A 114,816-nucleotide genomic window follows, 5' to 3' on the forward strand; every position below is an offset into this window, starting at 1 on the left:
GCCGAATAGTCAACGTTCCACCCATGAGCTAACCACCGTCGGACGTTTGCCGACGTAGTGGCTCTGGACAACCTTGCGGCTGCCTAGATGCTCCTTAGAAAGGAGGTGATCCAGCCGCACCTTCCGGTACGGCTACCTTGTTACGACTTCGTCCCAATCGCCAGTCCCACCTTCGACGATTCCCTCCCACAAGGGGTTGGGCCACCGGCTTCGGGTGTTACCGACTTTCGTGACGTGACGGGCGGTGTGTACAAGGCCCGGGAACGTATTCACCGCAGCAATGCTGATCTGCGATTACTAGCAACTCCGACTTCATGGGGTCGAGTTGCAGACCCCAATCCGAACTGAGACCGGCTTTTTGAGATTCGCTCCACCTCGCGGTATCGCAGCTCATTGTACCGGCCATTGTAGCACGTGTGCAGCCCAAGACATAAGGGGCATGATGACTTGACGTCGTCCCCACCTTCCTCCGAGTTGACCCCGGCAGTCTCCTGTGAGTCCCCATCACCCCGAAGGGCATGCTGGCAACACAGAACAAGGGTTGCGCTCGTTGCGGGACTTAACCCAACATCTCACGACACGAGCTGACGACAGCCATGCACCACCTGTACACCGACCACAAGGGGGCGCCTGTCTCCAGACGTTTCCGGTGTATGTCAAGCCTTGGTAAGGTTCTTCGCGTTGCGTCGAATTAAGCCACATGCTCCGCTGCTTGTGCGGGCCCCCGTCAATTCCTTTGAGTTTTAGCCTTGCGGCCGTACTCCCCAGGCGGGGAACTTAATGCGTTAGCTGCGGCACGGACGACGTGGAATGTCGCCCACACCTAGTTCCCAACGTTTACGGCGTGGACTACCAGGGTATCTAATCCTGTTCGCTCCCCACGCTTTCGCTCCTCAGCGTCAGTATCGGCCCAGAGATCCGCCTTCGCCACCGGTGTTCCTCCTGATATCTGCGCATTTCACCGCTACACCAGGAATTCCGATCTCCCCTACCGAACTCTAGCCTGCCCGTATCGAATGCAGACCCGGGGTTAAGCCCCGGGCTTTCACATCCGACGTGACAAGCCGCCTACGAGCTCTTTACGCCCAATAATTCCGGACAACGCTTGCGCCCTACGTATTACCGCGGCTGCTGGCACGTAGTTAGCCGGCGCTTCTTCTGCAGGTACCGTCACTCTCGCTTCTTCCCTGCTGAAAGAGGTTTACAACCCGAAGGCCGTCATCCCTCACGCGGCGTCGCTGCATCAGGCTTTCGCCCATTGTGCAATATTCCCCACTGCTGCCTCCCGTAGGAGTCTGGGCCGTGTCTCAGTCCCAGTGTGGCCGGTCGCCCTCTCAGGCCGGCTACCCGTCGTCGCCTTGGTAGGCCATCACCCCACCAACAAGCTGATAGGCCGCGGGCTCATCCTTCACCGCCGGAGCTTTCCACCACCAGACCATGCGGTCGGTAGTCGTATCCGGTATTAGACCCCGTTTCCAGGGCTTGTCCCAGAGTGAAGGGCAGATTGCCCACGTGTTACTCACCCGTTCGCCACTAATCCCCTCCCGAAGGAGGTTCATCGTTCGACTTGCATGTGTTAAGCACGCCGCCAGCGTTCGTCCTGAGCCAGGATCAAACTCTCCGTGAATGTTTACCGGTAATCCGGTGAACACACACGAGAGCGGAACAACCAGACGGAATAAGTCCGGTCGTTCACAGCGTCCTCGCTGTGTGTGCCACCCCGACCGCATGGGCCGTGGTGGACTTTTTCAAAGGAACCTCATCTCCCGGAAGTTTCCGGTCGACGGGGTATCAACATATCTGGCGTTGACTTTTGGCACGCTGTTGAGTTCTCAAGGAACGGACGCTTCCTTTGTTCCTGTTTCACCAGGATCTCCGGGCGCTTCCCTTCGGTCTTGCGTTTCCGACTCTATCAGATCCTTGCGGGCCCGATTTTCGCCGGTGCGTTTCCGCCTTTCGGCTTCTTCGCGTTTCCAACCTTACCAGATCCGTTTCCGTCTCCGGCCCCGTGTTGGAGCGGGTCGACCGTCCGGCTTTCGCTTTCCGGCCTTTCCGACTCTAGCAGACCCGATTTCGTTCCGTTGCCGGTCCGAATTCGTTTCCGCTTCCCGTCGGACGGGAGTGCCTTTTGGCTTTTCCGACTTTATCAGAAGGGATTCGGTCGAATTAATCGACCGGGGCTTCCGGTAAGTGGTCGGTTGCGCCTCGCCGAAGAGAGATTCCGGCCGAAGCGGAGAAGATGCTAACCGTCGCGGATGAACTTGTCCAGTTCGTTGCAACCGTTCAAATCTACCTCCCCCTGGTGCTCGTGTCAACGGGCGCCTGGGGCGAAGAGGAGATTAGCAGGCCAGCGGGGCTCGATGCACATCACGCGGCGGTCGGGACGGTGGCTTCGCGGTCGGTGAGGTCGACGTCGCCGGTGGCTCCGGCACGTACGGCGCGGCCGCCCAGGATGTAGACGTAGAGGAGGAAGGCGAGTTCGGCGGCGATGCCGATGCCGATGCGGGCCCAGGTGGGCAGGCCGGAAGGGGTGACGAAGCCTTCGAGGGCGCCGGATATGAAGAGCACCGCGGCGAGTCCGATGGCGACGCCGAGGGCGGAGCGGCCTTCCTGGGCCAGGGCGGTTCGGCGGGTGCGGGGGCCCGGGTCGATGAGGGTCCAGCCCAGGCGAAGGCCGATGCCGGCCGCGATGAAGACAGCGGTCAGTTCGAGGAGGCCGTGCGGAAGGATCAGCCCGAGGAAGGTGTCGAGGCGGCCGGCCGAGGACATCAGGCCGATGCCGACGCCCAGATTGAGCATGTTCTGGAAGAGGATCCACAGGACGGGGAGGCCGGCGAAGGCTCCGAGGACCAGGCACAGGGCGACGGCCTGGGCATTGTTCGTCCATACCTGGGCGGCGAAGGACGCCGCGGGATGGCTGGAGTAGTAGGTCTCGTACTCGCCGCCGGGGCGGGTCATGTTGCGCAGGTCCTCCTGGGCGCCGATCGCCGCCTGGACGTCGGGGTGGGCGGCGATCCACCAGCCGAGGAGGGCGGCGACCGCGGTGGAGAGGATCGCGGTCGGGATCCACCAGTGGCGCAGGCGGTAGACCGCTGCGGGGAAAGCCGTGGTGAAGAAGTGGGCGGTGTCGCGCCAGGAGGCCTTGCGGGCGCCGGTGACCGTACTGCGGGCGCGGGCCACGAGAGAGGTGAGGCGGCTGGTCAGCACCGGGTCCGGGGCGCTGGAGAGGAGGAGGGAGAGGTGGGTGGTGGTGCGCTGGTAGAGGGCGACCAGTTCGTCGGCCTCGGCTCCGGTGAGGCGGCGTTTGCGGTGGAGCAGGGTGTCGAGGCGGTCCCATTCGGCGCCATGGGCCGTGACGAAGACATCGAGGTCCATGTGGTGTCGCTCCTCGCAGCGCCGTGGGTGGGGGCCGGATCAGCTTGGCAGACTAGCGGTGTCCGGCGTGGGGTGGGCGGGACATCGGGGAGCGAGAGGGAGTGAGCGCGGCGTGAGTGGACTCGTCACGGGTGAAGCGGTGGTGCTGGGGCTGCGGCCGGCCAGGCTCCCGAGCCGGGGGCTGGCGGTGGCCGTCGATGTGGCGGTGGCCTGGGCGGTCTACCTCGGCGCCTCACTGCTGCTGTTGAGCGCGACATCGTCGATGGACAGTGCGGCGGTGGCGGCCGTATCGGTGGCGACGTTCGTACTGGTGCAGGTCGGCATACCCATCGTTATCGAGACGCTGAGCCATGGCCGGTCGCTGGGGAAGCTGGTCTGCGGACTGCGGGTCGTACGGGAGGACGGCGGGCCGATCCGGTTCCGGCATGCGCTGGTGCGCGGGGCGATGGGGGCCATCGAGATCGTGATGACCATGGGGGTGGTGGCGGCCGTCGCCTCCCTGCTGTCGGCGCGGGGACGCAGGTTGGGGGATGTGTTCGCGGGGACGTTGGTCATACGGGAGCGGATGCCTGTGGCGGAGGCGGGGACGGCGCTGCCGCCTCCGCCGTCGTGGCTGGTGGCGGAGGTCGGGGCGCTGGATCTGTCGCGGGTGCCCGATGGGTGGTGGCTGACGGTGCGGCAGTACCTGACGCGGATGGGGCAGCTCGATCCGGAGGCCGGCGGGGCGATGGCGGGGCGGCTGGCCGAGGATCTGCGGGAGTTCACCGGGGTGCCGGGGCCGGCGGGGGTGCATCCGGCGGCGTATCTGGCGGCGGTGGTCGGGGAACGGCAGGCGCGGGAGTCGCGGCGGGTGTTCGGGGCGGCAGTGGTGGCCGGAGGGACGGTGGCGGCGGCGACGGCGACGGCGACGGCGACGGCGACCGACAGCGGTACGGCAGGGGACGGCGGTGTGGCTGGGGCGGGCGGTACGACGGCCGTGGGCGGGGCGGTTTGCGGTGTGGGCGTTGCCGACGGTGGGGGTACTCCCGGCGGTGGGGGCGTTGCGGGCCGTGGGGAGTTTTGGCGGGGTGAGTCGGAGGAGTCTGTTCGGCCTGTGGGAGTGGCGGGGGATGTCGCGTCGTCGGGTAGGGCAGGGGGCCCGGGGACAGCGGGAGACCTGGGGACGACGGGGGGCCCAGGGACGGCAGAGGGCCCCGGGGCGGCCGGGAATGCGGTGTCGTCGGGCTCGGCGGCGGTGTCGGCGGCTCCGGCAGGAGGCTGGGCACCGCCCGGGGGTGGGGCGGGGGCTCCCGGGGGCGGGAGTGGTGCCGCGGTCAGGGACGAGTGGGCGCAGGCGCGTCAGGACGGTGCGGGGGCGCTCGGGGGGCCGGAGCGGCGAGAGCGTCGGGGTGATGAGGAGAGTGGTGGAGCGGGGAGGCTGCCGCGTACGGGGTTTGCGCCGCCGGTGTGATGCCGCCGGTGCGAGGGGGATGTGAGAAGCCGGTCGGCGGGTGGGCCCGCCCGGTGTCCGGGCGGTTGGTGCCGGCTCGGACGACCTGGCGTGGGCGGTGGCCGGGGCCGGGCGCGCTCCGCGTTGTGCCGTGGCAGGTCGTGGCGTGCCGTGGCAGGTCGTGGACAGGGCCTGCCACGAGCAGGAGTGAAGGGCCTGCCGTCACGGGTCTGCCGTCACGCCTGCCTCGACGGGTGAGAGGCGGGTGACGGGCGGAGATCGCGGAGCAGCGTTTCAGGGGAACGTCGACGGTGGGGATTCGAGGGATTCGAGTTCGATGCCGGGGGCGGAGAGGACCACGTCGCCGGCGATGTGGACGGTGTGCTGTTCGCCGGTCTCCAGGTCGTTGACCTGGTATTCGTCGGCGATGAGGGGGGCGTTGTCAGTGGCGTGTGGTGTGCTTTTCAGCAGGGCCCAGGACTGGTCGAGCGTGCGGGGGGCGAGGACGGGGGGTGTGAAGGCCACGAGGCGGGTGCGGACGGCACCGGCACCGAGGGCGGGGCGCAGGAGGCGCGCGGTGGCGATGAGGAATGCGGGGGACGCGCCGGTGAAGGCGTGGGCGGGGACGTTGCCTTCGGTGGCGTGTTCACCGGTCGGGTCGGTACGGACCCAGGTGACGCCCTCCAGGGCGGCGCCGCGGACCTGCCAGGCGGAGGCGTGGAGTTCGAGGCGGATAGGCCGGCCGAGTTCGTCGAGGGTGAGGTCGACGGAGCCGGCGTGGTCTCCGGAGGGGGTGACGATCTGGGAGACATAGCGCCAGCCCGAAGGGCCGGTGGCGCAGTGGAAGTGCTCTTCACCGAGGGGGGTGTGATCGTGCGGGTCGTGGAGCGAGTAGTGGCCGCGGGGCATAGGGGATCGAGTCCTTCGGGCGGCGACGTGCCGGTGAGTCGGGGGCGGCGGGTCTGTCCGGGGTCCTCATGGGCCAGGCCCCCGCCGTGAGGGGCGAGGGCCTGGGATCACCTGCTGCTGTGGGGAGCACCAGCGGTCAGCGGGGCCGACCGGTTGGTGATCGCCCGCTGGAGCCGGCTCAGTAGCGGTAGTGGTCGGGCTTGTACGGGCCCTCGACCTGGACGCCGATGTAGGCGGCCTGCTCGGGACGCAGCTCGGTGAGCTTGACGCCCAGCGCGTCGAGGTGGAGACGGGCCACCTTCTCGTCCAGGTGCTTGGGCAGCACGTAGACGTCGGTGGGGTACTCCTCGGGCTTGGTGAACAGCTCGATCTGGGCCAGCGTCTGGTCCGCGAACGAGTTGGACATGACGAAGGAGGGGTGACCGGTGGCGTTGCCCAGGTTGAGCAGGCGGCCCTCGGACAGCACGATCAGGACCTTGCCGTCCGGGTGGGTCCAGGTGTGGACCTGCGGCTTGACCTCGTCCTTGACGATGCCCTCGAGCTTCGCCAGGCCGGCCATGTCGATCTCGTTGTCGAAGTGACCGATGTTGCCCACGATCGCCTGGTGCTTCATCCGCGCCATGTGCGACGCCATGATGATGTCCTTGTTGCCGGTCGTGGTGACGAAGATGTCGGCGGTCTCGACGACGTCCTCGAGGGTGGTGACCTGGTAGCCGTCCATCGCGGCCTGCAGGGCACAGATCGGGTCGACCTCGGTGATGATGACCCGGGCGCCCTGGCCGCGCAGGGACTCCGCGCAGCCCTTGCCGACGTCGCCGTAGCCGCAGACCACGGCCGTCTTGCCGCCGATCAGGACATCGGTGGCACGGTTGATGCCGTCGATGAGGGAGTGACGGCAGCCGTACTTGTTGTCGAACTTCGACTTCGTCACGGCGTCGTTCACATTGATCGCCGGGAAGAGCAGGTCCCCGTCCCGGTGCATCTCGTACAGACGGTGCACGCCCGTCGTGGTCTCCTCGGTGACCCCGCGGATCTCGGAGGCCAGGTTCGTCCACTTCTGCGGGGCCTCGTCGAGCGTGCGGGTCAGCAGCTCCAGGATCGAGCGGTGCTCGTCGCTCTCCGCGGTCTCCAGCGCCGGGACCTTGCCGGCCTTCTCGTACTCGACGCCCTTGTGGACGAGGAGGGTGGCGTCACCACCGTCGTCGAGGATCATGTTCGGGCCGCCGGTGGGCGAGTTCGGCCAGGTCAGCGCCTGCTCCGTGCACCACCAGTACTCCTCCAGCGACTCGCCCTTCCAGGCGAAGACCGGGATGCCCTGGGGGTCGTCCGGGGTGCCGTTCGGGCCGACCGCGATGGCCGCGGCGGCGTGGTCCTGGGTGGAGAAGATGTTGCAGGACGCCCAGCGGACCTCGGCGCCCAGGGCGGCCAGGGTCTCGATCAGGACGGCGGTCTGCACGGTCATGTGCAGGGAACCGGTGACCCGGGCACCGGCCAGCGGCTGGGCGGCGGCGTACTCCTTGCGGATCGCCATCAGGCCGGGCATCTCGTGCTCGGCGAGGGTGATCTCCTTGCGGCCGAAGGCGGCGAGGGACAGGTCGGCGACCTTGAAGTCCTGGCCGGTGGCTGCTGTCGTCATGCGGGCTGCTCCTCGAGCGTCGAGGTGGATGGGCTGGCAGTCTGCGGCGCGGGCCGGGGCCCCAGTGGTGACCGGGGCGCATACGAGCGTACGCGGAAGTGGACGCACCCCTCCCGTCGGCCGCAGCGCAGTCCGTCGGAGGCCCTCTCTCCCTCGGCCGGTCCGCGGTGCGGGCCGACCGACCGCCATCAGCAGCGACGTCTGGCACTGGTCACGAATCTACACCGATCGGCCCGGTGAACCCCAGCCAGGAGGGGCCGGGGCGGGTGCGGTGCCGGTCGGGGTGGGGCGGCGGGGTGGGCGTGGATTCCGGGGTGGGGCGCCTTTGCGCGGCGGCGCGACCGTGGGCCCCTGAGGGGGCGCTCGTGCTTCTCCGGGGCGCCAGTAGGGGGTGGGGCGAACAGATCCCGTAGGGGGTGCGTGGGCCCCCTACGGGCCTTGAACGCGGTGGTCCGGAGGCGGTATTCCGGTGGCTCACTGCACAATCGACGGGCCGTGGCCGTAAGGCCGTGGTCGGTAAGGCCGTGGTCGGTAAGGCCGTGGTCGGTAAGGCCGTGGTCGACGGCCGTGGTCGCTGGGCCGAGGTGTGGGGCCTCGGTCAGTAGACCGTGTTGTGGGGTCGGGGTCATTGGACCGTGGGCGTTGGGCCGCGACCGACGGGCGTGATCGATGGGCGCGTAGTCGATAGACCGCTACCCACGGCCGTGGCCGACGGGACCGTGGCCGATAGACCGCAACCGACGGGCCGTGGTCGACAGGCCATGGCCGACGGGCGTGAGCAGCATGGGTGAGCGATGGGCGTGGTCGATGGGCGTGATCGGTAGGGCGGGTGCCGTACGGAGAAGGCCCCCGCGCTCGGCGGGATTCGCCAGGAGTGCGGGGGCCGCTTGTTCACGGGGAGGTGCCGGGGCTGCCGCCGGTGCCTACCCGGGGCTCAGCCCGCACCGACCGTGACTGCCGTGAGGCTCAGGCCCACCGCCGGCGCCTACCTGGGGCTCAGGCCCCGCCGACAGTGACCGCCGTGGAGCTCAGGCCCCCGACGGTGACCGCCATGAGGCTCAGGCCGCCGATGGTGACCGCCGTAGGGCTCAGGCGCCGCCCGGGGTCTTTGACGGGTCGGCGCCGGCGGCGGCTGTGGCCTCGTTGTAGATGTCCGGCTCCAGGTAGATGACCCGGGCGATCGGTACGGCCTCGCGGATGCGGGCCTCGGCGGCGTTGATGGCCTGGGCGATCTGGGTGGCGGTGTCGTCGTGCTGGACCGCGATCTTGGCGGCGACCAGCAGCTCCTCGGGGCCGAGGTGGAGGGTGCGCATGTGGATGACGCGGGTGACGACCTCACCGTCGACGACCGCCTCGCGGATCTTGGCGAGCTGCTCGGGGCCGGCCGACTCGCCCAGCAGCAGCGACTTGGTCTCGGCGGCCAGGACCAGGGCGATCACCACCAGCAGAGCACCGATGCACATGGTGCCGATGCCGTCCCAGATGCCGTCGCCGGTGGCGAGGGTGAGGCCGACGCCGCCCAGCGCGAGGACCAGACCGACCAGCGCGCCGAAGTCCTCCAGCAGCACGACCGGCAGCTCGGGGGCCTTGGCGCGGCGGACGAACTGGGTCCAGGTCTGCTTGCCGCGCAGCTCGTTGGACTCCTTGATCGCCGTACGGAAGGAGAAACCCTCGGCGATGACCGCGAAGACCAGGACGCCGACCGGCCAGTACCAGTTGTCCAGCGCGTGCGGCTCGTGGATCTTCTCGTAGCCCTCGTAGAGCGCGAAGACGCCGCCGATGGTGAACAGGACGATGGAGACGAGGAAGCCGTAGATGTAGCGCTCGCGGCCGTAGCCGAAGGGGTGCTCGGCGGTTGCCGCGCGCTTGGCCTTCTTGCCGCCGAGCAGCAGCAGGCCCTGGTTGCCGGAGTCCGCGATGGAGTGCACACCTTCGGCCAGCATCGAGGACGAGCCGCTGAAGGCGAAGGCCACGAACTTCGCTGCGGCGATCGCCAGGTTGGCGCCCAGCGCCGCAACGATCGCCTTTGTCCCGCCTGATGCGCTCATAAGTGCCGCATGTCCCTTCCGTCGTCCGGCCTTTACCGCCGCTTTAATGCTGCGCCGGTCATTGTTGCAGCACTGCGCCGGGCGTCCGCCAGGAGGCCACCTGGCGGACGGTTTGCGGCGCCCGGGGGCCGTTTCCGGCACTCCGGGGGCGGTCTCCGGCGCCTAATGGGCGGTTTTGTCACCAATGGCCAGTTCCGCACCCGGTGACCGTTTCCAGCACCCGGTGACTGTTTCCAGCGCCCCGCGACGGTTTCCGGCACCCGGCGCTCGCCCGGCGGCCCCCTTGAAGCCTCTAGGCCACCACCGTCGCACGGAAGAGCGTGCCCTCTCCGGCGATTGTGAGGTGTTCGCCGGCCGGTACAAATGCGGATTCACCGGGTGGCAAGGTCAATTCGCCCCCGGTCCCGGCGCCGGCCTCGCCACCGGCACCACCGTCGACCCCGGCCCCGCCCCCGGCTCCGCCGCTCCGCAGCCGGGCCGTCCCCGCCGTGCACAGCAGGATCTGCGGTGTGCGGGAGACGAGCGGGCGCGGGGCGGCGCCGGGGGCCAGGGCGAAGCGGGAGAGCCGGAACTCGTCGATGGGGGTTTCGTAGATCTCCTCGCCGTCCACCGCTTCGGGGCGCAGCACTCCCGCGTCGCCGGCCTCGAAGCGGACCACCCGCAGCAGCTCCGGTACGTCGACGTGCTTGGGGGTCAGGCCGCAGCGCAGCACGTTGTCCGAGTTGGCCATCAGCTCGACGCCGAGGCCGCCGAGGTAGGCGTGCGGGATGCCGGCGCCGAGGAACAGCGCCTCGCCGGGCTGGAGTTGGACGTGGTGGAGCAGCATGGCGGCCAGCACGCCGGGGTCGCCCGGGTAGTGGTGGGCGATGCCGGCGTAGGCGGCATAGTCCTCGGCGTAGGGGCCGCCCTTGTCCGCCAGCCGGTCGGCCGCGAGGGCCGCCCGCTCGACGGTGCCGGCGATCGCGTGGTGCTCGGCGCTCAGGACGGCGGTGAACACCTCGCGCAGCGCGTCCTCCTCCGGACTGGCGCGCAGGATGTCGGCGTAGGGCTTGAGTTCGTCGATGTCCAGGGCTGCGAGGAGGTCGGCGGCCTGCGCCGGGTGCCGGAAGCCGCACAGCCCGTCGAAGGGGGTGAGCGCGACGATCAGTTCGGGCTTGTGGTTGGCGTCCTTGTAGTTGCGGTGAGCGGCGTCGATCGGGACACCGCGCCGCTCCTCGTCGGCGAAGCCCTCCGCGGCCTGCGCCAGATCGGGGTGGACCTGGAGGGAGAGCGGGGAGCCGGCCGCGAGCAGTTTGAGCAGGAAGGGCAGCCGGGGGCCGAAGGTGCGGACGGTGTCGGCGCCCAGTTCGGTCCCGGGGGCGGCGTCGATCACCTCGGCCAGGGAGACGGGGCCCGCGCCGCGGTCGATGCGGGAGGGGGCGCCGGGGTGGGCGCCCATCCACATCTCGGCTTGCGGTTCGCCGGTCGGTGCGGTGCCGAGGAGCTCCGGGAGGGCGGTGGTGGAGCCCCAGGCGTAGGGGCGCACGGTATTGGCGAGGCGATCCATGGGACTACTGCTTCCTGAGGGCGTACGTGGCTGCGCAGTCATGCGGCCGGCCTGCGGGTGCGGGCCGATCGTCAAAGATCACTCGGTGCCGGCGAGCGCCAGGTAAACGGCGGCGAAATCCACGATGGCGAGTAGTTCCGCAGCTTTCTCCAGATCGCTGCCGGCCTCCGGCTCCAGTTCGCTGACGGCGGTGTCGCGCTCCTCGGCGAGCGCCTGGGCGGCGCGGGTGGCGGACAGCGGGCCGGGCTCCTGTTCACGCAGCAGCACGACCCTGGCGTGCATCGCGGCGGGCTGCTCGACCCGGTCGCGGAAGAAGTCGTCGGGGTCGGCGCCGGCGGCCAGCGCACCGGCGAGCAGGGTGCGGTGGGTGGTGAGCGCCTCGGGAAGCTCGGCGGCGAGCGCGGGGCGTCCGGCGAGCCCGGCCAGCTCGGTGGCGAAGTGCCGGCCGATGGCGCCGGCGATGGTGCCTTCGGTCCAGATCAGCGGGAAGGAGTCGGCGAGTTCGGCGGCGAGGGTCTTGCCGGGGTTGGTGTACGTCGGGATGGCCGGGCCGCAGCGTTCGGCGAGCTGGTCGAGGCGGTCGGCGAGCTTGCCCAGGTCCTCCGGCGGGGCGCTGAGCAGGCCGATGCGGTCGGCGAGGGCGAGCAGCGGGATGAGTACCGACCAGAGGGTGCCGGGGGCGGCCGGCGGGGCGCCCTCGACGTCGAACTCGGCGTCGTAGGGGGTGGTCGCCAGCGGGACGGACAAGCCGCGGGCCTGGATGACGGCGTCGGCGAGCGGGCCGCCGGCCGGGGTGACGGCGACGACGGCGCAGCCGCGGCGGTTGGCCTGCTCGACCAGCTCGGCGAGGCCGGGGTCGGCGGCGTCCGGGCCGGGGAGCAGCAGCAGGTCCAGGGGCCCGGCCCAGCCGGGCAGCGTCCAGCGCAGCGCGCCGGGCAGCGGGGCGACTCCGGTGGGCGCGATCAGGGTGACCGGGCAGCTGTCGCCGCCGAGCGCCCGCAGGAGGTCCGCGACTCCGGCCGCGGCGGGTCCCGGCCCGGCGACGAGGACGGCGCGGGGCCGCCCGTCGGGGGTGAGCTCGGGGATGCCGGATTCGGCGGCGCTGCGGGCGGCGGTGCGGACCCGGGCGCCGGATTCGGCGACGCCGCGCAGCAGACCATAACGGTCGGCGCCCGCCAGTGCGTCAGGGGTGTCGAGGAGTGACTCGTCGAGCATGGTGGGCGCGGCCTCCGATCGCCGGTACGGGCGGGGGAACACGGGGCGGGGCCGGGGCGGGCCCGGCGGCGCCCGGTCAGGCGGGGCTGGGGGTGCCTCCCGTGCCCTGGGAGCGGGCCTCGTCGACGAGGAGTACGGGGATGCCGTCCCGGACGGGGTAGGCGAGGCCGCAGTCGCCGGAGGTGCACAGCAGCTCGGCGGGGTCGTCGGCCGTCCGGTCGTCGAGCGGGGCGTGGCACGCCGGGCAGGCGAGGATCTGGATCAAGCTGGCGTCGACCGGCATGGAGGGTGCTCCTTCGGGGCGGTTGCGGCGTGGCCAGCCTACCGCCGGGCGGGGGGCGGGGGCGTGCTCGGAGGGGTTTTGGGGTGGCGGGCAGCGAGGGTGCCGCGTACGCCCGCCACCGGGTGCCCGCCATCAGCCGGGGCCGCCACCCCCAGGGGCCGCCACCGCTCAGTGGCCGGCACCGAGGCCCGGCCCCGGCGGCGCGGGCGGCCCCGGCGGCGCGGGCGGCCCCGGCGGCGCGGGGTGCGGCGGCTCAGGCGCGGATGATCCCCAGGGCCTCGTCGCGGACCCGGTCGGCGGTCGCCCGGTCGCGGGCCTCGACGTTCAGCCGGAGCAGCGGCTCGGTGTTGGAGGCGCGCACGTTGAACCACCAGTCGTCGGCGGTGATGGTCAGTCCGTCCAGCTCGTCGAGGGTGACGCCCGGGCGGCCCTCGTAGGCTGCCTTGATCGCGGCGAGCCGGCCGGTCTGGTCGTCGACGGTGCTGTTGATCTCGCCGGAGGCCGCGTACCGGTCGTACTGGGCGACCAGCTGCGACAGCGGGCCCTGCTGGCCGCCGAGGGCCGCCAGGACGTGCATCGCGGCGAGCATGCCGGTGTCGGCGTTCCAGAAGTCGCGGAAGTAGTAGTGCGCGGAGTGCTCGCCGCCGAAGATCGCGCCGCTCTTCGCCATCTCCTCCTTGATGAAGGAGTGGCCGACGCGGGTGCGGACCGGCTCGCCGCCGTTCTCCTTGACGACCTCCGGCACCGACCAGGAGGTGATCAGGTTGTGGATGACCGTGCCGCCGGGGTGCTTGGCCAGTTCGCGGGCGGCGACCAGGGCGGTGATCGCGGACGGGGAGACCGGGTCGCCGTTCTCGTCGACGACGAAGCAGCGGTCGGCGTCGCCGTCGAAGGCGAGGCCGAGGTCGGCACCGGTCTCGCGCACCCGCGCCTGGAGGTCGACGATGTTCTTCGGATCCAGCGGGTTGGCCTCGTGGTTCGGGAACGAGCCGTCCAACTCGAAGTACATCGCGTCCAGTTCGAGCGGCAGGCCCTCGAAGACGGTGGGGACGGTGTGCCCGCCCATGCCGTTGCCCGCGTCCACCACGACCTTCAGCGGGCGGATGCCGCTGAGGTCCACCAGGCCGCGCAGGTGGGCGGCGTAGTCGCCCAGGACGTCGCGCCGGGTGATGCTGCCCGGCTGCGCGGCCGGCTCCGGGGCACCCTCGTCGGACCACCGCTCGACCAGCGCGCGGATGTCGGCGAGGCCGGTGTCCTGGCCGACCGGCGCCGCGCCCGCCCGGCACATCTTGATGCCGTTGTACCGGGCGGGGTTGTGCGACGCGGTGAACATGGCGCCGGGCAGGCCCAGGGCGCCGCTGGCGAAGTACAGCTCGTCGGTCGAGCAGAGACCGATCTCCGTGACGTCCGCGCCGCGGGCCGCCGCGCCGCGGGCGAAGGCGCCGGACAGGCCGGGCGAGGAGGGCCGCATGTCGTGTCCGGTCACGATCGCGTCCGCGCCGGTGATCTCGGCGAAGGCCGCTCCGAACAGCTCGGCCAGCGTCTCGTCCCACTGGGTGGGGACGACGCCGCGTACGTCATACGCCTTCACGATCTGCGACAGATCAGTCACAGCCAGCCCTCCTGGAGAGTCTTTACGGACTCCCAACCTACCGGGCGGCGGTGCGGCCCGCGGGCCGGTACGTCCTGTCGCTGCGGGCTCGGCCGGACGGCGCAACAGCCCGCTGCGTTCAGGAATCCGGAGAGCGCAGTACCCGGAGGTGGCCCCGGCGGGCGACCTCCATGGGATGGGTGTCGCGGGCGCCCGGGTCGGGGGCGCCGCCGGCACCGGCCGCGCGCTCCTGGGGGCGGGCGGCCTCGCGTACGGCGTTCGCGAGGGCTTCGAGATCGTCACCGCTGGGGCGGGGCGGACCCGAGTCGAGGGCGAGGCGGACAACTTCCCATCCGCGGGGCGCGGTCAGGCGCTCGGAGTGCTCGGCGCACAGGTCGTAGCAGTGCGGTTCGGCGTAGGTGGCGAGCGGTCCGAGCACGGCGGTCGAATCCGCATAGACGTACGTCAGCGTTGCGACGGCGGGGCGGCCGCACGCAGTGCGCGAACAGCGACGTACAGGGCTCACGACGTTGGACGGTACCGCACTCTTGAGCGGGCCGCGACGACTCTCCCCCCGCTCACCCAACCGTGTCGTCCCGCTTCGTCCGATGCGTCTGACCTGCACCCGCTCGACCTGACCTGGGCCGGGCAGTCCGGCGCCGGCGTCGCGCGGCAAGGAATCCCGTCATGACTCGATACATTTCCTGCCATTCCGGGGGCGGTCCGCGATCTCATGCGGGGAGGCAAACGAACGTGATGCGGACAGCTCCGGTCAGCCGACGACATGCCACGTCTTGCCGCGCTCCCCGGTGTGAGGCGGTGCCGGACGGCTACGCTCGATCCTGATGGACAGTCCTGTACCTCCCCGACCGGCACAGCCGCGGATCCGCCGCCGCGACCGCCACGGCCGCGGCATGCGCGGCCCGATCGCGCCGCCCCAGGTGCCGCTGTCGGTGACCCGCGCCGATGCGTTCGTGGATCTTGTCTATGACTCCCGGGACCGGCTGGAGCGGCGCTGGCCGCAGCTCTCCCAGGTCGACTTCCTCGTCCTGGAGGTGCCCGGGTTCGGGCCGGACGACGGGCCGGATGCGGCCGCCGACGAGGAGACCGTGCCGCTGGGGCGGGTGGCGCCGGCCGCGGGCGGATATCGCGACCGGATCGTGATCTACCGCAGGCCGGTGGAGATCCGTACGAAGAGCCGCGACGAGCGGGCGCTGCTGGTGCACGAGGTCGTGGTCGAGCAGGTCGCCGAACTGCTGGGGCTGGCCCCGGAGTCGGTGGACCCGCGCTACGGCCAGGACTGAGGCCGTCGCGCGGGTCCGCGGGGGCAGGTGCGGTCGGTGGGCGGCGGGTGCGGTCAGCCGGTGAGGACCGACAGGCTCTGGCCCGCGGTCGGGACGAGGACCGAGCCGCGGTCGTCGGGCATCGGCTGGACGGTGAAGGCGGGCACCCCGCCCTGGGGACGGGCGAGCATCCGGGACGCGTAGACGGGGCCGCTGCCGGACTCCGGCTCCACCGTCAGGGCGTAGCTCCCCTTCAGGCCCGTCGGGCGGGGCGGGGCGGCATCGAGGCTGGTGCCGCCCTTGACGGTGTACGTCTTGGTGACCGGGGTCCCGCCGCCGCTGCCGGCCGACGCGGTGACCTTCACCTTGGCGTCCTTGCCCTTCTCGGGCGCGACCAGCGAGAGGGTGGCGTCCTTGCCGCGGTTGTCGACGGCGGTGGCGCGCTTCTCGATGGGCCGGGTCGCGGGGATGAATGCCATCTCCTGCTTGGCGCCCTTGCCGCGGGTCACCCGCAGCGCGGCCGCGACCGGGACCTTGGAGCCGCTGTCGGAGGGCGTGAGCACCAGCGAGCCCGCTTCGCCCTTGGTCAGGTCCTTGAGGTCCACCGCCGTGGTCATCCCGCTCTTGAGGTGCAGGTTCTCCACTCCGGCCGGGGTGATCATTCCGGTCGGGGTGGCCAGTTGCACCTTCAGGTCGGCGTCGGACTCGCCGGGGGCGAGGGCGACCAGCCGGACGGAGGTGGCGTCCTTGGGAACACCGGGCAGCACCACGCTCGGCGACGGGTCGGCGGCGGGCGGCAGCCAGTCGCTGCCGAGCTTGCTGTCGCTCGCCTGGACGGCGGCCCCGACCCGGCCTTCGCGGGCGACGACATGCAGGGTCGCGTTGGTGGTGGGGGTGTTGGTGAGGGTGGAGAGCAGGACGGGGACCGTGGTGTGCGGCGGGACGGAGATGTCCTCGCCGGACGAGCCCGCCAACGCCCCGTCCTTGCCGCGCAGTTCGAGGTCGACGACGGCCGGGGTCGAGTCGGGGTTGGTGAGGTGGACGTAGTCCTGGCGGTCGGTGGCGGTGCTGACGCCGGGGAACCAGAACGTGGTGTCGGGGGTGGTGCAGCCCAGGCCCAGGAGGCCGCGGCCGGAGCCGGCGGCGACCGAGGTGGTCTGCTGGACGGTCCAGCCGGGGGCGAGGGCGCCGTCCGCCGTGCCCACGAGGGCGGGGGCGTCGGGGCTGTCGGTGGTCGTGGTGACCGGCCGGCCTGCCTGCCGGAGGGGCACGACGGGCTTGGTGTCGCGGGGCGGGACGGCCTGCCCGGCGGCGGAGTCCGCGGTGCCGCCCGCGCCCCCCTTGCCGCCCTTCTTGCCCTTGCTCTTGCCGGCGTCCGCGCCGCCGGTGTCCTTGACGGTCCCGGCGGGCAGCAGCTGGGCGGTGCCCTTCTTGCCGTCCGCGCCGGCGGCGGCGCCCTGGGGCGCGAAGGCGGTGTAGGCGGTCTCGCCGACCTCGGAGGAGGTCGGGGCCGGGCACAGCAGCGTGGAGCGCTGGACGGGCAGCCGGGTGCCGCCGCGGGGTGCGTCGGGGGCGCCGCCGCCCGGTCCGGTCACGGCGGCGACACCGGTGACGGCGGCCAGCGCCGCGGTCACGCCGATCAGGGACATCATGGTGCGCTTCACTGCTGGTCGCTCCCGTCACGGCGCGGCTCGGGGTAGGAGCCGGAGTACCCCGGGTACTCGGTGCCGTCGTCGTAGGGCTGCTGGTGCTGCGGCCCGCCGTCGCCGTACTGCTGCTGCCCGTACCCGTACGGGTCGTAGGCGCCCGCCTGGTAGGGGTCCGCGGCGTACGGATCTGCGGCCTGGTAGGGGTCGCCCGGCGGGTAGGGCGGCTGCCCGTACTGCCCGGCCTGGTAGGGGTCGGCGGGGGCGTAGGGCTGCTGTGCGCCGGGGTGGCCCGGCATGCCGGGCTCGCCCTGCTGGGCGGCCTGCCAGGCGTCGTACGGCTGCTGCTGCGGCACGGCGCCGTACGGGCCGGCGTCTCCCATGGGGCCGGCGGCCCCGGGCATGCCGTCCGCGTCCTGGGCGGCGGCCGCCGCGGCCATCGGGTCCATCGGGGCGGCGGCCATCGGGTCGGCGGCCGGGTCGAGCGGCTGCTGCCCCGCCTCCCCCGCCCGGGCCCCGGGGATGCCGGGACCGGCCGCCTCGGGGGCGCCGGCGGCCTCGGCCTCGGCCTGGGCCCGCAGGCGCCGGGCCCGGCGGCCGTCTCCGGTCGCCACGGCGGCCCGCTCAGCGACCGTGTCCTCGGGCAGGTCGTCGTCGATCTCCCGGCGACGGCCCGGCAGCGCCAGGACCACCAGGACGACCGCGAGCAGGCCCTGCGCCCACAGCCAGAGGGTGTGGCCGATGGGGTTCTCGTGGGTGAGGTCGAGGGTGCCGCCGCCCGCGGGGAGCGCGAAGCCCTGCGCCCAGCCGTCGACGGTCTGCGGCTTGAGCGGAGTGCCGTTGAGCGTGGCCTGCCAGCCCTCGTCGGCGGCGTCGGCGAGACGCAGCACCCGGCCGTCGGCGCCGCCGGGCACCTTGGTGTGTGCCTCGACGGGGCCGGACGGTACGGGGATGGGCGCGGCGGCCTCGCCGGCGCTGGTGCCGTCCTTGGCCTCGCCCGCGACGATCGAGAGCCGCGAGACCCGGCGGTCGACGCGCCACAGGGCGCTGCCGTCGTCCTGGCTGAGCCGGGTCAGCCCCGGGGTGGAGTCCAGCACCCGGCCCATCTCGCGCGGCGCCCCGCCCCTGACCAGGACGTAGCGGACCGCGTAGCCGCCGAGCTGGTTGGTCTGGTCGGCGCCGGAGCCGGCCACCAGGTGGGCGACGATGCCGCCGAGCCGCTTGTCCTCGCCCGCCGCGGCGGCCAGGTCGGCGTCACCGAGCGCGGCTCCGGAGCCGCGGACGAGGGAGTAGTCGACATGGCCGGGTGTGCCGTCGAGGACCAGGGTGCGGGCCCGGTCGGAGGTGCCGGCCTCCTCGGCGACGAAGGCCGGGACCTGCTCCGGGTTGCGCCGCTCCAGCGGACCGGCGGCACCGGTGATCATCCAGCTGACCGCGGCGTAGAGCGGGGCGAGCACGGACGCCAGCGCGATCAGCACGGCGACCGGCTGCTTCCAGCCGAAGCCGAGGCTGGCCATCCGGGTGCGGATGCCCTCGGCGCCGATCGCGGCGGCGCACAGCAGCGCCAGCCCGTAGACGAGCATCGCGGGCCCGGTCCAGCCGGAGCCGTTGCCCAGCGCCGCGAACAGCAGGCCGGCCAGGGCCACCGCCCAGGCGAGGCGGATCGCGCGCTGCCGCTCGTCGCGCAGCGTCGCGGCGAGCGCGGCCGCCACGACGCCGAAGAGCAGCACCCCGCCGGCGGCCTTGGGCCCGCCGGGGCTGAGCCCGATGAGGTCGAGCACGGAGGCGGATCCCGCGCCGTAGCCGAGGCCGGCCTCCTGGAAGAAGCGGGACGGCTGGGTCAGCAGCGACAGGGACCAGGGGGCGAGCACGACGAGCGGCGCGAGGAGCACGACCAGGAACCGCAGCCCGTGGGCGCCCAGCTGGTCGCGGTGACCGCCGGCGAAGCGCAGCACCAGCAGCGCGGTGCCGAGCAGCACCGCGATCGGCCAGACGACCGGGGTGAAGGCCATGGTGAAGGTGATCAGCAGCGCATACGCCCAGGTGGCGCGCCAGCTGGGCCGGGTGCCCGCGGGCAGCCGCAGTCCGCTCGCGGCGACGGCGGCGCGCGCCATCAGCGGCAGCAGGACGGCGAGCACCGCGGTGCCCAGCCGGCCGCCGGCCAGCGCACCGGCGGCCGCGGGCAGGAAGGCGTACGCGATGCTCGCCCAGGCCCGCAGCAGCCGGGAGGCGACCAGCGGGCGGGAGGCGAAGTAGGCGGCGAGGCCGGCCAGCGGGACGGAGCAGACCAGCAGCAGGGTGACGGTGAAGCCGGTGCTGCCGAGGAAGATGCTCGACACCAGGGCGACAACGGCCAGGTAGGGCGGCGCGGAGGCGCTGCCGCCGACCCCGACCGCATGCCAGCTGTCGAGGTAGGCCGACCACAGATCGGACACGCTGCCGGGCGCGGGCAGCATCGCTCCGCCGGTCAGCGCGCCGGAGCCGAGCAGGTCGCGGCAGGCGATCAGCGAGACCAGCAGCAGGACGAGGAAGAGGACCGGTGCGGGCTTGCGGGCGATCCGCTTGAGCCGGGCGAACTGCTCGACCTCCAGGAAGTCGGCGTCGTCGCCGCCGGGCCCGGACTCGACCGCGCCGTGCCGGCCGGCCGAGGCCACATCCGGTGCGGCCCGCCCGGCGAGGTTGCCGGCGACCTGTTCGACGGTGGCCCGCACGGTCGCGCCGGGTGGCGGGAAGAGCGGCCGCAGCTCGCCGGTGTCGACCGCGGGGCGGCCTCTCTTCTTCCGTGCGGCGAGGATCTTGCCGGGCCGCAGCAGGGTGCCGAAGAGTCCGGCGAGTTCGTCGAGCGCCTGGCCCGGGACCTTGCCGACGAGGTAGGCGATGACCCGCAGGAAGGTGCCGATCAGCAGCCGCAGCAGGACGTACGGGAGGATCGCGCCGCGGGTGTTGGAGAGCAGGGTGTAGACGGCGCCGGCCTTGTCGACGCGGTGCGGGTTGGCGACGAAGCGGCCGACGCAGTCGATGGGGCGGCGCTCGCGGGCGGCCGCCTCGGCGTGCCGCAGGACCGCGTCCGGTGCGATCAGGACCTGGTGTCCGGCGGCCTGGGCGCGCCAGCACAGGTCGACGTCGTCGCGCATCAGGGGCAGCCGGCGGTCGAAGCCGCCCAACTCCTCGTAGACGTCGCGGCGGATGAGCATGCCGGCGGTGGAGACGGACAGCACGGGGCGCACCTGGTCGTGCTGGCCCTGGTCCTGTTCGCGGCGGTCCAGGCCGGTCCAACGGCGACCGCTGCGGGCGATGCTGACGCCCGCTTCGAGCAGCTGCCGGCGGTCGTACCAGCTGCGCAGCTTGGGGCCGACGATCACGGCGGAGGGGCTGGCGTCGGCGACCCGCAGCAGCTCGGCGAGCGCGTCCGGCTCGGGCGCGCAGTCGTCGTGCAGCAGCCACAGCCACTGGACCGGTTCGCCGTGCGGCAGCTCCGGCATGTCGTACGCCTCGTCGCGCCAGGTGCGGCTGACCGGGTCCCAGCCGCTGGGGCGGCGCAGGTACGGCAGGTCGTCGGGGGTGAGTTCGGGGGCCGTGCGGACGGCTTCGTCGACGGCCGTGCCGAATCCGGAGCGGCGGGCGAGGTGCAGCACCCGCTGGTCCCCGATGGCCTCGGCGAGCAGCTGGGCGGAGTGGTCCGCGCTGCCGGTGTCGGCGCCGATGACGTTCTGCACCGGGCGCTCCTGGCCGAGCAGGCCGGTGAGCGCGTCGGGCAGCCAGCGGGCACCGTCATGGGAGACGATCACGGCGGTGACGACGTGCCTCGGGAACTCTGGGGTGGCGGCTGCATATGAGGCGGCCTGAGCCGCCGGCTGGCTGTGCACGGACATCGAGGTACGGGCCCTCCGGACCCGGGAGTTCGAAGGCCCGCGGCGAAGTCGCGCTAAGGCCCCGCCCCCGGAAGACACTGCGACGGACTACGAGGCGACGCGCGCGCCCGGCAGGGCGGCGGCGCATCTCGGACGGGGCCCCACACTAATGGTTCGCGCCGGTACCCCGACCGGGCCCGTACGAAGCAGCGCACAGCAGTCCGCCTCCGGCGCACGAGTCGCTGGAGGCGGAGTGTTCGCTATAGGGGGATATGGGGAGTTGAGGTGGCGGGGCGGCGTGGTCCGTGAGGCCGCGCCCGGTCGGTCCGGCCGGCTGCGCTGTCATCGTCAGACGGCGGCCTTCTTCAGCCGGCGCCGCTCGCGCTCGGACAGGCCGCCCCAAATGCCGAAGCGCTCGTCATTGGCGAGCGCGTACTCCAGGCATTCGGACCGGACTTCGCAGGCGAGACAGACCTTCTTGGCCTCGCGGGTGGAGCCACCCTTCTCCGGGAAGAAGGACTCGGGGTCGGTCTGGGCGCACAGTGCGCGCTCCTGCCAGCCGAGCTCCTCGTCCGCCTCCTCGACCAGCAATTCCTGGAACAGCTCGGTCATGTGCGCCCCTCGTCTGTCTTTACGTCCCCGTGATCAAGCCGTGATCGATTCCGGCTGAACGACACGAGTGAAATTACAAGTGTGGTGATCCGGGCCAGTCAAGCCGAGATCTGCTATTGGGCCTCTTATTCACTCGGCGGAACCAAGCGTATGCGGAAAGTGTTCAAATCAGTAAAAACCAGGACACTTCCCCGGGCGTGCCACCCGGCACATCCTCGGTCGCTCACCAAGACGCGATCAGGCGGCATTCACGTTGCACCCCACGCGCCGAAGCGGGGGAGATCACAGACGGATCACGGGGCCGCAGCGGCGTTTGAAGGTGCGGTTGCCGGTCGATGTCTCCGTGCCAACGACTGCACAAACCTTTCTCCGGGCGGAGTAACCGGATGGGGTGAAAGATTTACGGCAAACCAGTCATCAAGTTGACATCGCCGCGTGAACCCGGTCTCCTGGACCGCATGCCAGCGACCTCCGCGCTCCGACTGACCCGTGCCTACGGGTCGCTCTGCGCTGCGCAGGCCCGCTGTCGCTGTTCCAGCTGTCGAAGCCACTGAGCTCCAGCTTTTCGCTCGCACCACCCCGCAGCACTCCTGCTCCGCGTCACCGCGCCGCGCCCCCCACAGGGAGAGCCCGCGCCGTGCCGCAGCCCTCCCCCAGCTACGGCTGGGACTCCAGCACCTTGGCCGAGGAACCCGAAATCCCATGAACAGCGACGTCCAGATCGCCGGCGACCCGCTCGCCATCCCCCACCTGCTGCCGCCCGTTCCCTCGCACCCCACCACCGTCGCCGGCTTCGCGGGGCTGGCCCGCTCGATCGCCGCCGACCGCGCCGCCTGGGCGCCGCTCGTCCGCTACGACACCACCACCCGCTGGTATTACCGGCTGCGCACCGCCCCCGGATACGAGGTGTGGCTGCTGAGCTGGGTGCCGGGGCAGGGCAGCGGCCGGCACGACCACGGGGCGTCCTCCGGGGTGCTGACCGTCCTGGAAGGCGAGTTGACCGAGCACACCGCGACCGGGCCCCGTACGCTCGCGGCCGGCGCCCAGCGGGTGTTCGCGCCGGGCTACGTCCACGAGGTCGTCAACGACGCCCTGACCCCCGCGGTCAGCCTGCACGTCTACTTCCCGGGCCTGACCGATATGCCGATGCACCCCAGCCAGGCCGCGGCCGTCGGTGGCGCGGCCGCCCCGTCCGGGGTACCGGCCCCCTGACACCCACCCGCCGGCCCCTGCCATGCTGGGGCCATGCGAATCGTGGTTCTGGCCGGCGGTATCGGCGGCGCCCGCTTTCTGCGGGGACTGAAGGCAGCGGCTCCGGACGCGGACCTCACCGTCATCGGCAACACCGGTGACGACATCCATCTGTTCGGGCTCAAGGTGTGCCCCGACCTCGACACCGTGATGTACACCCTCGGCGGCGGCATCAACGAGGAGCAGGGCTGGGGCCGCACCGACGAAACCTTCCGGGTGAAGGAGGAGTTGGCCGCCTACGGCGTCGGCCCCGAGTGGTTCGGGCTCGGTGACCGGGACTTCGCCACCCATATCGTGCGGACCCAGATGCTGGGCGCCGGATATCCGCTCAGCGCCGTCACCGAGGCGCTGTGCGCGCGCTGGAAGCCCGGCGTACGGCTGCTGCCGATGTCCGACGACCGGGTCGAGACCCATGTCGCCATCGACGAGGACGGCGAACGCAAGGCGATCCACTTCCAGGAGTACTGGGTGCGGCTGCGCGCCTCGGTGCCGGCGCACGCCGTGGTGCCGGTCGGCGCGGACCAGGCCAAGCCCGCACCGGGCGTGCTGGAGGCCATCGCCGACGCGGATGCGGTGCTGTTCCCGCCGTCCAACCCGGTGGTCAGCATCGGGACGATCCTGGCGGTGCCGGGCATCCGGGAGGCCATCGCGGACGCCGGGGTGCCGGTGATCGGCCTCTCCCCCATCGTCGGCGACGCCCCCGTGCGCGGGATGGCCGACAAGGTGCTGGCGGCGGTGGGCGTGGAGTCGACCGCCGCGGCTGTCGCCCGCCACTACGGCTCCGGGCTGCTGGACGGCTGGCTGGTGGACTCCGTGGACGCGGACGCGGTGGCCGAGGTCGAGGCGGCCGGGATCCGCTGCCGGGCCGTGCCGCTGATGATGACCGACCTGGACGCCACGGCCGCGATGGTGCGCGAGGCGCTGGCCATGGCCGAGGAGGTCCGGGCGTGAACGGCCCCGAGGGGGTGCCCGGGTACCGGGTGTGGGCGCTGCCGGGAGTGCCCGAGGTGCAGCCCGGCGATGATCTCGTCAAGCTGATCGCGGCGGCGGCCACGACCGAAAGCATGCCCCAACTCGCCGACGGCGACGTGCTGTTGGTGACCTCAAAGATCGTCAGCAAGGCCGAGGGCCGGGTGGTCGAGGCCACCGACCGCGAGGCGGCGATCGACCGGGAGACGGTGCGGGTGGTGGCCCGGCGCGGCACCCTGCGGATCGTGCAGAACCGGCAGGGCCTGGTGATGGCCGCGGCCGGTGTGGACGCCTCCAACACCCCCGCGGGAACGGTGCTGTTGCTGCCGGAGGATCCGGACGCCTCGGCACGCGCCCTGCGGGCCGGCCTGCGCACCGAGCTCGGCGTCGACGTCGGCGTCGTCATCAGCGACACCTTCGGGCGCCCGTGGCGCACCGGCCTCACCGACGTCGCCATCGGGGCCGCCGGGGTGCGGGTGCTGGACGATCTGCGCGGCGGCACCGACGCGTACGGCAATCCGCTCAGCGCGACGGTGGTGGCCACCGCCGACGAACTGGCCGCCGCGGGGGATCTGGTGAAGGGCAAGGCCGCCGGGCTGCCGGTCGCGGTGGTGCGCGGACTCCCCCATGTCGTCGAGGAGGCGGGCGACGGCGCCGGGGCACGCGCCATGGTGCGCGGCACCGAGGACGACATGTTCCGGCTGGGCACCTCGGAGGCCGTACGCGAAGCGGTGACGGCGCGGCGTACGGTCCGCGCCTTCCGTGACGAGCCGGTCGATCCGGGGGCGGTCCGGCGCGCGGTGGCGGCGGCGCTCACCGCCCCGGCGCCGCATCACACCACGCCGTGGCGGTTCGTCCTCCTGGAGTCGCCGCAGGCGCGGGAGCGGCTGCTGGACGCGATGCGGGACGCCTGGATCGCGGATCTGCGCGCGGACGGCAAGTCGGAGGAGGTCATCGCCAAGCGGGTGCGGCGGGGCGAGGTGCTGCGCAACGCGCCGTATCTGGCGGTGCCGTGCATGGTGACGGACGGCGCGCACGACTACCCCGACGCGCGGCGGAGTGCCGCGGAGCGCGAGATGTTCGTGGTGGCCCATGGGGCGGGCATCCAGAACTTCCTGGTCGCGCTGGCGGGCGAACGCCTCGGCTCCGCCTGGATCTCGTCGACGATGTTCTGCCGGGACGTGGTCCGCGAGGTGCTGGGACTCCCCGGGAACTGGGAGCCGATGGGGGCGGTGGCCATCGGACATCCGGCGGCGGCACCGGCGCCCCGTCCGGCGCGGACCGCCGACGAGTTCGTCGTCGTGCGCTGATTTCGTCGTCGTGCCGTCGTGTGCTGATGCCGTCGTCGTGCGCTGATTTCGTTGTGCGGTGATGTCGTCGTGCGCTGACCTACGCGCTCGCCTCCGGGTCAGAGCCGGGCGATGTCCCCTACCGGGAAGCGCGGGGCGCGGCGCGGTGGGACGCGGCCGGACAGCAGGATCAGCCGGGCCGCGCGGTGCCGCTGGCCCTCGTAGGGGGCGAGGAGTTCGAGCATCTGCGCGTCGGTGGTGCCGCGGCGGCCGGTGAGGGCGTAGCCGATGATCTTCGGCAGATGCAGGTCGCCGACCGTGATCGCGTCCGGTGCGCCGAGGGTGCGCTGGAGGGTTTCGGCGGCGGTCCAGGGGCCGATGCCCGGCAGGGCCGTCAGCCGCCGGGTGGCGTCCGCGAGGTCCATCCGCGCGGCCTCCTCCATGCGGCGGGCGGCACGCACCGCGCGCAGGATCGTGTCCGAGCGCTTGGCGTCGACGCCCGCGCGGTGCCACTCCCAGGAGGGGATCAGCGCCCAGCCGCGCGGATCCGGCATCACCCGCATCCGGTCCCAGGGGCCGGGGGCGGGCTCGCCGTGCCGCTGGAGCAGGAGCCGCCAGGCGCGGTAGGCCTCGTCGCTGGTGACCTTCTGCTCCAGGATCGAGGGGATCAGCGACTCCAGGACCAGACCGGTCCTCGCGAGCCGGACGCCGGGGTGACGGCGGCGGGCCTCATGGACGATGCGGTGCCGCGCGGTGAGTTCGGCCGGTTCGTCACCCGCTCCCAGCAGGTCGGGTAGCCGGTCCAGCAGCCAGTCGGCGCCCGGGCCCCAGGCCTCGGCCTCGATGCCGCCGGTGGAGGGGCGGGCGGCGAGCCGCAGCGTGCCGGGGCCCTGCGGCGTACGGCAGGCCCGCCACAGCTCGTTGCCGCGCACCGCGAACGCGGGGTCGCCGGGGCCGCGCTGCAGCACACCCAGCGTGCGGTGCAGGTCGAACGGGCCGGGCGGAAGCCAGGTACGGGTGGGCATGCGGCCAGGCTAGGCGATGCGGCCGGGGCGGTGCCGGGGCCTGTGGACAACGACGGGCCGGGCCCGGTGAGCGGTCCACCGGGCTGCCGGTCTCCAGGGCTGCCCGTCTCCGGGGCTGCCGGGGCTACCGAGTTGCCGGCCCACGGGTCACCGGCCCGCCGCCTTCCGGCCCACCGGCTCCTGGCCCTCCCGCTACTGGTCGGAGGAGAAGCGCACCGACGCGGCCGGGATGTCGGCGTCGCACCAGATGCGGATGCCGCCGCGCAGCTCGTTGTCGGCGCCGATCCGTGCGCCGTCGCCGATGACCGCACCGTCCAGGACCGTACGGGCCCCGATGCGCGCGCCGGCGCCGATCAGCGAGTCACGGATCTGGGCGCCCTCCTCGATGACCGCACCGTCGAGGACGGCACTGCCCTCGATCCGGGCGCCGGCGCCGATGACTGCGCGCGACCCGACGACGGTGCCGCCGGTGAGCTTGGCGTCGTCGGCGACCTCGGCGGTCTCCAGGACCAGGCGGTCCCCGCGGCGGCCGGGCACCGCCGGGGACGGGGCGCGGCCCAGGACCAGGTCGGCGGAGCCGCGGACGAAGGCCTGCGGGGTGCCGAGGTCGAGCCAGTACGTGGAGTCGACCATGCCCTGGAGGTGGGCGCCCTCGGCGAGCAGGCCGGGGAAGGTCTCGCGTTCGACGGAGACCGGGCGTCCGGCCGGGATGGCGTCGATGACCGACCGGTTGAAGACATAGGCGCCGGCGTTGATCTGGTCGGTGACGATCTCTTCGGGGGTCTGGGGCTTCTCCAGGAAGGCGGTGACCCGGCCGGTGTCGTCGGTGGGCACCAGGCCGAAGGCGCGCGGGTCCTCGACCCGGGTGAGGTGCAGCGAGACATCGGCGCCGGAGGTGCGGTGGGTATCGACCAGGGCCGCGATGTCCAGGCCGGTGAGAATGTCACCGTTGAAGATCAGTACCGGCTCGTCGGGGGCGGAGTGCAGCCGCTCGGCGACATTGCGGATGGCGCCGCCGGTGCCCAGCGGCTCGTGCTCGGTGACGTACTCCAGGTGCAGGCCCAGCGCCGACCCGTCGCCGAAGTACGGCTCGAAGACCTCGGCGAGGTAGGAGGTGGCGAGGACGATGTGCTCGACGCCGGCGGCCCGGGCGCGGGCCAGCTGATGCGTGAGGAACGGCACGCCGGCCGCCGGGACCATGGGCTTGGGCGTATGCACCGTCAGCGGCCGCAGCCGCGTGCCCTTGCCGCCGACCAGGAGGATCGCTTCAGTCACTGTGTCCTCTGTTCGCTTCTCCGCCCGCCGGGCCCCTTCTGCCCGATGGCGGGCAAGGAGGGAGCAGCGGTGCGGCTCTCGTCGCCGACCTCAGCCCGGCGGCTGCACGTGCGACGCTCACGGGTGTCTTGTCTGCTTCCTGCTGGGGTCGGCCGATCGGCGGACCAGTGTAGGCAGACAGGGCATCCCGACGCCCCCGGCGGTGCGACCGGCCCCGTGCTGTTCAGGCCACGTGGCGGCGCGGGGCCGGGGCACGGACGTCCTGGCCGTGCGGGGCCACCCGGCGCCGCGACGGGGTCAGCGGCCCTGGAGCCCGGCCGCGGCGACCCGGGTGGCACCGAGCTTGTTGTAGAGGTGCAGGCCCGGGCAGTCGGTGGTGAAGCCGTCGCGGTGGCCGGAAATGACGTGCAGGGGGACCTTGGAGCCCTTGGGGAAGCGGTTGCCGCCGGCGGACAGCAGCTTCGTCATCTTGCGCGGATCGACCCCGTACAGGCCGAGCTTCCAGGCCGTCAGACGGGCGATGGCGTTGACGGCGGGCCGCGGCGGCTCGTCGTCGGTGAAGGTGCCGAGGACGGCGATGCCGGTGCTGTCGGCGTTGAAGCCGAGGGTGTGGGCGCCCATGACGGGCTTGGCGACGCCGCCCGCCCGGCCCTCGTAGACCGTGCCGCACTTGTCGATGAGGAAGTTGTAGCCGATGTCCCGCCAGCCGTTGCTCTTGACGTGGAAGCGGTACATGGCGCGGATCAGCGCGGGGGCCTCGTCGCAGCTGTAGTCGTTGCCGGAGCCGCTGTGGTGGACGAAGGCGGCGCGGACGGTGTCGGTATAGATGAAGGCCTTCTCCCGCAGGTCCTCATCGGCGCCCCAGCCCGCCCGGGTGACGATGCGCGGGCGCGCTCCGACGTAGGCGCGGTCCGGGGACAGCAGGCCCGCCGCGGCGAAATCGGCCAGGGAGGCGACCTGGTCGAGGGCCGGGATCTCGGTGGCACCGAGCGGGGCGAGCAGGGCGTTGGCGGCGGAGGCCGCGGCCGTGGCCGCCCCGGTGCCGACCGGGCCCGGCGGGCCGGCGTGCGCCCCGCGGAGGCCGCGCGGGGTCCGGCCGGGGTCGACGAGTTCCAGCCGCAGCCCGGCCGGGACGGTGGCCGGTGCGCGGTCGCTGCTCGCGGGGGTGATCCGCAGTTGGACGGCGTCGGAGTCGCCGACCCACAGCGGAGAGGTGCTGCCCCTGACGTCGCTGCCGTGCCGTTCGGCGGAGCCGAGGTCGGGGGCGTCGTCGTTGTGGACCTGGACGTCCTGCCAGCCGGACCAGCGGGTGGTGCCGGTGGCGCGGGTGCGGACCTGGACCCGGCCGTGCAGTGCGGCGGCGGCGTCGTCCCAGACCACCCCGAGGAGGGAGAACGGGTGCACGGTGCGGGCCGGCAGGCCCAGCGTGCCGGGCGCGGGCACCGTGGCGGAGTCACGGTCGGGGGCGTCGGGGGCGGCTGCGCCGGGCGTCGGCACCGGCAGGGACTGGGTGCTGCCGGGCGGCTCGGGGGTGCTCGTGGTGCGCGGCGCTGCGGCCGGGGCGGGGACGGCATGCGCACCGGCCGCCGGCGCGGAGGACAGGGCGAGGGCGGCGGTGCACACGGCGCCGAGGCAGGTCACGAGGAAAGGGCGCATGAATAAAATCCTGGACATGTCCGGACCGACGCGCCAACGGTGACCTGACGGGGCATCGGCCGATCCGGTGGCCGGTACTGCTGCGCCCGCCCCGCCGACGGCCGCCGCCGCGCGTACCCTGGCGGCGATGAACGCCACCGATCGCACCCCCGCCGACCTGCTGAGTTCCGCGCTCGCCGCGGACCCGGCCCGCCCGCTGGTGACCTTCTACGACGACGCCACCGGCGAGCGCGTGGAACTGTCCGTCGCGACCTTCGCCAATTGGGTGGCCAAGACCGCCAACTACCTCCAGGGCGATCTGGCCGCCGGGCCCGGCGACCGGCTCGCGCTGCTGCTGCCCGCGCACTGGCAGACCGCCGTCTGGCTGCTGGCCTGCTCCTCGGTAGGTGTGGTCGCGGAGGTGGACGGCGATCCGGCCGCCGCCGATGTCGTCGTCGCCGGGCCCGACCGGCTGGAGGCGGCGCGCGCCTGCTCCGGGGAGCGGGTGGCGCTGGCGCTGCGCCCGCTGGGCGGCCGTTTCCCGCAGCCGCCCGCGGGCTTCGCGGACTTCGCCGTCGAGGCGCCGGGCCAGGGCGACCGGTTCGCGCCGTTCGCGCCGGTGGATCCGGCGGACGTGGCACTGGTGGTGGGCGGCGAGGAGCTGACCGGCGCGGGCATCGGGGCGCGCGCCCTGGCCGACGCGGCGGCGGCCGGGATGCCGGAGGCGCCCCGGGTGCTGTCGGGACTGCCGTACGACACCTGGCAGGGCCTGTCGTACGGGCTCTACGCCCCGCTGGCGACCGGCGGTTCCGTGGTCCTGTGCCGCCACTCGGACCGGGCGGGCGCGGAGGCCGCGGCCACCCGGGAGACCAGCGAGAAGATCACGTACAAGGCGCCGTCACCGCACTGAGCACCGGGCGCGGTCCCTGAACCGGCCCACGGGCCGTCACCGCGCCGGGCACAGGGCTCCGTCACCGCACCGGGCGCACGGCTCCGTCTCCGCAGCGGGCCCGAGGTGCCGTCACCGCACCGGGCCAGGTGCCGTCACCGCACCGGGCACAGGCCTGCCGCCCCCGCCGTGCGGTCCTCCCCCGTCCGGCGGACCGGTGGCGCCCGTGGCGGGCCGGTTCGCCCGTTTCGGTCCAGGATCTTGAGTACGTACAACCATGCGCGGGGTTCGTCCGTCTCTTGTTCCGTCCGGGCCCTCGTGCGGCGCGACGCCGACTCCGTGAGGGATGGACGCACAGGTGACCGAGACCCCCGAGCCTCCACGGTTCACCGGCTGGGACGAACGCCCGGCCGGGGGGCCGGGATCGCGCCGGCCGGGGCCCTCGCGCACCCCGCGCCGCCCGCGGGGCTGGCGGGGCTGGGCGGCGCTGGGCATCACCGGTGTCATGCTGGCCGGGGCGGGCAGCGGCTGGGCGGTCTACGCCAAGCTCAACAGCAATATCCGCACCGACAGCGCCACCGAGAGGGAGCTGCGGAAGTGGGAGTCCGAACGGCCCCCGGCGGGTCCGCCGAACGCCGTGAACGTGCTGCTGATCGGCTCCGACAGCCGTAGTGGCGACAACCGCCAGTACGGCCACGACGACGGCCAGCGCTCGGACACCACGATGCTGCTGCACCTGGCGGCGGACCGGAAGAGCGCCACCGCGGTGAGCATCCCACGCGATCTGATGGTGGAGATGCCGCACTGCAAGCGCCCGGACGGCACGGAGACCGCACCGCGGAAGACCCAGTTCAACGGGGCGTTCGCGGTCGGCGGCCCGGCCTGCATGATCCGTACGGTCGAGAAGCTGACCGGTATCCGTATCGACCACTACTTGATCATCGACTTCGTCGGCTTCAAGAAGATGGTGGATGCGGTGGACGGCGTCGAGATCTGTCTGCCCCGGCCGGTCCACGACCCCGCGGCGCATCTCACCCTGCCCGCGGGGCGGCAGATCCTGCACGGTGAGGCCGCGCTCGGATTCGTCCGGGCCCGCAAGAGCCTGGGCAACGGCAGCGACACCCAGCGGATGCAGCGACAACAAGACTTTCTTGGCGCTCTCGTGAAGAAAGTGCAGAGCAATGGTGTGCTGCTCAATCCGACCCGGCTGTATCCGGTGCTGGATGCCGCGACGAGTTCACTGACCACGGACGCCGCGCTGGCTTCCCTGAAGGGGCTGTACGAATTGGTGCGCAGTACCCGCAGCATTCCCGCCGGCCGGGTCCAGTTCATGACCGTGCCGCGCCGGGAGTACCGCTACGATCCCAATCGCGACGAGCTGGTCCAGCCGGACGCCGGACGGCTCTTCGGGCAGTTGCACAGCGATCTTCCGGTGACCGTGAAACCCCCGCCCGGCACCGGGGAGAAGCCGGTCCGCACGGGAGCCGGAGCACCGGCAGGCCGGACGGACGAAACCCCCTCGCCGCCGGCGGGTCCGGGCCCGTCCATTCCCGGGACGACAGCGGGACACGGGGTCTGCGAATAAAGATGCCGCAAAGTACGGCCGGTGACGCGAATGGATTGGGCGGATTGCCCAGTTGTAGGAACGTGGAATTTGTCACGAGCGTCGCGGGGCGCTGAACTGGGCGGATAGTGTGAGCGATCCGGTCGCAGGACCAGCTGACCGATGACCATGCAATACACGATCGATCGACCGACCGAGCGCCTTGAGGGGATGGCGCCGCGTGGCACCGACGGAGGACTCAAGGCACCGTGGACGCGCAAGGCCGTGGGCGGGCGGGCGACAACAACGTCGATCCCGCCGATCAGTGGGTGTTCGACCCGAACACCGGCAACTACGAGCTGCGACTTGACCATGCCGGTCAAGCCGACGCTCGGCCCGCCGACCGCAAGCCGGCCGGCTCGAGACGTGCCGCGGGCAAGTCGGGCGGCGACACCGACACCCGGCCGCTGCCGACCCAGCGCGGCCGCCGGGGCGAGGACGCCGAGGGCGACGAGCCCGCCGGCGGCGGGCGGGCGGCCCGGCGGGCGGGCGGTGGCCGCACGGCATCCGCGGCGGCCGCGGGCCCGGCGAGCCGCCGCAAGCGCAAGCCGAAGGCGTCCGGGAAGAAGAAGGCGCTGTACTGGACGGCCGGTGTGGTGGGCTTCGTCCTCGTCGCCGGCTGCGGTGGCGCGTTCTACCTCTACCAGCAGCTGAACGGCAACATCTCCAAGGTCGACGTCGGTGTGGAGAACGACGCGGTCTCCGAGGGCCCGGTCAACGTCCTCATCATCGGGACGGACGCCCGCTCCGGGAAGGGCAACTCCGGCTACGGCGACGCCGGCAGCGTGGGGCACGCGGACACCACGATCCTGATGCACATCTCCAAGGACCGGACGAACGCCACCGCGCTGAGCATTCCGCGCGACATGATCACCGACATCCCGAGCTGCCCGACGAAGCAGAAGGACGGCTCGACGAAGAACATCCCCGGCGAGCACGGGGTGCGCTTCAACACCAGCCTGGGCCAGGAGGGCCGGGACCCCGGCTGCACCTGGCGCACCGTCGAGAAGATGACCGGGCTGAAGGTAAATCACTTCATGATGGCCGACTTCAACGCGGTCAAGGCGCTGTCCACCGCGGTCGACGGCGTCGAGGTGTGTGCGGGCAAGGACCTCAACGACCCCAAGTCGCACCTGAAGTTGAAGGCCGGCCGGCACATCGTCAAGGGCGAGCAGGCGCTGGCGTTCGTCCGTACCCGGCACGCCATCGGGTTCGGCAGCGACCTGGACCGGATCAAGATGCAGCAGCAGTTCCTCAGCTCGCTGATCCGCAAGCTCAAGTCCAGCGCCTTCAGCAGCCCCGGCAAGCTCTACGACGTCAGCCAGGCGGCGACCAAGGCGCTCACCGTCGACACCGGTATCGGTACCGCGAACAAGCTGCTGGACTTCGGGACCGACCTCAAGAAGGTCGACATCGACAAGGTCACCTTCGCCACGGTGCCGGTGCTGGACAACCCCGACGACCCGGCCACCGTCATCCTCAACAAGACCGCCGCGGACCCGCTGTTCGCGATGGTCCGGGCGGACCACACCCTGGCCAAGGGCAAGAAGGGCAAGGGCAAGAAGTCCGCTCCGGTGAAGAAGGCCCCGCCCGAGCAGGTGCGGGTCGATGTCACCAACGGTGGCGGACCGATCGGTTCGGCGCAGGAGACGGTGGACTGGCTGCAGAACTCCAAGGCCGCCAAGCTCTCCACCAACGCCGGCAACGCCCCGGCGAAGCTGGCCGCCACCCGCCTCGAATACGGGCCCAACCAGGCCGACCAGGCAGCCACTCTGGCCGACTGGATGGGACTGCCCAAGAGCGCGCTGAAGAAGTCGTCGCACAACGCCGGTGCCCGGGAGCCGATGAAGCTCACCCTCGGCAAGGACTTCAAGGCTCCGGGCACACCGATCGACGCGCCGACCGAAACCCCGGACGGGGTGCAGAACGTCAATGCAGATGACAAGAACGTCTGCGCGAAGTGATCTGAGCGGGCTCCGGCCGCCCCGCCGAGGCGCCGAACGCACCATCGGACTCATAACGGGGAGAGGGCCCAATGCGGCAGAGCAGTGTGCGCGGTGACCGATCACGCCGGCGGCGCCGGCCGGGTGCGCCGGACGCGCCGGATGCACAGGAGCGGGGCTGGGACGACGGGCTGTACGAGGACAAGGGCCTGCCGCCGGACGCTCCCGGCTGGACGCCCGCCGCGGGCGGGGACGCATCCGCCGGCGACGGTGACGGCGGCGGGACCGCGGAGGACGGCGGCCACCGCAAGGGGGGCCGGCCGCGCCGCGGCAAGGGCCGCAAGGTGCTGCGCTGGACCTCCCTGACCCTCGCCGTCCTCATAGTGGGCGGCGCGGGCGCCGGGTACTGGTACTACGAGCACCTCAACGCCAACCTCCGCAAGGCCCCGCGGTCCCTGGCCGGGGACGGTCTGAAGAAGCCGGATCCCAACGCCTTCGGGCAGAGCCCGCTGAACATCCTGCTGCTGGGCTCGGACGGCCGGAACAGCAAGAAGAACATCGAGCTCGGCGGTGCCCGGCAGGACGCGGACCGCAAGCCGCTCGCCGATGTGCAGATGCTGCTGCACGTCTCCGCGGACCGCAGCAATATGTCGGTGATCTCCATCCCGCGCGACACCCGGGTGACGATCCCGCAGTGCACCGACCCGAAGACCCACAAGGTCTATCCGCAGACCTCCGCGGCCATCAACCAGTCGCTCCAGCACGGCGGTCCGGGCTGCACGCTCGCCACCTGGCAGGAGCTGACCGGCATCTACATCGACCACTTCATGATGGTCGACTTCTCCGGCGTGGTGGACATGGCGGACGCCATCGGCGGCGTCCCGGTCTGTGTCGACAACAACGTCTACTCGCACGACAGCAAGGGCCACGGCAGCGGGCTCAAGCTCACCAAGGGCACCCACGCCGTCAAGGGCGTCCAGGCCCTGCAGTGGCTGCGCACCCGCTACGGCTTCGAGGACAACACCGACATCGGCCGGGCCAAGGCCCAGCACATGTACATGAACTCGATGGTCCGCCAGCTGAAGAAGGGCACCAAGCTCACCGACCCGGGGCAGCTGCGTGACCTGGCGGAGGCCGCGACCAAGGCGCTGACCGTCGACGACGGCCTCGACACCGTCAAGAAGCTCTACGACCTGGGCAGCGACCTCAACCGGGTGCCGGCCAAGCGCCTCACGATGGTCACCATGCCCTGGCAGTACAGTCCCGACGAGTCGTATGTCATGCCCAAGCCCGGCGACGCGGACGCGACCTTCGCGCTGCTGCGCAACGACACCGGGCTGGACGGCAAGGACAAGAAGAAAAAGCCGGCGCCGGACCCGAAGCCCTCAATTCCCAAGGGGCAGCTGAAGGTTGTGGTGCAGAACGGCACCAACAGCACGGTGAACGGCCCGGTCTCCGGCCGCGCGGCGGTCATCCAGCAGCGGCTGTCCGGCCTCGGCTACACCGCGGCAAGCACCGACTCCGCGCTCACCACCCAGGCCGACACCACCGTCACCTACCGGGACAAGGGGCAGCGGGGCGACGCGCTGGCGCTGGCGAAGGCGCTGGGACTGCCCAAGGGCGCGGTCCGGGAGTCGAGTTCGGCCACCGGGATGCAGCTGGTGGTCGGCAGCGACTGGCGCACCGGCTCGGCGTACCCGAAGCAGTCGGGCGAGGAGAAGGGCGCCGACAAGGCGCCGGACAGCGCCGATGCACTCAACGGCGAGGACTCCAAGGCCTGCATGAAGGTGAACCCGCAGTACAGCTTCTAGGCGGCTTCCGGGGGGGCGGCGGGCCGTGGGGCTTTCCTCTGCGGTGGCCTTCCCTGCAGGGGCATCCGCCTCCCCCTCCAGGGGCCTCCCATGCAAGGGGCGTTCCCCCGGTAGTGGTTTTTCCCCGCCGCCCACCCCCCTTCGGGGGGTGGGCGGGTGTGGAGGGGAGGTTCCCGAAGGCGTATGTGGAGCTTTGGGTGCCCTGGAGGGATTCCCCGGGGCCCCGGCCTACTCCGCGCTCGCCGTCCCGGCCGCTCCGGCCACCGGGGCCATGACCGCCGGGCGGCGGCTGGCGATGACCCTCTTGGCGAGCGAGCGGGGGCTGGTCAGGAAGCCCACGCCCCAGGCCATGTGCATGGTGGCCAGGGCGAGGGGGATCTGGGCGCGCGCCTTGAGCGACAGGCCCTTGCCGGCGCGCACCGACCCCGCGGCGATCGCCGCGAGATAGCCGCCCGGGACGATCAGCGCCCAGGGCGTGACCGTCGCACCGGCCACCAGGCCCGCCGCGATGGCGCACACCGCGGTCGGCGGCGCGAGGTAGCGCAGATTGATCGAACCGGCGTGGTAGCGGGCGACGACATGGCGCCACTTGCCGTAGTCCTTGTACTGCTTGGCCAGCGCCTTGACGCTCGGCCGCGGGCGGTACTGCACCCGCAGCTCGGGCGAGAACCAGATCTGCCCGCCGGCCTCACGGATACGGAAGTTCAGCTCCCAGTCCTGGGCGCGGATGAACTCCTCGTTGTAGCCGCCCTGCTGCTCCAGCACCTCGCGCCGGAAGACGCCGAGGAAGACGGTCTCGGCGGGCCCGGCCTGCCCTCCCGTGTGGAAGGCGGCGTTGCCCACGCCGATCTTGGAGGTCATCGCGGCGGCGACCGCGTCCTCCCAGGCGTTCTCCCCCTCGGCGTGCATGATGCCGCCGACGTTCGCGGCACCGGTCTCGTCCAGGAGGCGGACGGCGGTGGCGATGTAGTTCGGCGAGAGCATGCCGTGGCCGTCGACGCGGACCACGACCGGGTGCCGGGACGCCTTGATCGCGGCGTTCAGCGCGGCGGGGGTACGGCCGGTGGGGTTCGGCACGGTGTGCACCCGGGCGTCTTCGGCGACGAGCTCGGCGGCGATCTCATCCGTACGGTCCGTGGACGGACCGAGGGCGATCACCACCTCCATCTCACCGGCGTACTCCTGCTCCAGGATGTGCCGGACCGAATTGCGCAGGTGACGTTCCTCATTGAGCACCGGCATGATCACGGAGACGGCCGGGGGCTGCTGCTGCGGCATGGTTCCTCAGGGGTACGGCCCGCGGTGGAGCCGCCAGCGACGGCAGCGCCCGCCGGGAGACTGCAGTATCGCGCCTCACGTTACCGCGAATGGGGGACCGCGTCGGACGCAGCCGGGTGGCCGGGCGGCGGATGCCCGGCGTGTGGCGCCGTGCATCCGATCATATGGACCTACGGTGCTCTAGCCGGATTTGCCCCATAACTCCCCTTGCTCGCCCTCCCCTGTCGCCGCTCTTCCCCCACTCCTCCCCCCGCCCGTCCAGCCGCGGAGGTGTCCCCCGTGACCGCGCCGTTCCGCTCCCCCCGTCCGGCCAGGCGCCGTGCCGCCCGGCCGAACCCGCGCCGGCGCCCGCCCGGCCCGCGCTGGGGGCTGCGGATCGGCGCGGTCGCGTCCGTGCTGCTGCTGGCCGCGAGCGGTGTCGGGCACGCCGTGGTCACCGGCGTGGAGAGCGGCATCGGCCGGGTGGACGCCTTCACGGGCATGAGCAACCGGCCCGGAGGCGGCGACGGGCTGAACTTCCTGGTCGTCGGCACGGACGGGCGCGACAAGCTCACCCCCGGCGAGAAGCGGAGGTACCACCTCGGCGGCGCGCCCTGCCACTGCACCGACACCCTGATGCTGGTGCATCTCTCCGCCGACCGGGACCGCGCCAGCGTGGTCAGCCTCCCCCGCGACTCCTATGCCGAGGTCCCCGCGCACACGGACGCGGTCACCGGCCGGCCGCGCGCCCAGCACGCCATCAAGCTGAACGCTGCCTACGCCGAGGGCGGCCCCAGCCTCACCGTGCGGACCGTCGAGCACATGACGGGGGTGCACATCGACCACTATCTGGAGGTCGACTTCACCAGCTTCATGCGCAGCGTGGACGCGGTCGGCGGGGTGGAGGTCTGCACCGTACGGCCGCTGCGCGACAGCTATACGGGCCTGGATCTGCCGGTCGGAAAGTCGCGGCTGAGCGGCGGCCAGGCACTGCAGTACGTGCGCTCCCGGCATGTCGACGGCTCCGCCGACCTCGGCCGGATGCAGCGCCAGCAGCGCTTCCTCGCCTCCCTCATCCACAAGATCACCTCCTCCGGAGTGCTGTTGAACCCGATCCGCTTCCGGGACGTCGCGGACACGATGCTGGGATCCGTACGCGCCGACTCGGGCTTCGCGGCGGGCGACCTGGTCGATCTCGGGCAGGCGATGCGCGGCTTCACCCCCTCGTCCTCGGAGTTCACCTCCGTCCCGCTGCGCAATGTGGCCCAGCCGGTGCCCGGCGTCGGTTCGACCGTGCGGTGGGATCCGGTGCAGGCGCCGAAGCTCTTCCAGGCGATCCGCGAGGACAAGCCGCTCGCGGTGCACCGGGACCGCAAGGAGCCGCGGGCCAGGGTCGTGGACGTACCGCCGGGGCAGGTCCAGGTGCAGGTCGGCGACGGCAGCGAGCGGCCGGGACCGGATGCCGCGGTGGCCAGGGAACTGCATGCCACCGGGTTCGCCACCACCGGCGCGCCCGGCGCCTCCCCCCTCGGCAGGGCGCCGCGCACGGTCATCGCCTACGACCCGCGCTGGGACCGCTCGGCCCGCTCGCTGGCCGCCGCACTGCCGGGCGCCGAGCTGCGCCCGGTGGCCGGGCGGGGGCCGGTGATGCAGGTGACGGTCGGCCGGGACCACCAGGCCGTGCAGCGGGTACGGGCCGAGGAGCCGCCGCAGAAGCCGGGCGGCATCGCGGCGATCACCGGTGACGAGGCGGTGTGCACATGAGCGAGCGCACGGAGCTCCGTACCGGGAGGCGCGCGCCGCACGCAGGCGGGCCTCGCGCGGGCGCGCCGCACGCAGGCGGGACCGGGCGAGGCGAAACGTCGCGCGGGGCCGGGCGAAGCGAGGTGCCGGCATGAGCGTCCCCGCCCCCCGCCGCACCGCCGTCTCCCGGCCGCCCGCGCGCCGTCCGGACGCCCGCCGCGATGCCCGCCGGACCGTGGTGGCCGTCGCGGCGCTGTGCCTGGTCGCGGCCACCGCCGCCGCGGCGCCGCCGGCGCCGCCGGAACCGACCGGCTGCGGGGATCTGGTGCGCGGCCAGCTGTGTCTACGCGGTCCGGTGGGGGCCGACGGCACGTACACCGCGGCCTACCGGCGGCTCGGGGCGGCGAGCGGCCGGGACGAGATCATCGTGCGGCTCGGCTACCAGCGCAAGAACGACCGGATCACCGCCTTCCCCGGGTGGTTCGGCACCCGGCGGACGCAGGGCGGCGCGGTCGTGCTGAGCGGCCGGGTGGAGATGCTCGCGGACGAGTGCATCCGGGGCGTCATGGAGCGTGGCGAGACGGTCTATGTCACGAAGTGGAGCTGCAGCTGATGGCCTGGACGGCCTGAAAGGGGCGCATCGTGTGGCAGGTAGTGCTGGACGTCACCCCCACCGCGGTGACGCTCTTCCTGGTCCTGGGGCTGGCGGGGGCGATGGCGTTCGCCCTGTGGACGGCGCTCACCCCCGGCAGCACCGCGCCGCGCACCACGGCCCGGCTGCTGCTGGCCGGCTGGCTGCTGCTGTTCCTGGTGGTGACGCTCACGCCGAGCCAGCCGATCGGCTCCGGGGACGCGACGGTGTGGTGGCGGCCCGGTGAGGGGCTGTTCGATCTGGGGTCGCAGCTGGAGCCCGGGGAGCTGGCGATGCTGGTGCGGCGGCAGATCGCGACCGCCGCGCTGTTCGTGCCCGCGTCGCTGCTGCTGAGGTTTGCGGCGCCGCGCACCTCGGCCGCCGCGGCGTTCCTGCTGGGCGTGGGCCTGTGCCTGGTCGTCGAGACGGCACAGCTGCTGATGCGGGCCGGGCGGATCGCCGATATCGACGATGTGATCTGCGCGGCGGCGGGCACCGTGACGGGAGCGGGGCTGGCGCTGCTCGGGCAGCTGGCGGTCGCCGCTATGCGTCGTCGAGTCCTTCCGCGGCGCGCCGTTCGCGCAGCTCCATGATCGCGCGCCGCCGGGCGAGGCGGTGCGTCCGGCGGATCTGCGCCTCCTGGTAGCGGCGCCGGTCGCGCTCGGTCTCGGGGAGCACCGGCGGCACCCGGCGCGGCTTGCCCTGCTCGTCGACGGCGGCGAAGACCAGGTAGGCGGAGCCGACCTGCTGGGGCGGGCTGGATTCGTTCCAGCGCTCGGCCAGCACCCGTACGCCGACCTCCATCGAGGAGCGGCCGGTCCAGTTGACCTGGGCGCGGACGTGGATGAGATCGCCGATCCTGACCGGTTCGAGGAAGGCCATCTCGTCCATCGAGGCGGTGACGGCGGGCCCGCCGGAGTGGCGCCCGGCCACGGCGCCCGCCGCGTCGTCGACGAGCTTCATGATCACGCCGCCGTGCACCGTTCCGAGGAGGTTGGTGTCGCCGGCCGTCATGATGTGGCTGAGTGTGATGCGGGACACGGACGTGGGCTTGCCCACGATCTCGTCCTCGGCGCTGTCGGTGACGAGTTCGGTCATACAGCCAGCCTAAGCGGCGCCCGTACGGCCCCGCCCCATGCGGATCGTGAGACTGGTCTCGCCCTTTGCGCAGGTCCGTGACACGGGTCTCCCCTTCCCTGCCGGAAACGATCCGGAATGGTTGCTTCCATTCGTGCAGGTCGGAATGGTCACGGGCCCGTGCGGTATGCGGCGGACTGCCGCCGTAGCTTTGCATCAGCTCTGCAACAGCACTGGCCCGATCCGGCACCCGCTCTATGGAGGACCCCCGCGGGGCATGCACACTTCCTTCTATGAATCAGTGGCAAGGGGGCACCTCCCGTTCGAGCGGAGCCGAGAATGGGGGCGGGTGGTCCGGCGACCAGAGCGGCAACCGGTACGGACACGGCAGCGGCAGTGCCGAGCCGGAGGGTGCGCGCGCGATGCCACAGGTGCGTCGCGACGCGGGCCCCGGCTATCAGCGGCACGAGCCTCCGCTGCCGCAGTCGATGTCCCCGCGCCGGGGCGCGGCCGTGCCGCCGCAGCAGTCCCAGGGCTACGACGACGCCCACGACGGATACAACACCGGCCAGGTCTACGGCGGCGGCCGCGGTGGCGGTGACGGCTACGACGACGGCCGCGGCCGCGCCGGCCGGCCGCGCCCCCAGTGGGGCCGGCGCATCAAGTGGACGGTCATCGCCCTGGTCGCCGTGCTGGCGGTCGCCTCGGTGGCCACCTACTTCTGGGCCGACGGCAAGCTCCGCCGCAAGGTGGACCTGAGCAAGGTCATCGACCGGCCGGCGACGGGTGACGGCACGAACTACCTGATCGTCGGCTCGGACAGCCGTGAGGGCATGTCCGCCGCGGACAAGCAGAAGCTGCACACCGGCTCCGCCGAGGGCAAGCGCACCGACTCCATGATGATCCTGCACGACGGCAGCAACGGCCCGACACTGATATCCCTGCCGCGCGACTCGGACGTGGAGATACCCACCTACATCGGCTCGTCCTCCGGCAAGAAGTACCCGGGCACCGGACGGCACACCAAGCTCAACGCGGCCTACGCCGAGGACGGCCCGGAGCTGCTGGTGCGCACCGTCGAGTACAACACCAAGCTGCACATCGACCACTACGTCGAGATCGGCTTCGCCGGCTTCGCCAACATCGTGGACGCCATCGGCGGCGTCGAGATGGACATCCCCAAGGCGTTCAAGGACAAGAACTCCGGCGCCGACTTCCCGGCCGGCAAGCAGACGCTCAACGGCCAGCAGGCGCTCGCCTTCGTCCGCACCCGGCACGCCTTCGCCGGCCAGGACCTGGACCGTACGAAGAACCAGCAGAAGTTCCTGGCGACCCTGGCGAGCCAGACCGCCACCCCCGGCACGGTCCTCAACCCCTTCAAGCTCTACCCGACCATGGGCGCCGGCCTGGACACGCTCATCGTCGACAAGGACATGAGCCTGTGGTCCCTGGGCAACATGTTCTTCGCGATGAAGGGCGTCACCGGCGGTGAGGGCAAGTCGATGAACATGCCGATCTCCGGCTCCACCGGCGGCAACCTGGTCTGGGACAAGGCCAAGCTCCGCCAGCTGGTCCAGCAGCTGAACAACGATGAGAAGGTCACGGTCTCCGGCAACTGACCGGAGACCCGGACCACGAAGACACGAAGAGGGGCCCTGGACCGCTGCTGCGGTCCGGGGCCCCTCTCCTGTGCCCGGGCCTGTCTCCTGCGCCCGTGGCCTGCTTACTGCGGCAGGTTGCGCGCCATCACGATCCGCTGGACCTGGTTGGTGCCCTCGTAGATCTGGGTGATCTTGGCGTCGCGCATCATCCGCTCGACGGGGTAGTCACGGGTGTAGCCGTAGCCGCCGAGCAGTTGGACGGCGTCCGTGGTGATCTCCATGGCGGCGTCCGAGGCATAGCACTTGGCCGCGGCGCCGAAGAACGTCAGGTCCTCGTTCTTGCCGCCGGCCGAGATCCGCTCGGAGCGGGCGGCCGCGGCGTAGGTGAGCTGACGGGCCGCCTCCACCTTCATGGCCATGTCGGCGAGCATGAACTGGACGCCCTGGAAGTCGCCGATCGGCTTGCCGAACTGCTTGCGCTCCTGGACGTAGCCCTTGGCGTAGTCCAGGGCGCCCTGGGCGATGCCGAGGGCCTGGGCCGCGATGGTGATGCGGGTGTGGTCCAGGGTCTTCATGGCGGTGGCGAAGCCGGTGCCCTCGGCGCCGATCATGCGGTCGGCGGGGATCCGGACGTTGTCGAGGTAGACCTCGCGGGTCGGGGAGCCCTTGATGCCGAGCTTCTTCTCCGGGGCGCCGAACGAGACCCCCTCGTCGCCCTTCTCGACGACGAAGGCCGAGATGCCCTTGGAGCGCTTCTCCGGGTCGGTGACGGCCATCACCGTGTAGGAGTCGCTGACGCCGGCGTTGGTGATCCAGCGCTTGACGCCGTTGAGGATGTAGTGGTCGCCGTCGCGGACGGCCTTGGTCTTCATACCGGCCGCGTCGGAGCCGGCGTCCGGCTCGCTGAGGCAGTACGAGAACATCGTGTCGCCCTTGGCCAGCGGGCCCAGGTACTTCGCCTTCAGCTCCTCGGAGCCGGAGAGGATCACCGGGAGCGAGCCGAGCTTGTTGACCGCCGGTATGAGGGAGGACGAACCGCAGACGCGGGCCACCTCCTCGATGACGATGACGGTCGCCAGCGCGTCGGCGCCGGCACCGCCGTAGGCCTCCGGTACGTGGACGGCGTGCAGGTCGTTGGCGACCAGCGCGTCGAGCGCCTCCTGCGGGAAGCGGGCCTCCTCGTCCACCGCGGCGGCGAACGGCGCGATTTTCGCCTCGGCGAGCGAGCGCACCGACTCGCGGAGCATGTCGTGCTCCTCGGACGGCCGGTACAGATCGAAATCAGCGGTTCCCGCCACGCTTTCTCACTCCCCTGTGAGCTGTCGGCAGTGCTAACTACCGTTAAGTAACCCTTTACCTCTCCGGATTCTAGGCGCCGGGCCCTGCCTGCGGATACGTGAGGTTGCCGACAGTTACAGACCTGCCCGCCCGACGACTGGAGATGGCCCTTCCGGGCCCGACTATGCTCGGTCAGCGCCGTTTTCCCCAGCGAAGTGACCCGACCAACCCCGCAGCCCCCGACGCTGCGCGCCGCATCCCCTTTGTTTGGAGCATCCATGGCCCTCAAGATCACCGTGATCGGCACCGGCTACCTCGGCGCGACCCACGCCGCGGCCATGGCCGAGCTGGGCTTCGAGGTGCTGGGGCTCGATGTGGTGCCCGAGAAGATCGAGATGCTGCAGCGGGGCGAGGTCCCGATGTACGAGCCCGGTCTGGAGGAGCTGCTGCGCCGCCATGCCGACGGGATCGAGGGATCGACCGGCCGGCTGCGCTTCACCACCTCCTACGAGGAGGCCGGGGCCTTCGGCGACGTCCACTTCGTCTGTGTGAACACCCCGCAGAAGCACGGTGAGTACGCCTGTGACATGTCGTACGTGGAGAGCGCCTTCGACGCGCTGGCCCCGCACCTGACCCGGCCCGCCCTCGTGGTCGGCAAGTCGACGGTGCCGGTGGGCAGCGCGGCCCGGCTCGCCGAGCGGCTGGCCGCGGCCGCCCCGGCCGGCGCGCAGGTGGAGCTGGCCTGGAACCCGGAGTTCCTGCGCGAGGGGTTCGCCGTCAAGGACACCCTGCACCCCGACCGGATCGTCGTGGGCGTGGCCGGTGAGCGGGCCGAGGAGCTGCTGCGCGAGGTGTATGCCGCCCCGATCGCCGAGGGCTCGCCGTTCATCGTCATGGACTACCCGACGTCCGAGCTGGTGAAGGCCTCGGCCAACTCCTTCCTGGCGACGAAGATCTCCTTCATCAACGCCATGGCGGAGGTCTGCGAGGCGGCCGACGGCGATGTGGTCAAGCTCGCCGAGGCCATCGGGCACGACGACCGGATCGGCAAGAAGTTCCTGCGGGCCGGCATCGGCTTCGGCGGCGGCTGCCTGCCCAAGGACCTGCGGGCCTTCATGGCGCGCGCCGGCGAACTGGGCGCCGACCAGGCCCTGACGTTCCTGCGCGAGATCGACTCGATCAACATGCGGCGCCGCGGTCACATGGTCGAGCTGACCCGCGACGCGGTCGGCGGCGGCTTCCTCGGCAAGCGGGTCGCCGTACTGGGCGCGACCTTCAAGCCGGACTCGGACGACGTCCGCGACTCCCCCGCGCTCAACGTCGCCGGCCAGATCCACCTGCAGGGCGGCCAGGTGACGGTCTACGACCCCAAGGGCATGGAGAACGCCCGGCGCCTCTTCCCGACGCTGAGCTACGCCGACACCGCCCTGGACGCCGTACGCGGCGCCGACGTCGTGCTTCACCTCACGGAGTGGCGGGAGTTCCGCGAACTGGACCCCGCCGCGTTGGGCGACATCGTCGCCGAACGCCGCATCCTGGACGGCCGCAACGCGCTTGACCCGGCGCTGTGGCGCAAGGCGGGCTGGACGTACCGGGCGCTCGGACGCCCTTCCGCGTAGCGGGTTTTCCCCCACGTTGTCGGCGTTGCGCTTTGCGGCGCCCCCCACGTACCCGGCCGTCCCACCGCGGGTGTTGTTCGCCGTTTCGCCTGCGGCGGGCGTGGGTGGTCGGGTGCGGTGACGGCCCTCCGGACTTCGTCCTGCGGTCCGTCCCCTCCCGTGGGTGGGTGGTGAGGTGGTGGGGGCGTGCGTCGCCTGTCCGCTGTCCCTTGGTGCGTCCACAGGGCGCGCCTGACCGCCTGCCTGCACCCCCACCGGTCTTCTCCGACCCCCAACGGAGAGGGGCCGGACCGCAGGACGGAGTCCGGAGGGGCGGTCCCGCAGCCGAACAGCCCCGCGCCGCGGCAACGGTCCGCCGCAGGCGTAACGGCGAGCAACACCCACGGCGGGACGGGCGACGACGTACACCGCGGCGCAAAGCGCAAAACGGCGGGACGGCCGACAACGTACGCCGCAGCGCAAAGCGCAAAACGGCGGGACAGCCGAAAACGCACGCCGCCGCGCCGCCAGGCGTGGCATCGTGAGGGCATGAGCCACATCACATTCGGCATTGTCGCACTGGACTGTCCCGACCCCCGTGCCCTCGCGGATTTCTACGCGGAAATGCTCGGCTGGCGGGTGACCGAAGAGGAGGAGAACTGGGTCGAGGTCGCCGGGCCGGACGGCCGGACCCTCGCCTTCCAGCGGGTGGCCGAGGGCTATCAGCCGCCGCAGTGGCCCGGCCAGGACATGCCGCAGCAGCTGCACCTCGACTTCGACGTCCCGCGCGCGAAGATCGACGAGGCCGAGCGCACGATCGTCGCGCTGGGCGCCAAGCTCGTCCAGCACGACGACGGGAAGCAGAGCTGGCGGGTCTATCTCGACCCGGCCGGGCACCCGTTCTGCCTCTGCATGAGGTGAAGACCCCGGTGCACGAGGGGCGGGGCCCGGCCCGGGGCGTCAGCCGTCCAGCTGCTCGATCGTCGCGTGGGACGGGCCGCGCCGCTGCTGCTCGGCGCGCGCCACGTCCTCCGCGGCGCGCAGCGTGCGGACGGCGTTCTGCCAGGTGAGCTTGGCCAGGTCGGCCTCGGACCACTTGCGGCCCTGGAGTTCGGCGATCAGGTTCGGGTAGCCGGCGACATCGGCCAGGTCGGCCGGGGTGAAGGCGGTGCCGTCGAAGTCGCCGCCGATCCCGATGTGGTCCACGCCGGCGACCTCGCGCATGTGGTCGAGATGGTCGGCGACGGTGGCCGCGGTGGCCATCGGGCGGGGGTGTTCGGCTTCGAAGGCCCGCTGGACGGTCATGCCGGCCTCGGTGGTGTCGAGGTGGTGCAGACCGTGCGCCCGCATGTTCTCGTCGGCGCGCTGCGTCCAGGCGACGGCTTCCGGCAGCACGAACTTCGGCACGAACGTGGCCATGGCGATACCGCCGTTGGCGGGCAGCTGTGCCAGTACGTCGTCGGGGATGTTGCGCGGATGGTCGCAGACGGCGCGGGCGGAGGAGTGCGAGAAGACCACCGGTGCGGTGCTGACGCGCAGCGCGTCGCGCATGGTGTCGGCCGAGACGTGCGAGAGGTCGACCAGCATCCCGCAGCGGTTCATCTCGCGGACGACCTCCTCGCCGAAGGCCGACAGCCCGTGGTGGCGCGGTTCGTCGGTCGCGGAGTCCGCCCAGTCGATGGTGTCGTTGTGGGTGAGCGTCATATAGCGCACGCCCAGCTGGTGCAGCGCGCGCAGGGTGGCCAGCGAGTTGTGGATGGAGTGGCCGCCCTCGGCGCCCATGAGGGACGCGATCCGGCCCTCGGCGCGGGCCGCCTCCATGTCGTCGGCGGTGTGCGCGAGGCGCAGCGCGTCGGGGTAACGGGCGACCAGTTCCCGCACCACATCGACCTGTTCGAGGGTGGCGCTGACGGCCTTGTCGCCCGCGTAGTCGGCGCGTACGTACACCGACCAGAACTGGGCGCCGACGCCGCCGGCCCGCAGCCGCGGCAGATCCGTGTGGAGGTGCGCGGACTGGTCGGCGGCGATGTCGCGCCGGCCGAGGTCGTAGCGGACCTGCTCACGCAGCGCCCAGGGCAGGTCGTTGTGACCGTCGACGACGGGCCAGCGGGCGAGCAGATCCCGCGCCGCGTCCAGCGAGGAGCTCACTTGCCGCCCCCGAAGCCGAAGCCGGCCGGGGAGGCGACCTTGTTGCGCAGCCGCTTGCCCTTCTCGGTGGCCTGATCGTTCAGCTCCTGCTGGAACTCGCGCATCCGGGCGAGGAGTTCGGGATCCTGGGTGGCGAGGATCCGGGCGGCCAGCAGCCCGGCGTTGCGGGCGCCGCCGACGGAGACGGTGGCGACCGGCACCCCGGCCGGCATCTGCACGATGGACAGCAGCGAGTCCATCCCGTCGAGGTACTTCAGCGGGACCGGGACACCGATCACCGGCAGCGGGGTGACGGAGGCGAGCATCCCGGGGAGGTGGGCCGCGCCGCCGGCGCCCGCGATGATCGCCTTCAGGCCGCGCCCGTCCGCCTCCTCGCCGTACGCGATCATCTCGCGCGGCATGCGGTGCGCCGAGACGACATCGACCTCGTAGGGGATCTCGAACTCGTCGAGGGCCTGCGCCGCGGCCTCCATGACGGGCCAGTCGGAGTCGGAGCCCATGACGATGCCGACCACGGGGGACGGGGCGGAGGGGGCGTCGGCGTTCGGTGCGGGGCGGCGGTCGGGCTGGGGGGACCTCCCAGCGGTGGCCGGGGGAGTTCCGGTCGTCATTCGGTGATCGTTCCTCGCAGGTAGCCGGCGGCGTGTGCGGCGCGCTCGCGCACATCCGCCAGGTCGTCGCCGTAAGTGTTGACGTGGCCGACCTTACGGCCGGGCTTCACATCCTTCCCGTACATATGGATCTTCAACTGCGGGTCCCGCGCCATGCAATGGAGGTACGCGTAATACATGTCGGGATAGTCGCCGCCGAGGACGTTGGCCATGACCGTCCAGGGGGCGCGCGGGCGCGGATCGCCGAGCGGGAGGTCGAGCACGGCACGGACGTGGTTGGCGAACTGCGAGGTGATCGCGCCGTCCTGGGTCCAGTGGCCGGAGTTGTGCGGGCGCATGGCGAGCTCGTTGACCAGGATGCGGCCGTCGGTGGTCTCGAAGAGCTCGACGGCCAGGTGGCCGACGACGTCCAGTTCCTGGGCGATGCGCAGCGCCAGTTCCTGGGCCTGGCCCGCGAGCTCCGGATCGAGGCCGGGCGCCGGCGCGATCACGGTGTCGCAGACGCCGTTGACCTGGATGGACTCCACGACCGGGTAGGCGACGGCCTGGCCGTGCGGGGAGCGGACGATATTGGCGGCCAGTTCGCGGGCGAAATCGACCTTTTCCTCGGCCAGGACGGGCACCCCGGCGCGGAACGGCTCGGCGGCCTCCTTGGAGGATCGTACGACCCAGACGCCCTTGCCGTCATAGCCCCCGCGGACCGTCTTGAGGATCACGGGAAAGCCTTCGCCCTCGGCCGCGAAGCGCTCCACGTCCGCAGGGTCGGAGACGATGCGGTGGCGCGGACAGGGCACTCCGATCGCGTCCAGTTTCGCTCGCATCACCCCCTTGTCCTGGGCGTGCACCAGCGCATCGGGACCGGGCCGTACGGGGATACCGTCGGCCTCCAGTGCCCGCAAATGCTCGGTGGGAACGTGCTCGTGATCGAAGGTGATCACATCGCAGCCACGAGCGAAGGCGCGCAGGGTGTCCAGATCGCGGTAGTCGCCGATGACGACATCACCGACCACCTGAGCCGCCGAATCCTGCGGAGTGTCGCTGAGGAGCTTGAACTTGATGCCGAGGGGGATACCCGCCTCGTGGGTCATACGGGCGAGCTGACCGCCGCCGACCATGCCGACTACCGGGAACGTCACGCCCCCAGGGTATCCGTACGGCGGCGCGGGCCCCGACCCGGGCTTGGATGATCCTCTGAGTTCGCACGTTCGAAGATCGCCGGTGGAAGATCGACACGGGCGGTTACCCTCGGCCCCGGGGTGCGGGGCCGGCACCCGGGCCTGGCCCGGCAAAAGGGGAGGCCGAATGGAGAACAGTGGCATACCAGGGGGCTCCAGGAGGCTGGTGATCGCCGTCGCGATCGCCGCTCTGCTGATCGCCCTGCACTCCGTTTTCAGCCAGTTATCCGCGCCCAGGGTCTATGACGCGGACGACACCGAGATCGCCGTCTCCGCCGGGGACCGCTTCAGCGTGCGGGTCCCCGACGATCCCGCCGGGGGCTACCGCTGGATCATCGCCGAGCCCCGCCCCGACCCGGCCGTCCTGAAGGCGGCCGGCGCGGAGGGGGGCACCAGCGGCCCGCCCCCGGCCGGCACCGCCCGCCACCTCGCCTTCGAGGCCGTCGGTCCGGGACGTACGGACTTACGGCTGCTGCGCTGCCGGCGCTGCGGCCCCGGCGCCGCCGACGAGGAGGGCGCCCGGAGCCTCAACTTCCGTGTCACGGTCGGCTGATCCCGTTGTCACCGTGGGTCGGCCCACGGTCACTGTCGGCCGCCCCGTTCGGACCGCGGTGCGTTGCGCACGGATCTGACAGATGGCAGGCAGCGCTCCCGGGCCCTGGTTAGCATGAGGAGGCGGACGAGGTGGAGGACAGGCCGACGCCGCGCACACCGCCCACGACAGGAGCTGAACGATCACCATGAGTGAACGGAGCGCACTGCGGTCGCGGCTGGAGGCGCTCGTTCGGGAACTGGCGAAGTTCGGCGCGGTCGGCGGCGCGGGCGTGGTCGTCAACTTCGTGGTGTTCAACCTCGTGCGGCATCTGACCGAGGTCCCCGTCGTCCGGGCCAGCATCATCGCGACCGTCGTGGCGACCGGCACCAACTACCTCGGCTACCGCTACTTCACCTACCGTGACCGCGACAAACAGGGCCGGACGAAGGAGCTGACGCTCTTCCTGCTGTTCAGCGCGGTCGGCCTGGTGATCGAGAACGGTCTGCTCTACGTCGCGACGTACGGGTTCCACTGGGACAGCCCGCTGCAGAGCAATGTCTTCAAGTTCGTCGGCATCGGCTTCGCCACGCTCTTCCGCTTCTGGTCCTACCGCACCTGGGTCTTCCGCACCCTGCCCGCGCGGGAGGCCGTGGAGACCGCCGAGTCCTTCCTCGCCAACGGCTCGGAGCGCCCGCGCAGCGTCTCCCGGAAGTAGCCCCGGGGCCCGGTAGCCGGTCCCGCACGGTTCTCGCGGCACCGCAAAGCACCTTCTCGCGGCCCTGCAAGGCGCCGGCGGCCCCGCGAGCCGCTGACGGCCTCACTCCTCGACGGGCTCCGCCTCGCGTGCCAGGAACAGCGCGAAGACCGGCGGATGCTGCTGCAGCAACTCCAGCCGGCCGCCGTCCGCCTCCGCCAGATCCCGCGCGACGGCCAGCCCGAGCCCGGTGGAGTTCCGGCCGGAGACCGTGCGCTCGAAGACCCGCGAGCCGAGGTCCGGCGGCACCCCGGGCCCGGCGTCGGTGACCTCGACGACCGCCTGGTTGCCGGTGACGCGGGTGCGCAGCGCGACCGTCCCGTCGCCGTGCATCAGCGAGTTCTCGATCAGGGTGGCCATCACCTGGGCGACCGCGCCCGGTGTGCCGACGGCCCGCAGCCCCTTCTTGCCGGAGCGCACGATGGCCCGCCCCGCACTGCGGTAGGCAGGCCGCCACTCCTCGATCTGCTGCTTGACCACCTCGTCCAGGTCGAAGGCGACCGCGGAGCCGCTGCGCGGGTCCCGGGAATTGGTCAGCAGCCGCTGGACGACATCCGTCAGCCGCTCCACCTGCGCCAGCGCGATGGTGGCCTCTTCCTTCACGGTGTCCGGATCGTCGGTGACGGTGATCTCCTCCAGCCGCATGGACAGCGCGGTCAGCGGTGTCCGCAGCTGGTGCGAGGCGTCCGCGGCCAGCCGCCGCTCGGCGGTCAGCATCCGCGCGATCCGCTCGGCGCTGGCGTCCAGCACATCGGCGACCCGGTCCAGCTCCTGGACGCCGTAGCGGCGGTGGCGCGGGCGGGGGTCGCCGGAGCCGAGGCGCTCGGCGGTCTCGGCGAGGTCGGTGAGCGGCGCGGTCAGCCGGCGGCCCTGGCGGACGGCCAGGATGACGGCGGCGATGATCGCCAGCAGCGCCACGGCCAGAATGACCAGCAGCGTCCGCCCGATCTCCGCGCTGACCATGGAGCGGGAGGCCTCGACCGTGACCGACTCACCGCGGTCGCCGCTCACCTGCGACTGGATGACGTCGCCCGAGGGCCGCGTCCCGATCTCGATCGGCGCCTTGCCCGGCACCTTGATCTTCGCGTACCGCTTGGCGGTGATCTGCTCGGAGAGGATGTCCGGGGTGATCTTCTCGCCGCTGCCCAGCCGGCTCTCCACTATCCCGACCAGCCGGACCGCCTCGGACGCCACGCTCTCCTGGGCGCCGGCCTGGATGGTGCGGGTCTCGACGATGACGAGCGAGACACCGAAGACGGCGATCACGACGAGCACCACGGCGAGCGTGGAGTTGATCAGGCGGCGGCGCACGGGCCCCTAGCTCTTCTCGAAGCGGAAGCCGACTCCGCGGACGGTGGCGATGTAGCGGGGGTTGGCGGCGTCGTCCCCGAGCTTCTTGCGCAGCCAGGAGATGTGCATGTCGAGCGTCTTCGTGGAGGACCACCAGGTGGTGTCCCAGACCTCGCGCATCAGCTGGTCGCGGGTGACGACCCGTCCCGCGTCGCGCACCAGGACCCGCAGCAGGTCGAACTCCTTCGCCGTGAGCTGCAGTTCCTCGTCACCCATCCACGCACGGTGCGACTCGACGTCGATCCGTACGCCGTGGGTGGCGGGCGGCTGCTGGGGCTCGGCGGTGGAACCGCGGCGCAGCAGGGCCCGTACGCGGGCGAGGAGTTCGGCGAGCCGGAAGGGCTTGGTGACGTAGTCGTCGGCGCCGGCGTCCAGGCCGACGACGGTGTCCACCTCGTCGGCGCGGGCGGTCAGCACCAGGACGGGGAAGGAATGGCCTTCGTTGCGCAGCCGGCGGGCGACCTCCAGGCCGTCCATGCCGGGCAGCCCCAGGTCCAGGACGACGAGGTCGATATTGCCCTGGAGACCGGCGTCGAGCGCCGTCGGGCCGTCCTCGCGCACCTCGACTTCGTAACCCTCGCGGCGCAGTGCGCGGGCGAGCGGCTCCGAGATGGACGCGTCATCCTCGGCGAGCAGTACACGGGTCATGGCCCGATGGTAGTCCGATGTCCGCGGACCGAGGGGCGGACCAGCGCGGATGGCCGACGGCGGACCGTTCCTGCAGTTCGAGCCGGGTACGCCCCTGGCGCGCGCGAGGGCGCGCGTTGCCCGCAGGGGCGCTCATGGTTCCCCGTGCAGGTGTGAGCGTTGTCTCACGCAGCCCAACAGTCCTGCAACCAGACGTATGGTGGCCAGACGTCCATCGCTCAACCACCGGGACCTTTGACTCTTCACTGGCGTCAACGGTCCCTCGTTGTGTACCGGGCTGGAATCACCAGCCCTGATGGACAGTGATCGACCTGTCGACCGGGTCCGCCGCGCTTGCTGGACGGGGGAGCGTGGAATCCGGAGTACGACCGTCCTGCCGGCCCCTCGCGGGGTGCCGAACCTCCCGGATGTGGGGGCGGGCGGGGCTACGCCGGTGCCGGTCTCCCCCACCCGGGCGCGTATCGGCCAGCGAACGCGTCCCGTAGCAGCAAGGAAGCATCCATGGCGTCCAGCCTGACGAAGGACGCGGCCCAGCAGGGGAACCCTGTGGATGGCGGCAAGACCTTCTTCGGCCACCCCCGCGGACTGGCCACGCTCTTCATGACCGAAATGTGGGAGCGCTACAGCTTCTACGGCATGAAGGCCCTACTCCCGCTGTATCTGATCGCGCCCGGCGGCATGCACATGCAGGCCACCACGGCCACGGCGATCTACTCGGTGTACATGGCGATGGTCTACCTGCTCGCCATGCCCGGCGGCTGGGTGGCCGACCGCTTCTGGGGACCGCGCAAGACGGTGGCCATCGGTGCCCTCGTCGTCATCGCGGGCCACATCACGCTCGCCCTGCCCTCCGCGGCGTCCTTCTTCGCGGGCCTTGTGCTGGTCGCGATCGGCTCCGGCCTGCTGAAGGCGAACATCTCCACGATGGTCGGCCACCTCTACGACGGCCCGCAAGACCCGCGCCGTGACGGTGGCTTCACGCTCTTCTACATCGGCATCAACATCGGCGCCCTCCTGGCCCCGCTGTCCATCGGCACCGTCGGCGAGAGCGTCAACTGGCACCTCGGGTTCACGCTCGCCGCCGTCGGTATGGCGCTCGGCCTCGCCCAGTTCCTGCTCGGCACCCGCCACTTGAGCCCGGAGAGCAGCGTCGTTTCCCAGCCCGCGACGGACCGGGAGAAGGCGTCCGTGCTGCGCAAGGGCCTGATCTGGCTGGCCGTCGCGGCCGTCTTCTACACCCTGCTCGGCGTGACCGGTAACTTCGCCGACTGGGCGCTGATGCCGATCACCATCGCCGGTCTGGTCATCCCGATCGCGGTCCTGTTCCGGATGAAGCGCGACAAGGACCTCACGGAGCTGGAGCAGTCCAAGCTCTCGGGCTACATGTGGTTCTTCGCGGTCGCCGCCGTCTTCTGGATGATCTACGACCAGAACGGCTCGACCCTGTCGATCTTCGGCGAGAACTCCACGACGAACGACCTGCTGGGATTCCACTTCCCGACGTCCTGGTACCAGTCGCTGAACCCGCTCTTCATCATGGCGCTCGCCCCGGTGGTCGCCTCGGCGTGGCTGTGGCTGAACAGGCGCGAGAAGGAGCCCAGCACCGCCGTCAAGTTCGCGTCCAGCCTCGCGCTGATCGGCGTCTCGTTCGCGGTCTTCCTCATCCCGCTGATCGACACCGCGGCGGGCGGCGGCAGGGTCAGCCCGATGTGGCTGGTGGCCATCTACTTCATCCAGACCGTCAGCGAGCTGTGCCTCTCCCCGGTCGGACTGTCGGTCACCACGAAGATGGCACCCGCCAAGTACACCTCGCAGATGATGGGTGTCTGGTTCCTCGCGGTCACGGCGGGTGACTCGGTGTCGGGTCTGCTGACGTCGCCGCAGCTGAACGTCAATCTGAACACCGCCGGCGCGGTCGCCGTGGAGGCCGTGTTCGCCGTCATCGCCGGCCTCGGCATCTGGACGTCCCGCAAGCGGATCAAGGAGCTGATGGGCAGCGTCAACTGACGCCTGCCCGGCCCCGGACAGCGGAAGGGGGCGTCGCACCGCCGGTGCGACGCCCCCTTCGTGCGTTCCTGGAGACGTGGAGCTCATACGTCCCTGGGGCGTAACGGCTCATTCGTCCCTGGGTACGTGCCGGTCAGGCATCCCTGGGCACGTGCCGCGTCAGCGGACCCGCGCCCGGCGCCGGGGCAGGAAGGTGAAGACCGCCCCGCCCAGCAGGATGACCGTCCCGGCGACGAGGCCGAGCGCGGTCAGCGCACCGTGGTCGCCCGCACCGGTCTCGGCGAGGCCGCCGCTGCTGCCGCTGCCGCCCGAGACACTGGCCGGTCCCGCCGCGCCGCCACCGGAGGCCGCGGCACCGCCCGTGGCACCACTGGACGTACCGCCGGAGGTGCCGCCCTGCTGCGCCGAGGTGTCCAGGGCGAGCGAGACTCCCGGGTCCTTCTCCGGGGTGCAGGTGGTGGTCGTCCCGAGGGCGTTGACGGTGAGCACGCCCGGGGTGAGCGTGGCCTTGCCGGTGGCACCCGGCTTGTAGGTGCCCTTCAGATCGGGGATCGCTATCGGCTGCCCCGACTTGATCGGATCGGCGTTCGCCGGCCCCTCGACCTTCACCGCCCCCTTGTCCGCGCCACCGACCTTGACGTCCATCGACGGCTTGACCGAGCCCTTGGGGATGTCCGCCGGACTGTCCATGACGGACTTGCTGAACTTCACCGTCAGGTCGTAACTGCCGGCCTTCTTCACGGCGTTGATCTGGACCGGCGAGGTCGCCTTCTTGTCCCCGATGGGCGTCTTGCAGGCGTACGGGACCAGTACTTCCTTGCCCTTGTAGGCGGTGCCGTCGGGGTCGCCGCCGGAGCCGCCGGTGGTCGTGCCGCCGGACGAGCCGGTGGTCGTACCGCCGCTGGTGGTTCCGCTGGTGGATCCGCCGGTCGTGCCCGTCGTGGTCCCGCCGGTGGTGGTGCCACTCGTGGTTCCGGTGGTCGTGCCGGAGGTGGTGCCGGTGGTCGTTCCGCTCGTGGTGCCGGTGGTGGTGCCGCTCGTGGTGCCGCCGGAACCGGCGCCGCCGTCGGTCACCTTGATGGTGACCGCGGGCTTCACCGTCTCCTTGGGCGAGCACTTGGTGTCCGTCGAGATCGGCTGGTTGACGTTGATGTTGTAGAAGCCGGGCGTCAGGGTGACCTCTCCCGGCTTCGACAGCTTCAGCTTGCCCTTCATGTCGGACAGCTTCATCGCACTGCCCTTGGGGATCGGCGGGTTCTGCCGCGGCCCCTGCATGGCCAGATCGCCGGTCTGCGCCCCGGCCACCTTGATCGTGCCGGTCGGCTGGACGGTGTTCTCCCCCAGGTCGAGGATGTCGGGGTTCTTGGAAGCCCCCTCGACGGTCTTCCAGACCACCTCGATCTCCTCGCCGACCTTGGCCGTCTCCGGCGCGCTGACCGCCACCTTCGTGGTGCCCTCGACCGGCGGCAGCCCCGATATCGGCGGCGGCAGACACTCCGTCTTGTACGACACCTCGGCCGCCTGGGCGGTCCCGGCCGCTGCCACGATGCCCGCACCCGCGAGCACCAGCGCGGCCGCCGAGGCCACCGCCGCTCTCCTCCGTTGCCTCATCACGCTGAACCTTTCGACGTCGGTCGTTCGGTTGATGTGGTGGTGGACGGTGCGGTGTCCGGGGTGAACCACGGCAGCGCGGTGGAGTCGCCCGGCGTACCGGGTTCGGCCGTGGAGCCCTCGCTCGCGGTCCGGTTCCTGATGCGTGGTCCGATGCCGGCCGCGCGCGTGCGTGCGTCCTTCGGCGTCCTTCCGGTTTTGGGCGTACGCCCGGTCTTTGGTGTCCGTCCGGTCGTCGGCGTCCATCCGCTCGTGGCCGTACGTCCTGCGCCGTGCCTGCGGGTGCCGCCCGTCCGGCGCGGGCGCACCCGGTCCACGAGCGCCATCCCGATGCGGAATACCGCCGTCGGGACCACCACGCAGAGCAGCACCCAGAAGAGCGTCACGCCCCATGGCCTGCCGACTCCCCAGGGCTGCTCGGCCAGCACCTTGCCGCCATATTCGAGCGAGACCAGATAGTCCCCGTGTGCGCCGGCCGGCAGCTCGACCGGCAGCGTGACCTCGGCCTTCTTCCCGGCGGGTACGGTCCCCCGCCACTGCTGCTCCTCCCACTCCGTCGCGAAGACCCCGTGCGAGGTGCCGACCCGGAAGACGGGGTCCTTGGCCGCTGTCGAGCCGAGATTGCCGACCGTGAGGGTCAACCGGCGCTGCGCGGGGGCGCCGAACCAGGTCAGCAGGCCGCTGCTGCCCGCCAGCCGCGGCTGGGCGAGCACGGTCAGCCGGCCGCCGGTGCTCTCCGCGGGCAGCGGCGCCACCGGGTGGCCCGCCACCGTGAAGGCAACATCCGCATCGGCCGCCTCACCGGTCACGGTCGCCACATGCACCACACAGGGGCAGGGCTTGGGCGGCTCGGCGACCGGGAGGCGCCTGCGGAACGCGCCATGGGCGTCGGTGGTGACCGCCCGTCCGTCGCCGTTGGCACAGGAATTGGTACCGCCGATCATGTTCTGCCCGCAGATCAGCAGCGTGAGCAGCGTCTTGGGCCGCCAGCCACCGCCGGTCACGGTGAGCGAGCCGCCCTTGCCGGCTTCCTTCCGGGAGAGGTGGACCGTGGGATGACCCTCCGCCGCGGCCCCATCCGCGGCAGTTTTCGGGACCGCAGCGTCGGCGTACGGGGCCGCAGGCGCGGCGGCGGCCGGAAGCGGGGCCGCCCCGAGCGCCAGGCAGAGGGCGAGCACGGCCACCGCCCGCCGCCCCCTCCGCCGTACGTCGCGGGCCGCGCCAGAGCCGGTATCCGTACGCGCCCCCGCCGCCGTAGGCGGGGCCGCAGCGGCAGGTGCCGCGGTATCCGTACGCGCCCCCGAAGCCGGACGCGCCGCCCTCACCCCCGCCCCCGCCCCCGTCCCTGTCCCTGTCTCCGTCCCTGTCCCCGTCCCGCCGTTCACGATCGCGCTCCCGATCCGGTACTCGCCAACTGCCCCGCCGCGTCCGTCCTTCCGCCCTCGGACGGCCGCGCGTCCCCGGCCGTCCGAGGCACGCTCTCCGCGCGCCGTACCCCGCTCGCGCCCGTGCCGCGGCGCCGCCGGCGGAGCACCGCCAAGCCGCCCCCGCCCGCCGCCAGGAGGACCGCCGGTCCGGCCACCGCAGCCCAGGGGACCGCGGTATACGTCGCGGTGGCGGACCCGTGGGCGCCGCCGCCCGCCGTCACCGTGAGCCGTACGTCCACCGCGTCCAGACCGGGCGGGTCAGGCCACTTCTCCGTCAGATCGACGCTCCGGCCGGGCCGCAGCGCGAGCGGCAGAGTACGGGGGGCCCGCCGCAGCAGGGGGCCGAAGAGCCCGTCGGCGTGCACCGCCAGCCGTGGGGTGAGCACCGTGTTGCCGCGGTTGACCAGCGTGTACCGGATGACCGCCGCACCGCCCCGTCCACCCCGCCCGTCCACCGACACCTGCTCGACGCTCAGCGCGGACAACGCCGCCCCGGTCACCCGCAGATGGACCGGTACGTCGTCCCGCCCGCCCGCCTCGCCGCCCTTGCCCGGGCCGCCGCCCTTCGCACCACTGCCCTTGCCGACGCCCTCGCCGCTGCCCTTGTCACCGCCCGTACCGCTCCCTTTCCCGCCGCCCGGCGAGGGCCCCACGAAGGTGGCGCTCAGCGCACCGGGGTGGTCACCGGGGGCGGCATCGCGCGGCACGGTCACCGTGAACGGCACGCTCGCCCGGGTGTGCGGCGGAACCTTCACCTCCGTCGAGGCGAGCGTGAGCCACGAGCCGGGCGTGGAGCTGCCCAGCCGTACGGTGACGGTGCGGCCGGTGGGGTTGCTCAGGGACAGCCGGTCGCTCATGACGGTGCCCGGCGCGCCCTCCAGATAGAAGTACGGGCGGTCCGCTGTGCCAGGTGCGGTGCCGTCACCGGGCGCGGGCGCCACGGACGGGCCGGGTGCCGCCGGGACAGCGGTCGGCCGGGCCACGGCCGCCACGGGGCACAGCAGCACGGCGGCGGTCGCGAGGACCGCACCGCTGACCGCTGTGCGGGTACGGAAGGGCATCGGCGGCTCCTGCTGCAAGGGGACCTCCCCGTGCCGGCCGGGCAGGGGGAGGGCGGAGAACAGCGGTGCACCACGCGGGTCCTGGCGCCCCACGCGGCGCGTCACACCCGCTGGTGACGGCGGGTCAGCCAGAGCGCACCGGCCGCACCGGCCAGCAGCACGGTGCCGCCGAGGGTGCCCAGCGCGAGGGCGGAGTCCGCGGGTCCGGTCTGCGGCAGCTGCCCGCCCGGGGAGCCGCCGGACGCGGCAGCGCCGGTGCTTCCCGAGGCACCGCCTGAAGCGCCGCCCGAGCCACCGCCCGAGCCGCCGGTCCCCTTCACGTCCAGGGTCAGCGAGGGCTTGGGGTGGTTGGCGGGCGTGCACGTGGTGGTGGTGCCCAGCGCCTTGATGGTGAGCGTGGCGGCGGTGAAGGTCACCTTGCCGCTGCCCTTGGGGGTGTACGTACCGCTCAAGTCACTGATCTTGATGGGGGTGTTGGCAGGAATGGCCTGGTCATTGGGCGGCCCGGTGACCGGCACCGTACCGCTCTCCGCGCCGCCCAGCGTGATCAGCGCGCTCGGCTTCATGGCGCCCTTGCCCAGCTCGACGGGGCTGGAGGAGACGCCCTTGCGGAAGGACATGACGAGCTTGTACGCACCACCGCCGGGCGTGCTCGTGATGTCGATGGGCGAGACCGCGCCCTTGCTGCCGATCGGCGTTTTGCACTGGTAGTTGACGTCAACGACCTCGGCATGGGCGGCCGGTGCGGTGAGCATCACCGCGGACCCCGCCGCCATCGCCACGGCCGCGGCGAGACCGGCCGCCCGGCCCGGGCGCCTGCCGTGCTGTTCGTAGAAGCGGGCCACCTCGGATTCCCCTTCTCCCGGTGAGCGCACCGCCGCACGTTACTGACGGCACATCAGATTGGCGGCTCAAGGTACGCCGGGGACCTTGCCGAGGGAAGGCAAAGCACAGCCCCGATCCGCCCGGGCGCCGCGCGGCGGGGAAATCCGGCCTCGGCACGCCGGTCCGGACACGACGAAGCGCGGGCCCTCGGGCCCGCGCTCAGCTCTTCTCTTCCTTGGCGACGTCCGCCGGCCCTTCAGGACGGTGCGGCGAGCTCCGCCCAGACGGTCTTGCCCGTGCCGTCGGCGTTGCGCACCACGCCCCAGTCCAGGCAGAGGCGCTGCACGATGAACATGCCGTGACCGCCGGGGCGGCCCGGACGGTGCGGGCTGCGCGGCGCAGGCGAGCCGGTGCCGAGGTCACTGACCTCCAGGCGCAGCACTTTGTTGGTGCAGCGCAGCCGCAGTTCCTCGGGCCCTTCGGCGTGCAGGCAGGCGTTGGTGACCAGTTCCGAGACGACGAGCAGCACATCCTCGGCCGCGGCACGCCGGTCGGCGCTCGCGGCCGGCAGCCAGCCCCAGTCGTGCAGCGCCTGCCGGGCGAAGTCGCGGCCACGCGCCACGGCCCCTCGGGTGCCCGCCAGACGCAGTCGGCGGATCTGGCCCACCGGGGCGGCAGCCGGGGCGGCGGAAGCACCCGCGCCGCCCGGCTCCGGGCCGAGATCGCCCGGCGGATACGGCCGGGTGGTGCTCATCAGCGCTTCACCTCACCGATTCGCCTGTTCACGGAAAACAGATACTGACTGATTCAAGGGATTCAGATGTCTCCTGCCCGACCGGACGGTGAGAACACCCACTTCTTGGGTACGGAAGTTGTGACACGTACTACGTGCCCGGAATGCAACGTTCCGGGCACCGCCGCCATGTCAGTCGGCCAGGGCCGCGTCGACGGAATCGTGCACCGTGAAGACTGCTTCCGCGCCGGTGATCTCGAAGACCCGGGCAACCACCGGCTGCATCCCCGCCAAATGAACCCCGCCCCCCTCGGCTTCCGCCTTCAGGCGGGCGCCGAGCAACACATTGAGGCCGGTGGAGTCCATGAACTCAAGGGGTGAGCAGTCCACCACCAGGCGTGCATATCCGTCGTCCACGCAGCCTTCGAGTGACTCACGCAACAGATCTGCGGTGTGGTGATCCAGCTCACCCGAAACCGTCACGACCGCGCTGGCGCCGTGATGGCGGATCTCGACATGAAGCCGGCCCCGGCTTGCACTGCCGACCGTCCCGCGGTCCATGCGCGCGCACCTCTCCTGCTGTCTAGACGACTGTTTGCTTACCTACTGCGCTCGTCCGAACCCTACGCCTTCCTGACGCCGCTCGGTAGCCGAACAATCCGCGTATTGCCCAATATATGGACAACGCGTACTTGCCATCTTCAGGGAAAGCCAGGTAGGCGTAGAAGCACACATCCGAAACGGCCGGCTTTGGAGGCGCCGCACACCGCAGCTTCGCGTAGAGGCATCGGCGGCCATATGCCGAGAACGATGGAGGAGACCATGTCACCCCGGCTCGACGAATTGCGCACCGACGACACCCGGCAGCCCGCATCGTCGACACCCCCGTCCGACCCGACCGGGCAGATCCCTTCCCAGTCACTCCCCGCCGAACCCGATCTGGCGGAACTGACTGAGATCGAGGGGCTGCCCGAGATCCCGCCGTTCGACGAGGTGGGCCCGGTGGACGCGAGGGCTCTGTCCAAGACCCTCTTCGAGCGTCTGGAGACGCTCGAGGAAGGCACCCACGAATTCGCGTACGTCCGCAACACCCTGGTCGAGCTCAACCTCGCGCTGGTGAAGTTCGCGGCCTCCCGGTTCCGCTCCCGCAGCGAGCCCATGGAGGACATCGTCCAGGTCGGCACCATCGGCCTGATCAAGGCGATCGACCGGTTCGAGATCGGCCGTGGCGTCGAGTTCCCGACGTTCGCCATGCCGACCATCGTCGGTGAGATCAAGCGCTTCTTCCGTGACACCAGCTGGTCGGTGCGGGTACCGCGGCGTCTGCAGGAGCTGCGTCTGGACCTCGCCAAGGCGGGCGACGAACTGGCGCAGAAGCTGGACCGCGCCCCCACGGTGCACGAGCTCGCCGCACGCCTCGACATCAGCCGTGACGAGGTCGTCGAGGGCATGGCCGCGAGCAACGCGTACACCGCGAGCTCGCTGGACGCCCAGCCCGAGGAGGACGACAACGAAGGCGCGCTGGCGGACCGCATCGGTTACGAGGACCACGGGCTCGAGGGCATCGAGTACGTGGAATCCCTCAAGCCGCTGATCGCCGAACTCCCGCCGCGCGACCGGAAGATCCTCTCGCTGCGCTTCGTCGCCAATATGACGCAGTCCGAGATCGGCGAAGAGCTGGGCATCTCCCAGATGCACGTCTCCCGTCTGCTCTCCCGCACCCTCGTGCGGCTCCGCAAGGGGCTGATGGTCGAGGAGTGAGGGACCGCGGTCCCTGCCGGTCCGCGCGACCGGCAGCCGCCCGCGCAAAGGAGGGCCTGCCCCGGGGTACTCGGGACAGGCCCTCTCTTGCTGACGGGCCCTCTCGTGCCGGTGCCGGAAGCCGGCTCCTGCCGCTGACACAAACCTCCGCGCCGGCTCCGTGAGCCGGCGCGGAGGTCACTGCGGCCGGGCGGGCGTCAGACGCGCACTCCCTGGTGCCACACGGCCGAAACGAGCGGGACGCCCGGCCGGTAGGCGAGGTGGACGTGCGAGGGCGCGTCCAGGAGGGCGAGGTCGGCGCGGGCGCCGGGCGCGATCCGTCCGACGTCCGTACGGCGCAGCGCACGGGCGCCGCCCGCGGTCGCCGACCACACCGCCTCGTCGGGCGTCATCCCCATGTCGCGGACCGCCAGCGCGATGCAGAACGGCATGGAACTGGTGAAGGACGAGCCCGGGTTGCAGTCGGTGGACAGGGCGACGGTGGCGCCGGCGTCGAGCAGCGGGCGGGCGTCGGGCCAGCGGGCGCGGGTGGAGAACTCGGCGCCCGGCAGGAGGGTGGCGACGGTGTCGGACTGCGCGAGGGCGTCGATGTCGGCCGGGCTGAGGTGGGTGCAGTGGTCGGCGGAGGCGGCGCCGAGTTCGACGGCGAGCTGGACGCCGGGGCCGTGGCCGAGCTGGTTGGCGTGCACCCGTGGCACCAGGCCCCTGGCCTTGCCCGCGGTGAGCACGGCGCGGGCCTGGTCGCCGTCGAAGGCGCCCTGCTCGCAGAAGACGTCGACCCAACGGGCGTGCGGGGCGCAGGCGTCCAGCATCGGGCCGGTCACCAGGTCGACGTAGCCGGCCGGGTCGTCGGCGTAGTCGGGGGAGACGATGTGCGCCCCGAGGAAGGTGACCTCGTCGGTGTGTTCGGCGGCGATGCGCAGCGCGCGGGCCTCGTCCTCGACGGTGAGCCCGTAGCCGGACTTGGTCTCCTGGGTGGTGGTGCCCTGGCGCAGCGCCTCGGCGAGGTAGCGGGCGACGTTGGCGTGCAGCGCCTCGTCGGTGGCGGCGCGAGTGGCGGCGACCGTGGTGCGGATGCCGCCGGCGGAGTACGGGCGGCCGGACATCCGGGCGTTGAACTCCGCGGTGCGGTCGCCGGCGAAGACCAGGTGGGAGTGGGAGTCGACGAAGCCGGGGATGCCCGCCCGGCCGTCCGCGTCGACGGCGTTGTCAGTGGCGGGTGCTTTGCTGGAAGCACCGACCCAGGCGATGCGGTCGCCGTCGATGACGACCGTGGCGTCCTGGATCAGGCCGAGGGGGCCTTCGCCGAGGGAGGGGTCGTTGGTGACGAGCTGGGAGATGTGGGTGATGGCGGTGGTGGTCGGCGTGGAGGTCGTCGTCATCGCGGGGGTGTTCTCCTTCAGCCGCGTACCGCGGCGATGGACTCTGCGAGGGCGGTGGGTACGTCGGGGACAAGAGTGTGCACACCGTCCCGGACGATCTGCCGGCCGCCGACGATGGTGTGCCGTACGTCCGCAGCGGAGGCGGCGAATACGGCCGCTTCGGCGGCCAGCCGGGGCGGTGGCCCGGCAGTGCGTACGGAGTCCAGTGCGATCGTGGTGAGGTCGGCGAGCGCACCGGCCTCCAGTGCGCCGGCGTCGCCCCAGCCCAGGGCGGCATGACCGTCGGCGCTCGCGGCGCGCAGCAGGGCGGCGGCCGTCCAGTGCCCGCGGGTGCGGGTGCGCAGCCGTTCGTCGAGCTCCATGGCGCGGGCCTCTTCGAGCAGGTCGATGACGGCGTGGCTGTCGCTGCCGAGGGACAGCGGGCTGCCGCGGCCCTGGAGCCGGGCGGCCGGGCCGATGCCGTCGGCCAGGTCGCGTTCGGTGGTGGGACACATGCACACGCCCGTGCGGGAGTCGCCGAGCAGCTCGATGTCCTCGGTGGTGAGGTGGGTGGCGTGTACGGCGGTGGTGCGGCTGCCCAGCACGCCGTGGTCGGCCAGCAGCCGGGTGGGGGTGCAGCCGTGGGCCTCGCGGCAGGCGTCGTTCTCTGCGGTCTGCTCCGAGAGGTGGACGTGCAGCGGGGCCTGCCGTTCGCGGGCCCAGTCCGCGACCGTGCCGAGCTGCCCGGCGGGGACGGCGCGTACGGAGTGGATGGCGGCGCCGATACGGGCGTGTGCGCGCTCCTTGAGCGCGTCGGCGCGCTCGGCCCAGCGCTCGGCGGTGCCGTCGCAGAACCGCAGTTGGTGGTGGTCGGGCGGGGCGCCGAAGCCGGCCGAGAGATAGGCGGTGTCCAGGAGGGTGATCCGGATACCGGCGTCGGCGGCGGCGGTGATCAGCGCCTCGCCCATCGCGTTGGGGTCGTCGTAGCGGGTGCCGCCCGGCGCGTGGTGGAGGTAGTGGAATTCGCCGACGGAGGTGATGCCGGCCAGCGCCATCTCGGCGTAGGCGGCGCGGGCCAGGGCGTAGTAGGTGTCGGGGGTGAGCCGGTCGGCGACGCTGTACATCACCTCGCGCCAGGTCCAGAAGGTGCCGGTACCGACCTGGACGATGCCGCGCAGGGCGCGGTGGAAGGCGTGCGAGTGGGCGTTGGCGAGGCCGGGGAGGGTCAGGCCGCGCAGCGTGGTGGACCCGGGCGGCGGGGTGTCCGTACCGGTGCGAACGGCGGTGATCCGGCCGTCCGCGGTGTCCACCGTCACGCCCGGCTCGGCGTGGGTGCCGAGCCAGGCGTGTTCGAGCCAGTACGTCGTCGGTGTTGCCTGCGTCGTCAGCGGCACGCCAGCCCCTCCAGTACGTCGGCGAGTGCGGTGACCCCGGCGGCGCAGTCGTCCTCGTCCGCGGCCTCGGCGGGCGAGTGCGACACCCCGGTGGGGTTGCGGACGAACAGCATCGCAGTGGGCACCGTTCCGGACAAAATACCCGCGTCGTGCCCGGCGCCGGTGCCCAGGACGGGCACGGTCCGCTCCCCCGACTTGCCGAGGATCGCGCTCAGCTCGTCCCGCAGGGCGTGCTGGAACTCCACGACGGGGGTGAAGGATTCGCGGACGACGGCCAGTTCCACCCCGTCGCGGGTGGCGCGCTCGGCGGCGGCCTGCTCGATCCCGGTGATCACGGTGTCCAGGGTGTCCTGGTCGGGGGCGCGGGAGTCCAGCCAGCCGCGGACCAGCGAGGGGATGGCGTTGACGCCGTTCGGCTCCACGCTGATCTTCCCGAAGGTGGCCACGGCGCCGGCCAGCCGGGCCTGCTCGCGGGCGGCGAGCACGGTCGCGGCATAGCTGAGCATCGGGTCCCGGCGGTCCTCCAGGCGGGTGGTGCCGGCGTGGTTGGCCTCCCCGTGGAAGTCGAACCGCCAGCGGCCGTGCGGCCAGATGGCGGAGGCGATGCCGACCGGGTCACCGGACAGGTCCAGGGCCCGGCCCTGTTCGACGTGGAGTTCGACGAACGCACCGATCCGGGCGAGCCGTTCGGGGTCAGGGCCGATGGCCTCCGGGTCGTATCCGGCGCGTTCCATGGCCTGCGGGAGGGTGATGCCCTCGCCGTCGCGCAGCCGGTGCGCGGCCTCGGGGGTCAGCGCCCCGGTCGCGAGCCGGGAGCCGGCGCAGGCCAGGCCGAAGCGGGCGCCTTCCTCGTCGCCGAAGTTGACGATCGCCAGGGGCTTGTCGAACTCCGCTCCTCTCCGGCGGAGTTCATCGAGCGCGGCGAAGGAGGAGACGACGCCCAGCGGGCCGTCGAAGGCGCCGCCGTCGGGCACCGAGTCCAGGTGCGAGCCGGTGACGACGGCGTCGCCCGGGTCCGCGTCCCGGTAGCCGGTGGCGCCGAGCCAGGCCCACTGGTTGCCGTTGCGGTCCAGTTCGTAAGTGAGTCCACGGGTCTCGGCCTGGGCCCGGAACCACGCCCGGCAGTCGGCGTCGGCGCCGGTCCAGGCGTAGCGGCGGTAGCCCCCGGAGGAGGAGTGGCGGCCCAGGGGCCGCAGCTCCTCCCACATCTCGTGGAACGAGGCGGTCACGCGCCCCCGCCTTCGCCCTCGCGCATCGGGATGCGGACGCCGCGCTCGGCGGCCACCTCGTCGGCGCGCTCGTAGCCCGCGTCGACATGCCGGATGACGCCCATGCCGGGGTCGTTGGTGAGCACCCTGCGGATCTTCTCGCCGGCCAGTGCGGTGCCGTCGGCGACGGTGACCTGTCCGGCGTGGATCGAGCGGCCCATGCCGACGCCGCCGCCGTGGTGCAGCGAGACCCAGGAGGCACCGGAGGCGACATTGACCATGGCGTTGAGCAGCGGCCAGTCGGCGATCGCGTCCGAGCCGTCCTTCATGGCCTCGGTCTCGCGGTAGGGCGAGGCGACGGAGCCGCAGTCGAGGTGGTCGCGGCCGATGGCCAGCGGGGCCTTGAGCGTCCCGTCGGCGACCATCTCGTTGAACCGCTCGCCGGCCTTGTCGCGCTCTCCGTAGCCGAGCCAGCAGATCCGGGCGGGCAGGCCCTGGAAGTGCACCCGCTCGCCGGCCAGCTTGATCCAGCGGGCCAGCGACTCGTTCTCCGGGAAGAGGTCCAGGATCGCCTTGTCGGTCGCGGCGATGTCGCGGGCATCACCGGACAGCGCGGCCCAGCGGAACGGCCCCTTGCCCTCGGCGAACAGTGGCCGGATATAGGCGGGGACGAAGCCGGGGAAGGCGAAGGCCCGCTCGTATCCGGCGAGCTGGGCCTCGCCGCGGATCGAGTTGCCGTAGTCGAAGACCTCGGCGCCGGCGTCCATGAAGCCGACCATGGCCTCGACGTGCCGGGCCATCGACTCGCGGGCCCGCTGGGTGAAGTCGGCGGGCTTCTCGGCGGCGTAGGCGGCCATGTCGTCGAAGTCGATGCCGGACGGCAGGTAGGCCAGCGGGTCGTGGGCGCTGGTCTGGTCGGTGACGATGTCGATCGGCGCGCCCTCGGCGAGCATCTGCGGCAGCAGGTCGGCGGCGTTGCCGAGCAGGCCGATGGAGAGCGGCTTGCGCTGGTCACGGGCCTCGACGGCGAGCTGGAGGGCGTGCTGGAGGCTGTCCGCCTTCACGTCCAGGTAGCGGTGTTCGATGCGGCGCTCGATGGCGCGGGGGTCGCAGTCGATACAGATCGCGACGCCGTCGTTCATGGTGACGGCGAGCGGCTGGGCGCCGCCCATGCCGCCGAGGCCGGCGGTGAGCGTGATCGTCCCGGCCAGGGTGCCGCCGAACTTCTTGGCCGCGACGGCCGCGAAGGTCTCATAGGTGCCCTGGAGGATGCCCTGGGTGCCGATGTAGATCCACGAACCGGCGGTCATCTGGCCGTACATGGTCAGCCCGAGGGCTTCCAGGCGGCGGAACTCCTCCCAGTTGGCCCAGTCGCCGACGAGGTTGGAGTTGGCGATGAGCACCCGCGGTGCCCACTCGTGCGTCTGCATCACGCCGACCGGCCTGCCGGACTGGACGAGCATCGTCTCGTCCTGCTTCAGCGTGGTGAGCGTGCGCACCATGGCGTCGAAGGAGCGCCAGTCACGTGCGGCCTTGCCCGTGCCGCCGTAGACGACGAGCTGGTCCGGGTGTTCGGCCACCTCCGGATCGAGGTTGTTCTGCAGCATGCGCAGCGCGGCTTCCTGCTGCCATCCCCGAGCACTCAGCTCCGTACCGCGCGGTGCCCGCACGGGTCGCGGTCCCGACATGGGCCGTGCCTCCCTGACGTCGATTGGATTGAGCTATTCACATATTGAGGTCGCTGAATAGCACTAGTCAACAGGGCACGGTGGACCGCCGGCCGCGAGCCGCGTGAACCGGCCAACCCGCCCGGCATTTTTTACTTGCCTACCGGGAAAGTCTGCGCTAACTTTCCCAGTAGGCAAGTCAACGGGGAATGCCTGGAACGCCTTGGGGAGGCGATGGCCATGAGCACATCAGTGGATGCGGAACAGGCCTGGAAGGATCTGCAGCGCATCCGGGTACCGCAGGAGCGGGTGTACGACGAGATCGAGCGAACCGCTCAGAACGACGCGGGGTCGGCGTACACCACGGCCGGCGTCATGTGGGTGTTCATCGCCGTCTCGGGCCTCGATCTGCCCGAGTGGGCGTTCTGGCTGGTGCTCGCGGCCTATGTCGCCCTGCTCGGCTCGCTGGGCGTGATCTACAACCGCAGGACTCGGATGCGACTGCACCGCTCGCGCCACAGCTGGCGGTCGTTCGCCATCTTCTTCGCGGGCATGACGGTGACCTTGGTGACGATCCTCGGCTCCGGCCGGCTGGTCGACTGGCTGGCACTGCCCTACGGCAGCCTGATCCAGGCCACCGTCTCGGCGGGCGTCTTCGTCCTCTTCATCGGGCCGGCGAACCGCTGGGCGGTCAGCCCACTGCGCGAGAGCGGCACGAGAACCCTCCGGAAGGAAGCAGGCCGATGAGCACCCCGAGCGGCTTCGACGAACTGATCCACCCCTCCACCCGGCTGTCCGTGGTGGCCCTGCTCGCCGCCACGGAGTGGGCCGATTTTCCCTTCATCCGCGACAGCCTCTCGCTCAGCGACTCCGCGCTCTCCAAGCAGCTGCACACTCTGGAGGAGGCGGAGTATCTGGAGATCCGCAAGGAAGGCGGCGGCCGTAAGCGGCGCACCAAGGTACGGCTGACGCACCGCGGCCGGACCGCCTTCGAGGGGCATGTGGCCGCGCTACGGGCCATCGTCGAGGGCGCGGGACCCGCGGCGTCGCCCGCACCGGCGACGGAGTCCGCGGCGTCGGCGGAGACCGCGGCGGCGGCCTCAGGGGCAGGGCAACAGCAACAGCGCGCGGAGGCGGGCCGATGACGACCACCGAACAGCCGACCGTCGCCCCGCGCACGACCGCTGTGGAGCCGGCCGTCGCCCCGTCGACGGCCGCTCCGGCCGCCGCGGGCCCGGCCGGAGCCGCCGGCCGGCCCGTCATCCGGGTACGCGACATGAGGATGTCGTACGGCGGCACACACGTCCTGCACGGCATCGACCTGGACATCCACCGCGGCGAGATCTTCGCGCTGCTCGGCCCCAACGGTGCGGGGAAGACCACCACCGTCGAGATCCTGGAGGGCTTCCGGCAGCGCTCCGCCGGGGAGGTCACCGTCCTGGGGACGGACCCGGCGCGCGGCGACGACGCCTGGCGGGCCCGGATCGGCCTGGTCCTGCAGTCCTGGCGCGACCACCGCCGCTGGCAGGTGGCCGAGCTGCTGAGGCACTTCGCCCTGTACTACCCCGCTCCCCGCGACCCCACGGAGCTGCTGGCCCTGGTCGGCCTCACCGAGCAGGCCGGGCAGCAGGTCGACCGGCTCTCCGGCGGACAGCGCCGGCGGCTCGACGTGGCACTGGCGATCGTCGGCCGCCCGGAACTCCTCTTCCTGGACGAGCCGACCACCGGCTTCGACCCCGAGGCCCGGCGCGGCTTCCACGACCTGGTCGAACGGCTCGCCCGCGACGAGGGCGTCACGGTCCTGCTCACCACCCACGATCTGGCCGAGGCCGAGCGGCTGGCCGACCGGATAGCCGTGCTGGTCAGCGGCCGGATCCAGGCCGGCGGCACCCCGGCGGAACTGGCCCGTCGGGCCGCCGCACAGGCCGAGGTCCGCTGGACGGCGGCCGACGGCACGGCCCGCCGGGAACGCACCGAGGACCCCTCCCGGCTGGTCTGGGAGCTCCACCGGGACACGCAGGGGCCGGTGGCCGACCTGGAGGTCCGCCGCCCCACGCTGGAGGACACCTACCTGCACATGGTGCACCGGGACGACGGAGCCGGGGGCGGGGACGGAGCCGGGGCGGGGCCAGAGGACGGGACAGGGGCACGGACCAGTGGTGCGGGCGGAGCCGGGGCCCCGGAGGCCTCCGGCACAGACGCCTCGGACGCAGACGCCTCGGACGGGGAGAAGGAAGCATGAGGGGGACCGGAGTGACGACTTCGACAGAAGCAGGCGTGGTGACGGGCAGTGCCCGGGGGGACGGCACGGCGGGACGTGCGGCCACAGCCGGCGCCACCACGGGGGCGGGATCGCGGCGCCGCCGCTACTGGCGCGCCGGTCTCCTGCGCGGCGGCATCGAGCTCCGCCACCTCGTCCGCAACCCCAAGGAGATGGGCGGCCATCTGGTCAACGTCGTCGTCGCGCTGCTGCTCGCCGGCTATATCGGCGACCAGGTCCCCGGCACCCGTGTCCCGATGGCCCATCTGACGCTCGCGGGCTTCGCCGCCTACCTGCTGTTCCAGATCGGGCTGGTCAATCTCCCGCAGATCCTGGTGACCGAGCGCGAGGAAGGCGCTCTGCTGCGGCTGCGCGCCACCCCCGGCGGCATACCCGCCTATCTCGTCGCCAAGTCCGTGCTGGTGGTCGCCATGGCGTTCGGGATCCTGGCCGTCCTGCTGGGAGCCGCCGCGGTGCTGGTGGACGGGCCGCTGCCGCACGGGCCCGGCGGGTGGCTGACACTGCTGTGGGTCAGCGTGCTCGGACTGCTCGCCGTCGTCCCGCTGGGGGCGGCCATCGGCGCCGTGCTGCCGAACCCCCGTGAGGCGCTTGCGTTGATCATGCTGCCCTCGATGGGGCTGCTGATCACCTCGGGAGCGATGTTCCCGCTCACCTCGCTGCCCGTGCTGGTCCAGAAGATCGCCTCGGTCTTCCCGCTCAAGTGGATGGCCCAGGGCCTGCGCTCGGCCCTCCTGCCGGACGCCGCGCGCGCCGCGGAACCGGCCGGCTCCTGGGAGCTGCCGACCGTGGCACTGATACTCACCGCCTGGGCCGTCCTCGGCTTCCTGCTCGCCGTCCCGCTCCTGCGCCGCGCCGCCCGCCGCGAGTCCGGCTCCCGCCTCTCCGAACGCCACCGCAAGGCGGGGTGGAGCGGCAGCCGGACGGCCTGAGCGGAAGCCGCCCCCGGACCGTCCGGAGGGATACGGACGGATGCGGACGGTACGGGTGAAGGAGGACGGTCCAGGCTGAGGAGGACGGTCCACGGGAAGCGGACGGCCCAGGCAGCGGCAGAGACGGATGGTCCGGGCCGAGGCGGATGACCCAGGCGGAGACGGAGACAAACGGTCCAGGCGGAGACGGATGACCCAGGCCGAGACGGGCGGCCCGGGCGGAGACGGGCGGCCCGGGCGGCTCCCGGTTGGCGTCGCACCCCCACCCAATGATGGAGTTGACCCATGAACTTCACGGAGCGAGACCGTGCCATTCAGTCAGCCATCGCGCGCGGGCTGGTCGGCCCCGGCGAGCCCGTTGCCGGGCTGCTCGACATCGCCGGGATCCGCCGGTCGGCAGCCGAACTCCGCGCCGCCTTCGAGGAGTTCACCGCGCCGGGCACCCCGGTGCTCCATGCGTTCGCGGTGAAGGCCGCCTCGCTCGTGCCCGTATTGCGGCTGCTCGCGCAGGAAGGACTCGGCTGTGAGGTGGCCAGCCCCGGCGAGCTGGCGCTGGCCCGTGCCGCCGGGGTGCCGATCGCCCGGACCGTCCTGGACTCACCGGCCAAAACCTTCGCCGAACTGCGCGAGGCGCTGGCTCTCGGGATCGCCGTCAACGCCGACAACCCCGAGGAGCTGGCCCGGATCGACGCGCTGATGGCCTCGGCGCCGAGCAGCGCACCCATCGGTCTGCGGGTCAACCCCCAGATCGGTGGCGGCACCATCGGGGCGATGAGCACCGCCACGGACACCTCGAAGTTCGGCGTCGGGCTGCGTGACGAGGGCGCTCGCGACTGGGTCGTACAGGCCTTCCTCGCCCGCCCGTGGCTGACCCGGCTGCACGGCCATGTCGGCTCCCAGGGCATGCCCCTCGAGCTGATGGCGGCGGGCGTCAAGGCCCTGTACGACATCGCCGAGGAGATCAACGAGCGGGCCGGCCGGCGTCAGATCGACACCCTCGACATCGGCGGCGGCCTGCCGGTCAACTTCTCCTCGGACGCCACCACCCCGACCTACCGCGAGTACGCCGCGCTGCTGCACGCGACCGTCCCCGGCCTGCTGTCCGGGCGCTACGGGCTCGTCACCGAGTTCGGTCGCTCGCTGCTGGCCAAGCACGGCGTGGTCCTCGCCCGGGTCGAGTACGCCAAGTCGGCCGGCGGCCGCCCCATCGCCGTCACCCACGCCGGCGCCCAGGTCGCCACCCGCACGGTCTTCGTCCCCGAGGCGTGGCCGCTCCGGATCGCGGCCTATGACGCCGAGGGGCGTCCCAAGACGGGCGCTCCGGTCGCCCAGGACATCGCGGGGCCGTGCTGCTTCGCGGGTGACCTGGTCGCGGAGAACCGTCCGCTCCCCCGCCTGGAGGCCGGCGACCACGCCGCCCTCCTGGACACCGGCGCCTACTACTTCTCCACCCACTTCGCCTACAACTCCCTCCCCCGCCCCGGGATTTACGGCTACGCGGCGGACGCGGACGGCGAGGTCCGCTTCGCGACCGTCCGCACCCCGCAGACCCTGGAGGAGCTGACCGCGGAAAGCGGTGGCGCACACGCGAAGTCGCTGGGCGAGCTCGGGAGGCAGTAGGCAAGGGGCCGCGGTGAGCGAGAGGCCGTAATGGGCAAGGGGGCGTAATGGGTGAGAAGCCGTAATGGGTGAGAGGCGGTAGCAGGCGAGGGGCGACCGGCGGCCCGTGGGCGGGTGCCCGCCGCCGCGTGCCGCTCAGCGGCCGGCCCGTACTCCCCCGGCCCGGGAACCGCCGGCCCGGGAGCCGCCGGTCCGCGCTCCCCCTCGCCGTGCCCCGCCGGGCCTGGCATCGCCCGCGGCCGTCCCGGTCAGGGCGTACTCACGGACCTCCTTGCCCGCCGCGCCGCCCCGCGTGGCGGCTTCCGTCCGTACCCACAGCAGCGCCTCGTGCGCCCGCTCCCAACGGCCCAGCCACAGCGCCTTGCTCCACAGCCCGAGCGCGGCCCCCGCCATCAGCAGCCCGCCGGCCGACGGCAGCGCACAGGACGAAGCAACCGCCGCCAGGAAGGCGCACAGCAGCCACCAGCGGTGCGCCCGCCGCCAGACCCGGACGGTGACCGCCCGGTCCTGCAGGATGACGCCCTCCCGCCGGCGAAGGCTGACCGGTTCTGACCGGTGGGCCGCTCCAGGTCAGTGGCCACCGGATGGAACGTCGCAGCCGTAGTGGTCGGGGTAATCGGGGTAACCACCGGAGGTGTCCGCCTGGGTGGTCCTGCGGTGCATCGTGCCCTCCAGGCACAGCGGAGAGGCCTCGATGAGGAAGCTGACCCCCGTGGGACCGTTCTCGTGCGACTGCACCTTCCCGGCGGAGTAGCCCGGCCGGTGAGCGCGCTGCGGGTGCTCGGGTGGGTTGCAGTCACCGCGCTTGCGCAACGCTTCGAGCACCCGCTCGATGCGGCGGACGGCCGCGAGCCCGTCGCAGCGGCTCTGGCCGTACAGCGGCAGGGAACCCGTACTCCGCTACTCCACGAACAGCCCCCGGGCCGCCGCCCCCGCGTCGAATTCCTCCAGCCGGGCCTGGGCGTCCGGGAGGGCGTCGCACATCGCCTCCAGCAGTACGCGGCCCAGGAGCATGGGGGCGCAGGCCGTGTCGAAGGCCAGGCCGGTGCCGACCGGGGCCGGGAGCAGGAGGTCGGTGTGGTGGGCGACGGGGGCGAAGGCGCTGTCGGCGACGGTGACGACGGTCAGGCCGGCGGTGCGGGCGTATTCCAGCGCGTCGACGACCTCGCGGGGGTGGCGGGGCAGGGCGAAGCAGAGGAGGGCGCTCGCGCCGGCCCGTACCGCGGCGTCGATGCGGTCGGTGAGCATGGTGCCGCCCTCGTCCAGCAGCCGGACGTCGGGGTGGACCTTACGGGCGAAGTAGCTGAAACCGGCGGCCTGGGCGGTGGCGGCACGCAGTCCGAGGACGGGGAGCGGCCGGGAGGCGGCGAAGAGGCGGCCGGCCTCGACCACCGGTGCCGGGTCGGCGAGGGCGGCGGCGAGCCGGCGGAGGTTGTCGATCTCCGCCTGGACGGCCTGCTGGTACTCGTTGTAGGAGCCGGTGTCGCCGGGCTTGTCCGTAGGGGCGACCTCGCGCAGATGGCGGCGCAGCGCCGGGTAACCGTCGAAGCCGAGGGCGACGGCGAAACGGGTGACGGACGGCTGGCTGACCCCTGCCAGTTCGGCCAGTTCGACGCTGGAGAGGAAGGGTGCGTCGGCGGCCCGGCGCACCATGCAGTGGGCGATCCGCCGCTGGGTGGGAGTCAGCCGGTGGCCCTCGAAGAGCTTCTGGAGACGGGCGGCCGTACCGGTGTCCGCGGCGGAGATGCCGGCCTCCATGCCGGTGGCGTCCGTCCCGGGGGCGGCGTCCTCCATGGCGGTGGGGGTGTCCCTGCCGGTGATGTCCGTCCCGGCGTTCGCACCCGCGCCCGCCCCCGAGCCCGTACCCGCGCCCGTCCTCGCGCCCGTGTCCGTCGTGGCCGGCGCCTCCGGCGTCCGGTCGGCCCTGTCCCGCGGTCCGTCGCCGGTCGCGCCGCCGACGCCGCCGCCGATTCCGCCGCCGTTGTCCCCGTCCCCGCTCATCGCCTCTTCTTCCCGGCCCGGTCGGGGGCCTTGTCCTGTCCTGTGTCGACCGACTGTACGGAATTCCTGGCCCGCTCCGGCCCGCGCTACGCGCCGCGATCCGGCCGTAAGCGCACCCCGGCCCCACGCCACCACCCTGGCTCCACGCGCCGCCCCGCCACTCCCGTACAGCCCCACTACTCCCCTACAACTCCGCCAGCCCGTCCAGCAGCCCCGCCGCGACCGCCACGTCACCGGTCAGCGGCCGGTCCTCCATCCGCGGGTCGAGGGCGTCGGCGGCGAAGGCATAGGCGGCGGCGAGCGGTATGTCCGGGTCGGGCTCCAGGGAGCGCATCCGCAAGGCCCGTACGGTGGCGACCAGTTCGCAGGCGAGGACCTGGCGGTAGTGCGTAGCGGCGCGCAGGCTCTGGCGCGCGCCCAGGGAGGCGAAGCTCGCCTGCTCCTCGACGCCGCGGGAGAGGACGGCATGGCCGAGCGAGGCCGGGTGGGAGACCGCGCGCATCTCGCCGAGCGCGGCGCCGGCCGCGTATTCGAGGATCATCACGCCGGAGCTGGCCGGTGCCGCATCCCCCAGGAACGGCCGCAGCCGGGTGAAGTCGGGCTCGGAGAGCGCGGCGAGCCGGGCGGTGGACAGCTGGGCGGTCTGCAGCACGGCCAGCCGGAGGGCGTCCAGGGCGAGCGCGGCATGGGCGGCGTAGAAGTTGCCGTGGTGGTAGGCGGCCTGGTCCTCGATGCTGATCAGGGGGTTCTCGGCGGCGGCGTTCACCTCGACCGTCAGCACCTCGTCCAGGGTGTCGGCGGCGTCCAGCGCCGGGCCGTGGATCTGCGGGATGCAGCGGAAGCCGTACGGGTCCTGGATTCGGCCGAGGGGCGGGGCCGGGCGGGGCGGGACGCCGGAGAGGGTACGCAGCCGGGTGGCGGCGGCCGCGGAGCCGGGGTGCGGGCGGGCGAGCATGACCGGCTCGGCGAAGGGCTCGTACGAGCCGCCGACCGCGAGCAGGGAGAGGGCGGCGACGGGGAGGGAGGCGGCCAGGAGCCGGCGCAGTTCGTCGAGGGCGAGCGCGGACTGGCCGAGGGTGAGGGCGTTGCTGCTGATCAGGGCGAGCGCGTCGTTGTTGTCGAGGGCGATGGGGGCGGGGGCCCGGCCGCCGGACGCGCAGTGCCAGGGGTGCTCGCCGGCCAGCGCGAGTCCGGTCTGGGCGAGCGCGGCCAGGTCGCCGGTGCCGACGCCGCCGTGTTCGTTGACGACGGGGTGCGCGCCGGCGTCCAGGGCGGCGAGGAGGGAGGTGATGACGGCGGGGTTCAGGCCGGCGCCGCCCGCCAGCAGCTGGTTGGCGCGCACGGCGAGCATGGCGCGGACCTCGCGGCCGGGCAGCGGGTCGCCGACCGCGCCGGCGTGGCTGCGCAGCAGCCGCAGCCCGTGCTCGGCATCCGCGGCCCCGACGTCCTCCGTGCGGTTGGCGCCGACGCCGGTGCTGCGCCCGTAGACCCGGCCGGTGGCGGCGAGGCGGCGTGCGGTCTCCCAGGATTCCTCGGCGCGGGCGAAGGCCTTGGGGTCGGGGGCGGTGGGGTGCGCGGTGCGCTCCGCGAGGGCGGCGATGTCGGCGCTGTGCAGGCCGGTGCCGTCGAGTGTGATGCGCCGGCCGACAGGGGGGCCGTTGTCCAGCATGTGAGATACCAAGGGGTTCAACTCCCTCTTATAACGCGCTTTGTGGACGGAAGTCCGACACCTCTTTCCGTACGGTGAGCCGAAGCAGCAGGCGAGGTAAAAGCGATTGCCTTCCGCCTATTGACTTCTATTCACGCGCCTATGACTCTGCATGACACTATGCAGGCCGGGCAAGGGGCAGCGGATGATCAAGTTCGACGCAGTCAGCAAGCGATACCCGAATGGCACCACCGCCGTGGACGAGCTGTCCCTGGACCTCCCCGAGGGCGGGGTCACCGTCCTCGTCGGCTCGTCGGGCTGCGGTAAGACCACCACCCTGCGGATGGTCAACCGCATGGTCGAGCCGACCTCCGGCAGGATCAGTGTCGGCGGCCGCGACATTCTGGAGGCGGACGCCGCCGAGCTGCGCCGCGGCATCGGCTATGTCATCCAGCAGTCCGGTCTCTTCCCTCACCGTACGATCCTGGACAACATCGCGACGGTCCCGCTGCTGCTGGGCTGGGGCAAGCGCAAGGCCCGCGCCCGCGCCGCCGAGCTGCTGGAGCTGGTCGGCCTGCCCGCCGACGCCGGCAAGCGCTATCCGCACCAGCTCTCCGGCGGCCAGCAGCAGCGCGTCGGCGTCGCCCGTGCGCTGGCCGCCGACCCGCCCGTGCTGCTGATGGACGAGCCCTTCGGCGCCGTCGACCCGGTCGTGCGCACCCAGCTGCAGAACGAGCTGCTGCGGCTCCAGGAGGAGCTGCGCAAGACCGTCGTCTTCGTGACCCACGACATCGACGAGGCGGTCCGGCTGGGCGACCGGATCGCGGTCTTCCGCACCGGCGGCCGGCTCGTCCAGTGCGCCGAGCCCGCCGAGCTGCTGGCCCGGCCCGCCGATGACTTCGTCGCCGACTTCCTGGGCGCCGAGCGCGGGCTCAAGCTGCTCTCGCTCACCACCCTCGCGGACGTCCCGCACGCCCCCGGCCGGGCGATACGCGCCGACGAACCGGTCGGCGGGATATCCCGCGACGGCGGCCGCTGGCGCGTGGTGACCTCGCCGCGCGGGGAACCGCTGGGGTGGCTGGACGCCGACGCCCTGCCTGCCGGCGGGACGGCCGGCGAGGCCCCGCTGGAGGCCGTACGGCCGCTGCGCGACCACGATTCCCTCCTCTCGGCGCTCAACGAGGCGGTCTCCTCCCCCGCCGCCGCCGTCGTCCGGGTCTCCGCCGACGGGGTGCTGACCGGCGTCACCTCCCGCGACGCCATCCACGACCGGGCGGGCCGCAGCCACGCGGAGGCGGGCCGGGCGGCGGCCGCCGGGCCCACCGCCGCCGGGCCCACCGCCCCCGGGACGCCCGCCTCCGAGACGCCCGGCTCCGAAGCGCGCGCCCCCGAGACACCCGGCTCCGAGCCCCCCGCCCCCGAGGACACGCCCGGGGACAGCCCCGGGGACACCCCCGGAGACGCCAAGCCCCCCAAGGCCCCCTCCGCCACGGAGCGCCCCGCATGACCATCGAGTGGGGCTGGTTCCCCGACCACGCCGACGAGATGGCCCGCCTGACCGCCGACCACCTCGCCACCGCGGTGCCCGCCGTCCTCCTCGGCCTGCTGATCGCGCTGCCGCTGGCGGTCCTCGCCCACCGGATACGGCCGCTGCGCGGCTTCATCCTGGGCGCGTCCAACATCCTCTACACCATCCCCTCCCTCGCCTTCTTCGTCCTCCTCCTGCCGGTCACCGGCCTCACCCGCACCACCGCGATCGTGGGTCTGACCGCGTACACCCTGGTCGTCCTCGTACGGAACACCGTCGAGGGCCTGGACGCGGTCCCGGTCAAGGTCCGTGAGGCGTCGACGGCGATGGGGACCGGGCCGCTGCGCACCCTGCTCACCGTCGAGCTGCCGCTCGCCCTCCCGGTGATCATGGCGGGCGTCCGGGTCGCCACCGTCATGTCCATCTCCCTGGTCAGCGTGGCGAGCTATATCGGCTACGGCGGCCTCGGCCAGCTCTTCACCGACGGCTTCCAGCGCAACTTCCCCACGCCGGTCATTGCCGGTGTGGCCTTGACCCTGCTGCTCGCCCTGGTCGCCGACGCGCTGCTGGTGACCGTCCAGTGGCTGTGCACCCCCTGGCGGCGCGGCACCTCCCGGCAGCGCACCTCTCTGTGGCGGAAGGCAGCGTGACGCGCCGATGCTCGAACTCCTGAAGAACCTCGCCTCCTGGCTGACCAGTCCGGCCCAGTGGTCGGGCCCCGAGGGCATCGCCGCACGCGTCCTGGAGCACCTGGAGTACTCGGTGCTCGCCACCCTCGCCGCGGCCGTGATCGCGCTGCCCATCGGCCTGCTCATCGGGCACACCGGCCGGGGCGCCTTCCTCGCCGTCAACCTCTCCTCGTTCGGCCGGGCGCTGCCCACCGTCGGCCTGGTCACCCTGGTCTTCCTCGCGGGCGGGCTGAGCGTGTGGCCGGTGTATGTGTCGCTGGTCGCGCTCGCCGTGCCGGTGATCATCACCAATACGTACGCGGGGATGGCCGCCGTCGACCCCGAGGTCAAGGACGCCGCCAAGGGCGTGGGGCTGCGCGGCCGCCAGGTCCTGTGGCAGGTCGAACTCCCGCTCGCGCTCCCGCTGATCATGACCGGCGTACGGCTGGCGACCGTGCAGGTCGTCGCCACCGCCACCATCGCCGCCTATGTCAGCTTCGGCGGGCTGGGCCGCTATGTCTTCGACGGGCTGGCGCAGCGCGACCTGGTGCAGGTCCTCGGCGGTGCGGCCCTGGTCGCCGTGCTCGCCGTCGTCGCCGACCTGGCGCTGGGCGGGCTGACCCGGCTGCTGTTCCGCGGCCGCCCGGCCACCGCGCGCTGAGCACCCGCCGCCCGGATGCTGAGCACCCGCCGCCCCGCCCCTTACGTACGCACCGAGGAGCCCCGCCCATGAACCGTCGTACCGCCCTGACCGCTCTCCTCGCCGGCGCCTCGGCCCCGCTGCTGGCCTCCTGTTCCTCCGGCATCACCTCCCTCAAGGGGGACGGCGCCGGCGGCGACAGCGGCAGCAGCACCGGCGGACTGGTCATCGGCACCGCCAACTTCACCGAGAACCAGATCCTCGGCTACCTCTACGCGGGCGTGCTGACCGCCGCCGGGGTCAAGGCCACCGTCAAGCCCAACCTCGGCTCCCGCGAGATCGTGGTCCCCGCGCTGCGCTCCGGCGATATCGACCTGCTCCCCGAGTACCAGGGCAGTCTGCTGCTCTACCTCGACAAGAAGGCCACCGAGACCGAGGCGGGCGCCATGCAGAACGCGCTGGCCACCGTGCTCCCCGACGGCCTCGAAATCCTGCCCTACGCGGCCGCCGAGGACCGCGACAGCTTCGCGGTGACCCGCGCGACCGCCGACCGCTACGGCCTCAAGACGCTCGCCGACCTGCGCAAGGCCAACGGCAAGCTGGTGTTCGGCGCGGCCGCCGAGATGAAGAAGCGGGTCGTCGGGCTCGTCGGCCTCAAGGACCGGTACGGGGTGGAATTCAAGGAGTTCAAAGCGCTGGACTCCTCCGGACCGCTGGTCAAGGGCGCGCTGAAGAAGGGCGACATCGACATCGCCAATGTCTTCACCACGGACGTCGACACCGCGGCGAACGGCTGGGTCCTGCTCGCCGACCCCCAGCACCTCATCCCCGCCCAGCACATCGTCCCGCTGATCGCCGCCCGCAAGGCGGACTCCAAGGTCCGCAAGGCCCTGGCCCGTCTGGGCAACACCCTCACCACCGCCCACCTCACCGAGCTCAACCGCCTCGTCGACAAGGAGAAGCAGGACCCGGACCGGGTGGCCGACGCCTGGCTGAAGAAGCACAAGCTGAGCTGAGCCCCGGCGGCGGCCGCAGGCCTCACGCGGGCGGCAGGCCGCCGTAGCGGAGCGGCAGGCCGAACAGCGGGAACAGCCGCTCGGTGTCCAGGAAGCACTGCAGCGCGGTGATCCGGCCGTCCGCCGTCTCGATGACCTGGATCGCCCAGGGCTCGCCGTCCGCGCGGTACTGACCGAACGCCGGCCGGCCGTTCGCCGCGACCGGCACCAGATGTGAGCCCTCGCAGCCACAGCCCGGCCCCAGCATCCACTTCACGATGTCGTCGCGGCCGCGCAGCCACAGTTCGAGCGGCGGCATGGACAGCGTGGAGTCCTCGTGCAGCACGGCCGTGAGCGCGTCCATGTCGAAGCGTTCGAAGGCGTCGACATAGCGCCGCAGCAGCGCCTGCTGGGCGTCGTCCAGCGGCTGCTGCGCCACGTCGGCAGCGGTGTCGCCGGAGGCGGCGAGGGTCGCGCGGGCCCGCTGCAGAGCGCTGTTCACCGAGGCGACCGAGCTTCCCAGCAGCTCGGCGACCTCACTCGCCGACCAGCTGAGCACTTCCCGGAGGATCAGCACCGCCCGCTGCCGGGGCGCCAGCCGCTGCAGCGCGGCGATGAACGCCAGACGGACCGACTCCCGGGCGACGGCGGTCTCCGCCGGGTCCGCCGCGGACGCCAGCACCCGCTGGTCCGGTACGGGCCCGATCCAGGTCGCCTCGGGCAGCCCCGGGCCGACCGGCGTGTCCACGCTCGACGGGGAGGCGAGATCCATCGGCCTGGCCCGGCGCTGACCACCCTTGAGCAGGTCCAGGCACACATTCGTGGCGATCCGGTAGAGCCAGGACCGCAGGGACGCCCGTCCCTCGAACCGGTCGTAGCCCCGCCAGGCCCGCACCATCGTCTCCTGCACGGCGTCCTCGGCCTCGAACGCCGAGCCCAGCATCCGGTAGCAGTAGCCGGTCAGCTCGGTGCGGTGGGCCTCCAGGCGGTCCGCGGGCTCCTTCCGGGACACGGGCTCCCTCCGGGGCGCGGATCCTGCGCCGCCGTCCGCCGGCACGGCTCCGCCGTCCACCGTCGCGTCACTCGTCGAGGACCGTTTCATCGAGGACCCGCCCATCCGCCCGTCGGCCGACCACCGGCACACGCGCCCGACGGTACCGGAGCATCCGGCACCAGTCTGCTCCCCGGCACGGGGCTCCGCAGCCGGGGGCCGGACGCGGGAGAGAACCCGGGCACACGACGTGGGAGCCCCCGCCGGCCGGGCGCGGGAGCCCCACGCGCCCGATGCGGGAGAACAGCGCAAAGGCGGGCCGGACACCACGGCCCGGCCCGCCTCCGCGTCTCAGGTCATCTGCGCAGCTGCACGCCGCGCAGTACCCCTCCGACGACCGCTCCGGCCACGATGCTCAGCCCGAGCCGGGCAGGTTCCGTCAATCCGGAGAACACCGTGTGCGTGAGCGCGAAAACGACCACGACCGCGAGAACTCCGGCGATCAGCGCCTTCCTCATTCCTTGCCCATTTTCTTGCCCAATTCGTTGCTCAGTTCCTTGCCCGGCATCAGCAATCGGAAAGCGACAGCACCGCGCCGGAGACCAGGCCGCCGAAAGCCCCCGCCGTGGCGCCCGCGGCACACCCGGTCTCGGCGCCTGCTATGCAGCCGCCTATCCCACCGGACACCACATAATCCTTGATCTTGTCGTTGGCGCACTGGGAGTAGCTCTCGGCCGCCACGCTCCGCGCGGTGACGCCGAGATCCCGGAAGCTACGGGTCGCCCGCACGGTCACCGTGGCGCCCTTGGCCCGGTAGCTGACGTGCGCCGTCTTGCCGTTCTTCAGTTTGATGGCGGTGCCCAGCCGGCCCACCGTCCGATGGCCGGGGCCGACCAGCTCCAGCTTCTTGCCGGCCACGGTGAAGTGGTAGCCGGCGGGCATGGAAAGGGTGGCCGTCAGCGTTTTGCCGTCCGGCGACCGGAGCGACTTCAGCTTGAAGCCCTTGACGGAACTCACCGATTTCGCGGAATGCGGCGCACTGTGCGCGGAGGCGGGACCTGCCATCCCCGCAAAAGTCAGTGCGGTGAGTGCGGTCGCAGCGGTCTTACGGAACCTCATATATCCCCGTTTCCCCGTGTGGATCGATTCCGTGATCAGCCTATGGGTGACGTCGCAAATGCAAGATCCATAGCGAGTAATTTCGGGGTAAACGCAGCCGCTTACGGGGCAGTTCGACCCTCGCGCGAGCTGACGGTGCGCCACCGGCGGGGCCCGGGGCGGCCCTTCGGGCGCCGGCTACCGCCGCACCGCCACCGCCGACCCCCGTTCCGAGAGGCGCGGGGCGCACAGGATGCGCTTGCGGCGGACCCGGCGGCCCTCGATGGCGGCGACCGCGAGGCGGGCAGCTTCCTTGGCGATCTCGCTCAGGCCCCAGTCGACGGTGGTCAGGGGCGGGGTGAGGACCCGGGAGACGGGGTGGTCGTCGAAGCCGACGACCGAGAGGTCACGGCCGACGGTGAGAGAGGCCTCCGCGGCGGCCGCGTAGACGCCGTAGGCGATGGAGTCGGAGAAGCAGAAGACGGCGGTGACCGGGACGGGACCGGCCGGCCGTCGGCCGTCCGGGCTGTTGGCCAGGACCCGGCGGGCCACCGCCGTCGCCTCGCCCAACTCCTGCGGACAGGGCAGGACTTCGGCCTCGATGCCGAGGCGGTCGGCGGCCTCGCGCACATAGACGTCGGCGGGGCGGTCGGGGGTGGAGGGGCCGGTGGGGGTCAGCACGGTGACCCTGCGGTGCCCCAGCCCCCGGAGGTAGTCCAGGACGGCATCGATGCCCGCCCGGTTGTCGAAAAGCACCTCGCCCGCCGTACGGGCGCGGCTCAGGGCGTCGCCGATGGAGACCACCGGCACGGCGTCGGCGATCGCCGACCAGCCCTCGGCGGACGGGTCGACCGGCGAGACCAGCAGGCCGTCCACCCGCTGGTCGCGCAGCTGCTTGGCGAGGGACAGCTCCCGCCCGGGGTCGCCGCCCGCGTCGAGGATCAGCGCATAGCGGTCGCCGGCCAGCAGCTCACGCCCTATCGCCGCCATCAGCTGCTGCTGCCACAGATCCTGCAGATCGCCGGCGAGCACCCCGACCGTGCTCGTACGGCCGCTGGCGAGGGCGCGGGCGATGGGGTCGGCCTCGTAGCCGAGCTCGGCGGCGGCCTTGCGCACCCGCTCCTCGGTTTCCTTGGAGACGTGCTTGCCCCGCAACGCGTAGGAGACGGCCGCGGTGGAGAGGCCGGTGGCCTCGGCCACCTCGCGGAGGGTGGTGCGCTTATTGGGCCTGGCCATGTGCGGAAGCCTACCCAAGGAGGGCGCGGCAGCCGGTCACGACGGAACGGCCCATCGGGCGGCACCCCGGGGACGGAAACGGGCTGACGGGGACGACAGTGGCCTGCCGCCGGGGACAGCGACGGCCTGCCGGACCCGGCAGGCCCTTGACAGCCCTCGCGGTTAAGCGCTTCACTTAAACGCATCAGTTAAACGGTTAAGTGAAGCGGTTGAGCAAACGGTCCAGGGCGCGGACCACGACGCGTGCGCCGCCCCGCCGCCTGCACCACCGCCCGCACCCCGCCCCGCACCCCGAGGGAGGCCCGTGCCCACCGACGTCCACCAGCACATCTGGCCGCCCGCATTCCTCGAGCTGCTGCGGTCCCGCAGTACGCCGCCGCGGCTGGACGGCTGGACGCTGCACCTGCCGGGCGAGCCCCCGTACGCCGTCGACCCCGCCGACCACGACATCGCGGCCCGCGCCCGGCTCGCCCGCGCCGACGGCCTCGACCTGGCCCTGGTGTCGCTCTCCAGCCCGCTCGGCATCGAATATCTGCCGCCCGCCGAGGCCGCACCCCTGCTCGACGCCTTCCACGACGGCACGCTGGACCTGCCCGCCCCCTTCGGCGTCTGGGCCTCGGCCTGCCTGTCCGCTCCCGAGCCGGACCCCGACGCGCTGCGGCGCGAGCTGGCCCGCGGCTGCGTGGGGCTACAGCTGCCCGCCACCGCGCTGCTCGACGCCGCGGGGTGGGCCCGCTGCGCACCGCTGCTGGACGCCGCCGCCGAGCGGGACGCGCCGCTGTTCGTCCACCCCGGCCCGGCCCCGCCCGCAGACCGGGACGCGCCGGCCTGGTGGCCCGCCCTGGTCCCGTACCTCCAGCAGCTGCACGCCTCGTGGTTCGCGTTCCGCGCCTTCGGCCGGCCACGCCACCCCGACCTGCGGGTCTGCTTCGCGGCCCTGGCCGGCCTGGCCCCGCTGCACGGCGAGCGGCTGGTCGCCCGTGGCGGCGGCCGGGACCGCGGCCGGGTGGACTGCAACGCGTTCTACGAGACCTCCTCGTACGGCACCCGCGCGGTCGACGCACTCGTCCGGGCCGCGGGCATCGACGTCGTCGTCAGCGGCAGCGACCGCCCCTATGCCGAACCCGTCCTCCCCGACCTCGGCGCACAGGCCGCCGTCCACGCCCTGCGCACCGCCAACCCGGCCCGCCTGCTGGGCCCGACGAAAGGAGCCCGCCCATGACGTACCGCACCTCCCTGGCCGCCACCGCCCGCGAGGTCCCCGACGGCGAGGAGCCGTTCACCGCACTGCCCGAGCGCAACCTCGACAAGCGCGAGCTGCAGGACCTGGTCGAGCAGCTCGCCACCCGCCCGGACCTGTGGCGTGAACAGGTCGCCTTCTCGGACACCGAGCGCCACTACGCCTCCCTGCACCGCGACGAGTTCGTCGATGTCTGGCTGCTGTGCTGGACCCGGCAGAACGACACCGGCTGGCACGACCACGACCTCTCCTCCGGGGCGGTCCGGGTCGTCCAGGGCGTACTGACCGAGTCCAACCCGCGGATCGGCGGCGAGCACCTGGCCACCGCGGTCGACGCGGGCTCCTCCTTCGCCTTCGGCCCGGACCACATCCACCGGCTCACCGGGGCGAGTGACGATGCGGTGTCGGTGCACGCCTACTCACCGCCGCTGTGGCGGCTGGGCCAGTACGACATCACCGCGGACGGGCTGATGCGACGGGTCTCGGTCTCCTACGCGGACGAGCTGCGGCCGACGGACGGGACCACCGCGGCCTGAACGGCCGGGCCGGGCACTTCGGCACCCGGGTCGGTCGGCCCGCGGCCCGGCTCCCGGCGGCAGGAGTGCCGCGCCCCGGCACCCGACCGCCGGTGGCCGCAGGCCGCCCGGGCCTGTCGGCCGCCGACAGGCCCGGCCACCGATCAGCCCAGCCGCCGACACCCCGGCCCCACCCCCGCCACCACGAATTACTCCCGCACCTATTGACCTTCCATTCACTGCCATCGATCCTGAATGAATCCATACAGGCGGCAATGCGAGGCGGACTCATGGCAGGTGTGGTCGAACGGCGCTCCATCGACGTCGTTCCGGACGACGAACGGCACGGCAGCGCGGTCAGCCAGTTCACGCTCTGGCTGGGCGCCAACCTCCAGATCACCGCCGTCATCACCGGCGCGCTGGCCGTCGTCTTCGGGGCGAACGCCTTCTGGTCGCTGATCGGGCTGCTGCTCGGCAACCTCCTGGGCGGTGCGGTGATGGCGCTGCACTCCGCCCAGGGACCGCGGCTCGGACTGCCGCAGATGATCACCTCGCGGGCCCAGTTCGGGGTGCGCGGCGCGGTGGTCCCGCTGGCGCTGGTCATCGTGATGTACATCGGCTTCTTCGCCAGCGGCAGCGTGCTGGCCGGGCAGGCCGTCGGCGAGCTGACGCACCTCGGCGAGACCCCCGGGATCGTCCTGTTCGCCGCGGTCACCGCCGTGGCCGCGGCCGTCGGCTACCGCCTGATCCACACCCTCGGCAAGATCGCCGGCCTGGTCTGCGCACTGACCTTCGTCTACCTCGGCATCCGGCTGCTGCAGCGCACCGACCTCGGCACGCTCCTCGCCGACCACCGCTTCGCGCTGCCGGTCTTCCTGCTCGCCGTCTCGCTCTCGGCCTCCTGGCAGCTGGCGTTCGGCCCGTACGTCGCGGACTACTCGCGCTACCTGCCGCGGCACACCTCGGCGCGCGCCACGTTCTGGTGGACGCTGTCCGGTTCGGTGCTCGGCTCGCAGTGGTCGATGACGTTCGGCGCGCTGGCCGCCGCCGCGGCGCCCGCGGCCTTCGTGGGGCACGAGGTCAGCTATATCGTCGGCCTGGGCGGCGCGGGCCTGATCGCCTCGGTCCTCTACTTCGCCCTCGCCCTCGGCAAACTCACCATCAACATCCTCAACACCTATGGCGGGTTCATGTCGCTGGTCACCAGCGTCAGCGGCTTCCGCGGACAGCGCACCCTCACGCCGCGCGGCCGCTCCGCCTACATCGCCGGGATCATGGTGGCCGGCACCGCCGTCGCCCTCCTGGGCAAGGACTCGTTCCTGACATCCTTCAAGGACTTCCTGCTCTTCCTGCTGACCTTCTTCACACCCTGGTCCGCGATCAATCTCGTCGACTACTACCTGATCTCCAAGGAGCGCTACGACATCCCGGCGCTCAGCGACCCCGCAGGACGCTACGGCGCCTGGAACGTGCGGGCGCTGACGGTCTACGTCCTCGGGGTGCTCGCCCAGCTCCCGTTCCTGGCCACGCACTTCTACACCGGCCCGCTGGTGGCACCGCTCGGCGGCGCCGATATCTCCTGGCTCGTCGGTCTCGCCGTACCGGCCGTCCTGTACTGGCTGACCGCCCGCCGCGACACCGCCCGCACGGTCGGACCGGCAGCGCCCCAGGAGGAGCTGAATCCAGCCGGATCGGGGGGCTAGCCCTACCGCGCCGCCCGCCCGGCGTCCGTATTCTCGGGGCATGGCGACCCATGACCCCGAGCTGCGCAAGGAACTCGACGCGACCCTCCAGACGCGCAAGGAACTGGGGCCGGAGTACGAGTCGGAGCTTCTGGAGTCCTTCCTGGAGAAGCTGGAGCGGAGCGTCGACCAGCGGGTGCGGCGGCAACTCGCCGAACAGCAGGTCCAGGTGGCCCGCGGCGCCCGGCCACCGCGCCCCGGGGGCGGCGGCCCGCTCTCCTGGGAGCGATTCGGGCTCGCCGCGCTCTCGCTGGTGCTGGCCGTGCCGCTGTCCGCGATCGCCGCGAGCCTGGCGGGGCAACCGGGACTGCTGATGTGCTGGGCCGGGATCGTCGGCGTCAACGCCGTACAGGGCGGCGGGCTGCACAGGCTGGTGCGCTCACGCACGGACCGCCGCGACGACGCAGGGGACTGAAGCCTGCACGGGGCCGAAGACTGCGGGAGCCCGAAAGCCGCGAGCCCGAAGGCCACGGGAGTCTGAAGCCCACAGCGGCCCGAAGGCTTCGGCGGGAACCGGAAGGTGCGGGGACCGACGCACCCCGGCGCTGCCGGGGGCGGGACGACGGCGGTCCCCGCACGGGACGCGTTCCGGGTGAAGCCGGTCGTCGCATCCGGTGGCGACGGTGGAGGTCCGGGAGCCGCTCCGGAGGTCCTTGTCGCCGTGACATCAATCTGCCCGACGCGTGTTAAGCCCGTGCTGCGAGCACATGACGCATACGTACACCGTGCGGTGACACCCGGTTTCCTGACGTCCGTTTGACGCCGTGACAGGTGCAAAACGGGACAGCGGCCGGGGAGCGGGACGGTCACCGCCCCACTCCCCGGCCGCCGGGTCCCGTCGCTACTTGCCGGCCTCGCGCGCCAGATAGGCCAGCAGGTCCTGCCGGCTCACCACGCCCTTCGGCTTGCCCTCGACGAGGACGATCGCCGCGTCCGCGCTCTCCAGGACCGCCATCAGATCGGCGACCGGCTCGCCGGAGCCGACCTGCGGCAGCGGCGGGCACATGTGCTTCTCCAGCGGGTCGGTCAGCGAGGCGCGCTGGGTGAACAGCGCGTCGAGCAGTTCGCGCTCGACGACCGAGCCGACGACCTCGGCGGCCATCACGTCCGGGTGCCCGGCGCCCGGCTTGACGATCGGCATCTGCGAGACGCCGTACTCGCGCAGCACCTCGATCGCCTCGCCGACGGTCTCCTCCGGGTGCATGTGCACCAGCGAGGGCAGCGCGCCCTCCTTGTGCTCCAGCACCTCGCCGACCCGGGCGGCGGCGCCGCCCTCCTCCAGGAAGCCGTAGTCGGCCATCCACTCGTCGTTGAAGATCTTGGAGAGGTAGCCGCGGCCGCTGTCCGGCAGCAGGACGACCACCACGTCGTCCGGGCCGAGCTTGGCGGCGACCTCCAGCGCACCCACCACGGCCATCCCGCAGGAGCCGCCGACCAGCAGGCCCTCCTCCTTGGCGAGCCGCCGGGTCATCTGGAAGGCGTCCTTGTCCGAGACCGCCACGATCTCGTCCGCGACGGTGCGGTCGTAGGCGGTCGGCCAGAAGTCCTCGCCGACGCCCTCGATCAGATACGGGCGCCCGGAGCCGCCGCTGTAGACGGAGCCCTCCGGGTCGGCGCCGATCACCTTGACCTTGCCGTCACTGGCATCCTTCAGATAGCGGCCGGTGCCGCTGATCGTGCCGCCGGTGCCGACACCCGCCACGAAGTGGGTGATCCGGCCCCCGGTCTGCTCCCACAGCTCGGGACCGGTGGTCTCGTAGTGGGAGCGCGGGTTGTTCGGGTTGCTGTACTGGTCCGGCTTCCAGGCACCGGGCGTCTCGCGCACCAGCCGGTCCGAGACGTTGTAGTACGAGTCCGGGTGCTCGGGGTCGACGGCGGTCGGGCAGACCACCACCTCCGCACCGTAGGCCCGCAACACGTTGATCTTGTCCATGGACACCTTGTCCGGGCAGACGAAGATGCACTTGTAACCCTTTTGCTGGGCGACGATCGCCAGGCCCACACCGGTGTTGCCGGATGTCGGCTCGACGATGGTGCCGCCGGGCTGCAGCTCACCCGACTGCTCGGCGGCCTCGATCATCCGCACGGCGATCCGGTCCTTGACCGACCCGCCGGGGTTGAAGTACTCGACCTTCGCCAGGACGGTGGCCTGGATCCCTCGAGTGACGTTGTTGAGCCGCACGAGCGGGGTGTTGCCGACCAGCTCAATCATCGAATCGTAAAACTGCACGGTGGTCTCCGCGGTCAGGGGCACGCTCTCCTGCGCCCGTGCGGCCAGCCTATTGCCCGGGTCCGTTAGAGGAGGCCCGCGTTGCGTTCCGTGCAGGAACGGGCAACACCCTGTTGTAGGAGTTCTTGCCGATTCAAGAGCGCGTCCGGCCTCCGGTGCCAGGGCGCGCCCGCACTGCGCGGGGAGGTGCCCGGCCCATGCCGATGACGATGTCCAGGGCCAGAGTGGCCCGGCGGATCGCGACCGCCGCCGCTTTCGGCGGCGGCGGGATCGGGCTGCTCGGGGTGGCCACCGTCGGGGTGCTGCTGACCGAGGTCCGGCTGGCACGCCGTACGGTCGGCGGCTCCAGCGACATTCCGCCGTGCGCCGACGGCCGTTACGGCGCCGCCTTCGACCACCGCACCGACCACCCGCCGCTGCGGCTCGGCTTCCTCGGCGACTCCACCGCCGCGGGCCAGGGCGTCCACCGCGCCCGCCAGACCCCCGGCGCGCTGCTCGCCTCCGGCCTGGCCGCGCTCTCCGAGCTGCCCGTCGACTTCCGCAATGTGGCGCTGCCCGGCGCACAGTCGGACGACCTGGCCCGCCAGGTGGAGCTGATGCTGACGGACGGCACCGAGACCCCGGACGTCTGCGTCATCATGATCGGCGCGAACGATGTCACCCACCGGATGCCGCCCGCACAGTCCGTCCGCCATCTCTCCGAGGCGGTGCGCGCACTGCGTGCGGCAGGCTGCGAGGTGGTCGTCGGCACCTGCCCGGACCTGGGCACCATCGAGCCGGTCTACCAGCCGCTGCGCTGGGTGGCCCGGCGGCTCTCCCGGCAGCTCGCCGCGGCCCAGACCATCGGGGTGGTCGAGAGCGGCGGCCGTACGGTCTCGCTCGGCGACCTGCTCGGCCCCGAATTCGAGGCGCGTCCACGGGAGCTGTTCGGGCCGGACAACTACCACCCGTCGGCAGAGGGCTATGCCACCGCCGCGATGGCCGTGCTGCCGACGCTGTGTGCCTCGCTCGGCCTGTGGCCGGAGAAGGAGCAGCCGGAGCCCGCCCGCGGCGAGGGTCTGCTCCCGGTCGAGCAGGCGGCCGCCGAGGCGGCCTCCGAGGGCGGCACGGAGGTCACGGCCTCTCGCGCCCCCTGGGCGCTGCTCAAGCACCGCAGGCGCCGCCAGCTCCCGGCCCCGGAGCCGACGGACCCGTCCGCGGTCACCCCGTGACGGGGCGGCCGCCCGGCACCCGCCGGGCAGCGGTAGGCGGTAGGCGGTAGGCGGTAGGCGAGGGAGACCCCCTCAGGGCCGGGGCCGCGGGGAATACTCCGCGGCCCCTCCTCGTTCCCATAAGCGCCCGCTTAGAAAAGAGGCCCGCATCACAGCACGGACCCCGTGACCTCAGCACTACGTGCAGGTAACTTCCCTCACAGTCCGCCCATTTCCCGCGCACTTGGAGCCGTGTGATGCCCGAAGCCGTGATCGTCTCAGCCGCCCGCTCCCCGATCGGCCGCGCCTTCAAGGGTTCGCTCAAGGATCTGCGGCCGGACGACCTGACCGCGAAGATCATCGAGACCGCCCTCGCCAAGGTCCCCGAGCTGGACCCCAAGGACATCGACGACCTGATGCTCGGCTGCGGCCTCCCCGGCGGCGAGCAGGGCCACAACCTCGGCCGCATCGTGGCCGTCCAGATGGGGATGGACCACCTCCCGGGCTGCACCATCACCCGTTACTGTTCCTCCTCCCTCCAGACGACCCGCATGGCGCTGCACGCCATCAAGGCCGGCGAGGGCGATGTCTTCATCTCGGCCGGCGTCGAGACCGTCTCGCGCAGCGTCAAGGGCAGCTCCGACGGCCTGCCGGACACCCACAACCCGCTCTTCGCCGACGCCGAGGCCCGCACCGCGGCGCGCGCCGAGCAGGAGGGCGCCGACTGGCACGACCCGCGCGAGGACGGCCTGATCCCGGACGCGTACATCTCCATGGGTCAGACCGCGGAGAACCTCGCCCGCCTCAAGGGCGTCACCCGCCAGGACATGGACGAGTTCGGCGTGCGTTCCCAGAACCTCGCCGAGAAGGCGATCAACGACGGTTTCTGGGAGCGGGAGATCACCCCGGTCACGCTGCCGGACGGCACGGTCGTCGCCAAGGACGACGGCCCCCGCGCCGGCGTCACCGTCGAGGGCGTCTCCGGCCTCAAGCCGGTCTTCCGCCCCGACGGCCTGGTGACCGCCGGCAACTGCTGCCCGCTGAACGACGGTGCCGCGGCGCTGGTCATCATGTCCGACATCAAGGCGCGCGAGCTGGGCCTGACCCCGCTGGCCCGGATCGTCTCCACCGGCGTCTCCGGCCTCTCCCCCGAGATCATGGGTTACGGCCCGGTCGAGGCCAGCAAGCAGGCGCTGCGGCGGGCCGGCCTCTCGGTCTCCGACATCGACCTGGTCGAGATCAACGAGGCGTTCGCCGCCCAGGTGATCCCGTCCTACCGCGACTTGGGCATCGACCTGGACCGCCTGAACGTCAACGGCGGCGCCATCGCCGTCGGCCACCCCTTCGGCATGACCGGCGCCCGCATCACCGGCACGCTCATCAACTCCCTCCAGTGGCACGACAAGCAGTTCGGCCTGGAGACGATGTGCGTCGGCGGCGGCCAGGGCATGGCGATGGTCATCGAGCGGCTGAGCTGAGCTGTAGCGGAGGGTGGAGGTCGGGTGCGAGGAACGAGTACCCGGCATCCGCCCGCAGCGGAAGCGAAGCTCAGCGCGACCATGAACACGCGCGGCTGAGCTGAGCTGAGCTGTAGCGGAGGGTCGGGCGCGAGGTACGAGTGCCCGGCACCTGCCCGCAGCGGAGGCGAAGCTCAGCGCGACCGCGACCGCGACCACAAACCCTCCCGGCCCTCCCAGCCCCCCGGTTCGTAGCACACGGTGACGACCCGGCTCGTGCGCGAGCGCATGCGCCCGCCCTCGCGCCGCTCGCGAGGGAGCGCGACAAAACGGACCAACTACCGCCCGGCGCACACCCATCGCTGTCGCCCGGATACGGGCGGCGACATGGCGTGACCTGCGCCACTCGTTAACGAGATCGCGACCCAATCTCCCCCAGGATTGTGACCAACGCCCTGGGGGAGAGGCGTTCTTGCAGGTCAGCAGGGGTCCGTCCGGGCGAACGAGCCCCCGGCTCCCCTCCTTTTCGGTACATAGTGCACCCGGAGCGGTCGCCGACCACCGGCAGCCTGATGTAGGAAGTCGGAGAACATTCTGCTAACGGGAGTACGCCGGTGAGCGAGGCGCTACCAGGAGTGATCCCGTCAGCGAGCGCATCAAGGGGGTCACCCCGGCCGAAGGCCGGGGTGAAGTCCACGTACCGATGCGCGGCCCGTGCGAAGAGGTGAGGGCCGCCGAGCGAAGTGGGGAGGACGCATGAGCGAGCGTCACCCGGGGGACCCCTCGGCCACCGGCCGGGGGCGCATCCCCCATGGGTGCGCGTCTCGCCCGTGCGGGACCGAACGAAGAGAGGTTTCGGCATGAGCGTCACCACCCTCGTCCTGCTGCTGGCCGCGGCCGTCGCCGTGGCGCTGGGCGCCGCCGCCCTGCACACCGCCCGCGGCCTGCGCCGCCAGCTCGCCGAGCTGCACGCCGAGCTCGGCGCGGCCCGGCAGGACGCCGTCGCGGGCACCGGGACGGTGCACCCGGCCGCGGCGGCCATCCCGGCCGCCCGCGCCGCCGAGACCCCGCTCGCCGACATACGTGCCGCCGTCGCCGATGCCCTGGCCGAGGAGCGGGAACGCGAACTGGCCGAGGCCCGCGCCTTCTGGGCCGCGCAGGAGGTCAGGGACGCCGCCGACGCCCCGTCGCTGCTGGGCGGTCTCGCCGGACTCGGCGACGAACTCCTCGACGGCCGCGCCGACCAGCGCGAGCTGCCCGAGCGCCTGGATGCCGACCGGTTCGACATCCAGCCGTTCCTGCCCCGCCAGGCGGATCTCGCCGGGCTGGAGCCGCTGCTGGGCCCGGACGCGCTGGAGGCGATGGACGCGCTGGAGTCCATGGACGCCCTGGACGCGCCGGAGTTGGAGCCGGTCGAGGAGACCGAGTCCGCCGAGCTGGCCGCCGCGCGCCGGCGCCACCCCTCGCACCCCGACTTCTCCCCGTCCCCGGTGATCAGTGATCACGAGCGCACCGTCGCGCGCCTGGAGGAACTGGCGCAGCTGGCGACCCCGCTCGCGGACGTCCGCCCCGGCCCGCTGGGCACCCTGGACGTCTACGTCTTCACCGACGGCACCACGCTCTGCCTGACCCCCGGGCAGCGCGAGACCGCGGAGCGCGTGGCCGGCGCACTGCAGGCGGGGCGCACGCCCGTACTGCTGGGCGGCTCCGGTATCTCCGGTGCCTACGCGCTGACCTTCTCCTGGGGCGAGAGCCGCGAGGAGAGCGTCTACATCCTCGCCGACCGCGTCATCGCCTCGCTCTGACCCGGCGCGGCGGTCCGCGTCAGCAGCGTTCCGCCGCCGCCCGGACGCATCGCACGGCCTCCGCCAGTTCGTCGGCGGGGGCCCTTTTCGCGTCAGAATCCCCCGCTGCGCCGGCCATCCGCACCGCCGCGCCGCGCAGGGCCTCGACAAGGTCGTGGCCGGCCACCGCCAGCTGGTCGCCGGCCGCGAACACCCCGGCGTCCGGCAGCTCCCGCGGGGGCTCGCCCGGCCGCTCGATCAGCTGCGCGCGGGTCGCCAACTGCCGTGCCAGCGCCAGGCCTTCGGCCGCGGCACCCTGGTGGAGCCTGCTCTGCGGCAGCGATCGGAGCCGGTCGGCGAGGGCGTCCACGGCGGTCTGCAAGGGGGTCACGTCAAGCACGCCGTGAGCCTATGCGCCACCCCGGGGTGGTTGCCAACGCCCGAACGCTCAGGCACGGTGGGCTGAAGAACCAGCATCGACCGCGTCCGGAGGCGCCGATGTCTCAGCTCTTCTCAGAAGAGACCCACCGGAACATGCTCTCCCGTATCCCGCACTGCACCGGCCGGGAAATCTCCGACTGGCTCCGCACCGTTGAGGAAGGCCCCGCTCTCTTCCGCTTCGACGAAAAGGTCAGCTGGCTCCGTGGCGAGCACAACCTCGCCTACGGCCATGCCAAGGCAATTGTCCATGAACACGACCTCAGGCGCGCCGCGCGCAAGTTCTGATCCGCGGTGACGGGGCCCCGCCCCGGTCCGGATCGGGACACTCCTCATTCACCACGCCGAAGGGCCCGCGGGCATGTGCCCGCGGGCCCGTCGTACGGCGCAGCGGCCGCGTACGGCGCCTTGCGCGCCCGGCGTCGTCCGGGGTCAGTCGCCCCGGAGGATGGAGATCAGCCGGAGCATCTCCACGTAGATCCACACCAGGGTCGTGGTCAGGCCGAACGCCGCCAGCCAGGACTCCTCGCGCGGCGCGCCGTAAGCGACACCGTCCTCGACCTGCTTGAAGTCCAGCGCCAGGAAGAGCGCGCCGAGGACCACGCCCACGATGCCGAAGACGATGCCCAGGCCGCCGCTGCGGAAGCCGAGGCCGTCGCCCCCGCTGAACACCATGAACAGGACGTTGACCATCGACAGCAGGAAGAAGCCGAGGGCCGCGATGATCACGAAGCGGGTGAACCGGGCGGTGACCCGGATGATCCGCGTCTTGTAGGCGACCAGCATGGCGACGAACACCGCCATCGTGCCCAGCACCGCCTGCATGGGGGCGCCGTGCAGCTTCGGCAGGTCGTTGATGAAGCCGCTGAGCGCCCCGAGGAAGAGGCCCTCCAGCGCCGCGTACCCGAGGATGAGGGCGGGCGACGGCGTGCGCTTGAAGGACTGGATGACGCCCAGCACCATCGCGACCAGGGCGGCGCCGAACGCGAAGCCGAGGCTCCCGGTCAGGAACAGCCAGCCGACGGTGGCGCCCACGACGAGCGTGCCGAGCGTCATGCCGGTACGCATGACGACGTCGTCCATCGTCATCGGGCGGGTCTGCGGGCTGTACTGCGGCGGTGCCTGGGTTACCTGCTGCTGGTCCTGGGCGTAGGGGTTGCCGCCCTGCGCGTAGGGGTTGGCTCCGGCGTACGGGTTCGCGGCGGCCCCGGCCTGCGGCGGTGCGTTGAAGCCCGCGTAGCCGGTGGCGCGGCTGAACCCCCGTCGCGAGAAGACCGGGTTGCTGCTCCTCATCTCACTCCTCCATGGCCGCCCTGCGCGGCCTCGACGGCAAGCGTAATGGCTTGGCAAAGGGGCGTCGCTAGTTCTCGAGCAGGATCTTTCCCCGAACCCGCCCGGACACCTCCTCCGTGAGGAGGACGTTCGAGAGGGCGGAGAGGTGCCCGGCGCGGGTCCGGACAGGTGGCACGCGACGGGCCGGGCGACCCTGCCGCTACACCGTCCCCCCGCCCTCGTCCCCGCCATTCCGGATATTCGATCTCGTGCCGTGCTCTTACTGTGGTCTTGCCGTGCTCTTGCCGTGTCCCGTCGCGCTCTTGTCGCTCTCTCATCGCTCTCTCGTCGCTCTCTTGCCGCTCTCTTGCCGCTCTCTTGTCGCCCTCTTGTCGCCGTCGGTTGTCATCGCGTGCGGTCGCCGTGCCCGAACTGCCATTTCCGTCTGCCGCCCCGGGGACTCCCTCCCCGGACCACTTCGCACGGAATCCGATAAATGTCTGATCGCAACGGACGTCACATGGCACGACAGGCAACCGATTCCCGGGGGGACCCGTCTTCCCTGCCGGCCGGATCCTGCCCCGGCGGGTGGATCTGCAGGGCTGACGCATGGTCAAGATCCGAACGCCGGAGTACCCCTTACCACTCTCCCGCGACTCACCGTCCGTAGCGCCATGGACGCGATCAGTTGTAATCCGGGGGTGCAGATAGGGCTATTCTGGCGGGAAACAGTAGCGAAAGAGGGTTGAGGTGCCTGTGCCTGACGTCTCAGTAGTCGTCATCGTCTACAACGACGCCGACCGGTTGCCGACCGCGGTTCAGTCCGTGCTGGATCAAACGCTCCGGGACGTCGAGGTGGTGATCGTCGACGACTGCAGCACCGACCGTTCTTTCGAAGTGGCGCAACGACTCGCCGCTGATCACCCAGGGCGGGCCAGAGCCTTCCAGCTGCCGGAGAACAGCGGTGGGTGCGGCGAGCCGCGCAACGCCGGCATCCAGCACACCCGGGGCCGCTACGTCATGTTCCTGGACAGCGATGACGTCCTGGAACCCAATGCGTGCCGGAATATGCTGGAGGCCGCCGAGAAAACCGGCTCCGATATCGTTTCCGGCCAGTGTGTACGACTGCACGTGGACACCCGCAATCAGAAGCGGGACGAGTGGTATTCCTGGCTGTATTCCACCACCCGGACCATTGATTCCGTAACGGAATTTCCGGACCTGTTCGTGTGGGACACCCTCTCCACCAACAAGTGCTACCGGCGTGAATTCCTCATCGAGCACAATCTCCACTTCGCCAAGGGGTTGTTCTACGAGGACCTGCTGTTTATCGCCGATGCCTACCTCGCCGCAAAACGCATCACCCTGATCCCCAATCAGGTCTATTTCTGGAATGTCCACACGCAGGGCACCGTGAAGTCGGTGACAAACCGCCGGCACGAGATGACGAATTACGTCCACCGGCTGGAGGTCCACCGGCGGATCGACGCCATGCTGGCCGAGCGCGGGCTGACCGAGATGAAGCTCGCCAAGGACGTCAAATTCCTCAAGCACGACCTGGTGCTGCATCTGCGGGATCTGCCGTTCCGGGACGAGGCCTACCGCCGGGAATTCGCCGAGCTCTCCCGGGAATACCTCGCCGGCGTGGCCCCCGAGGCGTACGAGCACGTCCAGCCGATACAGGCCATCTGTGCGTATCTGCTCCAGCAGGGTGACTGGGGCAACCTGATCCCGGCGGTCGACACGCTCATCAACCGCAACAAGCTCTCCTCGCCGCTGGTCGAACACGACGGCCGGATCTACTGGTGCGGCGGCCACTTCGACGATGCGTTCGGGCGCGAGATCCTGGACGTGACCGACATCGGCTACCACGAGAAGCCGGTCAACCAGCTGTTCCTGCGCAATCAGCTCACCGGCTTCAGCGAATCCGGCCGGGCCATCTCGCTGACCGGCAAGATCACCAACCCGCTCGGTGTCATCCCGCCCGGTGCGCGGCTCAAGGCCCAGCTGGAGTTCAGCGCCCGGCGGCGCAGCCTGCAGTCCTTCCACTTCCCGGTGCAGGAGGTGCGCCACGACGGGGACGCCGTCCACTGGGAGGCCGTCGCCGACCTCACCGCGAAGCTGCGCCCGCTGGGCATCGTCGACACCATCTGGGACGTACGGCTGCGCCTGGAGGTGGACGGCGTGCGCACCACGAGCCGGCTCACCGTCGCCGACACCGCACTGTCCGGGGCGCTGCCGGTGCGGCCGCGGCTGACCCGGATGGTCGCCGACCACCTGGAACCGCATGTCTCGGCCAAGGGGCATCTGGCATTCCGCCTGGTCAGCGAGGGCGACAAGGCCGAGCGCGTACAGGAACTGATCACCCGCGGGGTGCACGGCAAGCCGGGGACGCTGGCCAAGACCGGCTACCGCAAGGCGAAGGCGCTGCGCGGCAAGGTCCTCTCGGGCGACAACAAGATCCGCGCCTATCACGAGGTGTTCAGCCGGCTGCCGGTCAAGAAGCGCACGGTGGTCTTCGAAAGCCACCTGGGCAAGCAGTACAGCGACAGTCCGCGGGCCCTCTACGAGGAGATGCGCCGGCAGGGCCTGGAGTTCGAGGCCATCTGGTCGTACGCCGGGTCCCCCAAGGGCTTCCCCAAGGACGCCACGCTCGTCAAGCGCTGGTCGCTGCCCTACCTCAAGGCGCTGGCACAGGCCGAGTTCTGGGTGGACAACCAGAGCTACCCGCTCAAGCTCACCAAGCGCCCGGAGACCACCTACCTCCAGACCTGGCACGGCTCGGCGCTGAAGAACATGGGCTTCGACCAGCCGGCGCTGAAGGCGCAGACCCGGCAGCAGCAGGAGGAGCAGCAGCGTTCGCTGGACCGCTTCGACCGGTTCCTGATCCGCTCCGAGCACGATGTGCACACCCTCGCCAGGGCCTTCCGGCTCAAGGAGAAGACGCTGCTGCGGGTGGGGTACCCGCGCAACGACGCGCTGGTGCGCGCCCGGCAGCGGGAGGCGGACCTGGGCGTGCGTGAACGCGGGCCGCTGGCAGCGAAGTTGGGCATTCCCGACGACAAGACCGTGCTGCTTTACGCGCCGACGTTCCGTAAGGCCGGCGGCCGGCACGGGCGCTTCGAATTGCCCTTCGACGTGGAGCGTTTCGCCGACCGGTTCGGCGACCGCTATGTCCTCCTGGTGCGTTCGCACTACCTCAATCATGTGGTGCTGCCGCCGACCGTGCAGGGCCGGGTCATCGACGTATCGGCGCACCACGATGTGACCCCGGTGCTGGAGCTGGCCGACGGGCTGATCACCGACTATTCCTCGGTGATGTTCGACTATGCGCTGCTCGACCGGCCGCTGGTGTTCTTCACCTACGACTACGACGAGTATGTGCACGAGGGCCGTGGCACCTACTTCGATCTGCTGGAGCACGCACCGGGCCCGGTGGTCCGCACCGAGGACGATTTCCACCAGGCGATCAAGACCTTCGAGTCGCAGTCGTCGGAATACGCGAAGAGCCGCAAGGAATTCGTCGCCAAGTTCGGGGAATACGACCAGGGCAACGCCGCCCAGAGCATCGTCGATCAGTTTTTCGCGCAGTGGAGCCGTTGATGACCGAGTCGTACGCAGCCGAGCCGCGGGACATCTTCTTCGTCTCCAACAGCGTCAACGAGGTGGGTGGCGTCACCAGTTGGTCGCACCAGCTGGCGCGCCTGTTCAGCGAGCGGGGCCACCGGGTGCACCTCGTCGGCGTGGTGCCGCCCCCCGAGGGGCGGGTCCACGAGCTGGCGGCCGACCTGCCGTTCAAGACCACCACGCTCTACTCCCAGCACCCGCCGTCCGTCCGCCCCCTTCGAGGCCTCAAGGGCAAGCTCAACGTCGTCGAGCAGCGCCGCCACGCCGCCCGCGAGGCCGGTATGCGGGAGCAGGCGGCCAAGATGAGCGCGCTGTTCCGGGCGGCGAAGCCGGGCGGCGTGGTGATCGTCACGCAGGTGTGGGCGATGGAGTGGGTGGCACTGGCCGACACCGCCGGTCTGAGCGTGATCGGTATGAGCCATGAATCCTTCGAAACCTGCCGTAGGTCGTCCCGCTTCGGCCGGGTCAAGCGGTTTTACGCGGATGTCGACCGGATGCTGACGCTCACCCGGGAGGACGCCGACCGCTGGATCCGCCAGCGGATGGACAATGTCGGCTTCATGCCGAACCCGCTGCCCTTCTTCCCGGAAGTCCCCTCCGACCGCTCCCGCAAGCATGTGGTCAGCATCGGCCGGCTCCACGAGGAGAAGGGCGTGGACATGCTGCTGGAGGCCTGGGCCAAGGTCGCGCCGCAGCACCCCGACTGGACGCTGCGGGTCTACGGCTCCGGCGAGGAAGAGGAGGCGCTGCGCAAGCAGGCCGCGGACCTGGGGATCGCGGACACGGTCGCCTGGATGGGCCGGACGGCCGATGTGCCGGGCGCACTGCGGGAGAGCGCGGTCTTCGCCCTCAGCTCGCGCGGCGAGGGCTTCCCGCTGGCCCCCATGGAGGCCATGGCGACGGCCGTGCCGTGTGTGGCGTTCGACGTGGCACCGGGCGTCCACGAGATCATCTCGGACGGCGTGGACGGCCTCCTCGCTCCCCCGGGCAACATCACCGAATTCGCCCGGCATCTCGACACCCTGATGTCCGACAAGGACCTCCGCGACACCATGGGCGAAGCGGCCCGGGAGAACATCCAGCGCTTCTCCACGGACGAGATCGTCGGCCGCTGGGAGAACCTGTTCACGCTGGTGGAGCGCTGAGGCACGGGCGCTGCCGCCCGTGAAGCGCTGACGGTGTGAAGCGCTGACGGCGTCGGGCGCCGAGCCGGCAACTGAGCGCCGGGAGGGGCCGCCACGTCATCCGTGGCGGCCCCTCCCCATAGGGTCACTTGGTCAGGACCAGGCTCACGTTGTGGCCGCCGAAGCCGAAGGAGTTGGCCAGCGCGGCGTTCCAGCGGCCGGTGCGGTTCTCGCCCTGCACCACGTCCAGGTCGATCCTCGGGTCGAGGGTGTCGAGGTTGCGGACGGCGGGGGCCACGCCGTCCCTGAGCGCCAGCAGCGCCGCCATCGCGCCCACCGCACCGGAGGCACCCAGCATGTGGCCGGTCATGGATTTCGTGGCGGTGACAGAGGCATGGGTGCCCACCGCGCGGCCGATCGCCTCGGCCTCGGCCAGGTCGCCGGACTCGGTGGAGGTGGCGTGGGCATGCACATGGCCGATGTCCCGCGGGGACAGGTCCGCATCGCGCAGGGCCAGTTCGATGGCGTGGACCTGGCCCGCCGCGTCGGAGGCCGTGATGTGGTTCGCGCTGGAGCTGACGGCGCTGCCGGCCAGCGTGCCGTACGCGGTGGCGCCGCGGGCCCGGGCGAACCCGGCGCGCTCCAGGACCATGATTCCCGCGCCCTCGCCCATGACGAAGCCGCTGCGGGCCGCATCGAACGGGCGGGACACCGACTCCGGGTCGGCGGACTGCGTGGAGAGCGCCTTCATCTGGGCGAAGGCGGCGAGGGTGAACGGGTGCAGACAGGCCTCGACGCCGCCCGCGACCACCACGTCCACCCGCCCGGCGCGGAGCAGGTCGAGGCCCATCGCCAATGCCTCGGCACCGGACGCACAGGCGCTGACGGGCGTCCTGGCCCCGCCCTTGGCGCCCAGGTCCATGCTGACCCACGCGGCTGGTCCGTTGGGCATGAGCATGGGAACCGCGAAGGGCGAGAGCCGGCGCGCCCCGGACTTCTCGAAGAGGTCGTCCTGGCCGAGCGTGGTGAGCACACCGCCGGTGCCGGTGCCGATGACCACGGCCAGCCGTTCGGGCTCGACCTCGGGCGCACCGGCGTCCTGCCAGGCCTCGCGCGAGGTGAGTATCGCCAACTGCTCGCTGCGGTCCAGCTTCCGGGCCTCCGTACGCGGCAGCGCGGCGGCCGGATCCCCGGTGAGTCCGGCCGCGACGCTCACCGGGAGGTCCATGGCCCACTCCTCCTCCAGCGCGCGCACCCCGGACTCTCCCGCCAGCAGCCCCGACCAGGACGAGGACGCATCGGCGCCGACCGGAGTCATCGCCCCGATACCCGTCACCAGCACCTGGCCGTTCTCGGTCATCTTCGTCTCCTCTGACCTCATAGAAACCGCACAAAGCCCATGGCGGGCCCGTAGAGATCATCTCAGCGGTGAGCTCGCCAAACAGGGGGCGGGCAAACCGATTTCAGCGGCGGGAAGTTGTCACTCCCCCACAACAACGGGCATGCCCTCAACGCCGGACGACCACCGTGATCCGCGTCCGTTCCGCTCGTCCGCTCTACTCGTCCGTTCCGTTCGTCCGTTCCGTTCGTCCGCCCTGCCGGCCCATTCCGCGCGTCCGCACGGCGTCGCCTCGCCGCGCGTCGCCTCGCGCCGCCTCGAGTCGCCTCGAGTCGCCTCGAGTCCGACGGTGATGGGGCGCTTTTTCTTTCGCGCCGCAATACCTCCGAAAGTCCGGCGGCCGGCCTCGGCATCGGGCATGTCCGCCGTTCCGCAACCGGCGCGAAGAAGACAAAGGCGGGCCCCGGCAAGAGAAGTGACATGACGCTTTCCGGATCGGGGCGGGCACACCGGCCGGATGGCGCAAGAGAGGAAGTGCGCGGTGCCGGGTATCCGGACTCACCGACGGCAGGGAAATCCAATATTCAAGTTACCTTGGGTATGCGCCAGAAGCGCACCCCTCGACGGCCGCATACGGCGAACACCGCGCCACGAAGACGGAGAGCCCGCACCGTCCGGCGTCTGTCTCTTCAGTGGGCTCAGTCCGGCACACGGGACGGCCCGTACGCCTGAAGACCGCTGACCAGCCGTCGAGTTGACGGCTCCTCAGCAGGCCCTGGGCGGGGTCCATTCACACGAACACGGTACGAACAGGGCGGCTTGCGGGGCCGTTTGCCCGATACCGCCATGGCGGCACTTCACTTGGTAACCCGGGATATTTCCGGCACAGTTTTTCGCGCGCGACTCTCGTCGTCCGCACCGTCAAAGTCCCTGCGTTCCCGGCGTGTTCCGGTGAGCGGCAGGGACCTCGGGTCTATATGGTTGTTTGTTCAAGGTCTCAAAGCTGCGGCTGAGCAGTGCCCGGAGCCGGACTTGAACCGGCACGGCCCGTAGGCCAGCGAGGTTTAAGCTCGCCGTGTCTGCATTCCACCATCCGGGCCTGGGCTCCCCCATGCCACCTCAAAGAGGCAGCACGAGCGTAGCCCGCAGCGCACGACACGGACCGGCCGCTCTTCCCGAGGTTGTCTTATTTTATTGGCAACTGAGGGTGCATCAGCGCCGGGTACAGGCCTTGGGCACATGCCTGAGGCCCGCCTTCGCCAGAACACCCCGCAACGCAATTTCTTGTCCGAATTGACGGAAAGTCGACGCCCTCTCCGAGCCCCCCGCGCCGCCGCAGCGCCGGCCGCCCGGCCACTCCGGACGCAGTAGCGCCCGTCAGGGTTCCGCTCCTCCCCAGGGATGACACCCGCTCCACGGCTACCTCCCAGGTGTGGCCCAGGACGGGCACAGGGGTTGACGTCCGCGCCCAGGGCTCTGTCCCACGATGGAGAGGTCCGCTTCCGTCCGCGGTAGCTGTCCTCACGGCCGTCGCGGATGCGATGGTCCTTCGTCCCGACAGGAGCCCCTTCCCGTGACCACCACCCACACCGGCGTCGCCACCGCCCCCCGCACCGCCGCGGCGGCCGCCCGCGCCACGGACCTCACCAAGGTCTACGGCCAGGGCGAGACCCAGGTGGTCGCCCTGGACGCGGTCTCCGTCGAATTCCGGCAGGCCCAGTTCACCGCGATCATGGGCCCCTCCGGGTCCGGCAAGTCGACGCTGATGCACTGCATGGCAGGGCTGGACTCGATCTCCGGCGGCTCCGCCAGGATCGGCGACACCGAACTGACCGGTCTGAAGGACAAGAAGCTCACCCAGCTCCGGCGCGACAAGATCGGCTTCATCTTCCAGGCGTTCAACCTGCTGCCGACCCTGAACGCCCTGGAGAACATCACCCTCCCCATGGACATAGCGGGCCGTAAGCCCGACCGCGCCTGGCTGGACCGCGTCGTGGAGACCGTCGGCCTGGCCGGCCGCCTCAAGCACCGCCCCGGCCAGCTCTCCGGCGGCCAGCAGCAGCGCGTGGCGGTCGCCCGTGCGCTGGCCTCCCGGCCCGAGATCATCTTCGCCGACGAGCCCACCGGAAACCTCGACTCGCGCTCCGGCGCCGAGGTGCTCGGCTTCCTGCGCAACTCCGTGCGCGAACTGGGCCAGACCGTGGTGATGGTGACCCACGACCCGGTCGCCGCCTCCTACGCGGACCGCGTGGTCTTCCTCGCCGACGGCCGGATCGTCGACGACCTCCCCGCCCCGACCGCCGACATGGTGCTGGAACGCATGAAGGGCTTCGACAACCGGCCTCGTACGACCTGATCAGCAGCCGCCGCCAGAACTCCGGACCTCTCCTCCAGGACCCACCATGTTCCGTACCGCCTTGCGCAATGTGCTTGCGCACAAGGCCCGGCTGCTGATGACCGTCCTCGCCGTGATGCTCGGCGTGGCCTTCGTCTCCGGCACCCTGGTCTTCACCTCGACCATCTCCGACGCCTTCCGCACCAGCTCCCAGAAGAGCTTCGACAACATCGACGTCGCCGTCACACCGCCGTCGTCCGACGGGCCTCCCGGCAGCCCTGCCGGGAAGGCGCGGCTCGACGGCAAAGCGCTCGACACCCTGGCCCGGCTCCCCGGCGCCGCCTCCGTCACCGGCACCGCCAACGGCTTCACCGGCATCGGCGACAAGGACGGCAAGCTGATCGGCCAAGGCGGGAACAGCCGCGGCAGCAACTACTTCCCCGGCAAGGACGGCAAGGACGCCCGCTATCCGCTGAAGCAGGGCACGGCCCCCGTCGGCGCGGACCAGTTCGCGCTGGACGCGGGCACCGCCGCGAAGGGCGGCTACCACGTCGGCGACACCGTCCGGATCTCCGCCGACGGACCGGTCCGGGAGCAGAAGCTGACCGGCGTCTTCACCACCGACGACGGCCGGGTCGCGGCCGGCGGCTCACTGGCCCTGTTCGACACCAAGACCGCGCAGAAGCTGTTCGGGCTGTCCGGCGGATACAGCGAGATCGATGTCGAGGCCGCGTCCGGGACGTCCCAGACCGCACTGCGGCAGGCGGTCGACAAGGCGCTGCCCCAGGGCAGCGCCACCACCGCCACCGGCAAGGAACTCGCCGACGACGAAGCCAAGATGATCGACCAGAGCATGAAGGGCATGCGGACCGCGCTGCTGGCCTTCGCCGCCGTCGCGCTCTTCGTCGGCATCTTCCTGATCGCCAACACCTTCACCATGCTGGTCGCCCAGCGCACCAAGGAGCTGGCGCTGCTGCGGGCGGTCGGCGCGAACCGGCGCCAGGTCACCCGCTCGGTGCTGATCGAGGCGTTTCTCATCGGTGCGATCGCCGGTGTCTCGGGCCTGGTGGCCGGAGTCGGCATCGCCGCACTGCTGCGGGAGGTGCTGAACGGCTTCGTCGCGAAGTTCCCCGAGGGGCCGCTGGTGGTCTCGCCCTCCACGGCCGTCGCCGCCCTGGGCATCGGCATCGTCATCACCGTCCTCGCCGCCTGGCTGCCCGCCCGGCGCGGCGCGAAGGTCCCGCCGGTCGCCGCGATGAACAGCGTGCACGCCGTCGCCACCACCAAGTCGCTGCTGGTCCGCAACACCCTCGGTGCGCTCGTCGCGGGCGCCGGTACGGCCTCGGTGATCGTCGCCACGTCCGTACACGACGACGTCACCGGCAATGTCATGCTGGGCGGCGGCGGGATGCTGCTGCTGATCGGCGTGTTCATCCTGACGCCGCTGCTGTCCCGTCCGCTGATCGCACTGGCCACCCCCGTCCTGCGCGCCTTCGGCACCTCCGGCCTCCTCGCCCGGCAGAACGCGCTGCGCAATCCGCGCCGTACGGCCACCACCGCCTCGGCGCTGATGATCGGGCTGACCCTGATCACCGGCATGACGGTGATCGCAGGCAGTACGCAAAAGGGCATCGACCGGTTGGCCGTCGATTCGCTGAAGGCCGACTACACCCTCTCGATGCAGGGCGGCGCCCAGCTGCCCACCAGCGCGGAGAGGCAGGTCCGCGACGTGCCCGGCGTCACCGCCGTCAGCCCGATGCGCGCGAGCATGGCGAAGATCGGCACCGGCCGGGCCGCCCAGCAGCCCACCCCGCTGACGGGCGTGGACGGGGCGCACTTCGGCTCGCTCGTACGCCCCGACATCAGCGAGGGGTCGCTCGGTACCCTGCGCGGCGGCCGGGTCCTGGTGGACCAGGGCACCGCCACCCGCAACGACTGGCGGGCCGGCTCACGGCTCCCCGTGACGTTCCAGGACGGCAAGAAGTCCACCCTGACCGTCTCCGGCGTCTACAAGGGCAACCAAATGCTCCAGGGCGTCTACCTGGACGTCCGCACCCTGGCTCCGCACCAAAAGAACCTCGGCGACAAGCAGCTGCTGGTCAAGATGGCCGGCGGCGCCACCGACACGCACAAGAACGACCTGGTCAAGGCGCTCGGCAAGAACCCGGCGGTCACCGTCGCGGACAAGAAGGACATCTCCAGCGCCATCGCCTCGATGTTCACCCTGCTGCTGAACATGCTCTACGGGCTGCTGGCCATGGCCGTGATCGTCGCGGTGCTCGGGGTCGTCAACACCCTGGCGATGTCGGTCTTCGAGCGCTCGCAGGAGATCGGCATGCTGCGCGCGATCGGCCTGGACCGGCGCGGCATCAAGCGGATGGTGCGGCTGGAGTCGCTGGTCATCTCGCTGTTCGGCGGGGTGCTCGGCATCGGGCTCGGCGTGTTCATGGGCTGGGCGGTCGGCCGGCTGATCAGCCTCCACCTGCCCACCTACGAACTGGTGCTGCCGTGGGCCCGGATGGGCGTCTTCCTCGGCCTGGCCGCGCTCGTCGGCGTCCTCGCCGCGCTGTGGCCGGCGTTCCGGGCGGCGCGGCTGAACATGCTGGCCGCCATCAAGGCCGAATAACGCCTCCGGCACCGGCCCCGTGCCCGCCCGCTCCGTCACGGCAGCGGGTGGGCGGGCGTCGTTCAGCCGCGGTAGGTAGGGGCGTTCAGCCGCGGTGGGTGCCGGTGCGCCAGTCTCGCGCCCGCAGCGGCATGCCCGACGCCCCGGGCTCCGGCGTCCGGACGGCCAGCACCTGGTTGACTCCTATCCGGTTGCGCTCGAAGGACAGCGCGCACGCGGCCATGTACAGCCGCCACACCCGGGCCCGGCCCGGGGAGGTGAGCCGCGCCGCCTCGTCCCAGTGCTCCTCCAGGTTGGCGACCCACTGCCGGAGCGTCAGGGCGTAGTGCTCCCGGATCGCCTCCACGTCCCGCACCTCGAATCCGGCCTCCTCCAGCTGGCCGACGGTGCGGCCGAGCGGGGCCAGTTCGCCGTCCGGGAACACATAGCGGTCGATGAACTCGTCGACGTGGTACGCCTCCTCGTCCGGGACCGGCCGCCGGGCGATCTGGTGGTTGAGCAGCCGCCCGCCGGGCTTCAGCCTCGCGTACAGGGCGTCGGCGTACTCCGCGTACTGGGTGCGGCCGACGTGCTCGGCCATGCCGACCGAGGAGATCGCGTCGAACGGCTCATCATGGATCTCGCGGTAGTCCTGCACCCGGATCTCGACCCGGTCGGCCAGCCCGGCTTCGGCGATGCGCTTACGGGCGAAGGTGGCCTGCTCCTCGGAGAGGGTGATGCCGACCGCCCGTACGCCGTATTCGCGGGCCGCGTGCAGCACCATCGAGCCCCAGCCGCAGCCGACGTCCAGCAGCCGCAGGTCCTTCCGGAGGCCGAGCTTGCGGCAGATCAGGTCCAGCTTGTCGCGCTGGGCATCCTCCAGAGTGGCGACGCCGTCCCCGGCGGTCCCCCAGTATGCGCAGGAGTAGACCATGGACGGGCCGAGCACCAGGGCGTAGAAGTCGTTGCCGACGTCGTAGTGGTGGCTGATGGCTTCCTTGTCACGCCGCAGGGTGTGCAGCGGTCCGCGGCGGCGTCTGACCTCCTCCGCGGGCGGCGCCGGCGGGACGGGGGCGCCGGCCAGGGCCAGCAGCTCCCGGGCGGCGGCGCGGATCTCCGGGCGGGCCAGGGCGCGCAGCACGGGGGCGCGGTGCGGCGTGGGGGCGTCGCTGCGCTCCCAGATCAGCCCGGCGAGCCGGTCGAGCGCTTCGTAGAGATCGCCGTCGATGTCGAGGTCGCCGGCCACCCAGGCGCGGGCCAGGCCCAGCTCGCCCGGCCTGAACATCATCCGGCGCAGCGCCCGGCGATGGCGGATGACGAGTGTGGGTGCCCCCGGCGGACCCGACTCGCTGCGGTCCCAGGCGCGGATGCGCACCGGGAGCGGAACTCCCAGCACCTCCTCGGCGAGCTTGGTGAGCCGTTCAGCGGCGTCGGCCATGTCGCACACCTCCGTGTTGACGAGTCGGGCAAAGAAGATTCACCCACCACGCAAACGCCAATGGGGCGCCCGGATAGTCCCGTTCACACGCAAGAGAACCGCACACCGCTCGGTTTTCGCCAGAGCGGACACGCCAAAGGGCGCCCGCCCCACGGATGGCGGACGCCCTTCGGGCTGGTCGGAGTACCCGACCGGGAATTCAGGAAGCCTTGGCCTTGGTCTTGTCCCCGGCCTCGGCGGCGGTCGGCGGGGCCGGCGCCGGCTTGGCGGCCTCGTAGAACTCCTCGCGGGGGTTCTCCATGGCGCCGAGCGAGACGACCTCGCGCTTGAGGAACATGGCCAGCGTCCAGTCCGCGAAGACCCGGATCTTGCGGTTGAACGTCGGCATCGCCATGCCGTGGTACGCGCGGTGCATGTACCAGGCGAGACGGCCCTTGAGCTTGATCTTCATCTTGCCCATGACGATCATCGCGACGCCCTTGTGCAGGCCCAGACCGGCGACCGCACCCTTGTTGGCGTGGCTGTACTCCTTCTGCGGGAAGCCCCGCATGCCGGAGAGCACGTTGTCGCCGAGGACCTTGGCCTGCCGCAGCGCGTGCTGCGCGTTCGGCGGGCACCAGGCGTTCTCGTTGCCGTTCTTGCGCCCGACCAGGTCCGGGACCTGGGCGTTGTCGCCGGCCGCCCAGATGTAGTCGGTGCCCTGCACCTGGAGGGTGGTGCCGGTGTCGACGTGGCCGCGCGGGCCGAGCGGCAGGCCGAAGCGGGCCAGCGCCGGGTTCGGCTTGACGCCGGCGGTCCACACGATGGTGTTGGAATCGACCTCGAGGCCGTTGTTGAGCTTCACGTGGCCGTCGACGCAGGAGTCCATGCCGGTCTTGAGGTAGACCTCGACGCCGCGGCTCTCGAGGTGCTCCTTGCCGTAGGCACCGAGCTTCGGGCCGACCTCGGGGAGGATCTTGTCGGCGACGTCGACCAGGAGGAAGCGCATGTCCTCGCGCTTCACGTTGTTGTAGTACTTGGCGGCGTCGCGGGCCATGTCCTCGACCTCACCGATGGTCTCCGCACCCGCGAAGCCACCGCCGACGAAGACGAAGGTGAGCGCCTTGCGGCGGACGTCCTCATCGGTCGTGGAGTCGGCCTTGTCCAGCTGCTCCAGCACGTGGTTGCGCAGGCCGATGGCCTCTTCCACGCCCTTCATGCCGATGCCGTTCTCGGCCAGGCCGGGGATCGGGAAGGTGCGGGAGACCGCGCCCATCGCGATGACCAGGTAGTCGAAGGGCAGCTCGTACGCCTCGCCGACCAGCGGGGCGATCGTGGCGACCTTGCGGTCCTGGTCGATGGTGGTGACCCGGCCGGTGAGAACCTCCGCCTTGGGCAGCACACGTCGTAGCGGCACCACGACATGGCGGGGGGAGATGCTGCCGGCTGCAGCTTCAGGGAGGAAGGGCTGGTACGTCATGTACGAGCGCGGGTCGACGACCGTGACGGTCGCCTCGCCGTACCGCATCTGCTTGAGGATGCGACGTGCCGCGTACAGGCCTACGTACCCACCGCCTACAACGAGGATCCTGGGACGCTCCGTGGTGCTCATGCAATCGAGTATCCACCCCCACATGGGGGGTCGCTCGTGAGCCCCTTCACAAGCAACCGGGAGGCATCTGCTACACTCCGCCGGCTTCGTGATCGACGCCATAGTCCAAACCGGAACCACCGTATGACGCGAGGCGTTGGAGACCCCTGTTGATCAGGGATTGTCGTCCGCCGGGCGGGTGAACCACCGCCTCCGTGAGCGCGCCGCCCGCGCACCGGCTGCCGCGCATTTTCCGGGTCGAGGGGCCCTTGAGCCTTCGAATGAGGGTCGGACGATCAGATTGTTCGCCCAACGGGAGGCTTTTTCATGTGAAGGATTTCACGAACTTTCTCCGCCGCCCCCTCCGCCGCCCCCTCCGCGGAGCCCTCCGAAGCCCCCCGGAGTGCGCTCAGACGGGCATCTCACCCGCTCAAAAGGCTCCTCGGCAGAGGCCGTTGCCGGCCTCTGCCGCTTCTGCCGCACCCCTCAGCCGGCGAGGCTCCAGGCGATGCCGTCGAGGATGTCGTGCTCGCTCGCGATGACCTGCTCGGCGCCCGTCCGTTCCATGACCGACAGCAGCACCAGCGCCCCCGCGCCGATCACGTCGACCCGGCCCGGGTGGACCACGGAGATGGCAGCGCGCTCGGCATGGGTGGAGGACAGCAGGCGCTCGGTGATCTCGCGGACCTCGGCCAGGGAGATCACCGAGTGGTGGATGGCCCCGGAGTCGTACCCCTCCAGGCCCCGCGCGATCGCGGCGACCGTGGTCACCGAGCCGGCCAGGCCCACGAGGGTGGCGGCCTCGTCCAGCGGGACGGTCTCCGCGGCCCGGTCCAGCGCCGCGGAGATATCGGCCTTCATGGCGCTGATCTGCCCCGGGGCCGGCGGGTCGCTGATCTCGCCGCCGTGCACCAGATGCCGTTCGGTCATCCGGACGCAGCCGACGTCGACCGAGCGGGCGGCGCGGACGGAGTCGGCGCCGAGCACGAACTCGGTCGAGCCGCCGCCGATGTCGACCATCAGGAAGGGCCGTGCCAAATCCGCGCGGCCGGTGAGCTCCTTGGTGGCGCCGATGAAGGAGAACTCCGCCTCCTGGTCGCCGGTGATCACCTCGGGCTCCACGCCCAGGATGTCCCGCACACCGCGGACGAAGTCGTCGCGGTTCTCCGCGTCCCGGGAGGCGGAGGTCGCCACGAAGCGGACCTGCTCGGCGCCCAGGCCCTTGATCACCGCGGCGTACTCGCGGCAGACCGCGAAGGTGCGCTCCAGCGCCTCGGGCGCCAGCCGCCCGGTGCGGTCCACGTCCTGTCCCAGCCGGACGATCTCCATCCGGCGTTCGAGATCCTTCAGCTCTCCCGCCACCCCGGGCCCGGAGCCCTCGGGCACGGTGACGTCCGCGACCAGCAGCCGGAGGGAGTTCGTACCGCAGTCGATGGCGGCGACCCGCTTCACTTGGCGTCTCCTTCGGCAGCGTCCCGGTCTCCGGGGGCGTCCTGGCCGCCGGAGGTGTCCTGGCAGGGGCTCACGCACGGCCCCTTCTTCCACCACTCCGGCAGCATCGCCAGGGCCTCGTCGCCGAGCGGGTTGACGCCCGGGCCGGCGGCCAGCGAATGGCCTACGAGGACATGCAGGCACTTGACCCGGTCCGGCATGCCGCCCGCGCTGGGGAAGCCCTGCAGTACGTCGATGGCGTCCCGCCGCCGGATGTAGTCCTCGTGGGCGGCCCGGTAGGCGGCGGCCAGCTCGGGGTCGGTCGCCAGCCGCTCGGTCATCTCCTTCATCACGCCGTTGGCCTCCAGCGTGCCGATCGCGGAGGCCGCGCGCGGGCAGGTGAGGTAGTAGAGCGTGGGGAAGGGCGTGCCGTCCTCCAGGCGCGGCGCCGTCTCGACGACATCCGGCTGCCCGCAGGGGCAGCGGTGCGCGATGGCGCGCAGGCCGCGCGGCGGGCGGCCGAGCTGTTCCCGGAAGGCGGCGATGTCCGCGTCGGTGGGCTCGGTGGGCTCGGTCTGGGGCGGGGGGGTGTCCATGTGCGCTTTCGGTGAGGTGAGTGGTGAGGTGGCGGCGGGGCGGCCGTCCGGCCCCGACCCTACGGGCTGCCGCCCGGCGGCGGTACGGGCAGCCGGAGGCTACCGCTTGTCGGCCGCGTCGACGGTGTCCCACAGATTCTCGTACCAGGGGCGCTGCGCCGCTTGCGGCCCCTTGGGGGCGGAGCCGGCGGCGGAGCCGTCCTGGACGATATAGCCGGTCTCGCCCGGCATGACGTAGTGCAGATGCCGGCGGGCCTGCTGGCGTACGAAGTCGGGGTCCTGCCAGCGGGCCTTCTGCTCGCGCAGCCGGTCGAGGGCGGCGCCCGCGTCCTGCGCCTTGCGGCGCTGGTCGGCGATGTCGGAGCGCTGGGAGACGTACTGCCTTATCGGGTACGCGAGGGCGACCACCAGGGAGCACATCACCAGCGCCAGCAGAGCGGCGCGGCCGGTGAGGCGGTTGCGTCGGGGCGGGCGGGCGCGGTAGACGCGGGCGGCGGCCTGCTCGCCGAGCGCCTTGAGTCGGGTCGCGGTCGAGAACCGGTCCGCGGGCACGTCGTCTCCCCTTCACTGACGGACGCCGGACTGCTTCAAGCAGCTACGTCCCCGGCAACGGTACGGGACCGTCGCCGGGGACGTACGGGGTGCCGGGCGGTTGCCTCGCCCGATCGGCCCTCTGCCCCGGTCGGGCGGGCAGCGGGCCGTCCGGGGTCAGCTGCCGTGGCGGAACCGCGGGAAGGCGGAGCGGCCGGCGTAGACCGCGGCGTCGTCGAGGATCTCCTCGATGCGCAGCAGCTGGTTGTACTTGGCGACGCGCTCGGAGCGGGCCGGGGCGCCGGTCTTGATCTGGCCGCAGTTGGTGGCGACGGCGAGGTCGGCGATGGTGACGTCCTCGGTCTCACCGGAGCGGTGCGACATCATGCACTTGAAGCCGTTGCGCTGGGCCAGCTCGACGGCGTCCAGGGTCTCGGTCAGCGAGCCGATCTGGTTGACCTTCACCAGCAGCGCGTTGGCGGAGCCCTCCTCGATGCCGCGGGCCAGGCGCTCGGGGTTGGTGACGAACAGGTCGTCGCCGACGAGCTGGACCTTGGCACCGAGCTTGTCGGTGATGACCTTCCAGCCGGCCCAGTCGTCCTCGAAGAGCGGGTCCTCGATGGAGACCAGCGGGTAGGCCGCGACCAGCTCCTCGTAGTACTCGGTCATCTCGGCGGCCGAGCGGTCCTTGCCCTCGAACTGGTACTTGCCGTCCTTGTAGAACTCGGAGGCGGCGACGTCCAGCGCGAGCGCGATGTCCTGGCCGGGGGCGTAACCGGCCTGCTTGACGGCCTCCAGGATGAGGTCCAGGGCCTCGCGGTTGGAGCCCAGGTTCGGGGCGAAGCCGCCCTCGTCACCGAGGCCGGTGGACAGGCCGCGCTCCTTCAGGACCTTCTTGAGGGTGTGGTAGACCTCGGCGCCCCAGCGCAGCGCCTCGGAGAAGGACTCCGCGCCGATCGGGGCGATCATGAACTCCTGGATGTCCACGTTGGAGTCGGCGTGCGAGCCGCCGTTCAGGATGTTCATCATCGGAACGGGCAGCACGTGCGCGTTCGGGCCGCCGAGGTAGCGGAACAGCGGGAGGTCGCTGGCCTCGGAGGCGGCGTGCGCGACGGCGAGGGAGACGCCGAGGATGGCGTTGGCGCCGAGGGAGCCCTTGTTGTCGGTGGCGTCCAGGTCGAACATGGCCTGGTCGATCAGCCGCTGCTCGGTGGCGTCGTAGCCGACGAGCTCCGGGCCGATCTGCTCGATGACGGCCAGGACGGCCTTCTCCACGCCCTTGCCCAGGTAGCGGTTCGGGTCGCCGTCACGAAGCTCGATGGCCTCGAAGGCGCCGGTGGAGGCGCCGGACGGCACGGCGGCACGGCCGGTGCTGCCGTCGTCGAGGCCGACCTCGACCTCGACCGTGGGATTACCTCGCGAGTCGAGAATTTCGCGGGCTACGACGACGTCGATCGACGGCACGTTGTCTCCTTCGTGGGTGTCTGGCGTTCTGCGCATGAGCCTAACGGCCCCGGGTGCGTCAGCCTGCCCTTGGCCCGCTCCGTGGGACGGAACGGCCCGGAATGCTTCTCAAAAGCCCAATTAGCGGGGCATTTACGGCATTGTTCGCCGAACGGGGAAAAACCTGGAAAGGTGCCGGTCACCGGCGTGCGGCCGCCCCGACTGCGGCGGGCCCGGGCGCGGCGCCGGACGAGAAAAGCCCCGCCGCGACGCGCTCGGGGGAAGGGCGCGCCGGGCGGGGCGGTCTCACAGGGAAGCCGGTCTCACACAGGAAGGGGGCCCGCCGCTCGAGCCCGCCCGGTCCCGGTGAGGGGAGGCTCAGACGTTGAGCTTCTGACCCGGGAAGATCAGGTTCGGGTTGCCGCCGATGACCGACTTGTTGGCCTTGTACACGGACTTCCAGTCGCTGCCGTGCGCCTTGGCGATCTTGGCGAGGGTGTCGCCCGCCTTGACGGTGTAGTTGCCGTGGCCCATGGACTTGCGCTCGGTCGAGCGCGAGGCGTGCTGCTCGGGGGCGGCCGGGGCCTTCTTCGTCTCGGCCTTCGCGGAGCCCTGGTCCTGCTGGGGCGCGGACTTGGTCTGCGCGGAGCCGGAGGTGTCGACGTCGGCCGCGGGGCCGCCGGAGGTCAGGTTGCCGGCGCCGGCGCAGGACCAGGCGCCCGGGCCCTGGATGGCGAGGAGCTTCTCGGCGGCGGCGATCTGCTGGGACTTGCTGGCCAGGTCGGCACGCGCGGCGTACTTGGTGCCACCGGCGGCGGCCCAGCTGGAGTTGGAGAACTGCAGGCCACCGTAGTAGCCGTTACCGGTGTTGATCGACCAGTTGCCGCCGGACTCGCACTGGGCGACCTTGTCCCAGGTGGAGACGGAGGCGGCGGAGGCGGAGGTGGCACCCATCAGCGGGACGGCCACGGCAGCGCCGGCGATGCCGGCGAGGGTGGCGACGCGGACGGCCTTGGACGGACGGCGGTGCTTGCCCTTGATGATCAGCATGGCTGGTTCGTTTCCTCACCGACGCCTACGAGGTGAGCTGTCGGGTTCGGGCTGTGAGAATCGCCCGGCCGTGTGCGCGTGGCGCACGCGGCTTCACCCCAAGCCGGTTGACCCGCTTTCACGGGCGGGGCCGGCACTTACCTTGGTTCCCCCGCTCCTGCCTTCGGCGCTTGCGCGTCAAGTGCCTCCGATCACCGGCAGGACTCGGCGTGTGATCAAAGGGCCCGCTTTGGCGAGCGGTCCTGACGTTAAGCAGTAATGGGCTTGGGGTTCAAACCCCACCATCTGAACCAAGTTGACCGCTTTTGATCACGAGCGGGTCACATTCCCGCAGGTGAACCCCGGTTTGCCGAGGCGGCACACACCGGGGTTCATCCGAGTCAACGAGACCCTTGTCTCACTTTCCCAAAAGCGGTCGAACGGCGGCGAATTACCCCGCGGAGTGCCCGAGGTCGAGCAGTTGGCCCGGCTTGATCAGGTCCGCGTCAGAGCCGATGACGTCCTCGTTGCGGTCGTAGAGGGCCGTCCAGCCGCCGGACAACCGGTGGGCCGAGGCGATGGCTGACAGCGTGTCACCGGGGCGCACGGTGTAGTCGCCGTCGGCCGCCGGGCCGGTGCGCTCGGCGTCACCACGCGAGGCGTGCCGGCCGCCGGAGGACCTGCCGCCGCCGTCGGCACCCTCGTCGCCCGCACCGCCACGGTGCTTGCCCTTCGCGGGCGTCTCCCGCGGCGTACCGGTGGTGTCCGTGCGGCTGCCGCCGTCGGACGGGTCACCGGAGGGCTCGTCGGAGGGCTCGCCGGACTGCGACGGGTCATCGGACGGATCGGCGGACGGACCGGTGGACGGGTCGTCGGCCCGGTCGCCCGGCGTCGCCGGGTCGGAGGCCCCGTCGCCGGGCTCGTGCGTGCCGGCGGAGTCCGAGGCGTCGGGCGACGGCGTCGGATCGGACGGCTCGTCGCCGGGCCGGTCGTGCGTCCCGGCGGAGTCCGAGGCGTCAGGGGTGCCGGACGGGTCGGAGGAGCCGGACGAGTCCCAGGGGTCCGGGGAGCCGCCGTCGTCCGACGGGGCGGGCGAGGGAGTGGCGGTGCTGCCCGGGTCGACCTCCGGCGCCTGGCCGTCCTTGGTCAGGCCGGCGCTCACCGCGCAGCTGGACCAGACGTCCGGGCCGCGGTGGTCGAGGATCGACTCGGCCACCGCGATCTGCTGGGAGCGACTGGCGAGGTCGGGGCGCGAGGCGTAGGCCGAGCCGCCGTAGCTGTCCCACATCTCCTGAGTGAGCTGCAGCCCGCCGTAGTAGCTGTTGCCCGAAGCCGCGCTCCAGACGCCACCGGTCTCACACTGGGCGACCTTGTCCCAGGTCGCGGTGTCGGCGGCGTGGGCGCCACTCGCGGCGAGCAGTGGCAGGGCGAAACCTGCGCCGGTCACTCCCGCCGTGACAAAGATGGCCGGTGCCTGGCGGGGTCGACGATGTCGGCCGTTCCCGGAACGCATGCGGATGCCTTTCGCGCGGCGGTTGAGTTGTACGACGAGCTCTGCGAGCTGCTCGACGGGTACCCGCCCGGCCGACGCGCACGAGGCGCACCGTCACACCGGTCCCCCACATCACCGCTTCGGCCGATCGGGTGAAGCCCGTCGATCGTCGGTGGAA

Annotated in this window: 92 protein-coding genes, 1 tRNA gene, 1 rRNA gene, 1 pseudogene and 1 riboswitch; of the genes and pseudogenes, 40 read left to right on the plus strand and 55 right to left on the minus strand. The window is 71.7% G+C overall.

Annotation, left to right across the window (positions count from 1 at the left end):
• Positions 1 to 98: 98 nt before the first annotated feature.
• A 16S ribosomal RNA gene (locus ABR737_RS18410) occupies positions 99 to 1,627 on the minus strand.
• Positions 1,628 to 2,367: 740 nt separating this feature from the next.
• A complete protein-coding gene (locus tag ABR737_RS18415) occupies positions 2,368 to 3,375 on the minus strand; it encodes a stage II sporulation protein M (RefSeq protein WP_350251250.1) in 1,008 nt (335 codons plus the stop codon).
• Between the two features lie 112 nt (positions 3,376 to 3,487).
• Between ABR737_RS18415 and ABR737_RS43930 the strand changes: the two genes are divergently transcribed.
• A complete protein-coding gene (locus ABR737_RS43930) occupies positions 3,488 to 4,825 on the plus strand; it encodes an RDD family protein (RefSeq protein ID WP_502964339.1) in 1,338 nt (445 codons plus the stop codon).
• Between the two features lie 273 nt (positions 4,826 to 5,098).
• Here ABR737_RS43930 and ABR737_RS18425 read toward each other — a convergent pair whose 3' ends face one another.
• The 8 genes from ABR737_RS18425 to ABR737_RS18460 all read right to left on the minus strand — a co-directional run bounded on the left by ABR737_RS18425 (position 5,099) and on the right by ABR737_RS18460 (position 14,618).
• Complete coding sequence (locus tag ABR737_RS18425; protein ID WP_350251251.1) at positions 5,099 to 5,713, minus strand: hypothetical protein; 615 nt, start codon at positions 5,711 to 5,713, stop codon at positions 5,099 to 5,101.
• 178 nt (positions 5,714 to 5,891) lie between these two features.
• A complete protein-coding gene (ahcY, locus tag ABR737_RS18430) occupies positions 5,892 to 7,349 on the minus strand; it encodes an adenosylhomocysteinase (protein WP_350251252.1) in 1,458 nt (485 codons plus the stop codon).
• 1,088 nt (positions 7,350 to 8,437) lie between these two features.
• Positions 8,438 to 9,397, minus strand: a complete 960-nt coding sequence (locus ABR737_RS18435; protein ID WP_350251253.1) for a cation diffusion facilitator family transporter — start codon at positions 9,395 to 9,397, stop codon at positions 8,438 to 8,440.
• Between the two features lie 292 nt (positions 9,398 to 9,689).
• On the minus strand, positions 9,690 to 10,943 hold the full coding sequence (manA, locus tag ABR737_RS18440) for a mannose-6-phosphate isomerase, class I (RefSeq protein ID WP_350251254.1): 1,254 nt from the start codon (positions 10,941 to 10,943) through the stop codon (positions 9,690 to 9,692).
• Positions 10,944 to 11,021: 78 nt separating this feature from the next.
• Positions 11,022 to 12,158, minus strand: a complete 1,137-nt coding sequence (locus ABR737_RS18445) for an SIS domain-containing protein (RefSeq protein WP_350251255.1) — start codon at positions 12,156 to 12,158, stop codon at positions 11,022 to 11,024.
• 76 nt (positions 12,159 to 12,234) lie between these two features.
• Entirely contained in the window at positions 12,235 to 12,441 is a 207-nt protein-coding gene (locus ABR737_RS18450) for a Trm112 family protein (protein ID WP_350251256.1), read from the minus strand.
• Between the two features lie 253 nt (positions 12,442 to 12,694).
• Positions 12,695 to 14,053 (minus strand): phosphomannomutase/phosphoglucomutase, encoded by a 1,359-nt coding sequence (locus ABR737_RS18455; protein ID WP_350251257.1) that lies wholly within the window; start codon positions 14,051 to 14,053, stop codon positions 12,695 to 12,697.
• A gap of 118 nt (positions 14,054 to 14,171) precedes the next feature.
• Positions 14,172 to 14,618 carry a DUF3499 domain-containing protein gene (locus ABR737_RS18460; RefSeq protein WP_350251258.1) on the minus strand — a complete coding sequence of 149 codons (447 nt, stop codon included), beginning with the start codon at positions 14,616 to 14,618 and terminating at the stop codon, positions 14,172 to 14,174.
• A gap of 259 nt (positions 14,619 to 14,877) precedes the next feature.
• Here ABR737_RS18460 and ABR737_RS18465 point away from each other — a divergent pair, with 259 nt between their 5' ends.
• Entirely contained in the window at positions 14,878 to 15,336 is a 459-nt protein-coding gene (locus ABR737_RS18465) for a metallopeptidase family protein (RefSeq protein WP_328386499.1), read from the plus strand.
• 53 nt (positions 15,337 to 15,389) lie between these two features.
• Here ABR737_RS18465 and ABR737_RS18470 read toward each other — a convergent pair whose 3' ends face one another.
• From ABR737_RS18470 to ABR737_RS18480, 3 genes are all read right to left on the minus strand, one after another.
• Positions 15,390 to 16,979: a DUF5719 family protein gene (locus ABR737_RS18470; RefSeq protein WP_350251259.1), complete on the minus strand. Its 1,590-nt coding sequence runs from the start codon at positions 16,977 to 16,979 to the stop codon at positions 15,390 to 15,392.
• Positions 16,976 to 20,833, minus strand: a complete 3,858-nt coding sequence (locus ABR737_RS18475; protein ID WP_350251260.1) for a glycosyltransferase family 2 protein — start codon at positions 20,831 to 20,833, stop codon at positions 16,976 to 16,978. Before ABR737_RS18475 ends, ABR737_RS18470 begins: the two co-directional genes overlap by 4 nt.
• 327 nt (positions 20,834 to 21,160) lie before the next feature.
• Positions 21,161 to 21,424 carry a WhiB family transcriptional regulator gene (locus ABR737_RS18480; protein ID WP_003983763.1) on the minus strand — a complete coding sequence of 88 codons (264 nt, stop codon included), beginning with the start codon at positions 21,422 to 21,424 and terminating at the stop codon, positions 21,161 to 21,163.
• A gap of 702 nt (positions 21,425 to 22,126) precedes the next feature.
• Here ABR737_RS18480 and ABR737_RS18485 point away from each other — a divergent pair.
• The 3 genes from ABR737_RS18485 to ABR737_RS18495 are packed head-to-tail and all read left to right on the plus strand — an operon-like array spanning position 22,127 to position 24,954.
• The gene (locus ABR737_RS18485; protein ID WP_350251261.1) at positions 22,127 to 22,636 is read left to right on the plus strand and encodes a cysteine dioxygenase; all 510 of its coding nucleotides are present in this window, start codon (positions 22,127 to 22,129) and stop codon (positions 22,634 to 22,636) included.
• A gap of 33 nt (positions 22,637 to 22,669) precedes the next feature.
• Positions 22,670 to 23,626 carry a 2-phospho-L-lactate transferase gene (gene cofD / locus ABR737_RS18490; protein WP_350251262.1) on the plus strand — a complete coding sequence of 319 codons (957 nt, stop codon included), beginning with the start codon at positions 22,670 to 22,672 and terminating at the stop codon, positions 23,624 to 23,626.
• Positions 23,623 to 24,954, plus strand: a complete 1,332-nt coding sequence (locus ABR737_RS18495) for a coenzyme F420-0:L-glutamate ligase (RefSeq protein ID WP_350251263.1) — start codon at positions 23,623 to 23,625, stop codon at positions 24,952 to 24,954. The genes cofD and ABR737_RS18495 overlap by 4 nt, the downstream gene beginning before the upstream one ends.
• Positions 24,955 to 25,052: 98 nt before the next feature.
• Here ABR737_RS18495 and ABR737_RS18500 read toward each other — a convergent pair whose 3' ends face one another.
• The 3 genes from ABR737_RS18500 to ABR737_RS18510 all read right to left on the minus strand — a co-directional run bounded on the left by ABR737_RS18500 (position 25,053) and on the right by ABR737_RS18510 (position 28,889).
• Positions 25,053 to 25,958 carry a DNA-3-methyladenine glycosylase family protein gene (locus ABR737_RS18500; protein ID WP_350251264.1) on the minus strand — a complete coding sequence of 302 codons (906 nt, stop codon included), beginning with the start codon at positions 25,956 to 25,958 and terminating at the stop codon, positions 25,053 to 25,055.
• A gap of 192 nt (positions 25,959 to 26,150) precedes the next feature.
• Positions 26,151 to 27,233, minus strand: a complete 1,083-nt coding sequence (manB, locus tag ABR737_RS18505) for a mannose-1-phosphate guanylyltransferase (RefSeq protein WP_350251265.1) — start codon at positions 27,231 to 27,233, stop codon at positions 26,151 to 26,153.
• Positions 27,234 to 27,530: 297 nt separating this feature from the next.
• Positions 27,531 to 28,889 carry a peptidoglycan recognition protein family protein gene (locus ABR737_RS18510; RefSeq protein WP_350251266.1) on the minus strand — a complete coding sequence of 453 codons (1,359 nt, stop codon included), beginning with the start codon at positions 28,887 to 28,889 and terminating at the stop codon, positions 27,531 to 27,533.
• Between the two features lie 127 nt (positions 28,890 to 29,016).
• Between ABR737_RS18510 and ABR737_RS18515 the strand changes: the two genes are divergently transcribed.
• The 4 genes from ABR737_RS18515 (at position 29,017) to ABR737_RS18530 (ending at position 35,114) form a co-directional block, all read left to right on the plus strand.
• Positions 29,017 to 29,778, plus strand: a complete 762-nt coding sequence (locus tag ABR737_RS18515; RefSeq protein ID WP_350251267.1) for a TIGR03089 family protein — start codon at positions 29,017 to 29,019, stop codon at positions 29,776 to 29,778.
• A gap of 337 nt (positions 29,779 to 30,115) precedes the next feature.
• Positions 30,116 to 31,342, plus strand: a complete 1,227-nt coding sequence (locus ABR737_RS18520) for an LCP family protein (RefSeq protein WP_502964340.1) — start codon at positions 30,116 to 30,118, stop codon at positions 31,340 to 31,342.
• 227 nt (positions 31,343 to 31,569) lie between these two features.
• A complete protein-coding gene (locus ABR737_RS18525) occupies positions 31,570 to 33,324 on the plus strand; it encodes an LCP family protein (RefSeq protein ID WP_350251269.1) in 1,755 nt (584 codons plus the stop codon).
• A 71-nt stretch (positions 33,325 to 33,395) separates the two neighbouring features.
• Positions 33,396 to 35,114, plus strand: a complete 1,719-nt coding sequence (locus tag ABR737_RS18530; protein WP_350251270.1) for an LCP family protein — start codon at positions 33,396 to 33,398, stop codon at positions 35,112 to 35,114.
• Positions 35,115 to 35,342: 228 nt separating this feature from the next.
• Here ABR737_RS18530 and ABR737_RS18535 read toward each other — a convergent pair whose 3' ends face one another.
• Positions 35,343 to 36,392, minus strand: coding sequence for a glycosyltransferase family 2 protein (locus tag ABR737_RS18535; RefSeq protein ID WP_350251271.1), 1,050 nt, complete (start codon positions 36,390 to 36,392; stop codon positions 35,343 to 35,345).
• A 279-nt stretch (positions 36,393 to 36,671) separates the two neighbouring features.
• Here ABR737_RS18535 and ABR737_RS18540 point away from each other — a divergent pair, with 279 nt between their 5' ends.
• From ABR737_RS18540 to ABR737_RS18550, 3 genes are all read left to right on the plus strand, one after another.
• Complete coding sequence (locus ABR737_RS18540; RefSeq protein WP_350251272.1) at positions 36,672 to 38,135, plus strand: LCP family protein; 1,464 nt, start codon at positions 36,672 to 36,674, stop codon at positions 38,133 to 38,135.
• Positions 38,136 to 38,265: 130 nt separating this feature from the next.
• Complete coding sequence (locus ABR737_RS18545; protein ID WP_350251273.1) at positions 38,266 to 38,727, plus strand: hypothetical protein; 462 nt, start codon at positions 38,266 to 38,268, stop codon at positions 38,725 to 38,727.
• A 29-nt stretch (positions 38,728 to 38,756) separates the two neighbouring features.
• Positions 38,757 to 39,338: a VanZ family protein gene (locus ABR737_RS18550; RefSeq protein ID WP_350251274.1), complete on the plus strand. Its 582-nt coding sequence runs from the start codon at positions 38,757 to 38,759 to the stop codon at positions 39,336 to 39,338.
• Here the strand turns inward: ABR737_RS18550 and ABR737_RS18555 are convergent.
• A complete protein-coding gene (locus ABR737_RS18555) occupies positions 39,289 to 39,843 on the minus strand; it encodes an acyl-CoA thioesterase (RefSeq protein ID WP_350251275.1) in 555 nt (184 codons plus the stop codon). The two genes, ABR737_RS18550 and ABR737_RS18555, sit on opposite strands and share 50 nt — an antisense overlap.
• 272 nt (positions 39,844 to 40,115) lie before the next feature.
• Between ABR737_RS18555 and ABR737_RS18560 the strand changes: the two genes are divergently transcribed.
• Positions 40,116 to 41,441, plus strand: coding sequence for an LCP family protein (locus ABR737_RS18560; RefSeq protein ID WP_350251276.1), 1,326 nt, complete (start codon positions 40,116 to 40,118; stop codon positions 41,439 to 41,441).
• Positions 41,442 to 41,545: 104 nt separating this feature from the next.
• On the opposite strand, the gene ABR737_RS18565 is transcribed toward ABR737_RS18560, so the two are convergent.
• Positions 41,546 to 42,721, minus strand: coding sequence for an acyl-CoA dehydrogenase family protein (locus tag ABR737_RS18565; RefSeq protein WP_350251277.1), 1,176 nt, complete (start codon positions 42,719 to 42,721; stop codon positions 41,546 to 41,548).
• 258 nt (positions 42,722 to 42,979) lie between these two features.
• Between ABR737_RS18565 and ABR737_RS18570 the strand changes: the two genes are divergently transcribed.
• Together ABR737_RS18570 and ABR737_RS18575 are read left to right on the plus strand one after the other, a co-directional pair.
• Entirely contained in the window at positions 42,980 to 44,320 is a 1,341-nt protein-coding gene (locus tag ABR737_RS18570) for a UDP-glucose dehydrogenase family protein (RefSeq protein WP_350251278.1), read from the plus strand.
• A 528-nt stretch (positions 44,321 to 44,848) separates the two neighbouring features.
• Positions 44,849 to 45,220 (plus strand): VOC family protein, encoded by a 372-nt coding sequence (locus ABR737_RS18575; protein WP_350251279.1) that lies wholly within the window; start codon positions 44,849 to 44,851, stop codon positions 45,218 to 45,220.
• Positions 45,221 to 45,259: 39 nt separating this feature from the next.
• Here the strand turns inward: ABR737_RS18575 and ABR737_RS18580 are convergent, their stop codons facing one another.
• The 3 genes from ABR737_RS18580 to ABR737_RS18590 form a co-directional block, all read right to left on the minus strand.
• Positions 45,260 to 46,447: a dipeptidase gene (locus ABR737_RS18580; RefSeq protein WP_350251280.1), complete on the minus strand. Its 1,188-nt coding sequence runs from the start codon at positions 46,445 to 46,447 to the stop codon at positions 45,260 to 45,262.
• The gene (gene purE / locus ABR737_RS18585; protein WP_088802087.1) at positions 46,444 to 46,947 is read right to left on the minus strand and encodes a 5-(carboxyamino)imidazole ribonucleotide mutase; all 504 of its coding nucleotides are present in this window, start codon (positions 46,945 to 46,947) and stop codon (positions 46,444 to 46,446) included. Before purE ends, ABR737_RS18580 begins: the two co-directional genes overlap by 4 nt.
• 107 nt (positions 46,948 to 47,054) lie before the next feature.
• A complete protein-coding gene (locus ABR737_RS18590) occupies positions 47,055 to 48,194 on the minus strand; it encodes a 5-(carboxyamino)imidazole ribonucleotide synthase (RefSeq protein WP_350251281.1) in 1,140 nt (379 codons plus the stop codon).
• A 205-nt stretch (positions 48,195 to 48,399) separates the two neighbouring features.
• Between ABR737_RS18590 and ABR737_RS18595 the strand changes: the two genes are divergently transcribed.
• Entirely contained in the window at positions 48,400 to 48,786 is a 387-nt protein-coding gene (locus ABR737_RS18595) for a protease inhibitor I42 family protein (RefSeq protein WP_350251282.1), read from the plus strand.
• A gap of 187 nt (positions 48,787 to 48,973) precedes the next feature.
• Entirely contained in the window at positions 48,974 to 49,483 is a 510-nt protein-coding gene (locus tag ABR737_RS18600) for a GtrA family protein (protein ID WP_350251283.1), read from the plus strand.
• Between the two features lie 102 nt (positions 49,484 to 49,585).
• On the opposite strand, the gene ABR737_RS18605 is transcribed toward ABR737_RS18600, so the two are convergent.
• Positions 49,586 to 50,833 carry a sensor histidine kinase gene (locus tag ABR737_RS18605; RefSeq protein ID WP_350251284.1) on the minus strand — a complete coding sequence of 416 codons (1,248 nt, stop codon included), beginning with the start codon at positions 50,831 to 50,833 and terminating at the stop codon, positions 49,586 to 49,588.
• Positions 50,834 to 50,839: 6 nt separating this feature from the next.
• A complete protein-coding gene (locus ABR737_RS18610) occupies positions 50,840 to 51,520 on the minus strand; it encodes a response regulator transcription factor (RefSeq protein ID WP_350251285.1) in 681 nt (226 codons plus the stop codon).
• 501 nt (positions 51,521 to 52,021) lie between these two features.
• Between ABR737_RS18610 and ABR737_RS18615 the strand changes: the two genes are divergently transcribed.
• Entirely contained in the window at positions 52,022 to 53,527 is a 1,506-nt protein-coding gene (locus ABR737_RS18615; RefSeq protein ID WP_350251286.1) for a peptide MFS transporter, read from the plus strand.
• Between the two features lie 159 nt (positions 53,528 to 53,686).
• Here the strand turns inward: ABR737_RS18615 and ABR737_RS18620 are convergent, their stop codons facing one another.
• From ABR737_RS18620 to ABR737_RS18645, 6 genes are all read right to left on the minus strand, one after another.
• Positions 53,687 to 55,138 (minus strand): hypothetical protein, encoded by a 1,452-nt coding sequence (locus ABR737_RS18620; protein WP_350251288.1) that lies wholly within the window; start codon positions 55,136 to 55,138, stop codon positions 53,687 to 53,689.
• Positions 55,138 to 56,322, minus strand: a complete 1,185-nt coding sequence (locus tag ABR737_RS18625) for a hypothetical protein (RefSeq protein ID WP_350251289.1) — start codon at positions 56,320 to 56,322, stop codon at positions 55,138 to 55,140. The genes ABR737_RS18620 and ABR737_RS18625 overlap by 1 nt, the downstream gene beginning before the upstream one ends.
• A 197-nt stretch (positions 56,323 to 56,519) precedes the next feature.
• Positions 56,520 to 57,626, minus strand: a complete 1,107-nt coding sequence (locus ABR737_RS18630; RefSeq protein WP_350251291.1) for a hypothetical protein — start codon at positions 57,624 to 57,626, stop codon at positions 56,520 to 56,522.
• 101 nt (positions 57,627 to 57,727) lie between these two features.
• Positions 57,728 to 58,471 carry an LPXTG cell wall anchor domain-containing protein gene (locus ABR737_RS18635; RefSeq protein ID WP_350256833.1) on the minus strand — a complete coding sequence of 248 codons (744 nt, stop codon included), beginning with the start codon at positions 58,469 to 58,471 and terminating at the stop codon, positions 57,728 to 57,730.
• Positions 58,472 to 58,707: 236 nt separating this feature from the next.
• Positions 58,708 to 59,205 carry an ATP-binding protein gene (locus tag ABR737_RS18640; RefSeq protein WP_350251292.1) on the minus strand — a complete coding sequence of 166 codons (498 nt, stop codon included), beginning with the start codon at positions 59,203 to 59,205 and terminating at the stop codon, positions 58,708 to 58,710.
• A 171-nt stretch (positions 59,206 to 59,376) separates the two neighbouring features.
• On the minus strand, positions 59,377 to 59,745 hold the full coding sequence (locus ABR737_RS18645; protein ID WP_350251294.1) for an STAS domain-containing protein: 369 nt from the start codon (positions 59,743 to 59,745) through the stop codon (positions 59,377 to 59,379).
• A gap of 261 nt (positions 59,746 to 60,006) precedes the next feature.
• On the opposite strand from ABR737_RS18645, the gene ABR737_RS18650 reads away from it, so the two are divergent.
• Complete coding sequence (locus ABR737_RS18650; protein WP_350256834.1) at positions 60,007 to 60,945, plus strand: RNA polymerase sigma factor SigF; 939 nt, start codon at positions 60,007 to 60,009, stop codon at positions 60,943 to 60,945.
• 197 nt (positions 60,946 to 61,142) lie between these two features.
• On the opposite strand, the gene hutI is transcribed toward ABR737_RS18650, so the two are convergent.
• Genes hutI through hutU form a run of 4 tightly spaced genes read right to left on the minus strand, consistent with a single transcriptional unit; the run spans position 61,143 to position 66,596 of the window.
• Positions 61,143 to 62,327: an imidazolonepropionase gene (gene hutI / locus ABR737_RS18655; protein WP_350251296.1), complete on the minus strand. Its 1,185-nt coding sequence runs from the start codon at positions 62,325 to 62,327 to the stop codon at positions 61,143 to 61,145.
• A 17-nt stretch (positions 62,328 to 62,344) separates the two neighbouring features.
• Positions 62,345 to 63,700, minus strand: coding sequence for a formimidoylglutamate deiminase (locus tag ABR737_RS18660; RefSeq protein WP_350251297.1), 1,356 nt, complete (start codon positions 63,698 to 63,700; stop codon positions 62,345 to 62,347).
• The gene (locus ABR737_RS18665) at positions 63,691 to 64,929 is read right to left on the minus strand and encodes an allantoate amidohydrolase (RefSeq protein WP_502964341.1); all 1,239 of its coding nucleotides are present in this window, start codon (positions 64,927 to 64,929) and stop codon (positions 63,691 to 63,693) included. Before ABR737_RS18665 ends, ABR737_RS18660 begins: the two co-directional genes overlap by 10 nt.
• A complete protein-coding gene (gene hutU, locus ABR737_RS18670) occupies positions 64,926 to 66,596 on the minus strand; it encodes a urocanate hydratase (RefSeq protein ID WP_350251298.1) in 1,671 nt (556 codons plus the stop codon). Before hutU ends, ABR737_RS18665 begins: the two co-directional genes overlap by 4 nt.
• A 219-nt stretch (positions 66,597 to 66,815) precedes the next feature.
• Here hutU and ABR737_RS18675 point away from each other — a divergent pair, with 219 nt between their 5' ends.
• From ABR737_RS18675 to ABR737_RS18695, 5 genes are all read left to right on the plus strand, one after another.
• Positions 66,816 to 67,322, plus strand: coding sequence for a hypothetical protein (locus ABR737_RS18675; protein ID WP_350251299.1), 507 nt, complete (start codon positions 66,816 to 66,818; stop codon positions 67,320 to 67,322).
• Positions 67,319 to 67,720, plus strand: a complete 402-nt coding sequence (locus ABR737_RS18680) for a transcriptional regulator (protein ID WP_350251300.1) — start codon at positions 67,319 to 67,321, stop codon at positions 67,718 to 67,720. Before ABR737_RS18675 ends, ABR737_RS18680 begins: the two co-directional genes overlap by 4 nt.
• A gap of 131 nt (positions 67,721 to 67,851) precedes the next feature.
• Positions 67,852 to 68,817, plus strand: coding sequence for an ABC transporter ATP-binding protein (locus ABR737_RS18685; protein WP_350256836.1), 966 nt, complete (start codon positions 67,852 to 67,854; stop codon positions 68,815 to 68,817).
• Positions 68,818 to 68,828: 11 nt separating this feature from the next.
• A complete protein-coding gene (locus ABR737_RS18690) occupies positions 68,829 to 69,785 on the plus strand; it encodes an ABC transporter permease (protein ID WP_502964342.1) in 957 nt (318 codons plus the stop codon).
• Positions 69,786 to 70,070: 285 nt separating this feature from the next.
• Positions 70,071 to 71,405 carry a type III PLP-dependent enzyme domain-containing protein gene (locus tag ABR737_RS18695; protein WP_350251301.1) on the plus strand — a complete coding sequence of 445 codons (1,335 nt, stop codon included), beginning with the start codon at positions 70,071 to 70,073 and terminating at the stop codon, positions 71,403 to 71,405.
• Between the two features lie 135 nt (positions 71,406 to 71,540).
• Here the strand turns inward: ABR737_RS18695 and ABR737_RS18700 are convergent.
• The 4 genes and pseudogenes from ABR737_RS18700 to ABR737_RS18715 all read right to left on the minus strand — a co-directional run.
• Positions 71,541 to 71,924, minus strand: a pseudogene (locus ABR737_RS18700) (hypothetical protein); the annotation flags it as partial.
• Between the two features lie 51 nt (positions 71,925 to 71,975).
• On the minus strand, positions 71,976 to 72,230 hold the full coding sequence (locus ABR737_RS18705) for a hypothetical protein (RefSeq protein ID WP_350251302.1): 255 nt from the start codon (positions 72,228 to 72,230) through the stop codon (positions 71,976 to 71,978).
• A 75-nt stretch (positions 72,231 to 72,305) separates the two neighbouring features.
• On the minus strand, positions 72,306 to 73,406 hold the full coding sequence (locus tag ABR737_RS18710) for a MurR/RpiR family transcriptional regulator (RefSeq protein ID WP_502964343.1): 1,101 nt from the start codon (positions 73,404 to 73,406) through the stop codon (positions 72,306 to 72,308).
• 184 nt (positions 73,407 to 73,590) lie between these two features.
• Positions 73,591 to 75,075 carry an aromatic amino acid ammonia-lyase gene (locus tag ABR737_RS18715; protein WP_350251303.1) on the minus strand — a complete coding sequence of 495 codons (1,485 nt, stop codon included), beginning with the start codon at positions 75,073 to 75,075 and terminating at the stop codon, positions 73,591 to 73,593.
• A gap of 184 nt (positions 75,076 to 75,259) precedes the next feature.
• On the opposite strand from ABR737_RS18715, the gene ABR737_RS18720 reads away from it, so the two are divergent.
• The 4 genes from ABR737_RS18720 (at position 75,260) to ABR737_RS18735 (ending at position 78,906) form a co-directional block, all read left to right on the plus strand.
• The gene (locus ABR737_RS18720; protein ID WP_350251304.1) at positions 75,260 to 76,561 is read left to right on the plus strand and encodes an ABC transporter ATP-binding protein; all 1,302 of its coding nucleotides are present in this window, start codon (positions 75,260 to 75,262) and stop codon (positions 76,559 to 76,561) included.
• A complete protein-coding gene (locus ABR737_RS18725) occupies positions 76,558 to 77,232 on the plus strand; it encodes an ABC transporter permease (RefSeq protein ID WP_350251305.1) in 675 nt (224 codons plus the stop codon). The genes ABR737_RS18720 and ABR737_RS18725 overlap by 4 nt, the downstream gene beginning before the upstream one ends.
• Before the next feature lie 7 nt (positions 77,233 to 77,239).
• The gene (locus ABR737_RS18730; protein WP_350251306.1) at positions 77,240 to 77,911 is read left to right on the plus strand and encodes an ABC transporter permease; all 672 of its coding nucleotides are present in this window, start codon (positions 77,240 to 77,242) and stop codon (positions 77,909 to 77,911) included.
• 68 nt (positions 77,912 to 77,979) lie between these two features.
• On the plus strand, positions 77,980 to 78,906 hold the full coding sequence (locus ABR737_RS18735; RefSeq protein ID WP_350251307.1) for an ABC transporter substrate-binding protein: 927 nt from the start codon (positions 77,980 to 77,982) through the stop codon (positions 78,904 to 78,906).
• Between the two features lie 22 nt (positions 78,907 to 78,928).
• On the opposite strand, the gene ABR737_RS18740 is transcribed toward ABR737_RS18735, so the two are convergent.
• The 4 genes from ABR737_RS18740 to ABR737_RS18755 form a co-directional block, all read right to left on the minus strand.
• The gene (locus ABR737_RS18740; RefSeq protein WP_502964487.1) at positions 78,929 to 79,987 is read right to left on the minus strand and encodes a sigma-70 family RNA polymerase sigma factor; all 1,059 of its coding nucleotides are present in this window, start codon (positions 79,985 to 79,987) and stop codon (positions 78,929 to 78,931) included.
• Positions 79,988 to 80,232: 245 nt separating this feature from the next.
• The gene (locus ABR737_RS18745) at positions 80,233 to 80,394 is read right to left on the minus strand and encodes a hypothetical protein (protein WP_336050612.1); all 162 of its coding nucleotides are present in this window, start codon (positions 80,392 to 80,394) and stop codon (positions 80,233 to 80,235) included.
• Between the two features lie 49 nt (positions 80,395 to 80,443).
• Positions 80,444 to 80,893 (minus strand): hypothetical protein, encoded by a 450-nt coding sequence (locus ABR737_RS18750; protein ID WP_350251309.1) that lies wholly within the window; start codon positions 80,891 to 80,893, stop codon positions 80,444 to 80,446.
• A 279-nt stretch (positions 80,894 to 81,172) separates the two neighbouring features.
• A complete protein-coding gene (locus tag ABR737_RS18755) occupies positions 81,173 to 82,210 on the minus strand; it encodes a LacI family DNA-binding transcriptional regulator (protein ID WP_350251310.1) in 1,038 nt (345 codons plus the stop codon).
• A gap of 304 nt (positions 82,211 to 82,514) precedes the next feature.
• Here ABR737_RS18755 and ABR737_RS18760 point away from each other — a divergent pair, with 304 nt between their 5' ends.
• The 4 genes from ABR737_RS18760 to ABR737_RS18775 all read left to right on the plus strand — a co-directional run bounded on the left by ABR737_RS18760 (position 82,515) and on the right by ABR737_RS18775 (position 86,122).
• Positions 82,515 to 83,432 carry an amidohydrolase family protein gene (locus ABR737_RS18760; RefSeq protein WP_350251311.1) on the plus strand — a complete coding sequence of 306 codons (918 nt, stop codon included), beginning with the start codon at positions 82,515 to 82,517 and terminating at the stop codon, positions 83,430 to 83,432.
• A complete protein-coding gene (locus ABR737_RS18765) occupies positions 83,429 to 83,986 on the plus strand; it encodes a cysteine dioxygenase (protein WP_350251313.1) in 558 nt (185 codons plus the stop codon). Before ABR737_RS18760 ends, ABR737_RS18765 begins: the two co-directional genes overlap by 4 nt.
• A 269-nt stretch (positions 83,987 to 84,255) precedes the next feature.
• Entirely contained in the window at positions 84,256 to 85,668 is a 1,413-nt protein-coding gene (locus ABR737_RS18770) for a purine-cytosine permease family protein (protein ID WP_350251314.1), read from the plus strand.
• A gap of 40 nt (positions 85,669 to 85,708) precedes the next feature.
• Positions 85,709 to 86,122: a hypothetical protein gene (locus tag ABR737_RS18775; RefSeq protein WP_350251315.1), complete on the plus strand. Its 414-nt coding sequence runs from the start codon at positions 85,709 to 85,711 to the stop codon at positions 86,120 to 86,122.
• Positions 86,123 to 86,548: 426 nt separating this feature from the next.
• Here ABR737_RS18775 and ABR737_RS18780 read toward each other — a convergent pair whose 3' ends face one another.
• The gene (locus ABR737_RS18780; RefSeq protein WP_350251316.1) at positions 86,549 to 87,937 is read right to left on the minus strand and encodes a cystathionine beta-synthase; all 1,389 of its coding nucleotides are present in this window, start codon (positions 87,935 to 87,937) and stop codon (positions 86,549 to 86,551) included.
• A gap of 197 nt (positions 87,938 to 88,134) precedes the next feature.
• Here ABR737_RS18780 and ABR737_RS18785 point away from each other — a divergent pair, with 197 nt between their 5' ends.
• The 3 genes from ABR737_RS18785 to ABR737_RS18795 all read left to right on the plus strand — a co-directional run bounded on the left by ABR737_RS18785 (position 88,135) and on the right by ABR737_RS18795 (position 92,389).
• Positions 88,135 to 89,148, plus strand: coding sequence for an SGNH/GDSL hydrolase family protein (locus tag ABR737_RS18785; protein ID WP_350251317.1), 1,014 nt, complete (start codon positions 88,135 to 88,137; stop codon positions 89,146 to 89,148).
• Positions 89,149 to 89,384: 236 nt separating this feature from the next.
• Complete coding sequence (locus ABR737_RS18790) at positions 89,385 to 90,605, plus strand: acetyl-CoA C-acetyltransferase (protein ID WP_350251318.1); 1,221 nt, start codon at positions 89,385 to 89,387, stop codon at positions 90,603 to 90,605.
• An 839-nt stretch (positions 90,606 to 91,444) separates the two neighbouring features.
• Positions 91,445 to 92,389: a hypothetical protein gene (locus tag ABR737_RS18795; RefSeq protein WP_350251319.1), complete on the plus strand. Its 945-nt coding sequence runs from the start codon at positions 91,445 to 91,447 to the stop codon at positions 92,387 to 92,389.
• 19 nt (positions 92,390 to 92,408) lie between these two features.
• Here ABR737_RS18795 and ABR737_RS18800 read toward each other — a convergent pair whose 3' ends face one another.
• A complete protein-coding gene (locus tag ABR737_RS18800) occupies positions 92,409 to 92,768 on the minus strand; it encodes a hypothetical protein (RefSeq protein WP_350251320.1) in 360 nt (119 codons plus the stop codon).
• A gap of 98 nt (positions 92,769 to 92,866) precedes the next feature.
• Between ABR737_RS18800 and ABR737_RS18805 the strand changes: the two genes are divergently transcribed.
• Positions 92,867 to 93,094 carry a DUF4287 domain-containing protein gene (locus ABR737_RS18805; RefSeq protein ID WP_030088455.1) on the plus strand — a complete coding sequence of 76 codons (228 nt, stop codon included), beginning with the start codon at positions 92,867 to 92,869 and terminating at the stop codon, positions 93,092 to 93,094.
• Positions 93,095 to 93,238: 144 nt separating this feature from the next.
• Here the strand turns inward: ABR737_RS18805 and ABR737_RS18810 are convergent, their stop codons facing one another.
• Positions 93,239 to 94,099: a Bax inhibitor-1/YccA family protein gene (locus ABR737_RS18810; protein ID WP_350251322.1), complete on the minus strand. Its 861-nt coding sequence runs from the start codon at positions 94,097 to 94,099 to the stop codon at positions 93,239 to 93,241.
• A 735-nt stretch (positions 94,100 to 94,834) separates the two neighbouring features.
• On the opposite strand from ABR737_RS18810, the gene ABR737_RS18815 reads away from it, so the two are divergent.
• Positions 94,835 to 97,681, plus strand: coding sequence for a bifunctional glycosyltransferase/CDP-glycerol:glycerophosphate glycerophosphotransferase (locus ABR737_RS18815; protein ID WP_350256839.1), 2,847 nt, complete (start codon positions 94,835 to 94,837; stop codon positions 97,679 to 97,681).
• The gene (locus ABR737_RS18820) at positions 97,681 to 98,850 is read left to right on the plus strand and encodes a glycosyltransferase (protein WP_350251323.1); all 1,170 of its coding nucleotides are present in this window, start codon (positions 97,681 to 97,683) and stop codon (positions 98,848 to 98,850) included. The genes ABR737_RS18815 and ABR737_RS18820 overlap by 1 nt, the downstream gene beginning before the upstream one ends.
• 124 nt (positions 98,851 to 98,974) lie before the next feature.
• Here ABR737_RS18820 and ABR737_RS18825 read toward each other — a convergent pair whose 3' ends face one another.
• Entirely contained in the window at positions 98,975 to 100,189 is a 1,215-nt protein-coding gene (locus ABR737_RS18825) for a beta-ketoacyl-[acyl-carrier-protein] synthase family protein (protein WP_350251324.1), read from the minus strand.
• A 996-nt stretch (positions 100,190 to 101,185) separates the two neighbouring features.
• Positions 101,186 to 101,267: transfer RNA gene (locus ABR737_RS18830), tRNA-Leu, on the minus strand.
• Between the two features lie 474 nt (positions 101,268 to 101,741).
• On the opposite strand from ABR737_RS18830, the gene ABR737_RS18835 reads away from it, so the two are divergent.
• Both ABR737_RS18835 and ABR737_RS18840 read left to right on the plus strand, forming a co-directional pair.
• Complete coding sequence (locus ABR737_RS18835) at positions 101,742 to 102,524, plus strand: ABC transporter ATP-binding protein (protein ID WP_350251325.1); 783 nt, start codon at positions 101,742 to 101,744, stop codon at positions 102,522 to 102,524.
• A gap of 46 nt (positions 102,525 to 102,570) precedes the next feature.
• Positions 102,571 to 105,129 carry an ABC transporter permease gene (locus ABR737_RS18840; RefSeq protein WP_350251326.1) on the plus strand — a complete coding sequence of 853 codons (2,559 nt, stop codon included), beginning with the start codon at positions 102,571 to 102,573 and terminating at the stop codon, positions 105,127 to 105,129.
• Positions 105,130 to 105,214: 85 nt separating this feature from the next.
• Here the strand turns inward: ABR737_RS18840 and ABR737_RS18845 are convergent, their stop codons facing one another.
• The 8 genes from ABR737_RS18845 to ABR737_RS18880 form a co-directional block, all read right to left on the minus strand.
• Complete coding sequence (locus tag ABR737_RS18845; protein ID WP_350251327.1) at positions 105,215 to 106,546, minus strand: class I SAM-dependent methyltransferase; 1,332 nt, start codon at positions 106,544 to 106,546, stop codon at positions 105,215 to 105,217.
• A gap of 199 nt (positions 106,547 to 106,745) precedes the next feature.
• A complete protein-coding gene (locus ABR737_RS18850) occupies positions 106,746 to 108,137 on the minus strand; it encodes an NAD(P)/FAD-dependent oxidoreductase (protein WP_350251328.1) in 1,392 nt (463 codons plus the stop codon).
• Between the two features lie 465 nt (positions 108,138 to 108,602).
• Positions 108,603 to 109,568 carry a Ppx/GppA phosphatase family protein gene (locus tag ABR737_RS18855; RefSeq protein ID WP_350251329.1) on the minus strand — a complete coding sequence of 322 codons (966 nt, stop codon included), beginning with the start codon at positions 109,566 to 109,568 and terminating at the stop codon, positions 108,603 to 108,605.
• A complete protein-coding gene (locus tag ABR737_RS18860) occupies positions 109,565 to 110,143 on the minus strand; it encodes a DUF501 domain-containing protein (RefSeq protein ID WP_350251330.1) in 579 nt (192 codons plus the stop codon). Before ABR737_RS18860 ends, ABR737_RS18855 begins: the two co-directional genes overlap by 4 nt.
• 99 nt (positions 110,144 to 110,242) lie before the next feature.
• Positions 110,243 to 110,695, minus strand: a complete 453-nt coding sequence (locus ABR737_RS18865; protein WP_350251331.1) for an FtsB family cell division protein — start codon at positions 110,693 to 110,695, stop codon at positions 110,243 to 110,245.
• A 156-nt stretch (positions 110,696 to 110,851) separates the two neighbouring features.
• Positions 110,852 to 112,138: a phosphopyruvate hydratase gene (gene eno / locus ABR737_RS18870; protein ID WP_235449704.1), complete on the minus strand. Its 1,287-nt coding sequence runs from the start codon at positions 112,136 to 112,138 to the stop codon at positions 110,852 to 110,854.
• 357 nt (positions 112,139 to 112,495) lie between these two features.
• Positions 112,496 to 113,167 (minus strand): transglycosylase family protein, encoded by a 672-nt coding sequence (locus tag ABR737_RS18875; protein ID WP_350251333.1) that lies wholly within the window; start codon positions 113,165 to 113,167, stop codon positions 112,496 to 112,498.
• 7 nt (positions 113,168 to 113,174) lie between these two features.
• A riboswitch (cyclic di-AMP (ydaO/yuaA leader) is annotated at positions 113,175 to 113,346 on the minus strand.
• Between the two features lie 251 nt (positions 113,347 to 113,597).
• Positions 113,598 to 114,593: a transglycosylase family protein gene (locus ABR737_RS18880; protein ID WP_350251334.1), complete on the minus strand. Its 996-nt coding sequence runs from the start codon at positions 114,591 to 114,593 to the stop codon at positions 113,598 to 113,600.
• Positions 114,594 to 114,816 lie beyond the last annotated feature (223 nt).

It is taken from the genome of Streptomyces sp. Edi2 (assembly GCF_040253635.1).
GTDB lineage: Bacteria > Actinomycetota > Actinomycetes > Streptomycetales > Streptomycetaceae > Streptomyces.

Excerpts from the sequence above, each read along its gene's own strand:
- ABR737_RS18640 (WP_350251292.1), bottom strand. The coding sequence starts at position 59,205 with ATGAGCACCACCCGGCCGTATCCGCCGGGCGATCTCGGCCCGGAGCCG.
- ABR737_RS18645 (WP_350251294.1), bottom strand. The coding sequence starts at position 59,745 with ATGGACCGCGGGACGGTCGGCAGTGCAAGCCGGGGCCGGCTTCATGTC.
- ABR737_RS18650 (WP_350256834.1), top strand. The coding sequence starts at position 60,007 with ATGTCACCCCGGCTCGACGAATTGCGCACCGACGACACCCGGCAGCCC.
- purE (WP_088802087.1), bottom strand. The coding sequence starts at position 46,947 with ATGGGCTCCGACTCCGACTGGCCCGTCATGGAGGCCGCGGCGCAGGCC.
- ABR737_RS18755 (WP_350251310.1), bottom strand. The coding sequence starts at position 82,210 with ATGGCCAGGCCCAATAAGCGCACCACCCTCCGCGAGGTGGCCGAGGCC.
- ABR737_RS18575 (WP_350251279.1), top strand. The coding sequence starts at position 44,849 with ATGAGCCACATCACATTCGGCATTGTCGCACTGGACTGTCCCGACCCC.
- ABR737_RS18810 (WP_350251322.1), bottom strand. The coding sequence starts at position 94,099 with ATGAGGAGCAGCAACCCGGTCTTCTCGCGACGGGGGTTCAGCCGCGCC.
- ABR737_RS18415 (WP_350251250.1), bottom strand. The coding sequence starts at position 3,375 with ATGGACCTCGATGTCTTCGTCACGGCCCATGGCGCCGAATGGGACCGC.
- ABR737_RS18875 (WP_350251333.1), bottom strand. The coding sequence starts at position 113,167 with ATGCTGATCATCAAGGGCAAGCACCGCCGTCCGTCCAAGGCCGTCCGC.
- ABR737_RS18615 (WP_350251286.1), top strand. The coding sequence starts at position 52,022 with ATGGCGTCCAGCCTGACGAAGGACGCGGCCCAGCAGGGGAACCCTGTG.
- ABR737_RS18515 (WP_350251267.1), top strand. The coding sequence starts at position 29,017 with ATGAACGCCACCGATCGCACCCCCGCCGACCTGCTGAGTTCCGCGCTC.
- ABR737_RS18715 (WP_350251303.1), bottom strand. The coding sequence starts at position 75,075 with ATGCTGGACAACGGCCCCCCTGTCGGCCGGCGCATCACACTCGACGGC.
- ABR737_RS18730 (WP_350251306.1), top strand. The coding sequence starts at position 77,240 with ATGCTCGAACTCCTGAAGAACCTCGCCTCCTGGCTGACCAGTCCGGCC.
- ABR737_RS18425 (WP_350251251.1), bottom strand. The coding sequence starts at position 5,713 with ATGCCCCGCGGCCACTACTCGCTCCACGACCCGCACGATCACACCCCC.
- ABR737_RS18685 (WP_350256836.1), top strand. The coding sequence starts at position 67,852 with ATGAGGATGTCGTACGGCGGCACACACGTCCTGCACGGCATCGACCTG.
- ABR737_RS18630 (WP_350251291.1), bottom strand. The coding sequence starts at position 57,626 with ATGCCCTTCCGTACCCGCACAGCGGTCAGCGGTGCGGTCCTCGCGACC.
- ABR737_RS18510 (WP_350251266.1), bottom strand. The coding sequence starts at position 28,889 with ATGCGCCCTTTCCTCGTGACCTGCCTCGGCGCCGTGTGCACCGCCGCC.
- ABR737_RS18725 (WP_350251305.1), top strand. The coding sequence starts at position 76,558 with ATGACCATCGAGTGGGGCTGGTTCCCCGACCACGCCGACGAGATGGCC.
- ABR737_RS18845 (WP_350251327.1), bottom strand. The coding sequence starts at position 106,546 with ATGGCCGACGCCGCTGAACGGCTCACCAAGCTCGCCGAGGAGGTGCTG.
- ahcY (WP_350251252.1), bottom strand. The coding sequence starts at position 7,349 with ATGACGACAGCAGCCACCGGCCAGGACTTCAAGGTCGCCGACCTGTCC.
- ABR737_RS18770 (WP_350251314.1), top strand. The coding sequence starts at position 84,256 with ATGGCAGGTGTGGTCGAACGGCGCTCCATCGACGTCGTTCCGGACGAC.
- ABR737_RS18825 (WP_350251324.1), bottom strand. The coding sequence starts at position 100,189 with ATGACCGAGAACGGCCAGGTGCTGGTGACGGGTATCGGGGCGATGACT.
- ABR737_RS18775 (WP_350251315.1), top strand. The coding sequence starts at position 85,709 with ATGGCGACCCATGACCCCGAGCTGCGCAAGGAACTCGACGCGACCCTC.
- ABR737_RS18480 (WP_003983763.1), bottom strand. The coding sequence starts at position 21,424 with ATGACCGAGCTGTTCCAGGAATTGCTGGTCGAGGAGGCGGACGAGGAG.
- ABR737_RS18675 (WP_350251299.1), top strand. The coding sequence starts at position 66,816 with ATGAGCACATCAGTGGATGCGGAACAGGCCTGGAAGGATCTGCAGCGC.
- ABR737_RS18435 (WP_350251253.1), bottom strand. The coding sequence starts at position 9,397 with ATGAGCGCATCAGGCGGGACAAAGGCGATCGTTGCGGCGCTGGGCGCC.
- ABR737_RS18545 (WP_350251273.1), top strand. The coding sequence starts at position 38,266 with ATGAGCGTCCCCGCCCCCCGCCGCACCGCCGTCTCCCGGCCGCCCGCG.
- ABR737_RS18740 (WP_502964487.1), bottom strand. The coding sequence starts at position 79,987 with ATGAAACGGTCCTCGACGAGTGACGCGACGGTGGACGGCGGAGCCGTG.
- ABR737_RS18560 (WP_350251276.1), top strand. The coding sequence starts at position 40,116 with ATGAATCAGTGGCAAGGGGGCACCTCCCGTTCGAGCGGAGCCGAGAAT.
- ABR737_RS18500 (WP_350251264.1), bottom strand. The coding sequence starts at position 25,958 with ATGCCCACCCGTACCTGGCTTCCGCCCGGCCCGTTCGACCTGCACCGC.
- ABR737_RS18850 (WP_350251328.1), bottom strand. The coding sequence starts at position 108,137 with ATGAGCACCACGGAGCGTCCCAGGATCCTCGTTGTAGGCGGTGGGTAC.
- ABR737_RS18445 (WP_350251255.1), bottom strand. The coding sequence starts at position 12,158 with ATGCTCGACGAGTCACTCCTCGACACCCCTGACGCACTGGCGGGCGCC.
- ABR737_RS18475 (WP_350251260.1), bottom strand. The coding sequence starts at position 20,833 with ATGTCCGTGCACAGCCAGCCGGCGGCTCAGGCCGCCTCATATGCAGCC.
- ABR737_RS18790 (WP_350251318.1), top strand. The coding sequence starts at position 89,385 with ATGCCCGAAGCCGTGATCGTCTCAGCCGCCCGCTCCCCGATCGGCCGC.
- ABR737_RS18765 (WP_350251313.1), top strand. The coding sequence starts at position 83,429 with ATGACGTACCGCACCTCCCTGGCCGCCACCGCCCGCGAGGTCCCCGAC.
- ABR737_RS18610 (WP_350251285.1), bottom strand. The coding sequence starts at position 51,520 with ATGACCCGTGTACTGCTCGCCGAGGATGACGCGTCCATCTCGGAGCCG.
- hutI (WP_350251296.1), bottom strand. The coding sequence starts at position 62,327 with ATGACGACGACCTCCACGCCGACCACCACCGCCATCACCCACATCTCC.
- ABR737_RS18450 (WP_350251256.1), bottom strand. The coding sequence starts at position 12,441 with ATGCCGGTCGACGCCAGCTTGATCCAGATCCTCGCCTGCCCGGCGTGC.
- cofD (WP_350251262.1), top strand. The coding sequence starts at position 22,670 with ATGCGAATCGTGGTTCTGGCCGGCGGTATCGGCGGCGCCCGCTTTCTG.
- ABR737_RS18840 (WP_350251326.1), top strand. The coding sequence starts at position 102,571 with ATGTTCCGTACCGCCTTGCGCAATGTGCTTGCGCACAAGGCCCGGCTG.
- ABR737_RS18860 (WP_350251330.1), bottom strand. The coding sequence starts at position 110,143 with ATGGACACCCCCCCGCCCCAGACCGAGCCCACCGAGCCCACCGACGCG.
- ABR737_RS18620 (WP_350251288.1), bottom strand. The coding sequence starts at position 55,138 with ATGAGGCAACGGAGGAGAGCGGCGGTGGCCTCGGCGGCCGCGCTGGTG.
- ABR737_RS18820 (WP_350251323.1), top strand. The coding sequence starts at position 97,681 with ATGACCGAGTCGTACGCAGCCGAGCCGCGGGACATCTTCTTCGTCTCC.
- ABR737_RS18795 (WP_350251319.1), top strand. The coding sequence starts at position 91,445 with ATGAGCGTCACCACCCTCGTCCTGCTGCTGGCCGCGGCCGTCGCCGTG.
- ABR737_RS18710 (WP_502964343.1), bottom strand. The coding sequence starts at position 73,406 with ATGAGCGGGGACGGGGACAACGGCGGCGGAATCGGCGGCGGCGTCGGC.
- ABR737_RS18485 (WP_350251261.1), top strand. The coding sequence starts at position 22,127 with ATGAACAGCGACGTCCAGATCGCCGGCGACCCGCTCGCCATCCCCCAC.
- manA (WP_350251254.1), bottom strand. The coding sequence starts at position 10,943 with ATGGATCGCCTCGCCAATACCGTGCGCCCCTACGCCTGGGGCTCCACC.
- ABR737_RS18785 (WP_350251317.1), top strand. The coding sequence starts at position 88,135 with ATGCCGATGACGATGTCCAGGGCCAGAGTGGCCCGGCGGATCGCGACC.
- ABR737_RS18570 (WP_350251278.1), top strand. The coding sequence starts at position 42,980 with ATGGCCCTCAAGATCACCGTGATCGGCACCGGCTACCTCGGCGCGACC.
- ABR737_RS18745 (WP_336050612.1), bottom strand. The coding sequence starts at position 80,394 with ATGAGGAAGGCGCTGATCGCCGGAGTTCTCGCGGTCGTGGTCGTTTTC.
- ABR737_RS18735 (WP_350251307.1), top strand. The coding sequence starts at position 77,980 with ATGAACCGTCGTACCGCCCTGACCGCTCTCCTCGCCGGCGCCTCGGCC.
- ABR737_RS18535 (WP_350251271.1), bottom strand. The coding sequence starts at position 36,392 with ATGCCGCAGCAGCAGCCCCCGGCCGTCTCCGTGATCATGCCGGTGCTC.
- ABR737_RS18555 (WP_350251275.1), bottom strand. The coding sequence starts at position 39,843 with ATGACCGAACTCGTCACCGACAGCGCCGAGGACGAGATCGTGGGCAAG.
- ABR737_RS18805 (WP_030088455.1), top strand. The coding sequence starts at position 92,867 with ATGTCTCAGCTCTTCTCAGAAGAGACCCACCGGAACATGCTCTCCCGT.
- hutU (WP_350251298.1), bottom strand. The coding sequence starts at position 66,596 with ATGTCGGGACCGCGACCCGTGCGGGCACCGCGCGGTACGGAGCTGAGT.
- ABR737_RS18695 (WP_350251301.1), top strand. The coding sequence starts at position 70,071 with ATGAACTTCACGGAGCGAGACCGTGCCATTCAGTCAGCCATCGCGCGC.
- ABR737_RS18720 (WP_350251304.1), top strand. The coding sequence starts at position 75,260 with ATGATCAAGTTCGACGCAGTCAGCAAGCGATACCCGAATGGCACCACC.
- ABR737_RS18465 (WP_328386499.1), top strand. The coding sequence starts at position 14,878 with ATGGACAGTCCTGTACCTCCCCGACCGGCACAGCCGCGGATCCGCCGC.
- ABR737_RS18530 (WP_350251270.1), top strand. The coding sequence starts at position 33,396 with ATGCGGCAGAGCAGTGTGCGCGGTGACCGATCACGCCGGCGGCGCCGG.
- ABR737_RS18680 (WP_350251300.1), top strand. The coding sequence starts at position 67,319 with ATGAGCACCCCGAGCGGCTTCGACGAACTGATCCACCCCTCCACCCGG.
- ABR737_RS18600 (WP_350251283.1), top strand. The coding sequence starts at position 48,974 with ATGAGTGAACGGAGCGCACTGCGGTCGCGGCTGGAGGCGCTCGTTCGG.